At 62.2% G+C, this 115,343-nt stretch carries 92 protein-coding genes and 3 pseudogenes (1 of these 95 running past the window's edge); 40 read left to right on the forward strand and 55 right to left on the reverse strand.

What is annotated here, in order from left to right; genetic code table 11:
• On the forward strand, positions 1-299 hold a 299-nt coding region (locus BM321_RS14590; RefSeq protein ID WP_139197133.1), incomplete at its 5' end, for a transposase.
• A gap of 58 nt (positions 300-357) precedes the next feature.
• Here the strand turns inward: BM321_RS14590 and BM321_RS14595 are convergent.
• The 3 genes from BM321_RS14595 to BM321_RS14605 form a co-directional block, all read right to left on the reverse strand.
• Entirely contained in the window at positions 358-2,538 is a 2,181-nt protein-coding gene (locus tag BM321_RS14595) for an autotransporter outer membrane beta-barrel domain-containing protein (protein ID WP_371856626.1), read from the reverse strand.
• Positions 2,539-2,912: 374 nt separating this feature from the next.
• Complete coding sequence (locus BM321_RS14600; RefSeq protein WP_060739974.1) at positions 2,913-3,746, reverse strand: amino acid ABC transporter permease; 834 nt, start codon at positions 3,744-3,746, stop codon at positions 2,913-2,915.
• A complete protein-coding gene (locus BM321_RS14605) occupies positions 3,743-4,564 on the reverse strand; it encodes an ABC transporter substrate-binding protein (protein WP_092442958.1) in 822 nt (273 codons plus the stop codon). Before BM321_RS14605 ends, BM321_RS14600 begins: the two co-directional genes overlap by 4 nt.
• A gap of 112 nt (positions 4,565-4,676) precedes the next feature.
• Between BM321_RS14605 and BM321_RS14610 the strand changes: the two genes are divergently transcribed.
• Complete coding sequence (locus BM321_RS14610; protein WP_092442959.1) at positions 4,677-5,576, forward strand: homocysteine S-methyltransferase family protein; 900 nt, start codon at positions 4,677-4,679, stop codon at positions 5,574-5,576.
• Between the two features lie 176 nt (positions 5,577-5,752).
• The gene (locus tag BM321_RS30915; protein ID WP_256573523.1) at positions 5,753-10,702 is read left to right on the forward strand and encodes an OTU domain-containing protein; all 4,950 of its coding nucleotides are present in this window, start codon (positions 5,753-5,755) and stop codon (positions 10,700-10,702) included.
• Positions 10,703-10,756: 54 nt separating this feature from the next.
• Here the strand turns inward: BM321_RS30915 and BM321_RS14620 are convergent, their stop codons facing one another.
• The 3 genes from BM321_RS14620 to BM321_RS14630 are packed head-to-tail and all read right to left on the reverse strand — an operon-like array spanning position 10,757 to position 12,532.
• Complete coding sequence (locus BM321_RS14620) at positions 10,757-11,431, reverse strand: GNAT family N-acetyltransferase (RefSeq protein WP_092442960.1); 675 nt, start codon at positions 11,429-11,431, stop codon at positions 10,757-10,759.
• Positions 11,432-11,441: 10 nt separating this feature from the next.
• The gene (locus BM321_RS14625) at positions 11,442-11,888 is read right to left on the reverse strand and encodes a GNAT family N-acetyltransferase (protein WP_092330952.1); all 447 of its coding nucleotides are present in this window, start codon (positions 11,886-11,888) and stop codon (positions 11,442-11,444) included.
• Between the two features lie 2 nt (positions 11,889-11,890).
• Positions 11,891-12,532 carry an FMN-binding negative transcriptional regulator gene (locus BM321_RS14630; protein WP_092442961.1) on the reverse strand — a complete coding sequence of 214 codons (642 nt, stop codon included), beginning with the start codon at positions 12,530-12,532 and terminating at the stop codon, positions 11,891-11,893.
• Between the two features lie 100 nt (positions 12,533-12,632).
• Between BM321_RS14630 and BM321_RS14635 the strand changes: the two genes are divergently transcribed.
• Positions 12,633-14,180 carry a MocR-like pyridoxine biosynthesis transcription factor PdxR gene (locus BM321_RS14635; RefSeq protein ID WP_092442962.1) on the forward strand — a complete coding sequence of 516 codons (1,548 nt, stop codon included), beginning with the start codon at positions 12,633-12,635 and terminating at the stop codon, positions 14,178-14,180.
• Between the two features lie 35 nt (positions 14,181-14,215).
• On the opposite strand, the gene BM321_RS14640 is transcribed toward BM321_RS14635, so the two are convergent.
• The 5 genes from BM321_RS14640 to BM321_RS14660 form a co-directional block, all read right to left on the reverse strand.
• The gene (locus BM321_RS14640; protein WP_092442963.1) at positions 14,216-18,826 is read right to left on the reverse strand and encodes a dermonecrotic toxin domain-containing protein; all 4,611 of its coding nucleotides are present in this window, start codon (positions 18,824-18,826) and stop codon (positions 14,216-14,218) included.
• 243 nt (positions 18,827-19,069) lie between these two features.
• Positions 19,070-20,170, reverse strand: coding sequence for a polyamine ABC transporter substrate-binding protein (locus tag BM321_RS14645; RefSeq protein ID WP_092442964.1), 1,101 nt, complete (start codon positions 20,168-20,170; stop codon positions 19,070-19,072).
• Positions 20,171-20,181: 11 nt separating this feature from the next.
• Complete coding sequence (locus tag BM321_RS14650; RefSeq protein ID WP_092330968.1) at positions 20,182-21,213, reverse strand: histone deacetylase family protein; 1,032 nt, start codon at positions 21,211-21,213, stop codon at positions 20,182-20,184.
• A gap of 999 nt (positions 21,214-22,212) precedes the next feature.
• Positions 22,213-22,452 carry a hypothetical protein gene (locus BM321_RS14655; protein WP_092442965.1) on the reverse strand — a complete coding sequence of 80 codons (240 nt, stop codon included), beginning with the start codon at positions 22,450-22,452 and terminating at the stop codon, positions 22,213-22,215.
• Between the two features lie 147 nt (positions 22,453-22,599).
• On the reverse strand, positions 22,600-22,959 hold the full coding sequence (locus BM321_RS14660) for a DUF6124 family protein (protein ID WP_092442966.1): 360 nt from the start codon (positions 22,957-22,959) through the stop codon (positions 22,600-22,602).
• A 703-nt stretch (positions 22,960-23,662) separates the two neighbouring features.
• On the opposite strand from BM321_RS14660, the pseudogene BM321_RS14665 reads away from it, so the two are divergent.
• Positions 23,663-24,142, forward strand: a pseudogene (locus BM321_RS14665) (protein kinase); the annotation flags it as partial.
• A gap of 212 nt (positions 24,143-24,354) precedes the next feature.
• Here the strand turns inward: BM321_RS14665 and BM321_RS14670 are convergent.
• From BM321_RS14670 to tssI, 5 genes are all read right to left on the reverse strand, one after another.
• Positions 24,355-25,503 carry an ankyrin repeat domain-containing protein gene (locus BM321_RS14670; protein ID WP_092442967.1) on the reverse strand — a complete coding sequence of 383 codons (1,149 nt, stop codon included), beginning with the start codon at positions 25,501-25,503 and terminating at the stop codon, positions 24,355-24,357.
• Positions 25,504-29,868, reverse strand: a complete 4,365-nt coding sequence (locus BM321_RS14675) for an RHS repeat-associated core domain-containing protein (RefSeq protein ID WP_092442968.1) — start codon at positions 29,866-29,868, stop codon at positions 25,504-25,506.
• A complete protein-coding gene (locus tag BM321_RS30525; protein WP_175535000.1) occupies positions 29,861-30,037 on the reverse strand; it encodes a hypothetical protein in 177 nt (58 codons plus the stop codon). Before BM321_RS30525 ends, BM321_RS14675 begins: the two co-directional genes overlap by 8 nt.
• A gap of 244 nt (positions 30,038-30,281) precedes the next feature.
• Positions 30,282-30,716, reverse strand: a complete 435-nt coding sequence (locus BM321_RS14680) for a DcrB-related protein (RefSeq protein ID WP_092442969.1) — start codon at positions 30,714-30,716, stop codon at positions 30,282-30,284.
• An 18-nt stretch (positions 30,717-30,734) separates the two neighbouring features.
• Complete coding sequence (gene tssI / locus BM321_RS14685) at positions 30,735-32,666, reverse strand: type VI secretion system Vgr family protein (RefSeq protein WP_092442970.1); 1,932 nt, start codon at positions 32,664-32,666, stop codon at positions 30,735-30,737.
• Between the two features lie 248 nt (positions 32,667-32,914).
• Here tssI and BM321_RS14690 point away from each other — a divergent pair, with 248 nt between their 5' ends.
• From BM321_RS14690 to BM321_RS14700, 3 genes are read left to right on the forward strand one after another with little or no spacing between them, the layout of a single operon-like run.
• Positions 32,915-33,349 (forward strand): DcrB-related protein, encoded by a 435-nt coding sequence (locus BM321_RS14690; RefSeq protein WP_092334430.1) that lies wholly within the window; start codon positions 32,915-32,917, stop codon positions 33,347-33,349.
• Between the two features lie 35 nt (positions 33,350-33,384).
• Positions 33,385-34,650 (forward strand): PAAR domain-containing protein, encoded by a 1,266-nt coding sequence (locus tag BM321_RS14695; protein ID WP_092334428.1) that lies wholly within the window; start codon positions 33,385-33,387, stop codon positions 34,648-34,650.
• Positions 34,651-34,669: 19 nt separating this feature from the next.
• Entirely contained in the window at positions 34,670-34,933 is a 264-nt protein-coding gene (locus BM321_RS14700; RefSeq protein WP_092334426.1) for a hypothetical protein, read from the forward strand.
• Between the two features lie 30 nt (positions 34,934-34,963).
• Here BM321_RS14700 and BM321_RS14705 read toward each other — a convergent pair whose 3' ends face one another.
• The 11 genes from BM321_RS14705 to tssA all read right to left on the reverse strand — a co-directional run bounded on the left by BM321_RS14705 (position 34,964) and on the right by tssA (position 47,861).
• On the reverse strand, positions 34,964-36,904 hold the full coding sequence (locus BM321_RS14705) for a type VI secretion system Vgr family protein (protein ID WP_092442971.1): 1,941 nt from the start codon (positions 36,902-36,904) through the stop codon (positions 34,964-34,966).
• A gap of 158 nt (positions 36,905-37,062) precedes the next feature.
• Positions 37,063-39,753 (reverse strand): type VI secretion system ATPase TssH, encoded by a 2,691-nt coding sequence (tssH, locus tag BM321_RS14710; protein WP_092442972.1) that lies wholly within the window; start codon positions 39,751-39,753, stop codon positions 37,063-37,065.
• Entirely contained in the window at positions 39,746-40,795 is a 1,050-nt protein-coding gene (tssG, locus tag BM321_RS14715) for a type VI secretion system baseplate subunit TssG (RefSeq protein WP_092168362.1), read from the reverse strand. The genes tssH and tssG overlap by 8 nt, the downstream gene beginning before the upstream one ends.
• Positions 40,759-42,618, reverse strand: a complete 1,860-nt coding sequence (gene tssF / locus BM321_RS14720) for a type VI secretion system baseplate subunit TssF (RefSeq protein ID WP_092334093.1) — start codon at positions 42,616-42,618, stop codon at positions 40,759-40,761. Before tssF ends, tssG begins: the two co-directional genes overlap by 37 nt.
• Positions 42,615-43,127 (reverse strand): type VI secretion system baseplate subunit TssE, encoded by a 513-nt coding sequence (gene tssE, locus BM321_RS14725; RefSeq protein ID WP_058542707.1) that lies wholly within the window; start codon positions 43,125-43,127, stop codon positions 42,615-42,617. The genes tssF and tssE overlap by 4 nt, the downstream gene beginning before the upstream one ends.
• Positions 43,121-43,546 (reverse strand): hypothetical protein, encoded by a 426-nt coding sequence (locus tag BM321_RS14730; protein ID WP_092200506.1) that lies wholly within the window; start codon positions 43,544-43,546, stop codon positions 43,121-43,123. The genes tssE and BM321_RS14730 overlap by 7 nt, the downstream gene beginning before the upstream one ends.
• On the reverse strand, positions 43,546-44,001 hold the full coding sequence (locus BM321_RS14735) for a type VI secretion system amidase effector protein Tae4 (RefSeq protein ID WP_092200509.1): 456 nt from the start codon (positions 43,999-44,001) through the stop codon (positions 43,546-43,548). The genes BM321_RS14730 and BM321_RS14735 overlap by 1 nt, the downstream gene beginning before the upstream one ends.
• Positions 44,002-44,082: 81 nt before the next feature.
• On the reverse strand, positions 44,083-44,571 hold the full coding sequence (locus BM321_RS14740) for an Hcp family type VI secretion system effector (RefSeq protein ID WP_025216165.1): 489 nt from the start codon (positions 44,569-44,571) through the stop codon (positions 44,083-44,085).
• Between the two features lie 159 nt (positions 44,572-44,730).
• Positions 44,731-46,227, reverse strand: coding sequence for a type VI secretion system contractile sheath large subunit (gene tssC / locus BM321_RS14745; RefSeq protein WP_072407496.1), 1,497 nt, complete (start codon positions 46,225-46,227; stop codon positions 44,731-44,733).
• 2 nt (positions 46,228-46,229) lie between these two features.
• Positions 46,230-46,736 (reverse strand): type VI secretion system contractile sheath small subunit, encoded by a 507-nt coding sequence (gene tssB / locus BM321_RS14750; protein ID WP_003177230.1) that lies wholly within the window; start codon positions 46,734-46,736, stop codon positions 46,230-46,232.
• 81 nt (positions 46,737-46,817) lie between these two features.
• A complete protein-coding gene (gene tssA, locus BM321_RS14755; protein WP_092442973.1) occupies positions 46,818-47,861 on the reverse strand; it encodes a type VI secretion system protein TssA in 1,044 nt (347 codons plus the stop codon).
• A gap of 418 nt (positions 47,862-48,279) precedes the next feature.
• On the opposite strand from tssA, the gene tagH reads away from it, so the two are divergent.
• The 12 genes from tagH to tagQ all read left to right on the forward strand — a co-directional run bounded on the left by tagH (position 48,280) and on the right by tagQ (position 65,640).
• Positions 48,280-49,767 carry a type VI secretion system-associated FHA domain protein TagH gene (gene tagH / locus BM321_RS14760; RefSeq protein WP_092442974.1) on the forward strand — a complete coding sequence of 496 codons (1,488 nt, stop codon included), beginning with the start codon at positions 48,280-48,282 and terminating at the stop codon, positions 49,765-49,767.
• Between the two features lie 68 nt (positions 49,768-49,835).
• A complete protein-coding gene (gene tssJ / locus BM321_RS14765) occupies positions 49,836-50,342 on the forward strand; it encodes a type VI secretion system lipoprotein TssJ (RefSeq protein ID WP_092334085.1) in 507 nt (168 codons plus the stop codon).
• 15 nt (positions 50,343-50,357) lie between these two features.
• Positions 50,358-51,692 carry a type VI secretion system baseplate subunit TssK gene (gene tssK / locus BM321_RS14770; protein ID WP_092442975.1) on the forward strand — a complete coding sequence of 445 codons (1,335 nt, stop codon included), beginning with the start codon at positions 50,358-50,360 and terminating at the stop codon, positions 51,690-51,692.
• Positions 51,693-51,698: 6 nt separating this feature from the next.
• Entirely contained in the window at positions 51,699-53,012 is a 1,314-nt protein-coding gene (locus BM321_RS14775) for a DotU family type VI secretion system protein (protein ID WP_072407488.1), read from the forward strand.
• Positions 53,009-56,509, forward strand: coding sequence for a type VI secretion system membrane subunit TssM (gene tssM / locus BM321_RS14780; RefSeq protein ID WP_092442976.1), 3,501 nt, complete (start codon positions 53,009-53,011; stop codon positions 56,507-56,509). The genes BM321_RS14775 and tssM overlap by 4 nt, the downstream gene beginning before the upstream one ends.
• Positions 56,506-57,159: a type VI secretion system-associated protein TagF gene (gene tagF, locus BM321_RS14785; protein ID WP_092334081.1), complete on the forward strand. Its 654-nt coding sequence runs from the start codon at positions 56,506-56,508 to the stop codon at positions 57,157-57,159. The genes tssM and tagF overlap by 4 nt, the downstream gene beginning before the upstream one ends.
• Positions 57,160-57,891 carry a PP2C family protein-serine/threonine phosphatase gene (locus BM321_RS14790; protein WP_092334079.1) on the forward strand — a complete coding sequence of 244 codons (732 nt, stop codon included), beginning with the start codon at positions 57,160-57,162 and terminating at the stop codon, positions 57,889-57,891. It abuts the gene before it with no gap.
• Positions 57,888-60,986: a serine/threonine-protein kinase gene (locus tag BM321_RS14795; RefSeq protein WP_092442977.1), complete on the forward strand. Its 3,099-nt coding sequence runs from the start codon at positions 57,888-57,890 to the stop codon at positions 60,984-60,986. Before BM321_RS14790 ends, BM321_RS14795 begins: the two co-directional genes overlap by 4 nt.
• Positions 60,986-61,702 carry an ABC transporter ATP-binding protein gene (locus BM321_RS14800; protein WP_092442978.1) on the forward strand — a complete coding sequence of 239 codons (717 nt, stop codon included), beginning with the start codon at positions 60,986-60,988 and terminating at the stop codon, positions 61,700-61,702. The genes BM321_RS14795 and BM321_RS14800 overlap by 1 nt, the downstream gene beginning before the upstream one ends.
• Positions 61,702-62,898: an ABC transporter permease gene (locus BM321_RS14805; RefSeq protein WP_092442979.1), complete on the forward strand. Its 1,197-nt coding sequence runs from the start codon at positions 61,702-61,704 to the stop codon at positions 62,896-62,898. Before BM321_RS14800 ends, BM321_RS14805 begins: the two co-directional genes overlap by 1 nt.
• The gene (locus tag BM321_RS14810) at positions 62,891-64,618 is read left to right on the forward strand and encodes a formylglycine-generating enzyme family protein (RefSeq protein WP_092334071.1); all 1,728 of its coding nucleotides are present in this window, start codon (positions 62,891-62,893) and stop codon (positions 64,616-64,618) included. The genes BM321_RS14805 and BM321_RS14810 overlap by 8 nt, the downstream gene beginning before the upstream one ends.
• Before the next feature lie 86 nt (positions 64,619-64,704).
• On the forward strand, positions 64,705-65,640 hold the full coding sequence (gene tagQ / locus BM321_RS14815) for a type VI secretion system-associated lipoprotein TagQ (RefSeq protein ID WP_092442980.1): 936 nt from the start codon (positions 64,705-64,707) through the stop codon (positions 65,638-65,640).
• Between the two features lie 685 nt (positions 65,641-66,325).
• Here tagQ and BM321_RS14820 read toward each other — a convergent pair.
• Positions 66,326-66,709: a DUF6124 family protein gene (locus BM321_RS14820; protein WP_092442981.1), complete on the reverse strand. Its 384-nt coding sequence runs from the start codon at positions 66,707-66,709 to the stop codon at positions 66,326-66,328.
• A 530-nt stretch (positions 66,710-67,239) separates the two neighbouring features.
• Here BM321_RS14820 and BM321_RS14825 point away from each other — a divergent pair.
• The gene (locus BM321_RS14825; protein WP_092442982.1) at positions 67,240-67,620 is read left to right on the forward strand and encodes a helicase; all 381 of its coding nucleotides are present in this window, start codon (positions 67,240-67,242) and stop codon (positions 67,618-67,620) included.
• A gap of 247 nt (positions 67,621-67,867) precedes the next feature.
• On the opposite strand, the pseudogene BM321_RS14830 reads toward BM321_RS14825, so the two are convergent.
• From BM321_RS14830 to exbB, 6 genes and pseudogenes are all read right to left on the reverse strand, one after another.
• Positions 67,868-69,269 (reverse strand): annotated as a pseudogene (locus tag BM321_RS14830) (HDOD domain-containing protein).
• A 79-nt stretch (positions 69,270-69,348) separates the two neighbouring features.
• Entirely contained in the window at positions 69,349-71,424 is a 2,076-nt protein-coding gene (gene recG / locus BM321_RS14835; protein WP_092204777.1) for an ATP-dependent DNA helicase RecG, read from the reverse strand.
• A gap of 9 nt (positions 71,425-71,433) precedes the next feature.
• Entirely contained in the window at positions 71,434-72,354 is a 921-nt protein-coding gene (locus BM321_RS14840) for a hydrogen peroxide-inducible genes activator (protein ID WP_053126577.1), read from the reverse strand.
• 306 nt (positions 72,355-72,660) lie between these two features.
• Positions 72,661-73,419 (reverse strand): energy transducer TonB, encoded by a 759-nt coding sequence (locus BM321_RS14845; RefSeq protein ID WP_092332868.1) that lies wholly within the window; start codon positions 73,417-73,419, stop codon positions 72,661-72,663.
• Complete coding sequence (gene exbD, locus BM321_RS14850) at positions 73,416-73,844, reverse strand: TonB system transport protein ExbD (protein WP_092442983.1); 429 nt, start codon at positions 73,842-73,844, stop codon at positions 73,416-73,418. Before exbD ends, BM321_RS14845 begins: the two co-directional genes overlap by 4 nt.
• A gap of 6 nt (positions 73,845-73,850) precedes the next feature.
• Positions 73,851-74,822 (reverse strand): tonB-system energizer ExbB, encoded by a 972-nt coding sequence (exbB, locus tag BM321_RS14855; RefSeq protein ID WP_092443029.1) that lies wholly within the window; start codon positions 74,820-74,822, stop codon positions 73,851-73,853.
• Positions 74,823-75,009: 187 nt separating this feature from the next.
• On the opposite strand from exbB, the gene BM321_RS14860 reads away from it, so the two are divergent.
• Positions 75,010-75,867 carry an SDR family oxidoreductase gene (locus tag BM321_RS14860; RefSeq protein WP_092442984.1) on the forward strand — a complete coding sequence of 286 codons (858 nt, stop codon included), beginning with the start codon at positions 75,010-75,012 and terminating at the stop codon, positions 75,865-75,867.
• A gap of 122 nt (positions 75,868-75,989) precedes the next feature.
• Here BM321_RS14860 and BM321_RS14865 read toward each other — a convergent pair whose 3' ends face one another.
• The 6 genes from BM321_RS14865 to BM321_RS14890 all read right to left on the reverse strand — a co-directional run bounded on the left by BM321_RS14865 (position 75,990) and on the right by BM321_RS14890 (position 81,283).
• A complete protein-coding gene (locus BM321_RS14865; protein WP_092442985.1) occupies positions 75,990-76,730 on the reverse strand; it encodes a hypothetical protein in 741 nt (246 codons plus the stop codon).
• Positions 76,731-76,785: 55 nt separating this feature from the next.
• Entirely contained in the window at positions 76,786-77,166 is a 381-nt protein-coding gene (locus BM321_RS14870) for a RidA family protein (RefSeq protein WP_014340863.1), read from the reverse strand.
• A 23-nt stretch (positions 77,167-77,189) separates the two neighbouring features.
• Entirely contained in the window at positions 77,190-79,295 is a 2,106-nt protein-coding gene (gene spoT, locus BM321_RS14875) for a bifunctional GTP diphosphokinase/guanosine-3',5'-bis pyrophosphate 3'-pyrophosphohydrolase (protein WP_053126562.1), read from the reverse strand.
• A gap of 60 nt (positions 79,296-79,355) precedes the next feature.
• Positions 79,356-79,619 carry a DNA-directed RNA polymerase subunit omega gene (gene rpoZ, locus BM321_RS14880; RefSeq protein WP_003177259.1) on the reverse strand — a complete coding sequence of 88 codons (264 nt, stop codon included), beginning with the start codon at positions 79,617-79,619 and terminating at the stop codon, positions 79,356-79,358.
• A gap of 167 nt (positions 79,620-79,786) precedes the next feature.
• Complete coding sequence (gene gmk / locus BM321_RS14885; protein WP_092442986.1) at positions 79,787-80,407, reverse strand: guanylate kinase; 621 nt, start codon at positions 80,405-80,407, stop codon at positions 79,787-79,789.
• Between the two features lie 12 nt (positions 80,408-80,419).
• Entirely contained in the window at positions 80,420-81,283 is an 864-nt protein-coding gene (locus BM321_RS14890) for a YicC/YloC family endoribonuclease (protein ID WP_092332856.1), read from the reverse strand.
• A 273-nt stretch (positions 81,284-81,556) separates the two neighbouring features.
• Between BM321_RS14890 and rph the strand changes: the two genes are divergently transcribed.
• The 3 genes from rph to gltS all read left to right on the forward strand — a co-directional run bounded on the left by rph (position 81,557) and on the right by gltS (position 84,255).
• Complete coding sequence (gene rph / locus BM321_RS14895; RefSeq protein ID WP_060740056.1) at positions 81,557-82,279, forward strand: ribonuclease PH; 723 nt, start codon at positions 81,557-81,559, stop codon at positions 82,277-82,279.
• 34 nt (positions 82,280-82,313) lie between these two features.
• A complete protein-coding gene (locus tag BM321_RS14900; RefSeq protein WP_092332852.1) occupies positions 82,314-82,682 on the forward strand; it encodes a DUF4870 domain-containing protein in 369 nt (122 codons plus the stop codon).
• Between the two features lie 364 nt (positions 82,683-83,046).
• The gene (gene gltS, locus BM321_RS14905) at positions 83,047-84,255 is read left to right on the forward strand and encodes a sodium/glutamate symporter (RefSeq protein ID WP_092442987.1); all 1,209 of its coding nucleotides are present in this window, start codon (positions 83,047-83,049) and stop codon (positions 84,253-84,255) included.
• Positions 84,256-84,351: 96 nt separating this feature from the next.
• On the opposite strand, the gene BM321_RS14910 is transcribed toward gltS, so the two are convergent.
• The gene (locus BM321_RS14910; RefSeq protein WP_013694557.1) at positions 84,352-85,131 is read right to left on the reverse strand and encodes an exodeoxyribonuclease III; all 780 of its coding nucleotides are present in this window, start codon (positions 85,129-85,131) and stop codon (positions 84,352-84,354) included.
• Positions 85,132-85,213: 82 nt separating this feature from the next.
• On the opposite strand from BM321_RS14910, the gene pyrE reads away from it, so the two are divergent.
• On the forward strand, positions 85,214-85,858 hold the full coding sequence (pyrE, locus tag BM321_RS14915) for an orotate phosphoribosyltransferase (protein WP_060740059.1): 645 nt from the start codon (positions 85,214-85,216) through the stop codon (positions 85,856-85,858).
• Between the two features lie 171 nt (positions 85,859-86,029).
• Here pyrE and argB read toward each other — a convergent pair whose 3' ends face one another.
• The 4 genes and pseudogenes from argB to coaBC all read right to left on the reverse strand — a co-directional run bounded on the left by argB (position 86,030) and on the right by coaBC (position 90,286).
• Positions 86,030-86,935 (reverse strand): acetylglutamate kinase, encoded by a 906-nt coding sequence (argB, locus tag BM321_RS14920; RefSeq protein ID WP_025216133.1) that lies wholly within the window; start codon positions 86,933-86,935, stop codon positions 86,030-86,032.
• 27 nt (positions 86,936-86,962) lie between these two features.
• A pseudogene (locus BM321_RS14925) lies at positions 86,963-88,366 on the reverse strand (phosphomannomutase/phosphoglucomutase); the annotation flags it as partial.
• A gap of 251 nt (positions 88,367-88,617) precedes the next feature.
• Entirely contained in the window at positions 88,618-89,073 is a 456-nt protein-coding gene (gene dut / locus BM321_RS14930) for a dUTP diphosphatase (protein ID WP_092442989.1), read from the reverse strand.
• A 4-nt stretch (positions 89,074-89,077) separates the two neighbouring features.
• Positions 89,078-90,286 (reverse strand): bifunctional phosphopantothenoylcysteine decarboxylase/phosphopantothenate--cysteine ligase CoaBC, encoded by a 1,209-nt coding sequence (coaBC, locus tag BM321_RS14935; protein ID WP_092442990.1) that lies wholly within the window; start codon positions 90,284-90,286, stop codon positions 89,078-89,080.
• A gap of 144 nt (positions 90,287-90,430) precedes the next feature.
• Here coaBC and radC point away from each other — a divergent pair, with 144 nt between their 5' ends.
• The gene (gene radC / locus BM321_RS14940; RefSeq protein ID WP_092442991.1) at positions 90,431-91,105 is read left to right on the forward strand and encodes a RadC family protein; all 675 of its coding nucleotides are present in this window, start codon (positions 90,431-90,433) and stop codon (positions 91,103-91,105) included.
• Between the two features lie 136 nt (positions 91,106-91,241).
• On the opposite strand, the gene BM321_RS14945 is transcribed toward radC, so the two are convergent.
• Positions 91,242-92,828, reverse strand: a complete 1,587-nt coding sequence (locus tag BM321_RS14945; RefSeq protein WP_092442992.1) for an ABC transporter substrate-binding protein — start codon at positions 92,826-92,828, stop codon at positions 91,242-91,244.
• A 437-nt stretch (positions 92,829-93,265) separates the two neighbouring features.
• On the opposite strand from BM321_RS14945, the gene rpmB reads away from it, so the two are divergent.
• Entirely contained in the window at positions 93,266-93,499 is a 234-nt protein-coding gene (rpmB, locus tag BM321_RS14950) for a 50S ribosomal protein L28 (protein ID WP_003177273.1), read from the forward strand.
• An 11-nt stretch (positions 93,500-93,510) separates the two neighbouring features.
• On the forward strand, positions 93,511-93,666 hold the full coding sequence (rpmG, locus tag BM321_RS14955; protein ID WP_003177274.1) for a 50S ribosomal protein L33: 156 nt from the start codon (positions 93,511-93,513) through the stop codon (positions 93,664-93,666).
• A 75-nt stretch (positions 93,667-93,741) separates the two neighbouring features.
• On the opposite strand, the gene BM321_RS14960 is transcribed toward rpmG, so the two are convergent.
• Both BM321_RS14960 and BM321_RS14965 read right to left on the reverse strand, forming a co-directional pair.
• Entirely contained in the window at positions 93,742-93,987 is a 246-nt protein-coding gene (locus BM321_RS14960) for an I78 family peptidase inhibitor (RefSeq protein ID WP_256573471.1), read from the reverse strand.
• 156 nt (positions 93,988-94,143) lie between these two features.
• The gene (locus tag BM321_RS14965) at positions 94,144-94,515 is read right to left on the reverse strand and encodes a cupin domain-containing protein (RefSeq protein ID WP_092442993.1); all 372 of its coding nucleotides are present in this window, start codon (positions 94,513-94,515) and stop codon (positions 94,144-94,146) included.
• A gap of 234 nt (positions 94,516-94,749) precedes the next feature.
• On the opposite strand from BM321_RS14965, the gene BM321_RS14970 reads away from it, so the two are divergent.
• Together BM321_RS14970 and BM321_RS14975 are read left to right on the forward strand one after the other, a co-directional pair.
• Positions 94,750-96,243 (forward strand): aldehyde dehydrogenase, encoded by a 1,494-nt coding sequence (locus BM321_RS14970; protein WP_072406074.1) that lies wholly within the window; start codon positions 94,750-94,752, stop codon positions 96,241-96,243.
• A gap of 322 nt (positions 96,244-96,565) precedes the next feature.
• The gene (locus tag BM321_RS14975) at positions 96,566-97,708 is read left to right on the forward strand and encodes an MFS transporter (protein WP_092442994.1); all 1,143 of its coding nucleotides are present in this window, start codon (positions 96,566-96,568) and stop codon (positions 97,706-97,708) included.
• Positions 97,709-97,765: 57 nt separating this feature from the next.
• Here BM321_RS14975 and BM321_RS14980 read toward each other — a convergent pair whose 3' ends face one another.
• Both BM321_RS14980 and BM321_RS14985 read right to left on the reverse strand, forming a co-directional pair.
• Entirely contained in the window at positions 97,766-99,331 is a 1,566-nt protein-coding gene (locus BM321_RS14980) for a phospholipase D family protein (protein ID WP_092442995.1), read from the reverse strand.
• A gap of 61 nt (positions 99,332-99,392) precedes the next feature.
• Positions 99,393-100,826, reverse strand: a complete 1,434-nt coding sequence (locus BM321_RS14985) for an aminotransferase-like domain-containing protein (RefSeq protein ID WP_072406068.1) — start codon at positions 100,824-100,826, stop codon at positions 99,393-99,395.
• A gap of 179 nt (positions 100,827-101,005) precedes the next feature.
• Between BM321_RS14985 and BM321_RS14990 the strand changes: the two genes are divergently transcribed.
• Positions 101,006-101,251, forward strand: coding sequence for a DUF1127 domain-containing protein (locus BM321_RS14990; RefSeq protein WP_053126531.1), 246 nt, complete (start codon positions 101,006-101,008; stop codon positions 101,249-101,251).
• A 116-nt stretch (positions 101,252-101,367) separates the two neighbouring features.
• Here the strand turns inward: BM321_RS14990 and BM321_RS14995 are convergent, their stop codons facing one another.
• Positions 101,368-102,681, reverse strand: coding sequence for an NAD(P)/FAD-dependent oxidoreductase (locus BM321_RS14995; protein WP_092442996.1), 1,314 nt, complete (start codon positions 102,679-102,681; stop codon positions 101,368-101,370).
• A gap of 145 nt (positions 102,682-102,826) precedes the next feature.
• Here BM321_RS14995 and BM321_RS15000 point away from each other — a divergent pair, with 145 nt between their 5' ends.
• Complete coding sequence (locus tag BM321_RS15000) at positions 102,827-103,180, forward strand: YkgJ family cysteine cluster protein (protein ID WP_092442997.1); 354 nt, start codon at positions 102,827-102,829, stop codon at positions 103,178-103,180.
• A 135-nt stretch (positions 103,181-103,315) separates the two neighbouring features.
• Here BM321_RS15000 and BM321_RS15005 read toward each other — a convergent pair whose 3' ends face one another.
• Positions 103,316-103,804 carry an Lrp/AsnC ligand binding domain-containing protein gene (locus tag BM321_RS15005; RefSeq protein WP_003206849.1) on the reverse strand — a complete coding sequence of 163 codons (489 nt, stop codon included), beginning with the start codon at positions 103,802-103,804 and terminating at the stop codon, positions 103,316-103,318.
• Positions 103,805-103,960: 156 nt separating this feature from the next.
• On the opposite strand from BM321_RS15005, the gene dadA reads away from it, so the two are divergent.
• The 6 genes from dadA (at position 103,961) to BM321_RS15035 (ending at position 110,101) form a co-directional block, all read left to right on the forward strand.
• The gene (gene dadA / locus BM321_RS15010; protein ID WP_092443032.1) at positions 103,961-105,265 is read left to right on the forward strand and encodes a D-amino acid dehydrogenase; all 1,305 of its coding nucleotides are present in this window, start codon (positions 103,961-103,963) and stop codon (positions 105,263-105,265) included.
• Positions 105,237-105,590: a RidA family protein gene (locus BM321_RS15015; RefSeq protein WP_092174459.1), complete on the forward strand. Its 354-nt coding sequence runs from the start codon at positions 105,237-105,239 to the stop codon at positions 105,588-105,590. The genes dadA and BM321_RS15015 overlap by 29 nt, the downstream gene beginning before the upstream one ends.
• A 96-nt stretch (positions 105,591-105,686) precedes the next feature.
• On the forward strand, positions 105,687-106,760 hold the full coding sequence (gene alr, locus BM321_RS15020) for an alanine racemase (protein ID WP_092442998.1): 1,074 nt from the start codon (positions 105,687-105,689) through the stop codon (positions 106,758-106,760).
• 128 nt (positions 106,761-106,888) lie between these two features.
• Positions 106,889-107,437, forward strand: coding sequence for a cupin domain-containing protein (locus tag BM321_RS15025; protein ID WP_017135864.1), 549 nt, complete (start codon positions 106,889-106,891; stop codon positions 107,435-107,437).
• Between the two features lie 183 nt (positions 107,438-107,620).
• Entirely contained in the window at positions 107,621-108,031 is a 411-nt protein-coding gene (locus BM321_RS15030) for a c-type cytochrome (protein ID WP_092443035.1), read from the forward strand.
• A gap of 135 nt (positions 108,032-108,166) precedes the next feature.
• A complete protein-coding gene (locus BM321_RS15035) occupies positions 108,167-110,101 on the forward strand; it encodes an acetyl-CoA hydrolase/transferase C-terminal domain-containing protein (protein WP_092442999.1) in 1,935 nt (644 codons plus the stop codon).
• Positions 110,102-110,207: 106 nt separating this feature from the next.
• Here BM321_RS15035 and BM321_RS15040 read toward each other — a convergent pair whose 3' ends face one another.
• A complete protein-coding gene (locus BM321_RS15040) occupies positions 110,208-110,780 on the reverse strand; it encodes a xanthine phosphoribosyltransferase (RefSeq protein WP_003206836.1) in 573 nt (190 codons plus the stop codon).
• A 57-nt stretch (positions 110,781-110,837) separates the two neighbouring features.
• Entirely contained in the window at positions 110,838-112,847 is a 2,010-nt protein-coding gene (rep, locus tag BM321_RS15045) for a DNA helicase Rep (RefSeq protein WP_025216114.1), read from the reverse strand.
• 272 nt (positions 112,848-113,119) lie between these two features.
• Between rep and BM321_RS15050 the strand changes: the two genes are divergently transcribed.
• Entirely contained in the window at positions 113,120-114,793 is a 1,674-nt protein-coding gene (locus tag BM321_RS15050; RefSeq protein ID WP_092443000.1) for a putative bifunctional diguanylate cyclase/phosphodiesterase, read from the forward strand.
• A 111-nt stretch (positions 114,794-114,904) separates the two neighbouring features.
• Here BM321_RS15050 and BM321_RS15055 read toward each other — a convergent pair whose 3' ends face one another.
• Positions 114,905-115,343, reverse strand: partial view of a NorM family multidrug efflux MATE transporter gene (locus BM321_RS15055; protein WP_092443037.1) — the 3' end only. The gene runs 956 nt beyond the window's last position; 439 of the gene's 1,395 nt are visible here — the last part of the coding sequence; the start codon falls outside the window, past its right edge; it ends in the stop codon at positions 114,905-114,907.

Raw genomic sequence — 115,343 nt, forward strand, 5'->3', positions numbered from 1 at the left:
ATTTCAGAAATGCCGATGCCTTCATCGCTTTTCTGGGCCTAGACCTGCGTATATCGGACTCAGGGAAAAAGAAGGGACGCCGCTGCCTGTCTAAGCGAGGTGACCCAGAGGCCCGTCGATTGATGCATAACGCCGCGATGTCGGCGAGGCGCACAGCGGCATGGAAGGGTTTTTATGAGGCACTAAGGGCCCGGGGACTCAGCACAACCGAAGCATTAGTAGCACTGGCCCGCAAGCTTGCCCGAGTGGTATTCGCCCTGCTGAAGAATCAGAGCGAATACTTACCGAAAGGCATTTAGGGGGTAGCCCTGCACCATAGAATCTCCCACAGAAATGGCGGCGCTATCACCCGGATAGTCAGAACATCATCCGCCACTGCCCCATCAGCGTGCCGTTGCGATTGTCCTGGCCAGTTTCACCCTTGTAGCTCACCCCCAATGTGTGTCGTGGCGAAACGGCCAGGTCCAGTCCGGCTTCCAGGAGCCAGCTGTCCCGGTCCAGCTCGATGCCCTCGACGGTATAGGTCTTGCCGCCGCCGACCAGACGTTGCCGAGAACTGCCTCGGACGTCGCCATAGAGGTGTTTCCAGCCGACATTCAGGCGCGGCGTCAACCGTGCTCCCTGATCGAGAACGAAGGGGCGGGCGAGGTGCAGGCCCAGCTCGCTGGTGGAGTGGTCTTGGGTCTGGCTCTCGAACCGCAGCGCCGCGTCGCCACCTTTCTCCGTGAAGCGATCGCGTTGGTAGCGCTGGTAGCCCAGTTGGACATAGGGCTCGATATCGAAATGCCCGACGTCCAGGTTGTAGCCGACTTGCCCGAAGACTTGCTGCGTGTTGGCGTCGTAACGACCTTTGATCCGATCGCTGAAACCGTTGAAAGCCACGTGGCGCTTGGTGCTGCCGTCGTGATCGCCATACACCGCGCCCAGGCGTAGCGCCAGCGGGCCATCCTGACGCAAGGCATAGGCGCCGATATGCCAACTGTCGAGCCGACCCTCGAATCGATGACCGTCCAGCCGCGTCTCGCTCTTGGCGCCGATGACCCCCAGGCGCCAAGTCGGGTTGATCGCCCAGTCGGTTCCCAGCAGCAAACCTGTTGTCGAATGCTTTAGCGCGTAGTCGTCCAGATGCTTACCGATGCGGCCACTGTTGCCGATGGCCTGGACCCAGACCTGTCCATTGCCATGGGGGCCCTGCGAAGTGTCCTGGCCAATGGCCGCGAGCACCCCGCTGCTGATGGGGATGATGCTGCTCAAAGTGGCATTGCCCAGGTCGGCCACATCGTAGCCAGTGAGCTGGTCGATGGCGTCGGCGGCGGTCACCAAGTTGGTTCCGAGCAGGGCGTTGATGGCGGTGTTGGGTTCTGGTTGGGGCTCGATGGTTTGAGCCTGGACGGTGGGGGAATGGATAGTGCTGATGGGCTTGGATGATTCGACGGGTGGATTTGCGAGGGCCTCTACATCCGGCTGGCCACCAACTGCCTCGGCAACGTTGGGCGCTTCGATAGGCTCAGGTGCGTTCGGTTTGACCTGTTGCACGTCTTCAATCGCCTTCACAAACGATTGCGCGTTATCGGTATTCGCTGCCTGCGTTATCGGCACCCTGTTGCGGGCATAGGTCAGGCTGACTTGGGTTTCTGTGTAGTCCGGTTTCACTTCCAAAAAAGCCGGGTCACTGTCGATCTTTCCAAACTTACCCACGACCTCCTTCGCTTCGAGCACGATGTGGTTGCTGCTGCCGACATATTCGCCTGGCACGGCGACAACTTTCAGGGTCGCATCGCCCAGTGTCGCGGTACCACCGACCTTGATCGTGGCGCTGCCTTTCTCTGTGCCGATGCCGTAGACCATCGTCGCGTTCTTGGAAAATTTAAGGTCGTTGGCAATTGAAGGGGCGCCGATTACAGGGCCGACTTCCATCGTCCCCGCCACATCCAATGCGTCGACCGTCCCGTTGCCGCTGAACTTGGCCTTTTTCCCCACGAAGACAGGCCCGGTCACTGTGCCCTGGTTGGCGAACTCACCAAGAACGTGTACCGCCCCACCTATACGGCCGATGTTAATCAGTTTGGCACCCGAATCGATCAAGGTTTGGCTGTCGAAAGCCTTGCTGTTCGACCATTCGCCTCGCTTCAAATACAGATCCTGGAAATGGTCTATTTCACCCAGTTCGCCTCCCTTGGCGATCTCCAGTTGCAAGACATTGGCACCGCCGCCACCGTCGGTGAGCCCGACGAGTTCGCCTTGCCTGCTGACAATCACCAGATCGTCACCGTTGTCCTGCGACAGCGGCATTTCCTGGGCGTTGGTGACCCGCTTGATATTGATGCCTGGCGTAGCTGCGAACGCCTTGAGGCGAGCCTGCATTTCGGCGGTTGTTTCGAATGGACGGGATGGCCCGTCAACGGACTGCGCCATCGAAACCTCGACACAACCAAGTGCCAAGGCAATTGCCAGCGCGAGATGCTGGGGCAGAAACAGGTGTTGGGTAGGCATCGAATGGGACCTCTGATGGAAGAGGTCGCACTTTAAAAATTTCACCCTGGGCGGCGATGCCAGCCATTTTCTCGCCGCGGGCAAGATTCAGCGGATGAAATCTGTAGGCTGCTCGTGCTGCGATTAGCGTGGCGGTTCGTTGGCTTTCATGGTTCGAAGCTTTGCCTTACAGCCCGAACGGACCTTTCTATTTGACCGGCGTTTGACGGAGCAATACCCCACCACTCGGCACCTCGCCTAGGCTCGGTGCATGGTTAGGAATGAACGCGTTTCTCCTGTGGGAGCGAGCTTGCTCGCGATAGCGGTGAGGCAGTTTGCGGTGATGTTGGCTGTGCCGACGTCATCGCGAGCAAGCTCGCTCCCACAGGTTTTTGTACCGGGCCATGCGGGTGAGTCATACCGGCAATTCTGGCAACGGCTCAGCGGTTATTCAGATACGCCTTCCCATAATGCCGCTCCATCCGCGCCTGGATCAGCTCCAGCGCAATGGACATCAACCAGTAAATGATCGCCGCGGTGGTGAGCATTTCGATGTAGCGATAGCTGGAACGACCATAGGACTGCGCCAGGAACATCACTTCCCAAACCCCCATCACCGAGATCAGCGAAGAATCCTTGAGCATGGAGATGAATTGGTTGGTGGTCGGCGGGATGATGGTGCGCATGGCCTGGGGCAGGGTGACGCGCCAGAAGATCACGGTTTCGCTCAGGCCCAGGGCGAGGGAGGCTTCGCGTTGGCCGTTGGGGACGCCGAGGATGCCGGCGCGGAAGATTTCGCTCAGGTAGGCGCCGTAGTTCAGCGACAGGGCGATGATCCCGGCGGCGATGGCGCCTGGGACCACGCCCAGTTGGGGCAGGCCCAGGTAGATCAGCAGGATCTGGATCAGCAGGGGCGTGCCGCGAAAGAACGACGCGTAGAAACTGGCGATGCCGAACGCCACGGCGCTGCTGGACAGGCGCGCCAGGGCAGTGATGAAGCCCAGCAATGACGAGGCGACGATCGAGCACAGGCACAGGAACAACGTCAGCACCGCACCCTGCAAGAAGCCATTGGGCGCCAGGTGCACACCCAGCAGGTTCGGCAGTTTGTCGAGGATGATGGAGAACTTCAGATCGAAGCTCAGGAAGAAACTCGCGAACAGCACCAGCATGGCTGCCCAGGTCAGATACAGCCGGGTGCGAAAACCGAAGATTTTCTGCAGGCGTGACTCAGCCACCGATGGCGGTGGCTGAGGGGGTGGAAAAGAAGTCATTGGGTGATGTCGGCGCCGATCCATTTTTGCGAGAGTTTGCTCAAGGTGCCGTCCTGTTTCAACTGGGCGAAGACTTCACGCACCTTGCTGTCCCACTGGGCGTCGCCTTTTTCGATGGCCACCGAGTTCGGTTCGGAATAAAGCGGCTCGCCGGCCAGCTTGAAGCGCTTGTCTTCGGTCAGGCGCGGTTGCGCCGTCACCAGGTTGGTCAGCACCGCGTCCAAGCGCACCCCGGCGCCCAGGCCCAGGTCCTGGAACGCCACGTTGTCGGTGTCGTACGGGGCGACCTGCACGTCCTCGAACGGATAGCTCCGTTGGGTATCCTCGGCGCCTTCGATCACCAGGTTCTTGTTCAGGTAGCTTTCGTAGCTGGAGGCGCTGGTCAGGCCGACTTTCTTGCCGCTCAAGTCCTTGGCACCGTGGATACGGTCGTCCTTGGCGTTGACCACGATCACCGCGGGCGAAGCGTAGTACTGCACCGGAAAGTCGAACACTTCGGCGCGGGCCTTGCTCGGCGTCATGGAGCAAATGCAGATGTCATAGCGCCCGCTCCAGTGACCGGCCGCGATCACGTCCCAGGACGGCGTCTCCAGGCGCAGTTTCACCCCCAGCTTCTGCGCCACGGCCTTGGCCACGTCGACGTCGAAACCGTCGAGCTGGTTCTGCTCGTTGAGGAACGAGAAGGGCGGATAGCTTTCCATCAACACGCCGACCAGTTCTTTTTTCTGTTCGATGCGATCCAGCGTGGCACCGGCAAACGCTTGCGAAGAGGCGGCCAGCAGCGTCAGACCCAGGGCCAGCAATGGTTGTCGTTTCATGTGAGGGCCTGTTAGAAAAATAAGTTGTAGTTAACCGAATGGTGCGTATTAAATAGTTATAAGAACAACACCGGTAGTGAGTATTTTTCATAAGCTTATGAGTGAATCGCATATGGGCGTAGCAACGACAGTCATTCTTGATGGCGGCATGGGCCGCGAACTGCAACGCCGGGGCGCGCCGTTCCGCCAGCCCGAATGGTCGGCCCTGGCCTTGAGCGAAGCGCCCCAGGCGGTAGAAGCCGTGCACGCGGCCTACATTGCCAGCGGCGCCAACGTGATCACCAGCAACAGCTATGCGGTGGTGCCGTTCCATATTGGCGAAGCGCGTTTTGCCGCCGAAGGCCAGGCCCTGGCCGCGCTGGCTGGCGAGTTGGCGCAACGGGCGGTGCAGGCCTCAGGCAAAACGGTGCGCGTGGCCGGGTCGCTGCCGCCGCTGTTTGGTTCCTATCGGCCGGACCTGTTCGACGCTTCCCGCGCGAGTGAACTGTTGGCGCCCCTGGTAAACGGCTTGGCCCCCCATATCGATTTGTGGTTGGCCGAGACCCAAAGCTCCACGGTCGAAGCGCGGGCGATTCACGCCGGTTTGCCGAAGGACGGCAAGCCGTTCTGGCTGTCGTTCACCCTGAAAGACGAAGACACCGATGAAGTGCCGCGCCTGCGCTCCGGCGAACCGGTGGCGGAGGCCGCGGCGGTGGCGGCCGAACTGGGCGTTGAGGTGCTGCTGTTCAACTGCAGCCAGCCGGAAGTGATCGGCGCGGCGATTGACGCTGCCCGCGATACCTTCGAGCGCCTGGGCGTGACGATCCACATCGGGGCCTACGCCAACGCCTTTCCGCCGCAACCCAAAGAAGCGACCGCCAACGACGGCTTGGACCCGTTGCGCGAAGATCTCGATCCACCGGGTTACCTGCAATGGGCGGCTGACTGGCGCAAGCGCGGGGCCAGCCACTTGGGTGGCTGCTGCGGGATCGGACCGGAGCATATTGCGGTGTTGGCGCAGCAACTGGGCTGAGCCGTCTGGCGGGTGACTGCCCTCACGCCAGGCCGGCCCCACGGCCATCGATAGAGGGCGACACGTTGGATTACGTTTTTCTCCAGGCTGCCTAGCCACGCTATAAATATGTATGCCGTTTGGGCGGCGACGGCGCGATAGGGTCCGGATTCTTCAATCAGAACCGGACCATTCAGATGGCTACTTTCTCCAAAGGCGATCCGGCCAACGCCGTCGTCCCCCAGGGCGAACCGCTCAGCGCCCAGGCAAGGGTGCAACTCAGGCAACTGGAGTTGCTGGACAACAACCAGACTCAACTCACCCGGTTGTTTGCAGGCCTTCCCACGTTCGACGGGGTGCTTGGGAATCTGCTGGTCAGCCTGCTCAAGGCGAAGATTCCCGCCGACAGATTCCGCCCATCGCTGCTTGCGGATATCGATCCGGATAACTGCTACGTGAACCGCTTTACCACGGACCAGGCCGGTGGCCGCGCCCTGACGTCCTCGGAGCGTTTCACCGATGTCCTGCGCAACGGTTTGCTCAGCGACACGGCGCCTGACTTCACGAACGGTGGCGTCGGCTTTTTCACCCGTCCGGACTCGCTGGAGGAGGCCGACAGCGTATTTGCCCGGCAACCGGACGCGCAGACGCTACGGGCCTTGGCGTCGGTGTTCCATATTTCCCGGCCCACGGCAAACGAACGGCTGAAACGTCAGTTCCGTGACGAACTGGCGCGCTTTCGCCTTGGCAAGAACCGGGGCGACGCCAGCGAGGCGACCGCACCGTCCACGGCTGAAGCGGTCCTCGCCCAATTGCTTTCCCAACGATTCCTGCACCTGTTCAACTTGTATAAAGCGGATCGGGATCCTGCCGCTCCACTCACCCAAGCCGCGCGAATCCTGCAGGCCGATGACGATCGCCTGCTGGACCTCATCACCACCCATCCTTCCCAGGCTGACAGGAACCGGCTGCTACGGGCGCCCATTCCCCACGCCTATGCCGTCCTGCTCGACCAGGGCACGGCCTCGCCTCGGAAGTGGCCCGCGGCGATGGTGATCAAGTTCACGGATCGGCCCTCGTTGTTCCTGTATTCCCTGGAACGCGGGCTGCAGCGATTTCACTCTTTCCAGGACCTGGTCGACAACGTCCGTCCGCTCCACGAGGGGCAGGAACGCTCAATCCGGGATATGTCCTCTGAACTGGCCGGGCATGTGTTCGAGGTGGCGGCAGCGGACTTGCTGCAGATGCAAAGTGCCGCCCTGGAGGCGGTGTTGACTGCGCCGGACAACGCAACGGTGCCGGTGGATGTCTTTGCCCAGCGAACGGAAGCTGCCCTTGGCCTGCCCATGTTGTCACTGACCGGGCCACTGGCGGCCCGCCAGGAAACCTTGGTGGACAATCGTCGCCCGGGTTTCTACAAAGCCGCGACGCGGGCCGAACAGGCCCGCTATCGCCAGCTCGAAGACCGGGTATTCCAGGCCGTCTACGCGTTGGGCAGCGGTGTCCCGACGCTGGTGCAGTTCACTCGCCAGAAGATCCGGCAATACCTTCAGCAAAGCATCCACCCGCGCATAGAGCCGGATCCGGACCGGACCATGGTCAGGCTGTTCTTCGGCGATCGGGCCAACCCGAGGCAGTGCCGGACCAGCAGCCTGACGCAGTTGATGCTCGATAATCTGCGTGCGCCGCAGTACCCGAACGCGATGAGAGAAGTGCTGGCCGTTGATTTGGTCGACCGGCATGGCCAACGTGTCCGGCACCCGACAAGCGGTTTCCTGATCACGGTGACCGGGAGCGAACTGGCCCGGATGGCGTCGAGCATCGATGCCGGTGGCCGCTATGAAATCCTGCTTCGCGAACAAATGAATACGCCGCACTACAAGGCGGCCTGGCAGACGGCGTACCTGGCCAACCTGGCGTTCAAAGGTTACGCGGCCGGGCTCCGGGGCGACGATGTGTTCAAGGCGACTGTGATCAATCCCGACGCCAGCCCACCGAAGGCGCAGAAGCGGGTCGCGGCCTGGCTGGAGGCGCTGCTGCAATCGCCCACCGCTGCCAAGCGCCCATCGGTCGACGGGCGCAGCGTGCGCGTCTACGGACTGCTCTTGGGCGGCACCGTCGGTTTGCAGCATGGCACGACGGGCAATGCGATCAGCATCGATGGCGTGCTGGTCCTTTCAGACCAGCCGGGGCCGCTGATCGAGGGAACCGTAGGCGTCTATTTCCCGGACAGCCCTCATGGCGATGACTTCCATGAGTTTTCGGACCTGAGCGACGGCGTCACAGGGTTGCTGCAACAAGAAGAATGGCGCACGTATTTCCGTTCGCGCATGTCCACCCTCGACCCGGAGGAGATCAAGCGTGCGCTGGGGCAATATCGCGGTCGTCCCCTGGTTCGAGGGTTCCTGATCAGTGGCAACTTCCTCGAGGACTTTCACCGGGCCCACGTCAACTTCCACAGCGCCCATGCCGATCACCGCTCCAACAGCAACCGGGATATCAGTCACCAAACCGCCTTGAGGCTGGCGATGATGGTGGTGGAGCTGGTCATGGACCTGGCAGGCCTGCTGCTTATCCCCGGTTTCCAGATGCTGACGCGTGCGGTCAAAACGGGTTTGCTGGTGCTCAAGACCGGTGCCGTGCCCACGCACCTGGACACGCTGATGTTCGTGCACACGGTGGCGAACACCCGACGGTCGCCAGGCCTCGGCGGCGTGCCATTCAAGGTGCGAGGCCAGGGGACTTTCCTGCCGGCAGCGTCTCGGCAGAACTCGACTGAAGCGCTGCTCGGATTGCCCCTGGAGGACGCGCTGTACTGCCGTTATGCCGTGACGGATACCGCGTTGCTCCGTGGGCTGTCAGCGGATACCCGGGGCTTCTATCGCCCCACTATCACCGATGGCGCCACGGGCCGCGTCACACGCCAGGTGTATGTACGGCAACCCGATGGGACGGTGTTCCGGGTGCACGACCATACGCCGCTCAACGCCACCGAAGCCACCATCGTCAACCCGGCCACAGGGTTGAGCATCCGCTCCAGCGGGGTGATGAGGAGCACCGTGGCGCGTGGGCCCGATGGCGAGTGGCGCGCCGTAGGGTATGGCCTGGGCGGAGGAGGCAAGCGCCCGTCGCAAGGCTCTCCCCAGCCGGGCCCTTCAGATCCCAAGCGATCGGCACCCTCGCTTCGCGCCGTTTCCGACCTGATCCGTACACCAGGGGTATGGGACGTCCAGATCATGGAACTGGTGCCTTCCTTCATCACCCGCATTCCAAGTTGGCCGCGAAATCGCAGCTTGCTGATCATCGACCGACGCCATGGGCACCGGGATTGGACCGTGCGTTTCACCCCAGGGCAGTACGAAAGCAGCTACCCATCGGGCGCGCATCCGCTCAGGTCAAGCACGGACGTGGTGCTGATACGCACGGGGGAAAACCACTACACATTGAGGCTGGCTGACAATACGGACGTCACGTTCGCGGCCGACGGCGATTGCTTCTTCAACGCCGTCGCGCGGGGATTGAACGAGGGGCAGGCGCAGCCGACGGTTTCGATGCAGGGACTGCGTAATGAAGCGGCCGCCTACATCGATCAGCACCCGGAGCTCAACAATTACCTGGTGACGCAGCCCACCGGCCTGCAGCAAGCGCTCGCCGATAATGCCCGTCCCCTGGAGAACCTGTTGGGCGAGGGGGCGGTATTCGACCTGAGTCAGATTGTCTACGGGGCGCGCAACCCACATAACCTGTTTCAACCGCTGCTGAGGCTCTTGCACCTGCATGCAGACGACATGGCGCGCCGGGTATTGAACCAGGCATCGGACGCCGCCTTGCCGCCGGAAATACTGCGCTACATCGGCAGCTTCGTGTCTCCACGGGCTCCGGGGCGACCGGTGCTGAGCAGCATTCCCTACTACACCCAGAACGATCAATCCCTGCGGAGCTTTTTCGAGGACACGCTGCTGGCGCCTGTCGAGCCTACGGAAGTGGGCGAACTGCTCAACAATGAATTCCTCATGTTCTCCCAGGACGTGCTCCATATCATGCTCGAGTACGGGGTCAAGGCCCGGGACCTGACCGATCACCACCCCAAGAACAGCATGGCGTACGTCCGCTACGATCAGGCCGTGCATGGTCATCTTACTGAAGACCAACTCGAAAACACGCTCAACGGTGCCTTTTTGGTGGACAGTGAGGACTTGAAGAAAGTCGGAACAAGGTTCAAGGAGGAAACCGGCCGCAGCATGTTCGACGATGAAGATCTGTTGGCGCAATTCATCCAATACGACCGGGCCGAGGATCTGGTCGACCTGCTCACCGTCGCCCTCCAACGATTCCCTATCTTGTCGAGGCGGGCGAACATCCTGCTCAAGTCTCCGTTGATCGCTTCCAACCTGGGCGGGTTGTTTCCCTTGAATCTGCTTTCGCAATGGATACGCACCCCTGGCTTATCCGATGCGCGGCTTGACCTCATTGCCCAATATCTCACGAGCCGTTATGACGAATTGGAGCTGTACGGCAGCATCGATATCCGTTGGATGCAGCCGTTCGATGATTGGAATCTGCAAAACCTGTTCACGCATCGGCAGGCCTTGCTGGAGTTCTCCGGCTTTATCCTGGAGGCCCGATACGTCAGGGACAGCGACTTGTCTGCTGTCGCCAGATTGTTCAGTGCGCCGGGACAGCCGTTTTCCAATAGCCGGATCGCTGTCCTGTTCAACAGGCCGGACCTATGGTCGTCCATTCTCGCCATGCGCGGGATCACGCGCGCAAGCGCCCGGAGCATTTGGCTGGATCTGATGGGACCGCACTTCAGCAACGACAACATCCGGTTCGTGCTGGGCCGACCCGGTTCGCTCGACAGCGAGTTAACGTTCGCGAGCGCCTTGATCGACAGCCTGACCCAGGACGAGGCCCGGGCGCATCGGCTGATTTTGGATGCCTACAGCATGAGCGACAGGCAAGCCCAGTACTTCCTCTACAACTTCGATTTTTCGGGGGGGCTTGCGGGGCACAGCCGGTTGGATTTCGCCAGTTATGTGAACGCCCATGGGGCCATACCGCAATGGGCCTGGCCGTTTGCCCGAAGAGGGGTGACGCCCGAGGTGCTCAAGCCATTCCTGGCCACGAGGAAACCGCCTGAGTCCTGATAGGCCGTCTTGAATGATCGCCACCGCGAACGGATGCGCGGTGGCGATCATTCTTCAGGCTGAGCGACACTCTGCCAGGCTACGTACCTGGCCGCCCTCGCTTTGGTTCTCCTCGCTCAACCAGCGCTCGAACCCGGCGCCGATAGCGGGCCATTCCGAATCCAGCATCGAATACCACGCGGTGTCACGGTTCTGGCCCTTGACCACCATGTGCTGGCGGAACACGCCTTCGAACGTGAACCCCAGCCGTTCGGCGGCGTATTTGGAGCGAGCGTTGCCGTTGTTGCACTTCCATTCCAGCCGGCGGTAACCCAGGGCGAAAGACTCCTTGGCCAACAGGTAGACCGCCTCGGTGCTTTTCGGCGAGCGCTGCATCGGTGCGCCGAAGGTCACGTGGCCGATCTCGATGCGGCCCTGGGCCGGGACGATGGACATGAGGCTGAGAATGCCCTGCACCTCGCCGCTGGCGCGGTCGATCACGCTGAATAAATACGGGTCGGTGTTGGCGGCGTGGTTGTTCAGCCAGGCATCGAACGCGTCGCGCTCCTTGAACGGGCCATAGGGCAAGTAATCCCAGAGTTTCGGGTCGGCCCCGGGGCCTTCGAGGGCTTGCCACAGGCCGTCGGCGTGCCGCGCCGGATCGAGTTTTTCCAGGCGGATGAAACGCCCTTCGAGCAATTGCGCGGAGGGCGCCGGGACACCTTTCCAATCAGCGAGTGAAGACGACATGGGGCGCTCCTTAAAGGGCTTTGCGAAATTGAATGAAGCCTGGGCGCTCGGCGATGCGCTCATACAGCTGGATCGCCGTGGCGTTGGTTTCGTGGGTCAACCAGTGCACCTTGCAGCAGCCATCGGCCTTGGCGGTGGCGTAGACGAACTCGATGAGCTGGCGACCCACACCGGTGCCACGGCTCTGTTCTGTCACCAGCAAATCTTGCAGGTAGCAGGAGTTCTCGATGCTCCAGTTCGAACGGTGATAGATAAAGTGCACCAGGCCCACCGCCGTGTCGCCCTTCCAAGCCAGGGCAGCATGGGTCGGTTCACGCTCATCGAGCAAGCGCTGCCAGGTGCTTTGGCTGACCGCCTCCGGCAGTTCGGTGTTGTAGAAGCGCAGGTAGGCTTGCCACAACGGCAGCCAGGCGGCGTGATCGTCAGCGCTGACGCGGCGGATGTCGAGTTGGCTCATGTTCACTCCTTGGACGATGGTTCAGGCATCAGGTGGGCGAGGGCTCGGTCCAGCGGGTCGGGGCTGGCGGCGAGGCCGCTGCGTACCCCGGCGGCATCCGCGGGGCTGCGGTTCTGGCTGAGCTTGCGCTTGCCTTCCAGGCGCTGGATGGGCAGGGCGAAGCCGACGATGGCCTTGAGCATGCTGTCGATGTACTCCGGCGGTGCATCGTCGATTTTCCAGGGCTGGGCGCGAGTGGTTTCGTGGCGGTCGGTGAGGGCGCCGACCAGGTTGCGCAGGCGCTGCGCGTCGCTGAACACCTCAGCGTTGCCGTAGGCGTGGACGGCCACATAGTTCCAGGTTGGCACGACTTTGCCGTGTTCGGCCTTGCTCGGGTAGAAACCCGGGCTGACGTAGGCCTCGGCACCGGCGAATATCACCAGGGCCTCGGCGCCGGCTTGCAAGTCGCGCCATTGTGGATTGGCCCGGGCCATGTGCCCATAAAGGGTGCCGTTCGGCCCCTGCTGCGTGTCCAGCAGCAGCGGCAGATGGCTGGCTTGCACACCGTGTTCACCGTGGGTAACCAGCACGGCCAAGCGGCAATCGCCCATCATCTGGTGCAACTGGGGCAGGTCTTCGACGGCAAAGGCTTTGGGGTTGTACATGATGATTTTCCTTGGCGAATGCGAGCATCCTAGGCAGGCTATTGGTCTGTTGTAAGAGCCACTTCCGGCCAATTCGATAGGTCCATTCGCGAGGGCTTTCATGCACAACGTCGTGCCGCCACTGTCGTTCAACCCTGCTGGCATCGAGTTGGACCGCCGCCAGGGGCTCAGCCGTCAGCTTTACCAGGCGTTGCGGGCCCGGGTGCTGGACGGACGCCTGGCCAGCGGCACGCGCCTGCCGGCCAGTCGTGACCTGGCGGCGGCCTTGTCGATTTCCCGCAATAGCGTGGTGCGGGCCTATGACCAGCTCTACGCTGAGGGCTTCATCGAAGGGCGTGTTGGGGATGGCACTTATGTGGCGAAACTGTCCTCGACGACCCTGCCGCTGAAAAACATATCCACAAAAGTATCCACAGGGTTTTCAACAGGCTTACCCACAGTCTTATCCACAGATTGGCTCGATTTGCCTGTGATTCCATCCAGTAAAGTTATCCACAGCGATGCGCTGAATCGGGTCGAAAACCACCATTTACCCCAGCCGCCCAGTGGCCCGCCGCGAGCATTTAGGGTCGGTGTGCCGGCTTTCGATCTGTTCCCTTTCGACGTCTGGGCCAAGCTGAACGCGGCTTTCTGGCGCAAGCCGGATCTGCAACAGTTGTGTTATGGCGACCCCCAAGGAGATGCGCGCTTGCGCGGGCTGATCGCCGCTTACTTGCGCAGTTCCCGGGGGTTGCACTGCACGGCTGAACAAATTGTGATCACCAGTGGTGCACAACAGGGCATCAGCCTTTGTGCACAGCTGCTGGTGGACCCGGGCGACGTCGTGGCGGTGGAAAATCCCGGGTATCGCGCGGCCGGGCATGCGTTCGCCGTCGCCGGTGCCGACGTCAAGGGCGTGCCGGTCGATGATGAGGGCCTGGATTGCACCGCGCTCGATGGGTTGAGCCACTGCCGGCTGGCCTACGTCACCCCGTCCCATCAATACCCGACCGGGGTGGTCATGAGCCTGCCACGGCGCCTGGAACTGCTGGCCTGGGCCGAACGCAACAACGGCTGGATCGTCGAGGACGACTACGATGGCGAGTACCGTTACAGCGGCGCGCCCCTGGCGCCCTTGGCGGCATTGGATCGCCAGGGGAGGGTGCTCTACGTCGGTACGTTCGGCAAAGTGGCGTTCCCGGCCTTGCGCCTGGGCTACCTGGTGCTGCCGCCGGGCCTGGTCAACGCTTTCGCCCGGCGTCGTGCCGTGGACGTGCGCCATTCCGAAGTCAGCACCCAGGCGGTGATGGCCGAGTTCATGGCCGCCGGGCATTTTCAACGGCACATCCGGCGCATGCGGCGGGCCGCGCTGGTCCGACGAGACGCGTTGCTGGCGGGTTGGCCCAAAGACATTCCAGGGGTTGGCACCTTGCCGACCGTCGTGGCCGGGCTGCATGTCACGGTGCCGGTGGACAGCGTTGAACGTGAGCGCGAACTGATTGCCCAGGCGACGGCGGCGGGGGTCGAAATCAATGGCTTGAGCAGTTATTGGTTGCCGACCACGGCCTCGACACAGGTGCGGGCCGGGCTGGTGCTGGGCTTCGCGGCCGTGCCGCCCGCGGCGATCGCTGCCGCACTGGCGAGCCTGGAGAAAACCTGGGCGCTTTGAGGGGCCGGAGCATCGGCAGATGCCCCGGCCTTGGTTCATGAGCGGGCTTTATGAAAGAACACTTCCTTGGCCTGGTCCACGGCAATTTCGCTGCGGTAATGGTCGACCAGTTCACGCTGGGTGAGAGGCTGGATGTCGTCGACATCGACGGCTTCCTGGCTGGCTTGCTCGATGGTTTTCAAGCGTGCAGAAAGAAATGCGTAGGCGGGAACCCAGCTTTTCGAGTAACGAAAATCCGCGAACCAGAGGGTTTTATTGGTCTTCACGTCCTTGATCTCGTACCGGTCGAGATAGCCGTGGGGCGGGGTCTTGATGCGTTGACGGCTCTTTTGTTTGGTGATGGAAATCTGGTTGCGGCTTTTGAGCCACAGGATGCTGCTCATGGTTGGCGGGCGTTGCTTGATGAGATTCAAGACCGTGTCGAAGCCCAGGATGTAAAGGGCGCTCGACTCCCTTTCGAGTTGCCCGCGCAAGGTTTCCGCCGCGCGCCGCTGTTCTTCCGGCAGTTCGAACGTTTCGTTGGAGGCCACGCCTTGCGCCTGGTCGAGCGCTTTTTTGATTGCCGCGCTGATCTTCTCCATCCTGCCGGCGTGGGCGTTGAGGATCATCCCGAGGCCGGTGGGCGTTTGGGTGGGGGTCTTTGCGCTTTCTGCGATCTGCGCTTTGAACGCCGCCAGGCCGTTGATCAGGTCATTGCCCTTGGCGACGCTGATGTTCAACGCCGGGACAGCGGCCGGTGCAGCATCGGGCTTCAGGTGAGGAATCCATTCGCCGGTTTCCTTGCGGTGGAACGTGACGATGATCTCCCCCGAGAAGGGTTTTTTCACATCGACCCAGTCCGTTTCCTCCATGAGCTTGGACAAGCGCGGCTCGCCACTGACCAGGCCCCAAAAGCGCGCCCGGATGAATTTTTTCCGAGGCCTGGGCCGTTGTTCGTAAGGCGCCCCCGAGCTTCGCTGATTCTTTCTTTCCTCCAAGGCGGCCCCCAGGTGATGCAACGTCCATTGCTCCAGCGTGGCGATCCCTGAGCGCAGTCGCGCCAGTTGTAACGGCAGCACGCTGCCCTTGTATTCGTTACCCAAGTATTGGAGATGTTCACCGATGGCCACGAACTGTTCGGCCAGGCTGCCGAATGCATCGATTCGCTCGTCCAGCCGGATCACGCTTCGCTCATCGATCGCGTCACGCAGGCTCTGGAACGCCACCGTGGCGTTATCGACGACCTGGTTGAGCGCCTCCCAGCCTTCGGGCATCGACTCGACGCTTTCCAGCGACAGGCAGAGATGGCGATACATATCCAGCTTGATCATACGAAGGTCGGCGGCCGTATAGAGCGGCATCTTCTTGCGGTGCCGATGGACAAATTCGAAGCCTTCGTAGCCCACAGTCTTCAGCTCGGTGAAGCGCGTTTCCATATAGTCCAGGCGTTCGATCATATCGTCGCCGACGCTGATCATGCTCTCGGCCGCGTCGATGTGCTGTTGCTCCAGCACCTCGACCCCGGAGGTGATCATGCCCTTGGCCTTGTTCAAGGCCGGGATGAATCGTTCCTGGAGCGCCTCCATTTCGGCGAAGGTGAAATCGATCTGCGCGTTCAGGTAGCCGAGCCGGGTGCGAGCGTAGTCGGGTCTTGACTGGAAGAGCGGCCATTCCATCAATGTTCGCAACGCCTTCTCGTAGTTTTCCCGCTGTGTTTTCAGCAGCTCCACATATTCGTCGCGCTTTATTTCCTTGGCCGGCCCCGCAGCCTCGTTCATTTCCTTGGCTTGCATGGTCAGCAATTTCTGGTTCTGTGGCTTTTTTTCTTCGAACCGATTGAGTGAGGCAAGCAGCTCGGTGCGGCGCCCTTGCGCGTCGGCGATGACTTTTTGCCGGATGCCTTTGGAGCCGATGCCACGCAATCGCAGGCGCGTATCGATATGCCATGTGCCGTGGGTATCATTGATCAAGGGCGGCCCCTCGCGGGTGGGGTCTTTCCCGTCGATGATAGAGACCGATTCGCCTTCGACTTTCACTTTGAACCAGCTCCCCGCCATTTTTGCGTACCAGTTCCCGCTTCGTTCGTAGAGCCCTTTCAGTGCGCCTTCGGCCTGGAGCTGCCCGGGCTCCGTGGGCTCGTCGATGCTCAAGGCGTCCAGGAGCCGGGTGCTTTCCCTCGAGCGTCCCATCAAGGCGCCACTGGAGCGGATGGTCTCGTAGTGTTCGGCCGGCAGCGCCGAGCTCGACAACGGTTCGAGCTGTTCTATCACCAGTTGATGTTCGGGTTTTGGCAGGCTCTCCAGTTCGCGCACCTCCTTGGATACCTGTGCCCGATTCGGACTCCTGGCGGCCCTGGCGCGGTCGATGGCATGGGTAATGATCGCCAATGCGAGGTTCAGCAACAGGTCGGTGAACGCTTCCCACTTGGCCGGGCGATTGGCTTCGTCGTTGCGCTGCGTCAGCTTGTCGATGTCGTCCATGATCTGCCAGAGCCAGGCCGCGGTGCCGACGGTGGTCCCGAGGTAAGGCAAGGCCAAATTGAAAATCAGCCAGCCTGTCCGCTTGAAGGTCTGCCAGCGATTTTCACGGTTGGACACCGCTTGCCGATCGGCCAGCTCCACCAGGGCATCGGCGTTGGCCTTGAACAACAGCGGTAGAAAATCCGCCCCGAGGGTCTTGTCGGTCAACCTGACGGGGCCGCTATTGGCCAATGAAGTCAACGGGGCGACCACGAACGCCACGATGCTCCAAGGGGAGGGCAGCAAGTCGGGAAAGACGAACCGGCCGTAATCGTCGCGCACCCCATCGGGCAACCACGCCAGCACCGATTGACGCAAAGAAGGGGTTTGCTTGATGGCGTACAACAGGTTGCTGAACGACGGGTACTGGCTCAACTGCGGCTGCATCATGGGGCGGTATAGCAAGCAGGGCCCGGCGCTTGAGTCCTCTGGGCCGATGATGAACATATTGGTCACGACATCCTCCGCGTCGCCCAGTTGCAGCTCGGGCACGAAGGCCAGCCTGCGCAGGACGATGGTTTTTCCGTCCACCTTGCGATTGGCTTCTTCGGGCTGCATCAGTGCGGCGACGTAGCGGTAGCCCCGATCGTCCAGGTGACCCAGGCCACGGATCTTGCATTCCAACGCGAGCATCGGGAGCTGGATGCGTAATTGGGAGGTGTAGAGCTTTTCGCGGCGCCTCGACTCTGCCGGATCGTCGAGCAGCTTTTGCTTGATCAGTTCGGGGTAGACACGGCCGATGTCGACCTGGGTGATGAGGCTCTCGACGTACTCGACGGTCATCCAACCGGGCAACTCGGTGTCGTCCACGAACTTGACGATTTTGTCGCCAAGGGGGAGTGCGATGAGGTTTTGCAAGGCAAGTTCGACGAGTCTGAACCGGGTGGTCTCGATCTTGCCGGGCACCACGAAGGTGCCCCAGACCACGGGGCTGCGTACCTCGATCTCGATTGCCTCCAGGTCGAGCTTCGAGGCGTCGGCATGCTTCGAGACCATCCGCTTCCTCAGCAGGCCGAGCGCATATTCCTTGAGGGGAGGAATCCCATCCAGGTAGGTTTTGCCGGCATGGGCCTGGTTCAATATCGACAGGCTCTTCATGTGCTGGGCGAACAGGATCTGGTCGGTCGGCGAGGCCCCCAGCAACCAATCGGGCATTTGTTTCTGGAACAAAGCCACGAGCGCATCGTCGTCCGTTTCTTCGTTGGCCGGGGGCGATGTGTTTTCGTAGATCGCCCATGTTTGCGGAAAAGTCCCGAGGATCGTGACTTGCTCGGCGATGATGCCGCAGGCCTTGTGATCGAAAATGTTGCCGTCGGGCTCGTACAGCTGCCATTGGAGATTCCGGTAGCTGCCCGGAATGAAGTGGGACGGCAAGGACTCCCCAAAGGCCTTCCGTGAATCGAACTTCTCATAGCCGTTGTTGAGCGAGTAGGTCAGGATGACTTCCTTTCTATCGACCGTACCGATCAGCACCACGAGCGAGGTGTCACCCAGGCGTCTGACCTCTGGGCCATCGACGTTATTGATGTCGATCAGGTACGCGTGGGTGTCATAAGGGTCGTTGTCCTTACGGTCCTTGCGGTCGGGGTAATGGAACAATTGCCGGGCCATGGCGCATTCAGTGGCCGTCCAGCCCTCGATGCGCGTGACATCCCAGGCCTTGCGCAGGGTATTGGAGAGTTCATGCCAGAGTGGGCCGGACTCGCCCTGCGGCGCATTCCAATACGCCAGTTGCTGTTCCTGACAGGCCGTCAGCATGGCCGGTACCAGTTCGTTGAGCAGGCGCCCGATCTGGTCGATGCGCACCGGCAAATGCACTTCGGGCTCGGTGAGCGGCAACTGGGTCAGGAAGTGCAAGCCTTCGATCAACAGCATCGGGTCGCTTTTTTCGTTCACCAGCCCGGCCAGCATCTCGCTGAGGGTTTCGTAGCGGGTCGGGCGCCGCACGATTTCGTCATCGACAATGTCCCAGGACGGCTCGCCGACCAAGGTATTGTGCGGATCGAGGTTGAGCGTGGGGTAGAGCTTCTTGAGGCCATCGCTCAGGAGCACGGCCGCGACCTCTGGATAGGTGGGCCCTGCGAGCAACTGGTTGTATACCGCTTCCTTGGGGTCGGCTTTGGGCCTGGTGTTAGACGTAGATGTCATCTGAGTCTCCCTGTCTTGTGATCCATGGCGTTCCCGGAGCGAAACGCTCGGGGTTTTCCATGCTAGGGCGGCTCAAAACGGGGAAGGTGGTAACTATGTATGGGGCGTGGGAGGGAACGGGGAGAGCGCCTGTGGGAGCGAGCTTGCTCGCGAAAGCGGTGTATCAGGGCCGGTGATGTTGAATGTACCGGCGTCTTCGCGAGCAAGCTCGCTCCCACAGGTTTTCTGCTTAGCTTGACGATCTCATTGACCGGACTTGATCCGCGTCCAGGCCCGCGTCCGCGCCCTTTCGGCATCCCGTGGCAACGGTTGCAAGGTGTAGAGCGTGGTCATGGCCGCTTCGGTCGGGTACAGGTTGGGGTTGTTGCGGATCGCCGGGTCGACCATGTCCGTGGCGTCCTTGTTCGGGTTCGGATAGCCGACAAAATCACTGACCGGCGCGATCACCTGCGGTTGCAGCAAATAGTTGATGAAGGCGTAGGCATCGCCTGGGTTGGCGGCGCCTTTGGGAATGGCGAGCATGTCGAACCAGATCGGCGCGCCTTCCTTGGGCAGGCGCATGTCCACCGTCACGCCGTTCTTGGCCTCCTTGGCGCGGTTGGCCGCCTGGGAAAAGCTGCCGGAGTAACCCACCGCCACGCAAATGTCGCCGTTGGCAATGTCGGCCATGTACTTGGACGAGTGGAAATAGGTGATGTGCGGGCGAATCTTCATCATCAGCGCTTCGGCCTTGGCGTAGTCCGCCGGCTTCTTGCTGTTGGGGTCCAGGCCCAGGTGCTGCAAGGCCAGGGGCAGGATCTCCGACGGCGAATCCAGCAGCGCCACGCCGCACTGCTTGAGCTTGCTGATGTTCTCTTCCTTGAAGATCAGGTCCCAACTGTCCACCGGCGCGCTGTCGCCCAGGGCGGCCTTGACCTTGTCCGGGTTGAAGCCGATCAGGATGGTGCCGTACATGTAGGGCACGGCGAACTTGTTGCCCGGGTCGTTGGCTTCGATCAGCTTCATCAGCTTGGGATCGAGGTGGTTCCAGTTCGGCAGCTTGCTGCGGTCCAGGGGCTGGAACACCCCGGCCTCGATCTGCTTGGCCAGGAACACGTTGGACGGCACCACCACGTCGTAGCCGGAATTACCCGTCAGCAGCTTGGCCTCCAGGGCCTCGTTGGTGTCGAAGATGTCGTAGACCAGCTTGACCTGGCTGTTCTGCGCCTTGAAATCCTCCAGGGCCTTGGGCGTGATGTAGTCGAACCAGTTGTAGACGCGCAAGGTGCGCTCCTCGGCCTGGGCAGCGCCGCAAAGCAGCGCGGCGCACACGGCCGGGGCCATAAAACGCTTGAGTCTGTTCATGCTGTGATTCCTCATGGGGCGCTTTGGAAACCTTCAAGAACGTTCACGGCATTGATGCCGATTTCTGCCACCGCGTAGCCGCCTTCCATCACGAACAGCGTCGGCTTGCCGAGCGCCGCGATGCGCTTGCCCATCGCCAGGTAATCCGGGCTGTCGAGCTTGAATTGCGAGATGGGGTCGTCCTTGAACGTGTCGACACCCAGGGACACGACGATGACATCGGCGTCGTAACCCCGGATTTGCCCGCAGGCCTGCTCCAGCGCCGCGCTCCAGGTGTCCCAGCCCGAGCCGGCCGGCAATGGGTAGTTGAAATTGAAGCCCTCGCCGTCGCCCTCGCCCTGCTCGTCGGCATACCCCAGGAAGAACGGAAACTCCGCCTCGGGGTGACCGTGGATCGAGGCGAACAACACGTCGCTGCGCTCATAGAAAATCGATTGGGTGCCGTTGCCGTGGTGGTAATCCACGTCCAGGATCGCCACCTTCTGATGGCCCTGGTCGAGAAAGGCCTGGGCGGCGATGGCGGCGTTGTTGAGGTAGCAATAACCGCCCATCAAATCGCCCGCGGCGTGGTGCCCCGGTGGGCGGCACAACGCAAAGGCACTGCGCGCCCCGCGCTGGATGTCCGCCTGAGCGGTGAGGGCCACCTGCGCGGCGCTGTAGGCCGCCTGCCAAGTGCCGGCGGTAATCGGCGCACCGCCGTCGAAACTGTAATAACCCAACTGGCCGTGCAGGCTCGTGGGGATGACCGAGCGCAGCGTTCGCGCCGGCCAGGTGAAGGGCAACAAATCACCGTCGCGGTTGTACTTGGCCCAGCGGTCCCAGGCGCCTTTGAAAAATTCCAGGTACGCCGCACTGTGGATGCGCTGGATCGGCCCCAGGCCAAAATCCTGCGGCGCCTCCACCGGCCCCAGCCCCCGTGCCTTGACCCGCTCCAACACATGATCGGCCCGGGACGGCATCTCGAAGCAAGGCATCAATTGCCCATCCATCAACTCGCAGCGCCCGTGGTGCAGGTGGTGATCGTCTGAGTAGATCGTCAGCATTTTTTTGTTCTCCGCAAGGCTGGTCGGTTTGAACACAGTCTTGCGGCGCGCGGCGTTTCAGAGAACGGCAGGAGAGGCCAAAAGGGGATCGAAATGGCCAAAAGGTTTGACCGTAAATCGCCCCTTGTTGGCGCGTGGGTACGCGGGGTTGGGGTATGGGGCAGCTTCGATGGCGACGGCGTGATTTTGTGGGGAGGGAGATCCCGCAGCCTGCGATGAGGCTGCGCTGTCGCGCAGAGAACATGCCGATAAATCGGCAAATAATTTATCTTTAAAATCAATTAGATAAATTTTGTTCTATAAGAGCTTGCTGCTGGGGGAAGAGGGCGTCTGGCTGGATCGATAGTGAAGAGCAGGTTAGCGAAAAATAGCATCTGGCCATAAATGGCCTCATGGGTAAGTTCAGCCTGAGTTATAGGGTACGCATCCGGAATATAGTGAAGCCGGGCAATGCTTCGATGGATGTATATGTTTATAAAAGGCTGAATCGATCTGGGCATTAAAAACGAATCATAAAAAACCCGCGCTATGCACGGGTTTTTATTTATTAACTTGAGAATGACAGCAGTGTCTCTCGAGTACTCGGCTTTCTGTCAAGCTGACGGATCATCAAATCGTATTGGCTGGCGTCCTTTGCCTGACGAGCTGGTTGAATCTGCTGGTTCTCAAAACGCAGCGCATTTTTGGCTACAGCCGATGCGCTTGGTTCCGCTGGACAGGAGGCTGAGAAGCTCATATCTGACTCCATCATCTGCTCGTTTGAAAAATCTGGGATTAAGTTCAGGTTTGAAGTAGTGTTTTCTATAGATCCATACGAATCCATCATGTTTGCTAATGACGGCTACGTCGATAGGCCCAGAAACTGACTCGCTAGGGCGTGTCACACGTTCCTTTAGTGACTCTAGCTCAATCAGGCTCCTTGCCAAGCCTGCCATGTCTGGAAGCGGAAGGGAATTTATAATATTTGAGAGCGGAAAGACATGCTGGTTTCGTATCTGTTCAGTACCACTGGTCGGCATGAAAATTTCTAGTTTCCTCCATGATCTCCGCTAGCCGCTGTTGGGACACTGGGTTTTGCGCACCACATTCAGCCATGACGCGTGACCCCATCTCACTAAGAGCTTTTCTTGTAGAGTCGTAAACCGCGTCGAACACGTCCGGAGAAACCCCCATGCGGAAGGTGTCGATCATGTGAGTGGTCGCGAAAGGTTGAATGACCGCAGGCTTAGTAGCGTCCATGGTCTTTGAGTCGTTCTCATTTTTCTTGATGATGAGGCGGTCGCCTAAGAATCCATAGCAGTCGCGGGTTAGATGCCTGCTTTTGAGGTGTAGACAATCCGTGGCGAGGGAACAAGCTCCCTCACCACGGGATTGATGCTGTAGCGGCTAGCGTGGGTCGACGTTATCTAGCACTCGGTTTGCCAGCAATGAACTCAGTTCAATCAGCTGCTGGATGCCGAGGGCGATGTGGCGGCGGGGGCCTTCCAGGTCGAAGGCCAGGTTGCTGATCATCGCGTCGGCGGATGCCAGGTTTTCGCTGAGGTTGGCGAGCAGGCATTCGTTGTCGGTGTTTTTTGCCACGGTGAACAGCTGGCCCGGTTTGGATGCATCTTCGGATTTTTCCGGCTTCGGTAGCAGGTAGTAATCCAAAGCGCGCTTTTCTGCTTCGTCTTGTTTCTTCGTTTTGGATTTGGTGGACGCAGAGCTGCGATCTGCTTCGGGGGGATTCGGTGTTGGCTTGAACATGTGCTGATACTCCATGGTTAAGCCGCAACCTCTTCCCTACTAAAAGAAGGGTGGCGGCTGTACGCAGGTTAGTAGACCGGGGAGATCAGCATTGCCGGCGCGCCGAAGCGCCCTGCGCACAGCCACCATCAAGGACAGGTAGAAACCTGTTTGGATGGAGAGCTCGTGCATCTTACTGACACTACCTCGGGCTACTAAACCCGACCACTGATGGGCAGTGGCAGGGAAACGATAGAACCCATGGGCAAGGCGCACAAGCGGGCGGATTCTGGCGTAGTTGTAGGCAATGGCGCAAGGATTCGTAGCTTGGTGGAGGCGTTGCGGAGGGAGAATAAACAAGCCTTTGTAGTGCCCAGGATTCGGGGCGAGGGAGCTTGCTCTCGTTTGGTGGAGCAGTGTTTTTTCTGTAGGAATGAGCCGACTATTTTGGGGCAGTTTTGTCGTCCAGCGGGATTGTGGTGCTGCGGCGAGAGGAAGGCGACATAACCCGGCATCCGGCTCGTCAGCAATGAATGAGTTTGAGCCGTCGTTGGATGTCGGGTAAGGAACCGTACGGTGAATTCCTTGATGTTCTACAAGCTCATCCTAACTGGTGCCAGAGTCTTGATAGATCAAAAAATGATCGATTATTAGCTGGTTTGGCATGTTTAGCTGTCCAGCTAAACATGCCAATAGAGCTAAGGTTATGCACGTACAGGAAGTTTTGCTGCTGCTCGATGCCTTGGCGTATACCCACGGCCGGGGCGTGCGGCATGGCGACATGAAGCCGAGCAACGTCATGTTGAGCGAGGAGGGCCTGCGTCTGTTCGATTTTGGCTTGGGCCTGGCCGAGGGAGGGCCCTCGCAGCACCTGCCGAACCTGAACCGTGAGCGCCTCAACGCCTGGACGCCAGGTTACGCGGCGCCTGAACTGCTTGAAGGTGCGCCCCTGTCGGCGGGTGCCGATGTTTATGGTGTGGCTTGCGTGCTGTACGAACTGGCGAGCGGCAAGCACCCGTTCCGACGGTTACCCGCCACCGAGGCTCGCGATGCCCGGTTGGAGCGCGGGCTCAAGGCACCGCGCAACCTGCCCAGGCGTTGCTGGCCGGCGCTGCGAATGGCGTTGGCGCTTGATCCGGGGCAGCGGCGTATTGGTGCGGCTCAGTTGCGTGATGCATTGGGTGATGTTTCGTCTTGGTGGTGACATTCCCCTGTGGGAGCGAGCTGTTCGCAATAGCGGTCTTGTCTGACCCGGTGATGTTGAAGGTGCCGCCGTCATCGCGAGCAAGCTCGCTCCCACAGTTTTTCCGGGTTGTTCATAGACATTGCGTTCACGCAAATCCCCTGTGTGCGAGCTTGCTCGCGAAGGCGGCTGCACGTTACATCTCCGATCACTCCAGATTTGTCCTCTACGCGTTAATTTTGTAGCGGTGAAGTCAACGCGATACTTTTCCAGCTCGCCTTTCGTTTTTTCTCCAAGAGCGAGGCTAAAGCGTCACCCTCAGGCAGCCCTTTCTTCGGCAGCTTGAGGGGAACCAGAACGTAGAGTTTTACCGAGTCTTCATGGTGTTCATCCACCGGTTCTTCAGTGGTGTTCCAAATTTTGTCCACGACCAACAGCGCGTCGGTATCGCTAGGCCAGCTGAGCTGAGCGAAGTCTTTATCTGTTTTTGAGATGATCTGGCCTTCCGACAACGGGCCGTTATCGAACGTGTGGCGAGCGAGCAGGGACAGCAACTCAACCGGAAAAACCCAAGGACTGTGGGGAGGGAAACCTTGCGGCGTGAGAGGCCAGTCGCCGGGCAAGCATACGAATAATTCGGTATGAGGGCTTTTGGCAAAAAGTCCGATGGTGAAGAGTAACTTGAACGTGTTCTTACCCTCGATGCAGCTGATACGCAGCTCCAGCCCCGCTTCATTGCTTAAGGGACTCAGTTGCGCGGGTAAAACCCAACCTGCGGTGTTGTGCACGAAAGTGACTATGGGGCCGCCGAATTCTTCGGCCGGGTTCTCAATAACGTCCATGATACTGACCGCCCCGGATTTTCTTAAGACGGATGCAATTTCTGTAAAACCCCACGTATTGGCAATGTCCAATGGCGCGGTATTCAGCCGGGTATGCAGTCGATTGATGTCGGCATGGTGTTCTATCAGCAGATTGACGACGTGCTGGTGTCCAGAGGTAATCGCGTCAATCAGCGGGGTGGTTATGCTGTCAGGCCAACCGTCCACCAAGGCACCTGCCTCAAGAAACCATTGGCATGTTTGTAGGTGCCCGTTGCCGGCGGCTGCGGCAAGGGGGGTGCTGTTGCCGGAACTCGCGGCAGGCTGGTCCAGTGCAATACCTAACGCCACCAATAAGCGACAAACTTCGGTTTGACCCTGTTCGGCAGCCATGTGCAGCAACGTCTCCTGCCCTTCAAGGCCATACAGGGGCAGGTGCAATAGAGCGGGATTTTCCTCTAGGTGCTTTTTTAGCGAGGCTTCATTTCCCGAGGCGATGTCGGCATGAATGGCGGATAAAGTCTTGATGTTCTTTTCATACAATTCTTCTGGGTTGGTCATTTAAAAAATTCCCTTTGCCATTTGATCACCCATTTTTTTCAATGCGTTTTCGACACTGGCCGTCCCACCGAGGTCCGCTTTCTGAAGTATTTCATAAACTTTTTTCGCGCTGGCTACCGAGTGATTTCCCCCACCATTTTGGGCCCAGGTGAAGTTGCGCGGATCGTCGTTCAGGCCGATTTTGTGTTTGGCCAGAATTTTTTGCGAGTCGGTAATGTATTTTCGATTTTGCGCTTTCCAACTTTTCGGCGCTTTTTCGCGAACGATATGATGGTAATGCGGCTTCACCATACCCTTGGGCGCAGGCCCCATCGCTCTCTTCTGTGAGGCGCTGAGTCGACAAACTTCCCAACCCCACGGATCCACCCAGCCCATCGGATTCGGTGCGTATTGATAGAGGTTGAATCCACCTGCCAACCCAATCGGATCCGGCGTAATAAACCGCCCCACATCTGGATCATAAAACCTGAACGTATTGAAATGCAGCCCGGTTTCCCGGTCCAGGTACTGCCCCTGGAACCGCAAATTCTGCTCTTCGATGTAATACGGCTCGCGCACTTCCTCCAGCGTATTGCCCCACACCCGATACGTGGCCTGCCACACGTTGTGTCCGTCGGCCTCGGTGAGTTGTTCCGGCAGGCCGTTGAGGTCGTTGTGGTAGTAGCGGATCTTTTGCAGCGGGCCGCTTCCATCGACGCGGGCCAGGGGTTCGTAGCCGTCGTCTTCGTAGAGGTAGAGGCTGGTTTGCTGGTGGCGGTGTTCCTGCAACAGGCGCAGACCGTCCCAGGTGAAACGGGTTTCGCCCAGCGGGTAACCATTGCTGTCGTGTTCGGTTTTTTCGATGCGCCGGCCCAGTGGGTCGTAGGCCATGTTGACCACGCTGCCGTCGTCGTTGCGCACCTCGATCAAGCGGCTTTCGGCGTCGTAGGCGAAGTGTTGCACGCCGCGTTTGGCGCTGCGTTTTTCGATCATCCGGCCGAAGGCGTCGTAGCGGTAGCGCTTGTCCTGGTAGGTCAGCAGTTTGTTGTGCACCACCAGCCCGGCGCCGGGGGGCGGGCCGTCCAGCAGGTTGGCGGCGGCGTCGTAGGTGAAGGTCTCGCGTTGGCCGTGCAGGCTGTCCTGGCTGGCGATGATGCGGCCGGTGGCGTCGTAGTGCAGCAGCTGGCGCTGTTGTGCGGCGGGTTGCTGGTCGAGTTTGCCGATGAGGTTGTTGGCGGGGTCGTACTCGAAGTGTTGTTGCACCGCCGCTGGCAGCAGCGAGGGTTGGCCGCTGTGGCGGCGTTGTCGCGCGCGCAGGCGGCCGCTGCGGTCGTATTCGCTGCGGGTGCTGATCTGCCCTTGGGTGCGCAGCACTTCGCGATGCAGGCGGTCGCGTTCGAAGTCGCTGATGACCTGGCCGTCGAGGTTGATCTGGTGCAGGTGGCCGCTGCCGTAGTACAGGCGGTTGACCCAGCGGCCATCGGGCAGTTGGCTCTGGATCCGGTTGCCGAGTTCGTCGTAGCGGTGTTGCAGGCTGCCGGCGGTGCTGTTTTCGGCGAGCAACTGGCCGAGGGCGTCGTAGGCGAAGCTCAGGGTCTGGGCGTTGCCTTGCAGGTCGGTGAAAGTGACGGCGGTGAGTTGGTCCAGTGGGTCGTAGCTGTATTCAGTGCGGCCATCGTCGGTGACTTTGGCGATCAGCCGGCCGACGGCGTCGCGTTCCAGGCGATGGACGATGGGCGCCGGCGGTGTTTCGGGAATGAGCGCCAGGCCTGTGCCGTAGGGCGCGGGCATCGCCGTCACTGCCGCGACGTTGTCGAGGCGGTCGTAGTCGTAGCGCTTGGCGCTGCCGTCCAGGTCCCGTTGTTCGGTCAACCGATCCCCGATATCCCAGGCAAACTGGTAGCTTTCACCATTCTCGTTGGTCAGCGCTTGCAGCCGGCCGAAGCTGTCGTAGGCAAACTGCACCTGCCGGCCCTGGGCGTCGGTGCGTTGGCGGACCTGGCCGCGGCGGTTGTGTTGGTAGAGCGTGGTGTGCCCGGCCGGGTCGGTGTAGCCGGTGAGTAAGCCTGCGGTGTCGCGCTGGTAGTGCTCGGTGCGGCCGTCCGGCAACTGGCTGCCGAGCAAACGCCCTTGGGGGTCGTAGCTGAATTGGGTGCGTTCGCCGAGGGCGTCGGTGATGGTGTGCAGGTAACCGCGGGCGTCGTAGCTGAAACGCGTCGGGTAACCCGAGCAATCGACGTGTTCCACCAATTGGCCAAACGGGTTCCAGCGCAGTTTCTTGCTTTTGCCGGTGGCGTCGATGATTTCCACGACCTGGCCGTGGGCGTCGTAGCGGTAGCGGGTGACGTGGCCCAGCGGGTCGGTTTCTGCCGTGCAGTTGCCGCGTTGATCGTAACGGTATTTCCAGCTGTGGCCGGCGGCGTTGGTGTCCACCAGCGGCAGGGCCCAGTGTTCGAGCCAGAGGGTGGATTCGCTGCGGCCCAACGGGTCGGTTTCGCTGATCAGGTTACCAGCGTCGTCATAGCTGAACTGATACTGGCCGCCCTGTGGATCGGTGGCGCTGAGCATCTGGCGCTCATCGTTCCATTCGAACAGCCAGGTCTGGCCGAGGTTGTCGGTGTATTGGGTGATCTGGTGCTGGCTGTTCCACTGCCGGGTGCTGACGCGCTGCAAACTGTCGCTGATGCGGGTGATGCCGGCCTTGAGATCATAGTCGAACTGGTAGGCGTCGCCTTCGTCGGTCCAGTGGCGGACCACGCGCCATTCCTGGTCGTCGATCAGGGCCCATTCATAGAAGCAGTGCAGGCCGGTGGGCAGCTGGTGCTCGACCATCCGTTGTCCGGCGTCGTAGCGGAAGCGCCGTTGCACCTGGCCGGTGGCGTCGCGCACTTCGGCGAGGGTGTTCGCCGCGTCGTAGGCGTAGCTGACCAGCACCTCCCGCGTTTGGTCGGGGTAGAGACGTTCGATGTGGGTGACGCGTTCGCCTGCGCGGATCAGCTCGACTTGCACCAGGTCGAAGGTGTCGCGCAGCCGCACCAGGCGTCCGGCGTCGTCGTAGTCGAGGTGGATGCGGTTGTCGTTGCGGTCGCCCAGTTGGCTCAGGCGCAGGTGTGAGGGGTTGACTGGCGAAGGTTCGAACAAACGGTACAGGCCGTTTTCGCTTTCGATCAGCAATTGCCCATTCACATGGCGGCGCACGGCCAGGCCTTCGCCGGCGCTGAACACCGCGCCGCCCAACGGGATGGAGCCCATGTCGATGGGCCGGCCCTGTTCGTCGGTGTAGACCAGGGTTTCGCCGCCCTCGGGGTGGGGCTGGATTTCCACCTGCACTTCGTAGGCGACGCTCCAGCCGGCGCCGAACAAACTGTCGCGGCGTTCGTCGCGGCTGTTGTAGACGCGCTGCCAGTCAATCGGCAGGATGCCGGGCAAGACGAAATCCAGGTCCTCGTCAGCGCCCAGCACTTTGGCTCCGGTGGCGGCATGCACCGGGTTCGACGAACCCATGGCGGCGTTGGCGGCCGCGTTCGCCGCGCTGCTGGCGGCCATGGACACCGCGCCGCCCACCAGCATGCACGGCAGTTTGCTGAAGAACTTGCCCTTGCCACCCTTGAGCATCAGCAGTGCGGTGACCGCCAGGCCTACGCCCGGGGTCTTGCCGCTGCGAATTTCGCGCACCACTACCGAGGCGCCGCCAATGGTTACGTTGGGCGAGATCAATCCGGCCGACACCACCGTCGCATCGCAGGTGCTGCGGTCGCCGCTGCGCACGGCGGGCTGGCCGTTGATGGTGACCTTCTCCGAACCTTCGGCCATGAACTGCGGAGGCATGGGCGGGTGCTTGGTGCAGATCACCAGGTCTTCCGGGCGGGTCTCCGTACCGGGGGCGGGTGAGGCGACAGTGGGGCGCCACATCTGCGAGAAGAAATCGCCGGCCATGTCCAGGTAGCTGGTTTCGGCTTCTTCTTCCGGCTCGGGCATTTCCAGTTCGGTGCCGGCCGGCGCGACATGGGAAACCACAATGCCGGCGGCGCGGGCCGAGGGGATGTTGTTGGTGAAGGTGTCCTTGGAGCCGGTGAGGATGTTGGCCTGCACCGTGGGCGGAAAGAAGGCGTTGCCGATGCCCTCGCATAAATCGCTCAGGCCTTTGTCGGCCCCGGTCTTGCTCATGGCCAGGCCGACGATGGTGCCCACCACCAGGCCCAGGACGAAGCAACCCAGGCCGCCAGTGACCACGGTGATGCCCGTGGCCGCGACCACGGCGGCAGTCGCCAGGGCAGTGATCGCAATGTTGGCGGCCACCTCCAATACGCCGCCCAGGATGTCGGCCATCATCGAGGTGTGATTGAGTGCATCGCCCAGGCGGGCGGCCCAGAGCGCGTCAGACATGCAGGTTGCTCAGACGGGTAGGGTGGTTGGAGAACGTGGATTCAAGCAATTTGTGGCCTTCCATTGCGCCAATGTCCTTGTGGGTTGCGGCATGCTCAAATGCCATTTCTGGCGCTTGATCCGCTTCTGTTTCTTCAAGCGATTTCAGAGCGGGTACTTTTTGTTCCATCCACCACCGTCCTTCTGTGGGAGCGAGCTTGCTCGCGATGAGCCCCTTTCAGTCAACATCACCAGCGTCTGACCCACCGCCATCGCGAGCAAGCTCGCTCCCACACTGTGTTCGGCGATGCCTTCAACATCCCGGCTACCGCCATCCCCCTGTGGGAGCGAGCTTGCCCGCGATGAGGCCCTTTCAGTCAACCTCATCAGTGACTGGTCCACCGCCATCGCGAGCAAGCTCGCTCCCGCAAGGGTCAGGGTTGGGTGTCGAACACCAGCGAACCCTTGATCGTCGCCCAATGCGCCGCTTCGGCATCGCCGAGCTTTTCCGCTTTCACGTAGCTCAAGGCAAGCATCTTGCGGGTGCCGGGCAGTACCAGTGCGAGTTGATACTGGAAAACCTTTTCGTTGCCCTTGTTGAACTGGCTGCGCAACTCGATGGCTTCGACTTCCTGGTTGGCGCCCACGCGTACGGTGGCGCCCGGTTGGCAGCGCAGTTGCTGGACTTGTTTTTCCAGGCGCTTGAGCTGGTCGTCGAGGTTGCTTTGCAGGGTTTCGCCCTCGGCCAGCAGGCTGCGGCTGACGATCAAGGAGGTGCCCAGTTCGGGGAACTTGAGGATGTTGATCGTCGCGTCCAGCAACTCGCCGGGCGGTAGCTGGAGCTGGAATTCATTGAGGCGGTAAGTCATGGCCCATAGATCTCGAAGTTAGCCCTTGGGGAACGCGGCGCTGATGTTGGCGTCGATCTTGCCCTTGACGCCCTGGCCGTCCGGCGTGGCACCCGGGCCGCCGCCGTTGTTCAGGTGCAGCACGCCGCCGGTGTTGAATTCGGCATCGCCGCTGGCGTAGAAGCTGATCTGCACGCCGGTCAGGTTGATCTGGCCGCTGGCGTTGAGCTCCAGGATGCTTTGGCCGCACACCAGGCGCAGGTTCTCGCCCACTTGGATGACGTAGCTCTGGCTGATGCTGTCGGTCTTGCGCTGGCCCACCGAGAGGATGTCCTCCTGCTTGACGATGCGCAGGCGGTTGTTGCCGATGGTCACCGTTTCGTTGTGGCCGATGTTTTTGTTGCGGTCGTGGCCCACCGAATGGCTCTCGTCCACCTCGACCACGATGTCCTGGTTGCGCTCGGCATGGATGTACAACTGCTCGGCGCCTTTCTTGTCTTCCATGCGGATTTCGTTGAAGTTCGCCGGCGTGCCACCCTTGCTCGAACGGCTTTTCATGCCGCTCTGGGTCGCGTTCGCAGGCAGGTCATAGGGCACGGTCTGTTCGGCGTTGTAGACACGGCCAGTGATGATCGGCCGGTCCGGGTCACCCTCGAGGAAACTCACGATCACTTCCTGGCCGATGCGCGGGATCTGCATCGAACCCCAGTTTTTCCCGGCCCAGGATTGCGACACGCGGATCCAGCACGAGCTGTTCTCGTTGGATTGGTCGTGACGGTCCCAGTAGAAATGCACCTTCACCCGGCCATACTGATCGGTCCAGATTTCCTCGCCCTTGGGGCCCACCACCAAGGCGGTCTGCGGGCCTTTGACGATAGGGCGGTGAGTAATCGCCAGCGGACGATAACTTTGCTGGGCGTCGATGCAGGTCAGGCTGCTTTCGAATTGCACGGTCGGCGCACCGCCACCGGTTTCGCCACTTTCCTGGGAAATGTAATAGCGAGCACCGACGATCAGGTATTCACGGTTCTGGTCCTGGCGGCTGAAGCCGGTCAGGCTGAACAGATGCCCCGAGCCCAGCCCCCGAGCGTTACCCGATAACTCGACCTGTTCGTGCAGGGTCTGCAAGGCTTCGATGCGGGTGCGGGCGTAGTGCTCGCCGTCGGCGCTTTGCACGTAGGTGCCGGGGTAGTCGTACAGCGGATAGTCACCCGCGGTATGCGGGCGGGGCATGGCCGAGCGCACGTCGATGCGCGCACTCGGGCGCTGGAAATCATAGTCGTTGAGTTCCAGCGAACCCGGCTGGACTTCCTGGGCCAGGTGCCAGTCGTGGATGTGGTCACGCTCGCGCTGCTGCTCGTTCTTCGGGTAGTAGGGCACCGAACCGTAGCCGGGTGCCGTCGTGTGGGCGCCATAGGCATCGGCCAGCACCAGCACATGGCGGCCCTGTTCATGGCGGAAGAAGTAGTAGATGCCTTCCTGTTCCATCAGCCGGCTGACGAAATCGAAACTGGTCTCGCGATACTGCACGCAGTATTCCCACTCGCGATAGGTTTGGCTCAAGGCGTCTTCGAAATCGGAAAAGCCCAGGTCACGGAACACCTGCTTGATGATCTGCGGGATGGTCAGGTTCTGGAAAATCCGGCAATCGGAGGTGCGGGTCAGCAGCCACAGCCATGGGCGCAGGGTGGCGTGGTAGCTGGCGAACTGGCCCTGGTCGACGTTCTGGCTGCACCGGGCGACGATGCCGTGGAAGTAGCGCTCGCCACCGCCATCGAGCTGCAGGCTCACGCACATGGGCTTGCCGAGCAGTTGATTCAAATCGATGGCGTTGTCCAGCGAATGCAGCTGCAACTCGTAGTTGAACAGCCGGCCCAATTCTTCACCGCCGCTCATGTCCTTGAGCAACAACACCTCGGGTCCCAGGGGGCTGGTGATTTTGGCCAGGCGTGAGGCTTGGTTGAATAGCATCGGTTGTCCTTATCGCGGCCGCAGTCCATTTGACGCTGCGCAAGATTGCCGGCTTTTGACGTTCAAGATCAAGAGATCGCGCCCTTCGACAGCGCGTGCACAGGCATGTAAACGCCAGAGTAGTGACGCTGATCGCATAATGTAGTGCCTTACGTGAGGCAGAGGAACCCGGTTCTTGATTGTTCCCAGGCATTACTTGAATATCTGCTCCTTCGCGCGTCACCTCACGTCCATGGAAAGCGATTACTGTGACCTCTTACCGCATTCAAGAAGCCGATCTCGAAATCCCCGATGCCTGGCAGGACCAGAGCATCAATATTTTCAAGCTGCCGGCCGTCGGTCCCGCTAAAGAAGCCAGTTTTGTGATCAGCCGCGACGCCACCCAGGGCGACGCGCCCTTTGCCGAATACGTGGACCGCCAACTCAAAAGCGCGGAGCAGCAACTGCCGGGCTTCAAGCTGGTTCAGCGCTGGGACACGGTGCTGCAAGGACACACCACCACGTTGCTGGATTACACCTGGCAACGCGAGGGGCGTGAACTGATGCTGCGCCAGGTGTTCATCGAGCGTAAGCCGTCGGTGCTGATCACCACCTTGACCACCACACCGAGCGACTTCGCCTATCACGAGCCGGCCTGGAAGCTGGCGATGCATTCGTTCAAGCCACAGCCTCCGATCGTCTGAGCATCGATACGTCCCACTGAGTACTCACACACATCATGGATGCACAGGCTGCAGCACGTCTGGGTGACGAAATAGCCCACGGGTTCGGGTTGGCCGCGATGGTCGCCGGAGCCGTGGCGGGCGCCTTGATCGGCGCTGCGGTGGTTGCCGCGACGGTTGCCACGGGCGGTGTGGCGCTGGCGATCATGGCCGGCTCGATTGCCGCCGGCGGCTTGTCGATGTTCCAGATCGTCAAAGGCCTGTCCACCATCTTCAACCTGCCCGAACCCACCACGGGGGCGTTGATAGTGGGCAGCTTCAACGTCTACATCAACGACCGCAATGCCATGAGGGCGGGTGAAGACGTATCGTCTTCCTGCACCGGGCTGCCGATGAACCATCCGATCTGGCCCTTTCCGGTGCTGATCGCCGAAGGCAGCGCCACGGTGTTCATCAACGGCAAACCGGCGGCGCGCTTGCACAGCAAAATGGTGTGTGGCGCGCATATCAAGACCGGCAGCCCCAATACGTTTATTGGTGGGCCGACGGTGTCGGTGGCGTTTGTCCTGGACCTCGAAGGCTGGATGCACACCGGGCTGGAAGTGTTGGGGTTGTTGGCGGCAGGTGCTGCGTTGGTCATGGCCGCCATGGCGGGTATCGCCGTGCTCGTCGAGTTCGTGGTGGTGGGCGGGCTGATCCTGGGGGGCATGGAGCTTCTCGGCGATTTGGGTGATCGCCTGGGGCCTGGTTATCGGGACCTGCTGCAAGGTGTCGCCGGCATGGCCATGCTGGGGCTGAGCCCGAAAATGGCGAAGGCGGCCAAGCCTGCCGAACTGCCGCCGCCCAAGTACAAGCCTGGCGTGACCGAGGCCGATATCCTGGCCATGCCGAAAGGGTCGCGGCCCGACGCCGACACCTATTTGTCACCCCAGTATGTGAAGGAGCACTTGGCCCAGTTCGAGAACGGTGCCTCGCGCTTCACCACCAAGGCCAACCTGGACAAGTACGGCATCGCCCAGCGCGACGGCACGACGTTCCTCATGCCCAAGGCTGAAGCCGATCAATTGGTGGCCAATGCCAAGGGTGACAAGCGCGCATTGGAGAAGGCCCTTGGGTTGCCAGAAAATACCCTGGAAAGTAGTACCCTGGTGCGGGTCGATATTCCCGCGCCTAAAGACATGAACCTGCGGATTCCTTCAGGTAACGAGGCCGGCGCCAACGAATTCTGGATTCCTGGCGGCAAGCTGCCCACCGGCGCCAGCGAGGCGGTCATCGACGCCGGGGGCATTTTGCCCAAAGATTTCAGTTGGACGCCATTGTGACGGTAGAGGTAGGCAAGTCATGAAGTTTCAAGATGTTCTGGTCAGTCGCGAGCACATGTTTTCCGTGGGCATCGAACAAGATTCGGGTCGGTTCTACGTCTCCATACCGGTCAGCAATGGCATGGCCGACTACGAGGAATACTACGAAATCAATCAGGCGACCTTCGAGCTGTTCAGGCGTGACCCGGATGCTGCGCTGCCGTTTGTGGCCCGTTGCAAAAAGCGCGAGCTGGACCAGCTGTTGATCGTCCAGCCCGGAACGAACCGCGGCACCGCCATTTGATGCTGGCCACGGTTGTTCCGGCCATGAACCTCAGGGTCGGGCCTTTGCCGGGAACAACGCTTTTACCGCCGCGTCGATCACACCCTTGAGGCCTTTACCTTTAGGGTCCACGGCGCTGGCGCCTCCGGAGTTGAGGTCCAGACGGCCGCCGGTGTCGATGTTGCCATTTTCGCTGGCGTAGATATTGAACGCTGTGCCCGAGATATTGATCTCGCCACTGGCATTGAACTCCAGCACGCTTTTGCCGCACACCAATCGAATCTGCGAACCCGCCTCCACTAGGTATTGGGTGCTGATGCTGTCGCTCTTGGCTCCGCCGACGAGCAGGGCATCGTTGCGCTGCACGGCCCGCAGGCGGTCTTCGCCGATCAGGACCGTCTCGTTGTGGCCGATGCTCTTGTTGCGGTCATGCCCCACCGAATGGCTCTCGTCCACCTCGACCACGATGTCCTGGTTGCGCTCGGCATGGATGTACAGCTGCTCGGCGCCTTTCTTGTCTTCCATGCGGATTTCGTTGAAATTCGCCGGCGTGCCGCCTTTGCTCGAACGGCTTTTGGTGCCGCTCTGAGTGGCATTGGCAGGCAACGCATAGGGCACGGTCTGCTCGGCGTTGTAGACGCGACCGGTGATGATCGGTCGGTCCGGATCACCCTCGAGGAAGCCCACGATCACTTCCTGCCCGATGCGCGGGATCTGCACCGAGCCCCAATTCTTGCCGGCCCACGCCTGCGACACGCGAATCCAGCACGAGCTGTTTTCGTTGGATTGGTCGTGACGGTCCCAGTAGAAATGCACCTTCACCCGGCCATACTGGTCGGTCCAGATTTCCTCGCCTTTGGGGCCCACCACCAATGCGGTCTGCGGGCCTTTGACGATGGGCCGGTGAGTAATCGCCAGCGGACGATAACTTTGCTGGGCGTCGATGCAGGTCAGGCTGCTTTCGAATTGCGCGGTCGGCGCGCCGCCACCGGTTTCGCCACTTTCCTGGGAAATGTAATAGCGGGCGCCGACGATCAGGTATTCACGGTTCTGGTCCTGACGGCTGAAACCCGTGAGGCTGAACAGATGCCCCGAGCCCAGCCCCCGAGCGTTACCGGCCAGCTCGACCTGTTCGTGCTGGGTCTGCAAGGCTTCGATGCGGGTGCGGGCGTAGTGTTCGCCGTCCTGGCTCTGCACGTAGGTGCCAGGGTAGTCGTAGAGGGGATAGTCGCCGGCAGTGTGCGGGCGGGGCATGGCCGAGCGTACGTCGATGCGTGCGCTGGGGCGTTGAAAATCGTAGTCGTTGAGCTCCAGCGAGCCGGGCTGGACTTCCTGGGCCAGGTGCCAGTCGTGGATATGGTCGCGCTCGCGCTGTTGCTCATTCTTCGGGTAGTAAGGCACCGTTGCGTAGCCCGGCGCACGGGTGTGGGCGCCATAGGCGTCAGCCAGCACCAGCACATGACGACCCTGCTCATGGCGGAAGAAGTAGTAGATGCCTTCCTGTTCCATCAGCCGGCTGACGAAATCGAAACTGGTCTCGCGATACTGCACGCAGTATTCCCACTCGCGATAGGTTTGGCTCAAGGCGTCTTCGAAATCGGAAAAGCCCAGGTCGCGGAACACCTGCTTGATGATCTGCGGGATGGTCAGGTTCTGGAAAATCCGGCAATCGGAGGTACGGGTCAGCAGCCACAGCCATGGGCGCAGGGTGGCGTGGTAGCTGGCGAACTGGCCCTGGTCGACGTTCTGGCTGCACCGGGCGACGATGCCGTGGAAGTAGCGTTCGCCACCGCCATCGAGCTGCAGGCTCACGCACATGGGCTTGCCGAGCAGTTGATTCAAATCGATGGCGTTGTCCAGCGAATGCAGCTGCAACTCGTAGTTGAACAGCCGGCCCAATTCTTCACCGCCGCTCATGTCCTTGAGCAACAACACCTCGGGTCCCAGGGGGCTGGTGATCTTGGCCAGGCGTGAGGCTTGGTTGAATAACATCGGTCATCTCATCGTTGTAATGGCTGCGCCGCTGATTGGAACAACTGTGGGAGCGAGCTTGCTCGCGATGGCGGTATGTCAGTCAACACGGATGTTGAATGTGACTGCGCTATCGCGAGCAAGCTCGCTCCCACAGGGTTTTGCAGTGTTCCTTACCGTCAGGCCGCGTCGCTGAAATCGTACTGCAGTTCGTTGTCCACGGCGCTGATCCTCACGCCGGCCAGGGCCTTGCCTTCGAGCATGCGGGTCAGGAACTCGCGGCTCATGTCCGGCAGCAGGCTGTTGGTCAGGATGGTGTCGATCATACGTCCACCGCTTTCGGTTTCGGTGCAACGCGAGACGATCAAATCGATCACCGCGTCGTCGTAGTCGAAGGCCACTTTGTGGGTGCTCTCCACGCGCTTCTTGATGCGGTTGAGCTGCAGGCGAGTGATGGCCTTGAGCATCTCGTCGCTGAGCGGGTAGTACGGGATCGTCACCAGGCGGCCGAGCAAGGCCGGCGGGAAAATCTCCAGCAGCGGCTGGCGCAGGGCCTTGGCGATTTCTTCCGGCTCGGGCACGTTTTGCGGGTCTTTGCAGACGTCGGCGATCAGCTCGGTGCCGGCGTTGGTGGTCAGCAGGATCAAGGTGTTCTTGAAGTCGATCACCCGGCCTTCGCCGTCCTCCATCACGCCTTTGTCGAACACCTGGAAGAAGATTTCATGCACGTCCGGGTGGGCTTTTTCCACCTCGTCCAGCAGCACCACGCTGTACGGTTTGCGCCGCACGGCTTCGGTCAGCACGCCGCCTTCGCCGTAGCCGATGTAGCCCGGTGGCGCGCCCTTGAGGGTGGACACGGTGTGGGCTTCCTGGAACTCGCTCATGTTGATGGTGATGACGTTCTGCTCGCCGCCGTACATGGCTTCGGCCAGGGCCAGGGCGGTTTCGGTCTTGCCCACGCCGGAGGTGCCGGCGAGCATGAACACGCCAATCGGCTTGCTCGGGTTGTCGAGGCCGGCGCGGGAGGTCTGGATGCGCTTGGCGATCATCTGCAAGGCATGGTCCTGGCCGATGATGCGTTTTTTCAGGTGCTGGTCGAGGTTGAGCACGGTTTCCAGTTCGTTGCGGGCCATGCGGCCCACCGGGATACCGGTCCAGTCGGCGACCACCGAGGCCACGGCCTGGTAATCCACGGTGGGCAGAATCAGCGGGGTTTCGCCTTGCAGGGCGGTCAGGCGCTGTTGCAGGTCCACCAGTTTCTCGCGCAGGGCGTGGCTTTCATTGTCGGCAGCTTCGCTGGCGTCTTCGCTGTCCACCACGCCGACGCGTTCGCGCAAGGTGGCGCGGGTGGCGAGCAGCTCGTCCACCAGGGTTTTCTCTTCGGCCCAGCGGCTTTCCAGCTCGGCCAGGCGCTCGCGTTCGGCGCTCAACAGGCTTTCGCTGTGGCTCTGGCGAGTGCCGATGACCACGCCAATCGCGTGCTCACGGGCGATGATTTGCAGCTCGGTTTCCAGCGCTTCGATGCGCCGACGGCTGTCGTCCACTTCGGCGGGCACGGCGTGCAGGCTGATGGCGACGCGGGCGCAGGCGGTGTCCAGCAGGCTCACGGATTTGTCCGGCAGCTGGCGCGCGGGAATGTAGCGGTGGGACAGCTTGACCGAGGCTTCCAGGGCTTCGTCGAGGATCTGCACCTGGTGGTGCTGTTCCATGGTCGAGGCCACGCCGCGCATCATCAGCAGGGCTTTGTCTTCCGACGGCTCGGCCACTTGCACCACTTGGAAACGGCGGGTCAGGGCCGGGTCTTTTTCGATGTGTTTCTTGTACTCGGCCCAGGTCGTGGCCGCCACGGTGCGCAAGGTGCCGCGGGCCAGGGCCGGCTTGAGCAGGTTGGCCGCGTCGCCCGTGCCGGCGGCGCCACCGGCACCCACCAGGGTGTGGGCTTCGTCGATGAACAGGATGATCGGCTTGGGCGAGGCCTGGACGTCTTCGATGACCTGACGCAGGCGCTGTTCGAATTCGCCTTTCATGCTCGCGCCGGCCTGCAACAGGCCCACGTCGAGGCTGCGCAGTTCCACGTCCTTGAGGGCCGGCGGCACGTCGCCGGCGACGATGCGCAGGGCAAAGCCTTCGACCACGGCGGTCTTGCCCACGCCGGCTTCACCGGTGAGGATCGGGTTGTTCTGCCGGCGGCGCATGAGGATGTCCACCAATTGGCGGATCTCTTCGTCACGGCCGACGATGGGGTCGAGCTTGCCGCTGCGGGCCTGCTCGGTGAGGTCGACGGTAAAGCGCTTGAGGGCTTCCTGCTTGCCCATGGCGCTGGGGGCCATGGCGCCGCTGGCTTCGCCCGGCACGGCGCCGGCATTGAAGCCGTCGCTGGCGGTCAGGGCGTTTTCCGGCGAGTCGCCGACGTATTCGTCAAAGCGCTCGCTCAGGGCTTCGACCTTGACCTTGTCGAACTCCGACGACAGCCCCAGCAGGGCGTGGCGCAGGCTCGGCGTCTTGAGGATGCCCAGCACCAGGTAACCGGTGCGCACCTGGCTTTCGCCGAACATCAGGCTGCCGTAGACCCAGCCGCGTTCCACGGCTTCTTCGACGTGGGAGGACAGGTCGGTGATCGACGTCGACCCCCGTGGCAGACGGTCGAGGGCTTCGGTGAGGTCACGGGCCAGGCGCGCCGGCTCGATGTTGAACTGGCGGATGATGCGATGCAGGTCCGAGTCCTGCAGTTGCAGCAACTGGTGAAACCAGTGGGCCAGTTCCACATAAGGGTTACCGCGCAACTTGCAGAACACGGTGGCGGCTTCGATGGCTTTGTAGGCCACGCTGTTGAGTTTGCCGAACAACGCGGCGCGACTGATTTCACCCATGCTCATGGCTCCTTGAGGTCTGTGAGGTGTTGGCCTGTTCGGCGTAATGCCGGGCCAGTATTAGATCGTTGGCATCGGTTTCGGGGCGACCCAGCCAGGTATTGAACCCCAGGCGGAAGCGACCGTTGAGTTGCAGCGCCGGGACTTCGGGCTGTTCCAGGACCAGGTTCAGGTCCCAGTCCAACTCATGGCCCAGGTATTCGGCGACCCAGGCCACCAGCTCGTTGAACGGTTGGCTGCCCGGCAGCATGCCCATGTAGTCGACGAGCTTGAGTGGCCCCAGGCGAATGCGGAATTTGTGCTGGCGATCCCACACGAAGCGGCCCAGGCAGAAGTCCACGCCCAGTCGGGCGTTGACACCGACGCGGCTGCGTTCGGGCAGCTCCAGCCATTGGCCGACGTATTCTTCGATCTCCACCGGCAGGCCGAAGTACTCGCTGAGAATCGCCTTCAAGCCGTCCGGGTAACGGGTTTGCGCCGACAGGTGGCCGCTGTAGTGCAGCTTCGCCGTGTCGGGGATCAGCCCCTGGTTGAGCAGGCTTGGCATGCCCCGGCCGCTGAGCGCCGCCAGGCGTGCCGACCAATAGTCATCGTCCGGGCGGTCATGGCTGACGGTCGGCCGCGCTTCGGCCCAGGCCCGGTAGAACAGGCTGAGCAGGCGATGGTGAAACACATCGAGGAAGCGCTTGCTGGTGCTGTCGGCGTTGTTGCGCTGGCGTTCGCGCACGTATTCGGTGATGTGCAGCGGCATCGGGCCGTTGGGGCCGCCGAGGCCGAAGAAGAATTGCTCCAGGCGCGCCGGCGTACCGTCGCCGCCCGGTTGCACCGAGGCGAGGGTGGCCGGGGCGAAGGTGCAGTCGGCCTGTTGCCCGAGGCGCAACGGGTCATCGGCCAGGCGCAGGGAATGGCCCAGGCGCGGCAGCTCCGGGGATTCGCACTCGATGCGCCGCAACGCCTGGAAGAAGTCGTATTCCCAGGGTTCCTGGTGCATCGCCTCCAGGGTACTCACAGGGTCGGACGACGTCCGGGCTTGGCTTTCCATCGCATGATCTCGCCGCGTTCGGTGGTACGGATCACCGTCTCGGTAAAACTGTTGATCGACACGTAGCGTGCCAGGAAGCGCTCGAACACCGCACCGAGTAGGAACACCCCGGTGCCGCGAAACGCGTTTTCATCGAATTCCAGGGTGATCTCCAGGCCCCGACCGAACACGATCGGGCCGGGCATCGGCAAGCGCCGGGTGCAAGCCTTGCTGCTGACTTCCCGCAGGCCTTCGATCTGCAATTGCAGCGCCGCGTCGTTGCTGTCGCCGTACAGGCGCAGCAGTTCCCGCAGGGCGGCGGCGCCTTGGCCTTGTTCGCTCAACGACAAGTAGTTCAGCGACAATTGGCTGATCAGCCGCCAGGCCTTGGCATCGTGGGCATGGCTGGCCCGTGGCCGACTCGGCCCGGCCACGCAGCGCACCGCGCCCACCGGCGCACTATCGGCCAGGGTGAAGTCGGTCTTGCCGTTGCCCACGCTCATGAACAGCGGCAGGTCGCGGTTGGTGCACAACGCCGTCACGCCCAGTTGGCGCAGGTCGTGGCGGTAGGGCGCTTGCTGGCTGTCCACCAGGCTGACGAAGGTTTCGCTGCCGATGTAGGTCGAGCGCGGGCCGTTGCGTCGCTGGTCGCTGGACAGCACGCGCGGTTCGCGGCGCACGGTGTAGTAGGCCAGGTCGCGGCCATAGCGGGACGGGTCGCGCACGGCGTAGAACGGCAAGAACGGTTGCTCCGGCCCGGTGCCGTGGCCGGTGAGGCCGCTGAGCGAATGCACTTCGAAATCCATCGGCCGGGTGCGGTCGGCGATCACGTGGTGTTCGTTGACCCGCTCCGACAAATGAATGCGGTCCAGGCGCTTGGGGAACAGGTTGATGGCCGGGGTGCAGAACGGCAGGAATTGCGAAGCGCCGACGCTGCCTTCCAGGCTTGGATCGTGACGGTCGAACAGCACGATCAACTCCAGTTCCTGGCCGTCGCAGCGTTTGACCGCGCGGCTCAACTGGGTGAAGTCGACGAACAGGAAGCGGTGGGGCAGGGCGAAGTATTCCTGCAACAGGCGATAGCCCTGGAAGGCCCGGGACACCACCGGCAGCGCGGCGTCGGCGTCGTCGAAGCCGCGTGAGCGCAACGCATCCTGGGGCAGGCGCTCCACCCAGTCGCCGCCGGGCTTGCGGGCGAACACCGCGCAGGCATTGCCCAGCAGTTGTTCGTAGAGGCGGAAGGGCTGCTCGTCGGCGCCGCTCAAATACAGCGGCAGGTTGTCCAGGGCCAGGCTGTTGAACGGCAGTTCGGCGCCGGTGCGCAGGGTGATGCGCAGCCCGGCCTTGGCCTTGGGCTCGCTGGCGGCCAGGCGCCCGAGCACCACGGATGGGTTGCCGAAGTATTCAGCCTGGCTGACCTGCAACGGCCACAACGTCACCGCGTGGGCGGTGCGGTACTCGCAGCAGGTCTGGGTTTCGCGACCCAGGGCGGCGCGCAGGACGGTATCGCGGGGCAGCGGGAAACCACTGCTCAGCGAGCCTTCGTCCGGGTCGGCCTGCATCTGCACCACGGTCATCGACGGTGTCGGCGCCAGGTAATGGGGGTAGGCGATTTCCAGCAGGTTGTGGGTGAAGGTCGGGTACTCGGCGTCGAGCTTGAGCTGCACCCGTGCCGTCAGGTAGGCGAAGCCTTCCAGCAGGCGCTCGACATATGGGTCGGCGCAGTCCATGCCGGACAACGTCAGCCGACTGGCGATCTTCGGGTATTCCTTGGCGAACTCCGCCGCGCTTTCGCGCACGTGGTGCAGTTCCTGGTTGTACAGCTCCAGCAGGCGCGGGTTCATGAGCGTCTCCGCTGGTCGGCGTTGACCACGCGCACATGGCCGGTTTCCAGGTCCAGGTCGGTCTGCAGCATCAGGCGCAGGGGCACCGGCTGGGCCCAGAGGTCGCCCTCGATTTCGAAACTCAAGGCGTTGTGGTTCATCTCGGCCGTCGCCCGGGCCCGCACCCGCAGGGTGTGGCGCAGGATGCGCGGTTCGAAGGTGGCAATGGCCTGGTGGATCAAGGTTTCCAGGGCCGAGACATCGACGTTCGACGCGCTGTTGCCGGCCAGCGCCGGCAGGCCGAAATTCACCACCGAGGTGCCCGCCGGGGTGTGCAGCGTGGCATCGGCGTCGAGCAATGACGTGGTGTTGAGCAGCCACGCCAGGTCACGCAGCACCGAGGCTTTCAATTGGGTCAGGGACAGCACGCGTTTGTCGGCGCTTTCCTTGGGGTTGGTCGGATCGTCGTCGGTCAACCGGTCCAGTAGGGAGGGTTGGAGGCGATCGCGGGTGGCGATTTCGGTTACCACGTAAAGGGTGCCACGTACATTTTCTGGTCTCCGCCGGCGCCGCAAGCTGCATACAGGCTGACCGTCCCCGCCTCGAAACCTTCTGGCATCTGACGGATAGCCTGCATTTTGCTCAGACAATCGCGGCTGGGGGCGGGCATGTGTTCGCTGCGCCAGACCGCAAAAATCGGGATGTTGTTGAACATTTCCACGCGCAGTTTCTGCTGTTTGTCCAGGCTGAAGCCGCACGGCCATTCCATGTCCAGCTTCATGCGACTCTGGTCGGGTCTGACCAGCGTGCATTGGCCCTGATCGTCAACCAGGCTGAGTGGCTGGCCCACGAAAACCGCCTGGGTCGTCGGCGTCCCCGCATGCTCGGCGCATGCACTCAGGCTGACCAGGCTCGTCGTCAGGCATAGGGCGAACAAGGCCTTGTTCATTAAGTGAGCTCCCAGAACCAGATCTCCTTGGATCGATAGAAAAGGTCGCTGGTTTGGGTCAGGCCACGGTTCCACAGATCGATATGGTCGCCGCTACGACCTTCGGCAGTCTCGCCTGATTGCTGGAAGCAGTCCTTGAAGAAAATCAGGCCGGTCTTGCCCATCAACGTGCGTCGGTTTTCGGTGCTGTTACTGAGTCTGGTTGGAGCGCCCAGGTGGTGCTTCCACAACCAGTTCGCCAATGATTCGGCGCCCCTGGCGTGTTCATGCTTGCACAAGGGATCTTTGGTGTAGGTGGATTTGTTGACCTTGATGGTTTTCTCCGCATTGAGCGTCAGGCTCATGCGTATGGCGCATTGGTTTGCCCAGGGACCGTCACAGGGTTTTGCGTCAGGATGGGCAACCAGCAGGTCGGAATAGGCTTTCCACAAATTGATAAACGAAGGCTTGGCCATGACTCAGACACCGAAAGGGAACAGATTGGATTCGAGCAAGCACCAAACACCCCCGGCGCGTGGCACCGGGGGTATTTTCGATTACACCTTGACGTTCTGACGGATGTTCCAGCCGAACTTGACCGGACCGCCTTCCTTGGTGCCGTCGGCTTTCTGTGGCTGGTAGTCCACCAGCACCTTGGCGAAGTTCAGGGTGACGTTTTCAGTCAGGCGATCATCGCCACCCGAGCCGCCGGTGCTCAGGGAAGTGACCAGCACTTCTTCCAGGTTGATGATCATGTACTCGACCTGGCTTTCACCGCCGGCCTTGCGCACGGTCAGCTTGACCTTGTCGATGTGCTTGCCGCTGGCGCAGTGCATCATCAGGTTTGGCGAAGCCTTGTCGACGAACTTGGTCAGCGACAGGTCCTGGACGTTGACCTTGCCTGCACCACCGCCACTGCCCACGTGCATGTTGCCGGACTGGGACATGCCCCAGCTCCAGTTCAGGACGTCGATCTCGTCCTTGTGGGCCTTGTCCATGGACTCGCCCTTGATGTCGCCGATCTTGATGAAAATATCAACAGCCATGTTTTCTCCCTGTGTGGTTTCTAACCACATTGTGTTTTGTTGATCGTTCCCACGCTCTGCGTGGTAACGTATCGGGTGACGCTCCGCGTCACGGGGACGCAGAGCGTCCCGGGCGGCATTCCCACGCAGAGCGTGGGAACGATCACATCAAGGTCGGTGTTATGCGCCCTTGGCCGACGGCAGTTTCGATACCAGGCGCAGCGACACGGTCAGCCCTTCGAGCTGGTAGTGCGGGCGCAGGTAGAACTTGGAGTTGTAGTACCCCGGGTTGCCTTCGACTTCTTCGACGATCACTTCGGCCGCTGCCAGTGGGTGCTGGGCCTTGGTGGTCTCGGTGGAGTGCGCCGGGTCACCGTCGACGTAGTTGAGGATCCAGTCCTGCAACCAGCGCTGCATCTCGTCCTTCTCTTTGAAGGAGCCGATCTTGTCGCGCACGATGCACTTCAGGTAATGGGCGAACCGGCAGGTGGCGAACAGGTACGGCAGGCGCGCGGCCAGGTTGGCGTTGGCGGTGGCGTCCGGGTCGTCGTATTCGGCCGGTTTCTGCAACGACTGGGCGCCGATGAACGCGGCGAAGTCGGTGTTTTTCTTGTGCAGCAGTGGCATGAAACCGTTCTTCGCCAGTTCCGCTTCACGGCGGTCCGAGATGGCGATTTCGGTCGGGCACTTCATGTCCACGCCACCGTCGTCGGTCGGGAACGTGTGGGCTGGCAGGTTTTCCACTTCGCCGCCCGATTCAACGCCACGGATGCGCGAGCACCAGCCGAAGTGTTTGAACGAACGGTTGATGTTCACCGCCATCGCGTAGGCGGCGTTGGCCCAGGTGTACTTGGAGCTGTCGGCGCCGTCGGTGTTTTCTTCGAAGGCGAAGGCTTCCACCGGGTCGGTCTTGGCGCCGTAAGGCAGGCGCGCCAGGAAACGCGGCATGGTCAGGCCGATGTAGCGCGAGTCTTCCGATTCACGCAGCGAGCGCCAGCCGGCGTATTCCGGGGTGGTGAAGATCTTGGTCAGGTCGCGCGGGTTCGACAGTTCCTGCCACGAGCCCATGCCCATCACGGTCGGCGATGCCGCTGCGATGAACGGGGAGTGCATGGCCGCGCAGACTTTCGACAGCTCGCCCAGCAGTTCGACATCCGGTGGCGACTGGTCGAAGTAGTAGTCGCCCACCAGGCAGCCGTAAGGCTCGCCGCCGAACTGGCCGTATTCTTCTTCGTACATCTTCTTGAAGATCGGGCTCTGGTCCCACGCGGTGCCCTTGAATTTCTTCAGGGTCTTGTGCAGGTCGGTCTTGGAGATGTTGAGCACGCGGATCTTGAGCTGCTCATCGGTCTCGGTGTTGTTGACCAGGTAGTGCAGGCCACGCCAGGCGCTTTCCAGTTGCTGGAAGTCGGGGTGGTGGATGACCTGGTTGACCTGGGCGGTGAGCTTGGCGTCGATGGCGGCGATGATCGATTCGATCGACTTGATGGCGTCGTTGGACACCAGGTCGGTCTGCGCCAGGGCCTGCTCGGCCAGGGTGCGCACGGCCGTTTCAACGGCTTCGCGGGCACGCTCGGTCTTGGGTTTGAATTCTTGCAGCAGCAGGGACGCGAACTCGCTGGTTTCTTGGGTTGCGCCCAGGTTCTGTGCGCCTTCGCGGGCTGTATTGTCAGTCATGATCATTGGTCCTGTGCTGGCTTCGGCGCGCTCGCCAGGGCCTGCAACAGCGCTGGGTCCTTGATCGCCTTCATGATGATTTCTTCGGCGCCGGTCTTGCCGTCCATGTAGGTCAGCAGGTTGGCCAACTGGGTGCGCGCTTCGAGCAGCTTGTTCAGCGAGTCGACCTTGCGGGCAACGGCCGCCGGGCTGAAGTCGTCCATGCTTTCGAACGTCAGGTCCAGGCTCAGGTTGCCTTCGCCGGTCAGTTCGTTAGGCACATGGAACGCCACGCGCGGCTGCATGGCCTTGAGGCGCGAGTCGAAGTTGTCGACGTCGATCTCGAGGAACTTGCGGTCGGCCACTGGGGCCAGAGGCTCGGCGGGCTTGCCGGCGAGGTCGGCCATTACCCCCATGACGAAGGGCAACTGGACCTTTTTCTCGGCGCCGTAGAGCTCGACGTCGTACTCGATCTGCACTCGAGGCGCGCGGTTGCGCGCGATGAATTTCTGAGAACTTTGCTTCGCCACGTTGCTGCTCCTGGTCGCTTGAGCGACGGTGTTGGCGTCATCGGGGGTACCGGTGACGTGACTGCGTGATCCGCTCGCTTTTTATTCGCTGTCTGGGCCGCGCAGGTTTTCAAATTGACTCATGCCGTCGGGAATCAGGTTGCGCACAATGGCCGCGAAATCGGCGTGCACCAGATGCTTGGCCCGGTTCAACAGCACCGGCAACGGGCTGGAGGGCTCATGACGGGTGTAGTAAGCGAGAATCCGGTCCAGGCTGCGCAGCACGTCGTCGCGGTTGTTGATGTCGCCGCTGACGGTGCTGGTGCTGTTATTGGTGTTGCGCGGTGAGCTTGTGACATTTGCATGCTCACTGGGCGCTGCGCTGTTATCGCTGACGGCATCGGCCTGGGCGCTGTCGCCACTCTGCGGGGCGAACTGGCCGAGAATCTGCAGGGCCATCTTCAAAGGTTGCTTCAACGGGCCGAGGTCCACGCCTTGGGCGGAACCGACCTGGTCGCTGACCTGCTGTTCGATGGCTTCGGCGGCGCTACGGGCTTCGAGCAGGGCGGCGCGGGTGATTTCCAGTTGTTCGGGGTCGCTGTCGAGCAGGGCTCCGGCGAGCTGTTCGGCCCCGAGGTTTTCATCCGGGAAACTTTGCAGGCCACTGGCGTTGGCGGCGGCGCGCAGGCTGACGGCACCGAAGGTCCGCGAACGGGTCAGGATGCTTTCACGCAGCAGGCGGATGGTGAGATCGGAGGTGAGACCGGCGAGGGCATTGATGCGCACAGTGGGGTCGTTGTCGTCATCGGCGTCCAGGCGCGGATGCAGTTCGGCCCAGTATTGCTTGAGCAGTTCGCTGATCAGCGTCAGCACACGGGCCATGCCCGGCAGGCCTTCGAGGGCCAGGGAGCTTTGCATCAGGAAATGGGTGATGCGCAGGTCTTTGCTGCGCTGCAGCAAGTCCAGGCTTTGCTGCTGGATGCTGCGCCACTCAGGAGGTTCGGCAGGCAGGATCGAATCGCCCATGCTGCGCTCGGGCTGGCCCCGGGAGTCGCGTTCCAGGCGCAGGAAATCCGCATCATATTCCAGATCTTCACCACACGGCGAAGTCGCGGAAACGGCGGCGAGCAGCAAAGGCACATCCACTTGGATCGATCTCCCTATCACCCGCTTGATAGAAGTCGGGCAGTTCACACGCAAGTTTCGGATGAAACTTCACATGTTCCTTGACGGTAATGGCCCTTTAGACTCGTGATGATCTTAAAGTGCCATCATGTATATTCAAGAAGTTGTGCATTTTTGGTGTAGTACTTATCGCTTGTCAAGGTAAGCTATTTCGCCTGTGTATGCCCTATGTAACAGTTGTGATGCGCTTAACAGCCTGCCCGACCTGCCGGTCGAAGTGGCAACTGACGTGGGGTTTTTGTCACGCAAGGCGGTTATGATCAGCAATCATGCTGGCAAAAAGCCGTTGTTACGGTTGCTGGCAGGTTGCCGGCGGGTCGTCAGGGCCTGAACCCTCTCACCCCCCCGCCGCGCGCGAAGTATTCAGCAAGGAGGCAAGATGCCGCTGTGTTTGACTATCACTAGTTATCACAAAATTACCCCAGGCCAGTGTTCCGAAAAGTCCATGAACCAGGGGGTGATGGCAATTGGCCGTAATTCCGATAATGACTGGGTATTACCGGACCCCGAGCGCCTGGTTTCCGGTAAACATTGCGTTATCCAATACAAAGACGGGCGTTATTATTTGACCGATCACAGCACCAATGGTGTGGAATTGGTCAAGGCCGGCGTTCGCTTGCGCAAGGGCAACAGCGAGCCCCTGCAAGACGGCGAAGTGATCCGCATTGGTGATTATGAAATCCAGGCCCGCGTCGATTTCAACCTGCCGGTCACCGACAGCAATCCGTTCGCCGAATCGCCCAGCAGCTTCGAGGCCTTGATGGGGCAGCAGAGCGCCGCCGCGCGTACGCCGTCGCCGATCCAGGTGGCCTCGCCTGCGCATTTCCAGGGCGTGTCGGCCATGGACACCCTGCCGGACCTGTTCGACTTCTTGACCCCGAGCAGTGTCCCGCCGGCCACCCAGCCTGACCATGTCCCGGCCGAGCAACACAACTTCCGCCCGCCGACGCCAATTGCCCGGCCGAACCCGCCACCGGTGGTCGAGCCGGTTGTACCGCCGTCTGTCTCGGTGATTCCGGATGACTGGGACCCGTTCAGCGACAAGCCTGCACCGATGGCGGTTGCCCCGCTGCCCGTGACCCCGCCGCCGGTGCCGCTACCGCCGGTGGTTGAGCCGGTCGCGCCCCCTGTTCCGCAGCCTCCGCTCGTCGACATTTTTGCTGGAATCAGTGCACCGCCGCCGGCGCCCGTGCATGAAGCGCCGGTGACCCGCGTCGAGGCCCCGGTCGCACCTCCAGTTGCTCCAGTTGCTCCAGTTGCCCCGGCCGAGGCCGCCCAACCCGACTTGCTGCAAGCCTTCCTGCGCGGTGCCGGGCTGGACCAGTTGCGCCTGGACAAGGCCAATGCCGAAGCACAGATGGAAAACATCGGGCGCAGTTATCGCTTGATGGTCGAAGGCCTGATCGATGTCTTGCGCGCCCGCAGCAGCCTCAAGGGTGAGTTCCGCATCCAGCAGACGATGATCCAGCCGGTGGAAAACAACCCGCTGAAGTTCGCCCCCAATGTCGATGAAGCCTTGCTGTTGCTGTTGCGCCACGGCAACCAGGCGTTCATGGCCCCGGACGCGGCGGTGCGTGACAGTTTCGACGATTTGCGCGCCCACCAACTGGCGGTAATGGCCGGTGTGGAAGCGGCCATCAAGCATTTGCTGGGGCGCTTCGAGCCGGCGCAACTGGAAGAACGCATGGCCAAGCCCGGTGGGCTTTCGGGTATTTTCAGCGGTTCGCGGCAGGCCCAGTACTGGCAGCAGTTCACCGAGCTCTACAGCAACATTTCCCAGGAAGCCCAGGAGGATTTCCAGGACCTGTTCGGTCGCGAGTTCAGTCGCGCCTACGAAGAACACAGCACACGACAGCGACGCCGTTGAGCGGCGCCGTCCCATAACAATATTGATCAGCCAACAACGGATAGCTCAAACGTCATTGAGGACGCAGGATGATTCCCAGGTTTTTACTCGCAGTCGCCACCGCGCTTCTGCTGACGGCGTGCGCCAAGGATGCGGCCAACCCCCAGCCCGAAGAAGCTGAGGCCGACACCGCCGCCGTCGAGTTGCACTTTCATGCCATCTCCGGGCTCAACCCCGGTGCCACTGGCCAGCCAGCCCCGGTCCGGGTGCGCATTTTCGAACTGAAAAATGCCGCGACCTTTGGCCGTTCCGATTATTTCGCCCTGGCCGAGCGGGCCCAGGCCACGCTGGGCGCCGACCTGATCGACCAGGACGAGGTGCTGATCCAGCCCGGCCAGCAACTGAGCCTGCAGCGCGACCTCGACCCGGCCACGCGGCACATCGGAATACTGGTGGGCTATCGCGAGCTGGACCAGTCGTTGTGGCGCACGGTGATGAATGTCCCGGCGCGCGAATACACCGAATACCAGATCAGCCTCGATGTGCGCGCCGTGCGCAGCGCCGTCGTCGTTCCCCCATCCAGCCCTGCCCAATAAGCAATCGGAGCCCCCATGTCCTGGAACAATCGCGTGGTCTGGTCGGAAGGCATGTTCATTGGAACGCAGCACTTCCAACAGCATGACCGTTACCTGGAAAACCTCATCGACGCACGCAGCCGCCCATTGTCGGCCGGCGCCTGGGGTTTTTCCGAATTGCTGATCGACCAGGGCCTGCTGGCCCAGGGCAAGCTGGCGATCATCTCGGCGCGGGGCCTGTTGCCGGACGGTACGCCCTTCAACATTCCCCAGGATGACCTGGCGCCCACCCCGCTGAACGTCGATGACAACCTGCGCGATGGCCTGGTGTACCTGGCCTTGCCGCTCAAGCGCGCCGGCGCCCGTGACACCGTGGACGAAGGCGAAGACCTCGGCGCCGCGCGTTATGTGAGCCAGGTGTGCGAAGTGCGCGACGACAACGCGCCGTTCGAAAACCGCGCGCCGGTGGCCCTTGGCTCCCGGGCCCTGCGGTTGTTGACCGAACAGGATGGCATCGGCGACTACGCCGCCATCGGTGTGGTACGCATCAAGGAAAAACGTGCCGACCGTGCCTTGGTACTCGACGACACCTACATCCCGCCACTGCTGGATGTCATCGCCTCCAAACCGCTGGCGGCGTTTCGCAGCGAACTGCTGGGCCTGCTGCATCAACGCGGCGAAGCCTTGGCCGGGCGGGTGGTGGCGTCCGGTGCCGGTGGCGCCTCGGAGATTGCCGACTTCATGCTGCTGCAACTGGTCAACCGCGCCCAACCGCTGATCCAGCACCTGAGCCAGTTGAGCCCGCTGCACCCCGAGCGCTTCTACAGCGAACTGGTGAGCCTGGCCGGGGAGTTCTCCACGTTCACCGCGTCCGGACGACGACCGCAGCAATACCCGCCGTACCAGCACGATGACCTGGCCCTCAGCTACGCGCCGGTGATGCAGGCCCTGCGCGAAGCCTTGTCGATGCTGATCGACAGCAAGGCGACGCCGATCCCGATTGTCGAGAAAGCCTACGGCATCCACGTGGCGATGCTGGCCGACAAGACCTTGCTCGACAGCGCCAGCTTCATCCTGGTGGTGCGCGCCGATGTGCCGGCCGAAACCCTGCGCAGCCGCTTCGGCCAGCAGAGCAAGGTCGGCTCGGTGGAGCACATCCGCGACCTGGTCAACCTGCAATTGCCGGGCATCGGCCTGCTGCCGTTGCCGGTGGCGCCACGGCAACTGCCGTACCACGCCGGCTCCACCTACTACGAACTCGACCGGGGCGGCGACCACTGGCAGCAGTTGAGCAACTCCGGCGGCTTTGCGTTCCACATCGCCGGCCAGTTCCCGGGGCTGAATCTGGCTTTCTGGGCGATCCGAGGATAAACCGCGATGAGCAACGACGATCGTACCCAATTCATGCCGACGCCCGGTGGCCGTGGCGCCGATCCATTCCGCCCGGACCCTGGCCGTCCGGACCCGGGGCGTCCACAGCCTGCGCCGCTGTCGATGCCGGCCGCGCCGGTCCTGACCGGCAAGGCCGAGGGCCTCAACCCGTTGGAAAGCGCCGCCGGCCCGCTGTTGGCCCTGCTGACGCGCCTGCGCAACACCATCGCCCACCCGGCGCCGGCCAGTTTGCGCGCGCAACTGCTGGCCTACCTGCGCCAGTTCGAAGAGCGCGCCGAGGCCGCCGGTGTGGTGCGCAACGATGTGTTGCTGGCCCGCTACGCCTTGTGCACCGCGCTGGACGAGGCGGTGTTGAGCACGCCGTGGGGCGGCACCAGCGACTGGGGCAAGCAAAGCCTGTTGATCACCGTGCACAACGAAGCCTGGGGCGGCGAGAAGGTGTTCCAGCTGCTGGAGCATTGCCTGCAAAGTCCCCGCGAGCGCCTGTACCTGCTGGAGCTGTTGTACCTGTGCATGTGCCTGGGTTTCGAGGGGCGCTACCGGGTGATGAACGACGGTCGCAGCCAACTGGAAGCGTTGCGTGAGCGCACCAGTGCGGTGATCCGCAGCGCCCGGGGCGACTACGAGCGCGAGCTGTCGCCGCACTGGCGCGGTGTCACCGTGGCCCGTGACCGACTGGCGCAATTCATGCCGCCGTGGATCGCCGTGGCCATCGGCGCGGCCTTGCTGCTGGCGCTGCTGTTCGGCCTGCGCATGAAACTGGCCTCCGATGCCGAGCCGGTGTTCAAGAACATTCACTTCCTGGGCGAAATCCCGGTGCAGACCATCGACCGCCCCGTGGTGCAGCCGAAAGTGGTCGAGCGCCCACGCCTGGCAGGTTTTTTGGCCGATGAAATCCGCGCCAACCGGATTGCCGTGGAAGACGCCGTCGACCGTTCGGTGGTGACCATCCGCGGCGACGAATTGTTCGCCTCGGGCAGCGCCAGCATCAAGGACGATTTCCAGCCGCTGATGCTGCGCATCGCCGATGCGGTGCGCAAGGTCAAGGGCCAGGTCCTGGTCACCGGCCACAGCGACAATCGGCCGATCGCCACCCTCCGGTTCCCGTCCAACTGGGCGTTGTCCGAAGCGCGGGCCCAATCGGTGCTGCAAATCCTTTCGGCCAAGACCGGCCAGCCCGAGCGCTTCAGCGCCGAAGGCCGCAGCGACACCGAGCCGTTGGCGTCCAACGCCACCCCAGAGGGGCGTGCGCGCAATCGTCGGGTTGAAATCACAGTATTGGCGGAGGGGGTCGAGTGAAGGCGTTTTTCAGTTTTATGACCCGCTGGGTCATCCCGTTGCTGGGGCTGATTGCCCTGAGCCTGATCATCTGGTTCGTCGGCCCGCTGCTGGAGTGGCTGGTGCCCGAAGGCCGCCGCTGGGCCTTGATCATCCTGGTGTTCGCGGTGTGGATCGCCTACCGGGTATTTCGCATCATCCAGGCGCGCCGTCAGGCCGCCGAAGTGATGCGCAGCCTGGCCGCGCAAACCCCGCCCGACCCCACCAGCATCGCCACCTTTGAGGAGCTCGAAACCCTGCGCCAGCGGATGGACGAAGCCTTGGCCCTGCTCAAGAAAGCCAAGCTGGGCGGTGATGAGCGCCGCAACCTCTACGAGCTGCCGTGGTACGTGATCATCGGCCCGCCGGGTTCGGGCAAGACCACCGCGCTGGTCAACTCCGGGCTGCATTTCCCCCTGGCCGCGCAACTGGGCGCCGGTGCCGTGCGCGGTGTCGGCGGCACGCGCAATTGCGATTGGTGGTTCACCGACCAGGCGGTCCTGCTCGACACCGCCGGGCGCTACACCACCCAGGACAGCGACGCGACCATCGACAAGGCTGCCTGGCTGGGTTTCCTGGGGCTGTTGAAAAAGCAACGGGCCCGACGCCCGATTGACGGTGCGTTCATCGCCATCAGCCTGTCCGACCTGCTGCTGGGCAGCGACGCCGAGCGCGCCGCCCATGCCGCGGCGATTCGCTTGCGGATCCAGGAGCTGTACACCCAGCTGGGCGTGCGCTTCCCGATCTACCTGATGCTGACCAAGCTCGATCTGGTGCCCGGGTTCATGGAGTATTTCGATACCCTGAGCAAGGAAGAGCGCGCCCAGGTCTGGGGCATGACCTTCGCCCTGGACGATGGCAAGAGCAACGACAGCCCGCTGGCGCACCTGCAAAGCGAATTCACCGGCCTTGAGCAGCGCCTCAACGACCGTCTGGTGGAGCGCCTGCAACAAGAGCGCGACCCGGCGCGGCGCGACCTGATCTATGGCTTCCCGCAGCAGTTCGGCGCCCTGAAGGATTGCCTGCAAAGCTTCCTCGAAGGCGTGTTCAAACCCAACGCCTTCGAAGAGCGCGTGTTGCTGCGCGGTGTGTATTTCACCAGCGGCACCCAGGAAGGCAGCCCGATCGACCGCCTGATCGGCTCCATGGCCCAGAGCATGAACCTGGACCGTCAGCACCTGGCGCGCCAGACCGGCACCGGGCGCAGCTACTTCATCGAAAAACTTTTCACCGCCGTGGCCTTCGCCGAGCGCGGGCTGGTGGGCGTCGACCCGAAAGTCGAGCGTCGGCGCAAGTGGATCGCCCGCGGCGTATTGGCTTCCACCGTGGTGCTGGTGCTGATGGTCAGCACGTTGTGGTGGGTCAGCTACCGTGCCAACCAGGCCTACATCGCCCAGGTCGATCAGAAGGTCGCGCCATTGGGCCAGACCGTGCAGAACCTCAGCCCGGCGCAACGGGATGTGCTCGCGGTGTTGCCCTTGCTCAACGCCGTGAAACACCTGGCCGACGACGCCCCGAGCTGGGCCGAAGGCCTGGGCCTGTACCAGGGCGACATGCTCGAAGCCGAGTCCGGCAGCGTCTACCGCAAGTTGCTGATCGCGGTGTTCGCGCCACGCCTGCTGACGCGCATCGAAGAACAACTGCACAGCGGCGGCAATTCGGATTTCCTCTACGAAGGCTTGAAGGCCTACCTGATGCTCGCCGACACCGAGCATTACGACGCCGACTTCATCAAGGCCTGGATCGCCCTGGATTGGGACCGCAGCCTGCCGCGGGACTTGCCGGCCGAGCAGCGCCAGGCCCTGACCGCGCATTTGCAGGCGTTGTTCGAGCGGCGTCCGCCCCTCGCGCGCCTGGACCTGCGCCTGGTCGAAGACCTGCGCCGCCAGTTGCAGCAATTGCCGGTGGCCCAGCGGGTCTATGACCGGATCAAGCGCCAGAAACTGCCTGAAGGCATCCCGGACTTCCGCATCAACGAAGCCGCCGGGCGTGACGCGGCGCTGGTGTTCAGCCGCAAGAGCGGCAAGCCGCTGGGCGAACCGCTGAGCGGGTTCTTCACCGTCAAGGGCTACCGCCAGGGCTTCTTGCTCACCAGCCTGAGCCAGACCGGCACCCTGGCCGAAGAGCAGTGGGTGCTGGGCTTTGAGCAAGCCGATCAGCAGAACGTCGCCAGCTTGGCCGCCGATGTGCGTCGCTTGTACTTCCAGGACTACCTGCGCCAATGGGACGCCTTGCTCGCCGACATCGACTTCGTGCCGATCACCAGCGTGGCCCAGGCCGCCGATGTGCTGCGGGTGATTTCCGGTCCGACCTCGCCGCTGAAAAAACTGCTGGTGGCGGTGGCGAAGGAAACCGACCTGCAACAGGATGAGCGCCTGCTGGCCGCCCAAGGTGCGTCGGTGGAAGGCAGCGTGGACAGGCTCAAGGAACACCTGGGCAGCTTGCTCGGCCAGGAGCAGGCGACGCCAAACGCGCCAGCGGCGAGCGATGACCCGATCACCGCGCACTTCGCCGAGCTCAACAGCATCGTCAGCAAAAGCGAAGGCGAGCCGGCGGCCATCGACGGTCTGTTGGCCGACATGAACGCTCTGTACGTACAGGTCAGCGCCATGGTCGGGGCCAGCGGCGACGCCTTGCTCGGCGAAGCCAAGAACCAGGCCACGGCCGCCGCCACGCGGGTCAGCCTCAATGCCGAACGCCAGCCACCGCTGGTGCAGGGCCTGGTCAAGTCGGTGGTCAACTCCACCACCAACAGCATGATGGGCGGGGTGCGCAACCAACTGAACGCCGCCTGGACCAGCGAAGTGGTGAACATCTATCGCCAGTCCCTGGCCGGGCGCTATCCGATGTCGCCGGGCAGTGCGCGGGACGCGACCCTGGACGATTTCGGCCAGTTCTTCGGCGTCGGCGGGGTGATGGACAACTACTTCCGCAAGTACCTGCAACCCTACGTCGACACCTCGACGCCGACCTGGCGCTGGCAGCCGGGCGCGGCGCAGAAGCTCGGCATCTCCCCCGGCGCGCTGCAGACCTTCCAGCGTGCGGCGACCATCCGCGATGCGTTCTTCCGTTCCGGCGGCACCCAGCCGATGGTGCGCTTCGAACTCAAGCCGGTGGCGATGGACTCCACCATCACCCAATTCCTGCTCGACCTCGACGGCCAGCAGTTGAGCTACGACCACGGCCCGAGCCGTCCGACCGCCATGCAGTGGCCGAACCCGGGCAGCATCGGCGTGGTGCGGATCTCCATCATGCCGCCGTCGTCCAGCGGGCGTTCCGGCATCACCCTGGACGGGCCGTGGGCCTGGTTCCGCTTGCTGGAGCAATCGGACCTGACCGCCGGCAACTCGCCGGATCGCTTCAACCTGCGGCTGCGGGTCGATGGTGCCAGCGCCTCTTACGAGCTGCGGGCCAACAGCGCCTTCAACCCGTTCAAGAGCCGGGTGCTCAGCGGCTTCAGCCTGCCGGAGCGGCTATGAGTACGCCGGGCTTCTACGGAAAGTTGGCCAGCCGCGGCGACTTCGTCAGCCGTGGCTTGCCCCAGGGGTTTATCGGCCCGTGGGATTCGTGGTTGGCGGCGGGTTTGCTCGCCAGCCAGAGCAGCCTCGGCGAGCGCTGGCTGGATGCTTATCTGGTCAGCCCGTTGTGGCGCTTCATGGTCGCGCCGGGGGTGTGTGGCCCGGACGCCGCCTGTGGGGTGGTGATGCCGAGCATCGACCGGGTCGGCCGTTATTTCCCGCTGACCGTCGCGGTGCTGCTGGAGCCCGACGCGGACCCGGCGTCCGTGGTGGGCGGTGCGGACGAGTGGTTCGAGCGGGTCGAGAACCTGTTGCTGAGCACGTTGAGTGTGGAGGCCAGTTTCGAGGCGTTCAACGAACAGCTGGAAACCCTCGGTAGCCCGATGTACCTGCCACGCACGTCGAGCAGCCGTTTCGCCAGCCTGCATCGCTTCGATGCCACCGACCCGCAGCGGCGCATGAGCGCCCTGGCCGAGGCGGCCTGCGAAGGCGCGAGCCTGTGGTGGGGCCAGGGATCGGAGCGCATTGCCCCGGGTTTGATGCGCTGCCAGGGATTGCCGGCAGCCGCTGATTTTGCGCAATTTTTGCTCGGCCAAGAAGGTGTTGTGTAGATGCGTCCAAGTGCCGGAAAAGCAATCAAGTCTGCAAGCAAGAGCCATGTCGGGATGGTTCGCCAGGTCAACGAAGACGCCTGCCTGGACCTGCCGGAAAACGGCCTCTGGGTGGTGGCCGACGGCATGGGCGGGCACGCGGCGGGCGATTACGTCAGCAGCCTGATCGTCGACAGCCTGCGCGGCATCGCCGTGGGGCGTTCGCTGGACGAATACGTCGCGGCGCTGCAGAGCGACCTGCTACGGGTCAACGCCGCCGTGCGGGAAGAAACCGCCAACCGTGGCGTGACCATGATGGGCAGCACTGTGGTGGTCCTGGCCGCCCGCGACCTGCGGGGCATGTGCCTGTGGGCTGGTGACAGCCGCCTGTATCGCCTGCGCGACGGCGTGCTCGAAGGCATCTCCCGGGACCACAGCTACGTCCAGGATCTGCAGGACAGCGGCCTGCTCAGCGAAGCCGAGGCGCGGGTGCACCCGCGGGCCAACATTGTCACCCGGGCCATTGGCGTCGAGGCGCAACTGAACCTGGCGCTGACCGAACTGCTGCTGGTGCCTGGCGACAGCTACCTGTTGTGCAGCGACGGGCTGACCAAGACCGTCGAGGACGAGGAGATCCGCGAGGTACTGAGCCACGACGAGCCCGGCGAAATCGCCAGCAGCCTGGTGTCCCTGGGCCTGATGCGCGGCGCGCCGGACAACATCACCGTGGTGGTCGTGAAGGTGCCGTCATGAGCTTGACCCTGAACATTGTCATCCCCGGTTACGACATCGAAGGGCCGATCGGCGAAGGCGCGATGGCCAGCGTGTACCTGGCGACCCAGCGTTCGCTGGAACGCAAGGTAGCGTTGAAAGTGATGGCGGCCGCCCTGGCCGCCGACCCGACGTTCTGCGAGCGTTTTTTGCGCGAAGGCAAGACCCTGGCGCGCTTGTCGCACCCGCATACCGTCACCATCCATGACATCGGCAACATCGGTGAGCTGTATTACATGGCGATGGAGTACCTGCCCAACGGCACGCTCAAGGAGCGCATCGCCGCGGGCCTGACGCCGGAGCAGGGCCTGACCTACATCCGCCAGATCGCCTCGGCCCTGGGGTATGCCCACGGTTTGGGCCTGGTACACCGCGACGTCAAGCCGGCCAACATCCTGTTCCGCGCCGATGGCACGGCGGTGCTCTCGGACTTCGGTATCGCCAAGTCCCTGGACGACCGCACCCAGTTCACCCAGGCCGGCTTTGCCGTCGGTACGCCCAGCTACATGAGCCCGGAACAGGCCCGTGGGCAAGACATCGACGGTCGCGCCGACCTGTACGCCCTGGGCGTGGTGCTCTACGAAATCCTCGTCGGCAAACTGCCGTATATCGGCAACGACGCACTGTCCACGGCCCTGGCGCACCTGACCGAACCGTTGCCGGAGTTGCCGGTGCACCACGGCCGTTACCAGGACGTGTTGCGCAAGCTGTTGGCGAAGGACCCGGCGGAGCGTTTCCCGGACGCGGCGGCGTTGCTGCGGGCGCTGGATAACCTGCCTGAGGAGTCGTCGGAAGCGACGTTGATCCGGCCGTTGTCGTTGCAACTGCCGACCACCCCGCCTGCGGTGGATGACTTGGCGGGCTTGACGCCCATGTCCATCGACATTCCCAGCGGCCCGGCTTATTCACCACCGCAGCCACAGTCGCAGTCCAAGCCCGTTCCGCCGCCGATAAAACCGACGGCTCAATCCTCGGTGTCGGAGCAACGCAAGGGCCCGGTGTTCGCCCTGGCCGCCGTCGCGGTCGCCGTGGCGCTGGCGTTGGGTGGCGCCGGTTATTGGTGGTTGGCCGGTGACGATGGCAAAGAAGTGAAGACGCCGGTGGCCACGACCACCTCGGTCAAGCCACCGGAAGTGACGCCGCCGAAGGCGCCGGAAGTGCCAGCGGTCAAACCGCCTGTTGTCCCTGCGGCCCAACCGCCCATGGCGACCGAGGCTGACGGCGGCCAGCGTCCGCTGTTGATGGCCGGCAAGAAAACCCTGTTCCAGCGCGTGCTCAGCAAGCCGGGGGCGAAGCTCGCCGAGGCGCCGGGTGCCGCGCCGGGCAAGGCACTGCCGGCGTTTTCGGTGTTGTACGTGTATCAGCGCAAAGACGTCGATGGCAGCGCCTGGGTGCGGGTCGGCGCGGCCACCGACGGGCGCAGCGACGGCTGGTTGCCCGCCGCCCAGGTCAGCGACTGGAAGCAAAGCCTGGTGCTCAAATTCACCGAACGTTCCGGCCGTGCGCCCGTGATGTTCCTGCGTCAGCCTGGCGAAGTGGAAAAGCTCCTGGCTAACCCATCGGCCGCCAAGAACGTATTGCTCAAGGCCCAGCAGAACCCGCAGGACGACCAGCAAGTGCTGGCCCTTGAGCCGGCCGCCAGCGCGGTGCCGCAGAGCCAGTTCTATCTGTTGCCGATCTTCGATTCCCGCGAAAGCCTCGATGAAAACGGCCAGCCGGTGCAGTTGCTGAACGTGGCGTCCATCGACCCGGGCAACACCCCCAAGGCGGCGGACAACACGCCAATCACCACCGCCAACGCCGACGCGTTCCGCACCGCCGTGGTGCTGGTGGTGGACACCACCGTGTCGATGCAGCCCTACATCGACCAGGTGCGCGACGTGGTCCACGAACTGCAAACCCGCATCGCCGAGCGCGGCGAGTTGGACAGCGTCAGCTTCGGCATGGTGGGTTTCCGCAGCAGCATCAAGAAAACCCCGGGCCTGGAATACGTCGCCAAGACCTTGATCACCCTCGAACAGGGCCGCGACCCGCAGCGCTTCATGGCGCTGGCGCGGCAGGTCAAGGCATCGACGGTGTCGAGCCATTCGTTCAACGAAGACGCGTTCGCCGGGGTCATGGAAGCCGTCGAAGGCATGGACTGGTCCGGTTACGGTGGGCGCTTGATCCTGTTGGTCACCGACGCCGGTGCCCTGCGCAAGAACGACCCATTTGCCGCCACGCAAATGAACGAGGCCGAAGTGCGCCAGGCGGCGCTGGGCAAGCAGATCAAGATCTACGCCTTGCACCTGCTCAGCGACGCGGGCAAGAAAACCCATGCCGGCGCCCAGAGCCAGTACCGCACCCTGACCGCCGACGCCAACCCGCAGATCGGCGACCTGTACATTCCGGTGCCGGGCGCCGACGTGCGCAAGTTCGGCGAGCGGGTCGACGAGATCGGTTCGGTGTTCGCCGACCTGGTGCACCAGGTACGCAGTAACAAACCGCAAGCCGTGCCGCTGTTGAGCGCCGCGCCGAGCCTGGCCGACAAGTCGGCCGCGGTCGGCTACGCGATGCACATGGATTTCCTGGGGCGCAAATCCGCCAGCCAGGCACCGCAACTGGTCAGCGCCTGGACCGCCGACCGCGACCTGACCAACCCGGCGCTGCCGGCGTTCCAGGTCTGCGTGATGCTGACCAAGCTGCAACTCAACGACCTGCAGCAGTCGCTGAAGCTGATCGTCGACGCGGCTCGCAAGACCCAGAGCTCACCCAAGGATTTCTTCCAGGAAATCGCCAGCGCCAGTGCCTACATGAGCCGCGACCCGTCGGCCCTGCGCAAGGGCGGCAACCTGGCCGACGGCGGGATTCTGGGCGAGTACCTGGAAGGGCTGCCGTACCGCAGCAAGTCGCTGAACATGACCCAGGATTTGTGGCTGTCCTTGAGTGTGGCCGAGCAGGAAGATTTCATCGACGAGCTGGATTCGAAAATCCGCCTCTACGAAACCTTCCACAACGACCTCGCCAACTGGGTGCGCTTCGGCGACGCCGAGCCGGGTGATGCCTTGTACCGCGTTCCGTTGTCGACGCTGCCGTGATGCTGACCCTGAACGCCGTGCACAAAAGCCGGGGCGCCGGCAGCCAGCGCTACAGCCTGGTGATTCCACGGCTGCAATTGCGCGGCGGTGAACAACTGGCGGTGGTCGGCCCCAGCGGTTGTGGCAAGAGTACGTTGCTGGATCTGCTGGCGCTGGTGTCGGCGCCGGATCAGGCCGGGCAGTTCGACTTCACGCCCGCCGACACGCCGCTGGACATCGCCAAATTGTGGCGTGCGTCGCAACAGGGCACCTTGGCCGAGCTGCGCAGCCGTTACCTGGGTTATGTTCTGCAAACCGGCGGCCTGTTGGGCTTCCTGGATGTGCGCGGCAACATCGCGTTGTCGCGCAAATTGCTGGGCTTGAAGGATGACGCAAGCGTGACGCGCCTGGCTGGGCAGTTGGACATCGCCGATCAACTGGACAAGAAACCGGCGGACTTATCCGTCGGCCAGCGCCAGCGGGTCAGCTGTGCCCGGGCGTTGGCCCATGGGCCGCGCCTGCTGCTGGCCGATGAGCCGACCGCCGCCCTCGACCCGCTGAACGCCGAGCGCGTCATGCAGTTGCTGGTGGCCCAGGCTCGCGAACACGGCGTGTGCTGTGTGGTCGCCACCCACGACGAGGCGCTGGCCCGCGCCAGCGGTTTGCAGGTGCGCCGCATCAGTTGCCGTCGCGATGCCGACGGCGGTGTCACCGCCACCCTCGGGGAGGCTTGCTGATGCGCGGCGCTCTGGTGGCTTCCCTGGCCTGGCAGGATTACCGCAACGATGCCTGGCTGTCGGCCTGCTCGGTGCTCGCGCTGGTGGCCGTTGTCGCGCCGCTGCTGGTGTTGTTCGGCCTGAAGTTCGGCCTGGTCAGCAGCCTGACCGAGCGCTTGCAGAACGACCCGGCCACTCGGGAAATCATCCCCTTGGGCGGCGGTCGCTTCAGTGCCGAATTCATCGAACAGTTGAGCCAGCGCGGCGACGTGGCCTTTGCCTTGCCGCGCACCCGCCAGATCGCCGCCACGGCGGAGCTGAGCAGCGAGGCCTCGGCCGTTACGGTGGAGATGATTCCCACCGCGGCCCACGATCCCTTGTTCGAGCATTTGCCGGTGCCTCAAGGCCTGGATCAAGTGGTGCTCAGCCAGACCGCCGCTGAAAAGCTCGGCGCCAAGGCCGGCGATTGGGTGCAGGCCAGTTTCGGCCGGCAGGTGGCCGGTCGCAGCGAGGCGCAGCGCACCCGCGTTCAGGTCTTGCACGTGCTGCCCTTGGAAGCCTTCGCCCGGGACGGCCTGTTTGCACCGCTGGCCTTGCTGGAGGCCGCCGAGGATTACCGCGATGGCCGCGCCGTGCCCGCGTTCGGCTGGCCGGGCGATGCGGTGAGTGTGGCCGGGCAACGGGTCTACCCGGCGTTTCGTTTGTATGCCCGCAGCCTCGGCGACGTCGAGCCGCTGCGTCAGTATTTCGCCGGGCAGAACCTGCTGGTTTCGACCCAGGCCCAGACCATCGCACAAGTGCAATCGCTGAGCCGCAATCTGTCGATCGTGTTCTGGATCATCGCCGGGCTGGCCTTGGCCGGCGCGTTCGCGGCGATCTTTGCCGGCGCCCTGGCGGCGGTCGAGCGTAAGCGTCGGGAGCTGTCGGTGTTGCGCCTGCTGGGGGTTTCCACGGCGGCGCTGTTGCTGTTCGTGGTGTTGCAGGCGCTCTACAGCGCCACGTTTGCCGCCTTGCTGAGTGCCGGCCTGTATGGCCTGGCGCAGTCGGGCCTCAATTATTTATTTGCGCAGATGCCGGGTGAGTACGCCAGTCATCTGCTGGTGCGTCATTACACCTTGGCCCTGCTGGCCGTGCTCGGCGTCAGCGCCGTCGCGGCGGCTTGCGGTGGCTGGCGGGTGGCGCGCATCCAGGCGTGTGAAGGAATTCGCGATGTATAAGTTATTGGGCGCCGCCGTGGCGCTGAGCCTGGCCAGCATGGTCTGGGCAGATGAAGGCACAGACAAGCTGGACAACCCCAAGCCGTTGCCCGACGACGTCAGCCTGCCGCTGCCGTGCGAAGGCCAGATGGTGTTTCGCTATGTCTACATCCTCGCCCAGGGCACCCTGGATGACCGCGAGATCAGCCTCGGTTACCCGTTCAGCGAAGGCGAGGCGGGTTATCAACAGTCGTTCATTTCCGGCTACCGGCGCGACTTCATCAACGGCCAGTTCACCCTCAAGGACCTGCCCACGGACTGGAACAAGACCATCACGCCGTTGATGCCCAAGACCGACGCCAAGACGCCGCTCAAGCCGATGCTGTACTTCATCGGCAAGTACGAGGTCACGGCCCGCCAATACGCCCAGGTCATGGCCCAGGCGCAATCGCTGGCCAGCGGCGAAGCGGCGCCGGCCTGCGAAACCCTGCAAGCCGATTTGCCCCAAGGCGTGGCGGGGCGTTTGCCCAAGGTGAAACTGTCGAAGTTCGAGGCCGAGCGCTTCTCGGCGGTGTACAGCGCCTGGTTGATGAAATACCACAAGGACCTGCTGCCGGTGAGCGGTCGCGGCACCTCTGCCGAAGACGGCGGGTTGGGTTTCGTGCGCTTGCCGACGGAAGTCGAATGGGAATTCGCCGCCCGCGGCGGGCAAGCCGTCAGCCGCCAGGACCTGGAAGGGCGCCTGTTTCCCCGGCGCCTGGAAGGCAGTGAGAGCGACGGGCCGCTGGCCGATTGGGCGGTGTTCAACCAGGTCGCCGGTGGCACCGGCCAGGCAGCGCGGCTGATGCCCATCGGCACCAAGCTGCCGAACCCCATCGGTCTGTTCGACGTGGTGGGCAACGCGGCCGAGATGGTCCAGGAATCCTTCCAGTTGGTGCACGCCGGTCGCCGCCAGGGCGCCTATGGCGGCTTCGTGGTCAAGGGCGGCAACTACCTGGAAGGCGAGGGCACGTTGTTCACCGGGATGCGTCGCGAGTACCCGCTGTTCGCCGCCGACGGTACCGAGCAGAGCAACGAAACCACCGGCTTCCGCGTGGCCGTTGGGGCGTTGTCGGCGCCGCGTTCACGCTACAAGGAGTTGTTCGCCCAATGGCAGAAAGAAGGCCGCCTCGCGTCCCTGACCGACGCCATCGATGACGCCGACGACCCGACCAAACGCCTGGACAGCATCATCGCCGCCAGCGCCGACCCGCGCCTGCAAGCCGAACTGGGCCTGGTCAACGAAGAGCTCAAGCGCAACGTCTCACTCATCGCCCAGCAACGCGAAGAAGCGGCGGGCAACCTGATCCAGTCGTCAGCCCTGGTGGCCGAGACCGTCAACAACTACAACATCCGCCTGACCAATCTGCAGAACAGCCGGCAGGCCGCGCTGGATGCCAAGGATGAGGCCAGCGCGCAACTGTTCGCCACGGCCATCGACAACGGCCGCAGCGCGCTGGATGGCGCGGTGGCGATCTACATCGACAACCTGGCCACCGGCACCCGCTACACCGATGCCGTGATCCAGGCGCAGTTCCAGCGCATCAAGGAAGAGTTGGAACGCAAGCCGGTACTGGGCAAGAGCCTGGTGGCGCGCGCAACGTTATTCGTTCGTCATGTCGGGGATTATCGTCAGCAAAAACGAGCCGACCCGGCGGCGATATTGAAGGAATTGCTCGCATCGAGCGCTCAGCGGTCTTGAGCGTTCGTTGTCAGCGAGCTTGGAAGGGACTCAGGCGGCGATAGCGCCGCGCTGAGCTTGGTCAACACTTAAACGAGAACACAACTATGCTTTTCTCCCGTAAACCATTTGCTTCGGTTTCCAAGCGTCACTTGCTGATGGTCGCTGTCGGCTTCAGCACCGTACTGACCGGCTGCGCCACGTCGCCGACCTCCAAGGTCGCGTCGAGCACCAAGGTCGAGTACTACCCTAACTGCTACGAGCCGGTGCAGCACCTGCGCTCCACCGAAGGCAACATGACCAAGTCGGTCGTCACCGGTGCCGCTGTCGGCGCCGTCGGTGGTGCGCTGCTGGGCGCCCTGACCGCCGACAAGGAAGACCGTGGCCGCAACGCCGCCATCGGTGCCGCGGGCGGTGCATTGGCCGGTGGTGCCGCCGGTTACTACACCGAGCGCCAGAAGCAGATCGCCGACGACAACCAGCGCATCGCCTCCTACGCTGCCGACGTCAACAAAAGCGTCTCTGACATCGACCGCAGCACCGCCTATGCCAAGACCTCGCAGCAGTGCTACCAGAACGCGTTCAGCAAACTGGTTGCCGACCGCAAGGCCAAGACCGTCAACGACACCGAAGGCCGCAAGCGCCTGGCGGAAATCGTCGCCGGCCTGAAAGAGTCGAACGACTTGATCGTCGCGGTCAATGGCAAAGCCTCCGAAGACCTGAACAACTACACCCAGGCCTACGAGAAAGACCTGCAGCAAGTGGGTGTGCAGCGTACTGACGTGGTGACTGTGGCCACTGCTGATACCACGCCGGTCGTGGCGCCGACGACCAAAACCAAAAAAGCCGTGAAACCGGCGAAAAAACCTGTGCTGCCAACCGTGCCGAAAGAAGCGGTCACCACCGAGAAAACCCTGCAGGCCGCCAAGGTCAAGCAGGATGAAAGCAAGCAGGTTGCCAGCGCCGGTACCACCCAGGTCAACAGCATGTGCAAGAACCCGGACTTGGGCGATTGGGCACCGGTTCCTTGCCCGAATGTTTGATTGAGTGAGGGCTGCTGATCGTTGGTCAGCAGCCAAAACCTGTGGGAGCGGGCTTGCTCCCACAGTTGTTTTGTGTTGCCGGTGATATCTGCGACACCTCCAATCCCCTGTGGGAGCGAGCCTGCTCGCGATGCGGTCTGATTGAGTACATATCCATTTCTGCGGTAACGGCTACTGGCGGTTCCGCTCTTACAGCGGGTCACTTTTGGCAAACGCCCGGAATGCCGGCCCAGCCAAAAGTAACCAAAAGGTCTTTGCCCCACCACTCGGCACCTCGCCTAGGCTCGGTGTGCCCTCACTCCGGCATTGCTCCGTGGGCCGCCGCGAAGGGCCATCCATGGCCCAGCGCGGCTACCTCGGCATCCATGCCGAGGTGCCCACTGCGCAATACCTGCGTTCGGCCAGCGTGGTCAACGGGGCCCCAGATCAAAAGCCCGCCGAGGCGGCCTTATAGCCGACCTGGCTCTTTGGCCGTCCCCGATCCAATTGTGGGAGCGGGCTTGCCCGCGAAGGCGGCCTAATAGCCGACCTGGCTCTTTGGCCGTTCCCCCGATCCAATTGTGGGAGCGGGCTTGCCCGCGAAGGCGGCCTTGTAGCCGGCCTATCTCTTGCGGTTGTACCTGATCCAATTGTGGGAGCGAGCTTACTCGCGATGGCGTCGGCTCAGCTTGCATCATTGCACGCGCTACCCCTTGGCATCAGGCGCCGCTATCTCCTTGGCTTCCAGATGATCCAACGCCCGCTCGACCAACAACTGCACCCCATCGGCCATGCGGCTGATTGCCAGGGCGATGCAGCGGCGTGAGTCATCCACATCGTCAGCCAGATCGGCAGCGATGGTGCTGATGGACAGCAGGTCTTCGGAGGCGTTGGCGAGCAGGGTTTCGGTGTCGATGTGGGGAGCGACGATGAAGAGCTGGCTTTTGTCGGTTTCGGGTGGGTCAGAGGGTTTGGGGTTGAGGTAGTAATCGAGGGCGCGGGTGGCGGCGTCTTCAAGCTTTTTTTCTTCTTGCGCTTCGACGCGGGATCTGTGGCCGTTTTGCGGAGGATTTGGTGTTGCTTTGAACATGATGAAACTTCCTGGAAGTGGAGCCGGCACCCTCCGATTGCACGTCGGAAAATGGGTGGCAGCTGTACGTAGGTGTGCAAGACCGGTCCAGGAACCCGGCAGACCCGAAGGTCTCCCACGCGCAGCCGCCATAACAGTCGGCGAGCATAGAAAAATGCTCGGCGAATAGCCATAACGAATGCGTTCCTAGTTCGGACTTGCACGTCCGTATCACCGTTTTCTGCGATGACGAACAAAGGTTAGCGGTGCCCTAGAACCCTGCCTAGTTCACGAACAGCCCGGCGTGTTGAAGGAAATGTCCGAGGGTTGGGCAGGGGAAAGGGATCAAAAGATCGCAGCCTTCGGCAACTCCTACAGAAACCGATGTAGGAGCTGCCGAAGGCTGCGATCTTTTGATTTTGAGTTTTGTGACTTGGCAGTCATCTTTCGCGAAAACCAGCTTATCTTCCGACAAAGCGATCCGATGATGGCGTTGCGCCGAAGAATCGCTAAACTGCCAGCCATTCATCTTTCTTCACGAGGCTGTGCCCATGAAATTTCGTTTTCTGCTGTGGATGCTGGGGTTGTTGATGGGCAAGGCCAGCCGGACCAATCCGGCGTTCCAGCAGCAGTTGGGCGACAAGGAGCTGGTGTTCCAGCTGCAAACCCTGGACGGCAAGGTCGCCCGGCATTTCACCGTGAAGAACCAGCGCATCACCAGCCAGTCCGGCACTTACCCGACGCCGGCGTTCGCCATCGCCTTCAAGGACGCCGCCTATGGCTTCGCCACGATGCAGGCCAGGAACAAGCAGTTGGCGTTCATGACGGGGATTCAGGACAAGTCGATCCAGATCAAGGGCAACCCGGCGCTGGTGATCTGGTTCCAGGGGCTGACCAAGTACTTGAAGCCGAAGAAGGCCAAGAAAACCTAGCCGAGAACTCGTGGCGAGGGAGCTTGCTCCGCTGGGCCGCAATCCTCCAGGCGGATTGCTTGCTCCCACGCTCCGCGTGGGAATGCCGCCAGGGACGCTCCGCGTTCCGCTTCTGGAGGTGACGCAGAGCGTCACGGGATGCATTCCCACGCGGAGCGTGGGAACGATCAACGCGATCCGCCTGGAAATTGTGTTGGCCAATTTGGGGCTGCTGCGCAGCCTAGCGGAAGCAAGCTCCCTCGAGGGTTTAACCGTGGCTGAACTGCGAAGCCAGTTCGCGCAGTAGCGCTTCGGCTTCAAGCACTTTACTGACCACGTCATTGACCTTGTCCCGAGACAGCCCTATGCGCTCGAGCAGAGCATCGGGAATCTCCTCGTCCGGACCAGAGCCGATCCCTCGCGAGCGCAGCAGGCGTACGGCCAGGCACACCAGGTTCGGGTAGGCGGCGTATTCGCCGTCGTAGTGCGGGTCGTGCTGGAAACGCAGGGCGGTGGCCAGTTCGTCGGGCATGTCCCAGTAGCGCATCAGCCATGAGCCGATCTGTTCGCGACTGATGCCCAGCAGGTGCTGTTCCACGTAGCTGTGGCACAGGTGCGGGTTGACCTCCAGGTGTCGGCAGATCAGCGAGAAGTGCGGCGGGAACACGTGGGCCAGCAGCAGGTAGCCGAAGTTGTGCAGCAGGCCGGACAGGTAGGTCAGGCCACCCTCGGGCCGCTGGGCGCGCGGCATGGCGCGAGTCAGGCCTTCGATGACGGCGGCGGTGTAGATCGACTGGTGCCAGTATGGCGTGGTGTGTTGCGGGTGGTCCTTGGGCAGGCTCAGGGTCTTGCCCAGGGCCAGGCCCAGTGCCAGGTTGATCACCAGGTCGAAGCCCAGTACCCGGACGATGGCGTCTTCCACCGAACGAATCTTGCCCGGCGACGCGTAGTAGGGCGAGGCGGCCCAGCTCACCACTTGCGCGGCCAGGGCCGGGTCGGTTTCCACCACGCCGGTGATGTCGTCGATGGTGGCGTCGGGGTCGACCCGCAGCTTGATGATTTTTTGCGCGGTTTCAGCCAGCGGCGGAATCTCGATGGTTTCTTCCAGCCGTTGCTGGATACGCCGGGCGGTGAACGCCTGCACAGCCTGGGTGATTTCCGCGCGGTCGTCGTGGGGGCGGTCCAGGTTGGGGGTGATGTTGCTCACGGCTTCGCCGAACGTCGCGGCGCTGGCCTTGGTGAGCATGGTCTTGAAGGCTTCGCTGGTCACTTCCAGCAGCAGCCCCGGCTCGCCGGAGTTGATCAGCAGCTTCGGTTCGCGCAGCAGGCTTTCTTCGTACAGGCACGGTGAGCTGGTCAGTGCCGGCAGCCCGGGCAGCAGGCTCAGGCTGTGTTTGCCGAGCATGCGCTCCAGGCGCTCGGTCGGCACCGCCGTAAGCTTGCGGCCGGTGAGTTCGGCCAGGCGGTTGAGGTCCAGCAGCTGGCTTTGCGGAAACAGCACCATGAGCGCGCCCACGGCATCGGTGCAGCAACACCGCCTGCACTTTGCGGGCGGGGTTCAGGCCGGGTCGTTCGAGTACTTCGTCATAGCCGATGCCCAATTTCTCGAGCAACAGCCGAATAACAGACGGAGCGTGCGGGGCTTCGGGGACGAGGGCAGCTTCTGTCATGGTCTGTATCCGTTTTCCTACAAGTTGGTCAGTATAACCAGCTTGTCCTGCACGCGGGTCTGGAAAACTGAGCGCGTGCTCACACTTGGCCGTATTGCTGCCCATGACGCAGCCAGCGATCCAGCAGCGGGCTGACGTGGTCGGGCCAGCGTTCCAGCAGGGCCTGGGCGGCGTCGCGTACGGCGGGGAGCAGATCGGCGTCGCGCATCAGGTCGGCTACCTTGAATTGAAGCAGACCTGTCTGGCGTGTGCCGAGCATTTCACCGGGGCCGCGCAATTCAAGGTCTTTTTCGGCGATGACGAAACCGTCGTTGGTTTCGCGCATGATCCCCAGCCGCTGGCGGCCGATCTGCGACAGCGGCGGGTGATAGAGCAAGACGCAATGGCTGGCGGCGCTGCCCCGGCCCACCCGGCCGCGCAGCTGGTGCAACTGCGCCAGGCCCAGGCGCTCGGGGTTTTCGATGATCATCAGGCTGGCATTGGGCACGTCGACGCCCACCTCGATCACGGTGGTGGCGACCAGCAATTGCAGGGCGCCGGCCTTGAATTCAGCCATCACCGCGGCTTTCTCGGCGGGCTTCATGCGGCCGTGGATCAACCCGACCTTCAACTCGCCGAGGGCGGCGGTGAGGTCCTCGAAGGTGGTTTCGGCCGCCTGGCAGGTCAGTTCTTCCGACTCTTCGATCAACGTGCACACCCAATAGGCCTGCCGCCCCTCGGCACAGGCGCTGCGCACGCGTTCGATCACTTCCACCCGTCGGGTATCGGTGACCAACACGGTATTGACCGGCGTGCGGCCGGGAGGCAGTTCGTCGAGGATCGAGGTGTCGAGGTCGGCGTAGGCGCTCATCGCCAGGGTCCGCGGGATCGGCGTGGCGGTCATGATCAATTGATGAGGGCACATCCGCCCACCGACGCCTTTCTGCCGCAGGGCCAGGCGCTGTTGCACGCCGAAGCGGTGCTGTTCGTCGATGATCACCAGGGCCAGGTTTTTGAACTGCACTTCGTCCTGGAACAGCGCATGGGTGCCGACCACCATCGGTGCGCCCTCGGCGATCTGCGCCAGGGCGGCGGCGCGGTTCTTGCCCTTGAGCTTGCCGGCCAGCCAGGCGACTTCGATGCCCAGCGGTTCGAGCCAGCGCTGGAAGGTGATGAAGTGTTGTTCGGCGAGGATCTCGGTGGGCGCCATCAGCGCCACCTGATAACCCGCCTCCAAGGCCTGCAGCGCGGCGAGGGCGGCGACCACGGTCTTGCCGGCGCCGACGTCGCCCTGGATCAGCCGCAGCATTGGCTCGGGCTGGCTCAGGTCGTAGGCGATTTCGTTGCCGACTCGTTGCTGGGCGCCTGTGGGGGTGAAGCCAAGGTTGGCCAGGTAACGGGCCGGCAGGTCCCTGGCCTTGGGCATGGCCGGGGCACGCAGGGAGCGCAGGCTCTCGCGCAGGCGTTGCTGGGACAGTTGATGGGTCAGCAGCTCTTCGAACGCCAGGCGATGCTGGGCCCAGTGATGGCCGAGGGCGAGTTCGTCCACGTCGGCGTCGGCGGGTGGATGATGCAGGTAGCGGATCGCGTCGGCCAGCGGCGCCAAGTGGTAATCCCGGGCCAGTTCCGTGGGCAGCCAGTCGGGCAGGCTGCTGGGGCCGAGCAAGGTCAGGGTTTGCTGGCAGAGTTGGCGCAGGCGTTGCTGGGTCAGGCCTTCGGTGAGCGGATAGACCGGTGTCAGGGTTTCATCGACGGGCGGCGGTTCGTCGCCGGTAATGCTGCGGTATTCCGGGTGGTAAATTTCCAGCCCCGACGCGCCGGGCCGCGCCTCACCGTAACAGCGCACCCGGGTGCCACGCTTGAGGCCTTCCTTTTGCGCATTGCTGAAGTGATAGAAGCGCAGGCTGAGCCCGCCGGTGCCGTCCTGCAGGCGCACCACCAGGCTGCGGCGGCGGCCCATGACCACGTCGGCGCCGCTGACGGTGCCTTCGATCACCGCGTCCTGGCCGGGCCGCAGATGGCCGATCGGTACGACGCGGGTGCGGTCCTGGTAGCGCAACGGCAGGTGGAACAGCAGGTCCTGGAGGGTTTCCAGGCCGACCTTGGCCAATTTCTCGGCCATGGCTTCACCGACACCCTTGAGTGTCGTGACCGGCACCTTCGACAGCTCAGTCATGACAGCGGCTTACTTGCCAGCGGGCGGCTTGGCCACGGAGCACAGGCGGATCGAGTCGGCGAGGATTTCGATGGCCTTGGGCCGCGGGAAACTGGCGCGCCAGGCGATGGCGACGGTGCGGAACGGCACGGGCGGCGTCAGCGGGCGGACTTCGATCACGCCGGGGGAGTAATGGTGGCTGTCCACCGCCGACAGCGGCAGGATCGAGATGCCCAGGCCGGATGCGACCATGTGGCGAATGGTTTCCAGGGAACTGGATTCCACCGTGGTGTGCTTGGCCCCTTCGCTGCCCTTGGTCAGGGTCGGGCAGGCTTCGAGCACCTGGTCGCGGAAGCAATGGCCTTCGCCGAGCAGCAGCAGGCTCTTGTCGTTGAGCAGGGCCGCGTCGATGGTTTTTTTCTGGGTCCAGGGGTGCTCTGCCGGCATCAGGACGTAGAAGGGCTCGTCGTAGAGCGGCAGGGTCAGGACATCGGCTTCGTTGAACGGCAGGGCGATGATGATCGCGTCCAGCTCGCCGTTGCGCAGCTTGTCGCGCAGCACGTGGGTGAAGTTTTCTTCGATGTACAACGGCATCTGCGGGGCGACCCGGTGCAGTTGTGGAATCAGGTGCGGGAACAGGTATGGACCGACGGTGTAGATCGCGCCGACTTTCAGCGGGGCGGTCAGTTGGTTCTTGCCGGCCTGGGCCAATTCGCGAATGCCTTGGGCCTGCTCCAGGACTTTTTGTGCCTGGGCGACGATGCCTTCACCCACCGGGGTCAGGCGCACGGCGCTTTTGCTGCGCTCGAAAATCAGCACACCGAGTTCGTCTTCAAGTTTTTTCACGCCCACCGACAGCGTCGGCTGGCTGACGTGACAGCGCTCGGCCGCATGGCCGAAATGCTGCTCTTGGGCGAGGGTCACGATGTAGCGTAATTCTGTGAGGGTCATGGCGAGCGTCCGTGAAGTTGCGAGCCAAGCATACCGGCTGCAATCGATAGACGCACGTTATCAGACTGGGGGCGCGGTGTGACACTGTCGAATGTCTGTGTGGCGAGGGGATTTATCCCCGTTGGGCTGCGCAGCAGCCCCAAAAACACGACTGTCGTCGGGAAGTCAGGAAGATGAGGTCATCTATTTTTAGGGGCGCTGCGCGCCCCAGCGGGGATAAATCCCCTCGCCACAGATAAAGCCCCCACCCGGATAAACCCCCACAAAAATAAAAAGCCCCTGTTACAGGGGCTTGCACATTTGCGATCAGCGTCGGCGCTTGTCGATGGAGTACACAAACGGTGCCGTCAGTTCGATGGTGCCGTTGGTCAGCAACTCCGCCGGTGGCTTGGGCAACGGTTGGGCGCGGCGGATCATTTCCAGGGTGGCCCGGTCCAGCAATTCGGTGCCGGAACTGCCCACCAACTCGAATGACAACACGTTGCCGTCGGCATCCACCACGAAACGCAAGCGGTTGGTGCCTTCCTTGTTCATTTGCTGGGCCCTGGGCGGGTACTTCTTGTACTTGCCCAAGTGCGCCAGCAATGTGCCCTGCCAATTGGCCTTGGCGGCCATTTGCGCCGGTGACGGGCCGGGCGCCGGTTGCGCGGACTTCTCGGTCGGTGCCTGGGTCGGCTGAGTGTCGCTCGGTTTCGGCTCCGACGGCTGTTCCTTCGGTGGCTCCGGCTTTTTCTCGACCACGGGCTTGGGTTTGGGCGGTTGAGGCTTGGGCTTGGGCTTGACCGGCTTGGGCACGGCGATTTCCGGCTTCGGCGCTTCGGCAAGCTTGGGCAGCGGCAGCTCTTCGACCGGCTCGGGCGGTTGCGGCGGTGTGACGACTTTTGGCGGTGCCGGCGGTGGCGGGGCTGGCACTGGCGCCAGTTCGACCATCATCGCCTGGGGAGGCAATTCGATGGGCGCGCGCGAGGTCCAGTTCAGCGCCAGGGCGATGGCGAGCGCATGCACGCCCAATACCACCACCAGGCTACCGCTGTAACGCGTCAGCTTTTGGCGCGTCGTGATCATTTCTTGGGCGCCGTCTCGAGTCCGACCAGGCCGACCTTCAGGTAGCCGGCGCTTCGCAGGGTGTCCATCACGCTCATCAGGTCGCCGTAGTCCACGCCTTTGTCGGCCTGGAAAAAGATCGTCGTGTCTTTCTTGCCCTGGGTCTTGGCGTCGAGGGTCGCGCCGAGGGTGTCGGCCTTGACCTCGTCTTCACCCAGGAACAGGCGCTGGTCGGCCTTGACGCTGAGGAATACCGGTTTTTCCGGCCGCGGCGAAGGCTTGGCCGTCGACGCCGGCAGGTCGACCTTGATGTCCACGGTGGCCAGCGGGGCGGCCACCATGAAGATGATCAACAGCACCAGCATCACGTCGATGAACGGCGTGACGTTGATTTCGTGGTTCTCGGCCAGATCGTCGTCTGCGCCTTCTTTCAAATGCAGGCCCATGGCCGATTACCCCACTTTCACCATGTGCGGTTGCGAGTTGCGCTCGGACGGCAGGTGGTCGAGGTCACGGCTGACCAGCAGCAGGACTTGCGCCGAAGCGTCGGAGACCTGGGCCTTGTAGCCGGCAATGGAGCGGGCGAAGACGTTGTAGATCACCACGGCTGGAATGGCCGCGACCAGGCCCAGTGCCGTTGCCAGCAGGGCTTCGGCGATGCCCGGAGCGACGACGGCGAGGTTGGTGGTCTGGGTCTTGGCGATGCCGATGAAGCTGTTCATGATGCCCCACACGGTGCCGAACAGGCCGACGAAGGGGGCGGTGGAACCGATGGTGGCGAGCACGCCGGTGCCGCTGCTCATGTTGCGACCGCAGGCGGCGACCAGACGCTCCAGGCGGAAACTCACGCGCTCCTTGATGCCTTCTTTCTCGCGGCTGTTGGCCGACAGGCGCATCTCTTCGAGCGCGTCATGCACCAGCAGGTTGGCGAGGGTGCCTTCCTTCGCGGCGGTGGCGCTGGCTTCCTTGAGGGTGGCGGCTTTTTTCAGGGCGGCGATTTCACCGCGCAAGCGACGCTTGGCACCCAATAGCTCGAAGCCTTTGGCAATCCAGATGGTCCAGGTGATGATCGAGGCGATGGCCAGGCCGATCATCACGATTTTCACGATGATGTCGGCGTTCTTGTACATGCCCCAAGGCGACAGGTCGTGGGCCATGCCCAGGGTATTGTCGGCTTCGAGCATTTCAGGTGCCTGGGCCTCGACGGCTTGGGCCGGATCGGTGGCGACCGGCGTCGCAGCGGGAGCGGCCGGGTCTGCCGGTGCCTGGACGGCGGCCGGGGTGGTGGCTGGGGACGTGGCGGGCGTCTGCGCATCAGCGAGCGCGGCGACAGGTGCCAGCAGCAGGCTGAACAGCAGGGCGGCTACCGTGCTCCAGGCACGAGGTCGGTTGGTTGGCGAAGCGAGGGATAGAGAGCGTTTCATGCTGGCCGGACCTGAGAAAAAAAGAAGGTTGATGTTCTTCCAGGCCTCGTGGGCCGAGAACAAAACTGGCAGGCATTATTGCAAGTAATTCTTGTTAACAAAAGTAATACAGTTACTTTTTTTGTCCGATGGCTAGCCGCTCGTCCATCTCGGAGGCTAGTCTGCGGCTTTGCCAGAGGAGTTCTTGATGTCCGCGCCTTCTGTTTTGATCGCCGGCTGCGGTGATATCGGCGGCCGCCTGGCCCGCCAGTTATTGGCCGCACAGTGGCAGGTCCATGGCTTGCGGCGTACGGTTTCGAGCCTGCCGGCCGGCGTCATAGGGGTGGCGGGGGATTTGTTCAGCGAGCAATGTCCTGCCGATTGGCCCACCGGGTCGCTGGATTACCTGGTGTACAGCGCTGCGGCCACCGACCATGACGAAGCGGGCTATCGAACGGCTTATGTCGAAGGGTTGCAGCATGTGTTGGGCTGGTTGCAGCAGCACGGGCAACGGCCCAAGCGCCTGCTGTTTGTGTCCAGCAGCAGTGTGTATGGGCAGCAAGCAGGGGAATGGGTCGATGAAACCTCGCCCACCGTGGCCGGTGGCTATTCCGGCCGGCTGATGCTCGAAGCCGAACAAGTGGCCCTGGACAGTGGCATCCCCGCCAGCCGCGTGCGCCTGACCGGCATCTACGGCCCGGGTCGCGAATGGCTGCTGAGCCAGGTGCGCCAGGGCTACAGCGTGGTGGAGAATCCGCCCCTGTATGCCAACCGCATTCACGCCGATGACGCGGCTGGCTTGCTGGCGTTTCTGTTGGAAGCCGATCGCCAGGGCAAGGCGCTGGAAGACTGCTACATCGGTGTCGACGACACTCCCGCCGCGCTGGCCGACGTGGTGGGCTGGCTGCGCGACTACCTGGGTGTCACCCAATGGGCCGAAAACGCCAGCGTCCGCCGCGCCGGTAGCAAACGCTGCAGCAACGCCCGGGCCAAGGCCCTGGGCTGGTCGCCGCGTTATCCGAGTTTTCGCGAGGGGTATGCGGCGATTCTGGAAGGGCGCTGCTGACTTCCAATCGCCTCAAAACACCTGTGGGAGCGAGCTTGCTCGCGATGAGGCCCTAACAGTCAACATCAAGGTTGGCTGTTACACCGCTATCGCGAGCAAGCTCGCTCCCACAGGGTGTTGTGCTATTGCTTTTCCAGCAGCCACTGCCGAGCACCCGGCGTGAACGATGGCATTTCATCGGCCAGCGCCGCATTCACGGTCTGGAAAATTTCCAGCGTCTTGCCATTGCGGGCAAAGATCCAGGTGTTGCCCTGGCCGTTCTGTTGCAGCCAGATATTGTCGTTGCCGCCGCTCATGGAGGCGCAATCGCCGGCCAGGCACAGGGCGTAACGGTCGGCGCCCGGCAGACCGCTGACCTGGCCGTCGGGCTGGAATTGCACAGTGTTGCCCTGGCCGGGGCCGCTGGCGATGTTCCAGGTGCCGCCCAGGTAGGCGGCATACAGCGCGCGTTCGAAACTGGCGCCGATGGGGGCGCCTTCCGGTACCTGGACTTGCGCGCGGTCGAACACCTGCTGCGGCTCGTTCTCGGTGGCGGCCTGGCTCAATTGTTTGCCGTCGCGCTTGAGTTCGCTGGCGGAGCTGCCGTAGAAATCGACTTTCCACGTGCCGTCTTCTTCGCCCAGCAGCTTGCCTTCGACGTTTTCAAAACCATTGGTGTAGCGCGCCTGGCCGGCCCGGGTATTGATGTCCCATTCCAGGTTCGGGCCATAGCCTTGCAGCGCTTCGCGCAGCGGGCCGCCCTTGGCGGCAGCGTCGATGGCCGCCTGGTTGATCCAGGTGCCGCTGATGTCACGGTCGGCAGGGTTGCTGGCGCAACCGCCTAGAAAAAGGGCGAACAGCGAGAAAGCAAGCGCTTTGCGCATGGTGGAATCCTTTCAAGACGAAAACGGCGCAGCGGGGGAGGCTGCGCCGACCTTATTACTCGATGACCAGGATGGCATCCATCTCAACCTGCGCGCCCTTTGGCAGGGCCGCCACGCCAATGGCGGCGCGGGCAGGGTAAGGCTGGTCGAAGTACTTGCCCATGATCTCGTTGACCTTGGCGAAGTGGCTCAGGTCGGTGAGGAAGATGTTCAGCTTGACGATGTCCTTGAAGGAACCACCGGCGGCCTCGGCCACGGCCTTGAGGTTTTCGAACACCTGCACGGTCTGGGCTTCGAAGCCCTCCACCAGCTCCATGGTCTTCGGGTCCAGCGGGATCTGGCCCGACATGTACACGGTGTTACCGGCCTTGATCGCCTGGGAATAGGTGCCGATGGCGGCTGGGGCCTTGTCGCTGGTGATAACGGTCTTGGTCATGAGGACTCCTTGTTATGGGTGGGCTACGCGCGCATCCGGGTGATGCGGATGACGCCGGTCAGGGCACGCAGTTTCTTGATCACGCGGGCCAGGTGCACACGGTCGTGCACGCTGACCACCAATTGGACGACGCTGATGCGGCCATCGCGCTCGTCCATGCTGATTTTTTCGATATTGCCGTCGGCGGCGTTGACGCTGCTGGCCAGCAGCGCGATCAGGCCGCGCTGGTGCTCCAGCTCGACCCGCAGCTCGACGTTGAATTCGCCGGTGACATCCTTGGCCCAGGAGAGCTGGATGCATTTTTCCGGGTTGTGGCGGATTTCGCTGATGTTGCGGCAGTTGTCCAGGTGCACCACCATCCCCTTGCCGGCGGACAGGTGGCCGACAATCGGGTCGCCCGGGATCGGCGTGCAGCACTTGGCATAGCTGAGCACCAGGCCTTCGGTGCCGCGAATCGCCAGCGGACCTTCGGGGCTTGGCAGTTGTTCGCCTTCGCCGAGCAGGCGGCGGGCGACGACATAGGCCATGCGATTGCCCAGGCCAATGTCTTCGAGCAGGTCTTCGATCAATTCGAGGCGGTATTCGTGGAGCATCACCTGCACACGCTCGCCCGGGATCTTGTCCAGGGAGCTGTCGAAACCGTTCAGGACCTTATTCAGCAGGCGTTCGCCGAGGCTGATGGATTCGGAGCGGCGTTGCAGTTTCAGTGCATGCCGGATGTGCGTACGGGCCTTGCCAGTGACCACGAAATTGAGCCATGCCGGGTTGGGCCGTGCGCCGGGGGCACTGACGATTTCCACCGTGGAGCCGCTTTGCAGCGGCTCGGACAGCGGTGCCAGGCGCCGGTTGATGCGACAAGCGATGCAACTGTTGCCGACGTCGGTGTGCACCGCATAGGCAAAGTCCACGGCCGTGGAGCCTTTGGGCAGCTCCATGATCCGGCCTTTGGGGGTGAAGACATAGACCTCGTCCGGGAACAGGTCGATCTTCACGCTCTCGATGAATTCCAGGGAATTGCCAGCGCGCTGCTGCATTTCCAGCACACCCTTGACCCACTGCCGGGCGCGGGCGTGGGTGCTCTTGGGTTGTTCGTCACCGCTGGATTTGTAGAGCCAGTGGGCGGCGATGCCGTTGTTGGCCATCTCTTCCATTTCGCGGGTGCGGATCTGGATTTCGATCGGGACGCCGTGCATGCCGAACAACGTGGTGTGCAGCGACTGGTAGCCGTTGGCCTTGGGGATCGCAATGTAATCCTTGAAGCGCCCCGGCAACGGTTTGTACAAATTATGTACAGCGCCCAGCACGCGATAGCAGGTGTCGACCTTGTCGACGATGATCCGGAACGCGTAGACGTCCATGATCTCGTTGAAGGCCCGCCGCTTGCCGCGCATTTTCTTGTAGATGCCGTAGAGGTGTTTCTGACGCCCGCTGACTTCGCCTTCGATGCCGTCGATGGCCAGGCAGTGGCTCAGGGACTCTTCGATCTTGTTGACGATTTCCTTGCGGTTGCCCCGGGCGCGCTTGACGGCCTGGTTGATCCGCGCCGAACGCATCGGGTGCATGGCCTTGAAGCCGAGGTCTTCGAACTCGATGCGGATCGCGTGCATGCCCAGGCGATTGGCGATGGGGGCGTAGATTTCCAGGGTTTCCTTGGCGATGCGCCGGCGTTTTTCGCCGGACAGCACTTCCAGGGTGCGCATGTTGTGCAGGCGGTCGGCGAGCTTGACCAGGATCACGCGAATGTCGCGGGCCATGGCCATGGCCATTTTCTGGAAGTTCTCGGCCTGGGCCTCGGCCTTGGTCTCGAAGTTCATCTGGGTCAGCTTGCTGACCCCGTCGACCAGTTCGGCCACGGTTTCGCCGAACTGCGCTTGCAGCGCTTCCTTGGCAATGCCGGTGTCTTCGATCACGTCATGCAGCATCGCCGCCATCAGGCTCTGATGGTCCATGTGCATGTCGGCAAGAATGTTCGCCACGGCAAGCGGGTGCGTGACGTACGCCTCGCCGCTGCGGCGGCGTTGGCCGTCGTGGGCTTGTTCGGCGTAGAAATAGGCTCGGCGGACCAGGTTGACCTGGTCCGTGCCGAGGTAGGCCGATAAGCGATCGGCGAGGGCGTCTATGCTCGGCATGATGATGACTCCTGCCGTTCGCTGTGACCCCGCGCCGTGCTACGTCGACCAGGCATAGGCTTAGACCGCCTCGTTGGACTCGTCCTCGAACGCTGCGAACAGCGGTTCGTCTTCGACGATTTCAGCGTTGGCGATGAACTCGTAGCTCATCAGGCCCTCGGCGATTTCACGCAGCGCTACCACGGTAGGCTTGTCGTTTTCCCACTGGACCAATGGCTCTTTGCCGCCGGTGGCCAGTTGACGGGCACGCTTGGTAGAGAGCATGACCAGCTCAAAGCGGTTTTCCACGTGTTCTAGGCAGTCTTCAACGGTTACGCGGGCCATGGTATTCCTCGGAGCGAATGCAATATGCGCGCTGCCCGGTTGGGCGAGCGGACTCGACAGTTTAAAAAAACACCAGCGTTTAGGGAAGCGCTGATTTTTTAACCAAACCCCTTGGCGCGCTGCGAGTACCAATGTAAAGCCGTCGCAGCGGTTTTGGGAAGGGCGGTTCAGCCCAGCAGTTCGGCCAATAATTTACCGAAACGTTGCTGCTGGCGTTTCTGCTGCAGCTGGCTGGCGCGGAAAATTGCCTTGAGATCGTCCAGCGCGTGGGCGAAATCGTCGTTGATGATCAGGTAATCGTAGTCGACGTAGTGGCTCATTTCGCTGACCGCTTCACGCATCCGGCCTTCGATGATTTCGTCGCTGTCCTGGCCGCGGTTGGTCAGGCGCTGGCGCAACGCCTGCTGGCTCGGCGGCAGGATGAAGATCGAACGGGCCTGGGGCATCAGCTTGCGTACCTGCTCGGCGCCTTGCCAGTCGATTTCCAGGATCAGGTCATGGCCTTCGTCGAGGGTCTGCTGCAAATAGCTTTGCGAGGTGCCGTAGAGGTTGCCGAAGACTTCGGCGCGCTCCAGGAAGTCGCCGTGTTCGGCCATCTTCACGAATTCTTCGCGGTCGACGAAGTGATAGTTCACGCCGTTCACTTCGCCCGGGCGCATGGCACGGGTGGTGTGCGAGACCGAGACGCGGATCTGCGGCTGGGCGTCGATCAAGGCCTTGACCAGGCTGGTCTTGCCGGCGCCCGAGGGCGCGGAAATGATGTAGAGAGTGCCGGTGCTGTGGGTCATGTCGGGTTAGCCTTACTCAATGTTCTGCACTTGTTCGCGCATTTGTTCGATCAACACCTTGAGGTTGACCGCCGCCTGGGTGCTGCGCGGGTCGAAGGCTTTGGAGCCCAGTGTATTGGCTTCGCGGTTGAGCTCCTGCATCAGGAAGTCCAGGCGGCGACCGGCCGCACCGCCGGACTTGAGTACCCGGCGAACTTCGATGATGTGGGTGCTCAGGCGATCCAGTTCTTCGGCCACGTCGCTCTTTTGCGCGAGCATGACCATTTCCTGTTCCAGTCGTTGCGGGTCCAGCTCGGCCTTCATGTCGGCGAAGCGGTCGAGGACTTTCTGGCGCTGGGTGGCGAGCATCTGCGGGACCAGCTCGCGCAGGGTGCCGACGTCTTCTTCAATGGAGGCCAGGCGCTCGTTGATCAGCCGGGCCAGCTCCGCGCCTTCACGCTCGCGACCAGCCTTGAGTTCTTGCAAGCCTTGGTTGAACAGCGCCAGCGCCTCGGCGTTCAGCGCTTGCGGGTCGCTCGCGTCACCCACCAGCACGCCGGGCCAGGCCAGGACTTCCAGCGGGTTCAGGGCGGCGGGGTTCTTGATCAGGCTGGCGACGGTTTCGGCGGCGGCGACCAATTGCGCGGCGCGCTCGCGGTCCACTTGCAGGGTCTTGCCGGTGTTTTCTTCGGTGAAACGCAGGGTGCATTCCAGCTTGCCCCGGGACAGGCCCTGGCGCAGCGCTTCGCGCACACCGCCTTCCAGGTCGCGGAAGGATTCGGGCAAGCGCAGGTGCGGCTCCAGGTAACGGCTGTTGACCGAGCGCAGTTCCCAGCTCAGCGTGCCTTGGGCCCCGGCTTTTTCGACGCGGGCGAAGGCGGTCATGCTGTGCACCATGGGGGTTCCTCGCAATGCAGGCCGCCCGACGGTGGTCGTGGGCCTGGGATCTGTAGATAAAAGCCCGAGGGCAGCAAAGGCGCAGGATTGTAGCGCAGTGGGGCGCAAGCGCCCAAACAGCTCCGGTAACAAAGCGCCGCAGCCCGTCGGCCGGGGCTTCGAGGGCGCTCACCCGCGCCGGCTTTTAGCGCTGTGCGACGTTTTAACTGCCCTCTGACGGTTCACGGCTCTATAATGCCAGGCAGTTTTCCGTCCTCTGTACAGGTGTTCCCTATGAAACGTCCAAGTGGTCGCGCTGCCGATCAGCTTCGCTCGATCCGCATTACCCGCAACTACACCAAACACGCCGAGGGATCTGTACTGGTCGAGTTCGGTGATACCAAGGTCATCTGCACCGTCAGCGTCGAAAACGGTGTGCCACGGTTCCTCAAGGGCCAGGGCCAGGGCTGGCTGACCGCCGAATACGGCATGCTGCCGCGCGCCACCGGTGAGCGGAACCAGCGTGAGGCCAGCCGTGGCAAGCAGGGCGGTCGTACCCTGGAAATCCAACGGCTGATTGGCCGTTCGCTGCGCGCTGCGCTGGACATGTCCAAGCTGGGCGACGTGACGCTGTATGTCGATTGCGACGTGATCCAGGCCGATGGCGGCACCCGTACGGCCTCCATCACCGGGGCCATGGTTGCGCTGGTCGATGCCTTGAAAGTGATCAAGAAGCGCGGCGGTCTCAAGGGCGGCGACCCGCTCAAGCAAATGATCGCCGCTGTGTCCGTGGGCATGTACCAAGGCGAGCCGGTGCTGGACCTGGATTACCTCGAAGACTCCGCCGCCGAGACCGACCTGAACGTGGTCATGACCAGCGCCGGCGGTTTCATCGAAGTCCAGGGTACCGCCGAAGGTGCGCCGTTCCAGCCGGAAGACTTGAACGCTATGCTGGAGTTGGCGAAGAAAGGCATGAACGAGATCTTCGAATTGCAAAAGGCCGCGTTGGCCGACTGATCGATTCCCGCTTCAAGACAACAAGGAGAGCGTCATGAGTGATGAGCAAATCCTGCTGCCCCAGCCGAGCAAAGAGGCGCGTCAATGGGCAATGTTTTGTCACCTGTCCGCCTTGCTGGGGATCTGGATTCCGTTTGGCACGCTGATCGGGCCGTTGGTACTGTGGCAGCTCAAGCGTGAATCCGACCCGTTCATCGATGCCCAGGGCAAGGAAGCGTTGAATTTCCAGATCACCGTGGCGATTGCTTCGGCCATCTGTCTGCTGCTGATGATCGTGGTGATTGGCTTCTTCCTGTTCGGCCTGGTGGCCATCGGTGCGCTGGTGCTGACCATCATTGCTGGCGTGAAGGCCAATGAAGGGCAGCCGTATCGGTATCCGTTCACCTGGCGGTTGGTCAAATAACGATCAATGCTGTGATTCAAAAAGAATGCCCCGATCTATCGGGGCATTCTTTTTTAAATAAAGATGTTTCTCTCCCTGTAGGGCATCCAATTGCCTGGCGCGTTATCGTGCGCATACATGTACCGCTCTTAAATTTTTAGTCACAACTCATGACGTTTCAAGGTGGTCTATGTCCTTGGCAATAACACGCGTCGATTGATAGAGTTGCCCCAAGTTATATTCCTTTAGAAATATTTCGATATATTCAGACCATTGAAGGTCCTTGAATTCAAAGCCAATCAGTGTTGAGGCAATCAACCTGTTCAAGCGGCGTGCCCAGGTAAAAAGTTCGCCCTGAATAGATATATTCAAAGAATAAACACTTATGTTTCAGCTCGATTTCTACGGAACCCTTGTCGCCGCCTCTTTAGTGCTTTTGCTGGGGCGCGGTCTTGTTACACGTGTCGGTTTTCTACGCGCCTACAATATTCCCGAACCCGTGGCGGGAGGGTTGGTAGTTGCCCTGATTCTCCTGGCCCTACGGGGGCTTGAAGTTGAAGTCCGTTTCGATACTTCATTGCAAACACCCTTGATGCTGGCGTTTTTTGCCACGATTGGCCTGAGTGCGGATTTCGCCAGCCTGAAGAAAGGCGGGCGCGTGGTGGGGATTTTCCTGTTGGCGGTCACCGGTCTGCTGGTGGTCCAGAATGCCATGGGCATCGGACTCGCAAGGGCACTGGGGCTCGATCCGTTGATGGGATTGCTGACCGGTTCGATCACCTTGGCAGGCGGTCATGGCACCGGCGCGGCGTGGGGAACGGTGTTCAGCGAGAAGTTCGGTCTGGCTTCCGCCTCCGAGCTTGCGATGGCTTCTGCGACGTTTGGCTTGGTGTTGGGTGGCTTGATCGGTGGGCCGGTTGCGCGCCTGCTTATCAAACGTGTGCAATCGCCCGGCAGCCTCGAGCCAGAAAAGCCCCGCGTGCCCAAGGGCTTCGAACAGCCAAACAAGGAGCGCTCGATTACGCCATTTTCGTTTATCGAGACGCTCGCCCTGATCGCGGTCAGCCTGTTGGCCGGCACGCTCCTGAATGGACAGCTCCACGACACCGCATTCGAGTTGCCGACGTTCGTTTGTGTCCTTTTTGTGGGCGTGATCCTGCGCAACGGGCTTTCGGCACTTGGCCTGTATCAAGTATTCGAGCGAGAAGTGTCCGTGCTCGGCAATGTCAGCTTGTCACTGTTCCTGGCGATCGCCTTGATGTCACTCAAGTTGTGGGACCTGGCGTCATTGGCCTTGCCGATCTTCATCATTCTGGCGGCCCAGACATTGGTCATGGCCCTGTTTGCGATTTTCGTGACGTTCAGGCTCATGGGCAGTCACTACGATGCCGCGGTATTGGCGGCGGGGCATTGCGGTTTTGGACTGGGCGCCACGCCAACGGCCATCGCCAACATGCAAGCCGTGACGCAGCGCTACGGACCTTCGCAGATAGCGTTTCTGGTGGTGCCAATGGTGGGTGCGTTCTTCATCGACATCATTAACGTCATCGTCATCAAGCTGTACCTGGCCCTGCCGTTTTTTGCCGCGGCTTGACGATCGAGGCGCTAGCGCGCCCCATGAAAAATGCCCGTATCTTGCGATACGGGCATTTTTTTGGGTCGGTCGGCCTGAAGGCTGTCGCCGATACGCTTAGATGGTCAGCGTCCAGTCGTAATCCACGATCAGCGGCGCATGCTGCGAGAACCGTGGCTGGCGCGGCAGGCGGGCGCTGCGTACGAAGCGGCGCAGCCCGGGCGTCAGCAACTGGTAGTCGAAACGCCAACCGAGGTTGAGCATTTCGGCCTGCTCGTTGTCCGGCCACCAGCTGTACTGGTCGCCTTCGCGGCTGACTTCGCGCAGGGCATCGACATAGCCCATGTTGCCAATGATCTCGTCCATCCAGGCCCGTTCCGGCGCCAGGAAACCAGGAGATTGTTGGCTGTCGCGCCAGTTCTTGATATCCAGCTTCTGTTGCGCCACGTACAGCGAGCCACAATAGATGTACTCGCGACGTTTGCGCCGCTGTTTATCCAGGTAACGGGCGAAGTCGTCCATCAACTTGAATTTCTGATTCAAATCTTCATCGCCGTTCTGCCCCGAAGGGAGCAGTAAGGTCGCGATGCTGACCTTGTCGAAATCGGCTTGCAGGTAGCGCCCGTAGCGGTCCGCCGTCTCGAAACCGAGACCGTTGATGACAGCCTTCGGTTGCAGCCGCGAGTACAAAGCCACGCCACCCTGGGCGGGGACTTCGGCATCGCAGGCATAAAGGAAGTAACCATCCAGTTGGAAGGCTGCATCGTCCAGTTCAAAGGCGGAGGCGCGGGTGTCCTGCAGGCAGATGACGTCGGCATTCTGTGCTTGCAGCCAACTGAGCAAACCACGCTCCACTGCAGCCTGAATACCATTGACGTTCACACTGATGATCCGCATAAATGGCCCCAAAAATCACGTGCGTGTATGATACACGCCGTGTACCTATTTAGCTAAATCCGCGGTATTTGAGGCTTTTTTCATGCAGGCGTATCAGCGCGATTTCATTCGCTTTGCCATCGATCGCGGGGTTTTGCGCTTCGGTGAATTCACCCTCAAGTCCGGGCGCACCAGCCCGTACTTCTTCAATGCGGGCCTGTTCAACAGCGGAACCGCCCTGGCGCAGTTGGGCCGTTTCTATGCGGCGGCCATCGTCGAGAGCGGCATCCCGTTCGATGTATTGTTCGGCCCGGCCTACAAAGGCATCCCGCTGGCCGCCACCACCGCCGTCGCCCTGGCCGAACACCACGGCCGCGACCTGCCCTGGTGTTTCAACCGCAAGGAAGCCAAGGCCCACGGCGAAGGCGGCAGCCTGGTCGGCGCGCCGCTGACCGGCGATGTGTTGATTATCGACGACGTGATCACCGCCGGCACCGCCATTCGCGAAGTGATGCAGATCATCGCTTCCCAGGAAGGCGCCAAGGCGGCCGGTGTACTGATCGCCCTGAACCGTCAGGAGCGTGGCAACGGTGAGTTGTCGGCGATCCAGGAAGTGGAGCGCGATTTTGGCATTCCGGTGATCAGCATCGTGTCGCTGAACCAGGTGCTGGAGTTTTTGGCCGACGACCCGCAGCTCAAGCAGCATTTGCCAGCGGTTGAGGCTTATCGGGCGCAGTTTGGTGTCTAAAAGGCTTGCGCCAAGCCTTGTGGGAGCGAGCTTGCTCGCGATAGCGGCTTATCATTCAGCATTTTATTGACTGACCCACCGCTATCGCGAGCAAGCTCGCTCCCACAGTAGTCAGACAAAAAAGGACCCCGCTCAACCAGGTTGAGCGGGGTCTTTTTTTACCGGTATCGCTTAAGGACGCTTGCGATTGCTGATCAACGTACCCACACCCGTATCGGTGAAGATCTCCAGCAGAATCGCATTTGGCACCCGGCCGTCGATGATCAGCGAGCTGCCGACGCCGCCCTGCACCGCTTCCAGCGCGCAACGAATCTTCGGCAGCATGCCGCCGTAGATGGTGCCATCGGCGATCAGGTCATCGACCTGCTGGGTCGACAACCCGGTCAGGACCTTGCCGGTCTTGTCCATCAGGCCGGCGATGTTGGTCAGCAGCATCAGCTTTTCAGCTTTCAGTGCCTCGGCAACCTTGCCCGCCACCAGGTCGGCGTTGATGTTGTACGACTCGCCGTTGGCGCCCACGCCGATGGGCGCGATCACCGGGATGAAGTCGCCCTTGACCAGCAGGTTCAGCAGGTCGGTGTTGATGCCGACCACTTCGCCCACATGACCGATGTCGATGATTTCCGGCTGGGTCATCTCCGGCGTCTGGCGGGTGACGGTGAGTTTCTTCGCCCGGATCAGCTCGGCGTCCTTGCCTGTCAGGCCAATGGCGCTGCCGCCATGGCGGTTGATCAGGTTGACGATGTCCTTGTTGACCTGGCCGCCGAGGACCATTTCCACCACATCCATGGTCTGTGCATCTGTCACGCGCATGCCGTCGATGAAGTGGCTCTCGATCGACAGGCGCTTGAGCAGGTCGCCGATTTGCGGGCCGCCGCCGTGGACCACCACCGGGTTGATGCCCACGGCCTTCATCAGCACGATGTCGCGGGCGAAGCCGGTTTTCAGCTCCTCGCTTTCCATCGCGTTGCCGCCGTATTTGATCACCAGGGTCTTGCCGACGTAGCGTCGGATATAAGGCAACGCTTCGGACAGGACCTTGGCGGTGTTGGCGGCGGCTTCGCGTTCGAGGGTCATTCAGGGCTCCGGTAGTGCTTCAAAAAATCAAAACGGTAGTTGGAGATCAGGTGCAACACGTTTGAGTTGGGTGTGGAACACGTCCTTGATGCGCTGCAGTTCGGCCTCGTTGTCGGCCTCGAAACGCAGCACCAGCACCGGTGTGGTGTTGGACGCGCGAACCAGGCCCCAGCCTTGTGGGTAGTCGACCCGTACACCGTCGATGGTGGTCAGTTCGGCGCCTTCGCCCCACTGGGCGTCGTGCAGTGCATCAATGATGCTGAATTTGCTCTCTTCGGTCACATGGATATTGATTTCCGGCGTAGAAATATCGTTCGGGAAGGTCGCGAACAGTGCTTCGGCCGTGGATTTTTCCTTGCTGAGGATCTCCAGCAGGCGCGCGGCGCTGTAGATACCGTCATCGAAGCCGAACCAGCGCTCCTTGAAGAAGATGTGGCCGCTCATTTCACCGGCCAGCAGGGCGCCGCTCTGTTTCATTTTCTTCTTGATCAACGAATGACCGGTTTTCCACATCAGCGGGCGACCGCCATATTCCTTGATCAGCGGGACCAGGCGACGGGTGCATTTAACGTCGAAGATGATTTCGGCGTTCGGATTGCGCGCCACCACGTCGCGAGCGAACAGCATCAGCAGGCGGTCGGGGAACACCACGCTGCCGGTATTGGTCACCACGCCGACGCGGTCGCCGTCGCCGTCGAAGGCCAGGCCCAGGTCGGCGTTGGTTTCCTTGACCTTGGCGATCAGGTCTTGCAGGTTTTCCAGTTTGCCCGGGTCCGGGTGGTGGTTAGGGAAGTTGCCGTCCACGTCGCAGAACAGCGGGATGACTTCGCAGTTCAGGGCTTCGATCAGTTGCGGAGCGATCACGCCGGCCGCACCGTTGCCGCAGTCGACCACCACTTTCAGGCGTCGGGCGAGCTTCACGTCCTTGACGATCTCGTCGTTGTAGCGCTCGAGGATGTTGACCTTGGTCACGCTGCCCTGGCCGCTGCTCAGGTCGTTGGTCTTGAGGCGGGTGTGCAGGGCCTGGATCTGCTCGTTGGCGAGGGTGTCGCCGGCGATGACGATCTTGAAGCCGTTGTAGTTCGATGGGTTGTGGCTGCCGGTGAGCATGACCCCGGACTTGCCGGCCAGCACGTTGGCGGCGTAGTACAGCGCTGGCGTCGGCACCAGGCCCACGTCACTGACGTGGCAGCCGCTGTCGGCAACGCCCTTGATCAATTGTTCGACCAGCTCGGGGCCCGACAAGCGGCCGTCGCGGCCGACGCACACGTTCGGTTCACCCTGGGCCAGGCTCTGGGAGCCAATGGCGCGACCGATCCAGTAGGCGGTTTCGGCGGTGAGGGTTTCCGGTACCACACCACGGATGTCGTAGGCGCGGAAGATGCTATCAGGGAAGATCGGGGCGATTGCGGCTGGGGTGTTCATGGGCGGGGCGCTCTATCAGGAAAGTGACTGGACAGGCCGACACTGGGCGTCGGCAGGCTCAAGCTGAAGGGTATGACGGCGTTTTTGACAGAGAGTTCGTGGTGGGAAATTGCCATGAGACAGCGTTACCCCGGTCTTCCTCGCCTAATACATTGATTCCGGATGGGAAACCTAGCAGAAAGCCATCGCGCATTTTTTGTTCTGAAACAGAAGCTTCACAAACGGGCCGGGCAGGACGCCCAGCCCGGCCCGCGCGGTCAATGGCTGCCGGAATGCCCGAAACCACCGGCGCCGCGCTGGCTCTCGTCGAATTCCTCGACCAGTTTGAAGTGGGCCTGGACCACCGGCACCAGCACCAACTGCGCGATGCGCTCGCCCACGGCGATGTTGAAGGCCGTTTGGCCGCGATTCCAGCACGAGACCATCAATTCGCCCTGGTAGTCGGAATCGATCAGGCCCACCAGGTTGCCCAGCACGATGCCGTGCTTATGGCCCAGGCCCGAGCGCGGCAGGATCAGCGCGGCCAGGCCCGGGTCGCCGATGTACACCGACAGGCCGGTAGGAATCAGCAGGGTCTGGCCTGGTTCCAGGATCGTGTCCTGCTTGAGCATCGCCCGCAGGTCGAGGCCAGCGGAGCCCGGTGTGGCGTATTGCGGCAGCGGGAATTCGCTACCGATGCGTGGGTCGAGGATCTTGGCTTGTAAGGCGTGCATGACATTAAACCTGGTTCAGACGTTCGGCGATAAAAGTGATCAGCTGGCGGGCAATCTTGCTCTTGCTGGTCTGGGCGAAAAGGGTGGGGTGCAACTGGCGGTCGATCACGCTGCAGGCGTTTTCTTCGCTGTTGAAGCCGATGCTCGGATTGGCGACGTCGTTGGCGACGATCAAGTCGAGGTTCTTGTCCTTGAGCTTGCGGGCGGCGTAATCGAGCAGGTGTTCGGTCTCGGCGGCGAAACCGACACTGAACGGACGGTCGGGGCGGGTGGCGATGCTGGCCAGGATGTCCGGGTTGCGCACCATTTGCAGTAGCAGGCCGTCGCCGCTTGTAGGGTCTTTCTTCAATTTTTGCGGGGCAACGACTTCGGGGCGGTAGTCCGCTACCGCAGCCGAGGCGATGAACAGGTCGCAGGGGATGGCCGCTTCACAGGCCGCGAGCATGTCCCGGGCACTGACCACGTCGATGCGCGTGACCCGGTCCGGGGTTGGCAAGTGCACGGGACCGGTGATCAGCGTGACCCGGGCGCCGGCTTCCACGGCGGCTTCGGCCAGGGCGAAGCCCATTTTCCCGGAGCTGTGGTTGGTGATGTAGCGCACCGGGTCGATGTTTTCCTGGGTCGGCCCGGCGGTGATCAGCACGTGCTTGCCGGTCAGGGCCTGGCGCTGGAAGCAGTCGGCGGCGCACTGGGCCAGGTCCGTGGCTTCGAGCATGCGCCCCATGCCGACATCGCCGCAGGCCTGGCTGCCGGAGGCCGGGCCAAAGACTTTCAGGGCGCGGCTTTCCAGCAATTGCAGGTTGGCCTGGGTGGCCGGGTCGCGCCACATGGCCTGGTTCATGGCGGGTGCGACGGCGACCACGGCGTCGGTGGCGAGCACCAGGGTGGTCAACAGGTCGTCGGCAATGCCTTGGGCCAGGCGGGCGATCAGGTCAGCCGTGGCCGGGGCGATCAGCACCAGGTCGGCCCACTTGGCCAGTTCGATATGGCCCATGGCGGCTTCGGCCGCCGGGTCGAGCAAGTCCAGGTGGACCGGGTGTCCGGACAGGGCTTGCATGGTCAGCGGGGTAATGAACTCGCTGCCGCCACGGGTCATGACGACCCGTACTTCCGCGCCCTGGTCGATGAGTCGGCGAACCAGCTCGGCGCTCTTGTAGGCGGCAATGCCGCCGCCGACGCCCAGAACGATGCGTTTCCGATACAGCCGCTGCATAGGCCTGCCTTTCGATTTCAGTGGTCAGTGCAAGGCGAACCCCTTGGCAGCAGCTGCCAGGGTGCAAATCGCCTGCAAAAAAGATGGGCTACGATATCACAGCGACCGCTACGGAACAGCGGCGCCCACAATCAGGGAGATGCCATGAGTATTCGCGATTGGCCTGCGGCCGAGCGGCCGCGGGAGAGGTTATTGGCGCTGGGGGCGGGGAGTCTTTCGGACGCCGAGCTGCTGGCGATTTTTTTACGAACCGGCGTGTCCGGCAAAAGCGCGGTGGATCTGGCGCGACAACTGTTGATTCAATTTGGCAGCCTGCGCGCGCTGCTTGAAGCGGATCAGATCACATTCAGTAATCACATGGGGCTCGGGCCGGCGAAGTTTGCCCAACTGCAGGCGGCTCAGGAAATGAGTCGGCGGCATTTGGCTGAACGGGCGCGGGAAAAGCCCATGCTGGAAAGCCCGTTCGCGGTTCGTGAATACCTCAAGTCCATGCTGCGTCACGAACCCCACGAGGTGTTCGGTTGCCTGTTTCTCAACGCCAAGCACCAGGTGCTGACCTTCGAGGCGCTGTTCCGCGGTTCTATCGATAGCGCCAGTGTCCATCCCCGGCAGGTGGTCAAGCGGGCACTGGCCCACAACGCCGCTGCGTTGATCCTGTGCCACAACCACCCCTCCGGCAACACCGAGCCCAGCCAGGCCGACCGGGTGCTTACCGAGCGGCTCCAGGAGGCCCTGGAGCTGATCGACGTGCGGGTGCTCGATCACTTCATTGTTGGCGACGGGGAGCCGCTGTCGATGGCGGAGTATGGGTGGATGTAGGCACGGTCTGACGATACGGGGCCCTTTGTGGGGGGCGAGCTTGCTCGCGATAGCGGTCGGTCAGTCGACATCGATGCTATCTGACGCGCCGCAATCGCGAGCAAGCTCGCTCCCACAGGGTTTGCTGTGGGCCGGGTTACTTGAGGCTGACCTTGGAGTAGTCCTGCCGCCCAAACGGGCTCACCGCATAACCCTGCACATCCTTGCGGGTCAGCGCGAAGGCGGTGGGGTGCGCCAGGGGCAGCCACAGGGCCTGCTGCTGGATCTGGGCCTGGGCCTGCTCGTAGAGCTTGGCGCGCACACCTTGTTCGCCGGTGGTCTTGCCGGCGCTGATCAGTTTGTCCAGGTCCGGGTTGCAGTAGCGGGCGAAGTTGGTGCCGGACTTGAGCGCCGCGCAGGAAAACTGCGGTGTGAGGAAGTTGTCCGGGTCGCCGTTGTCGCCGGCCCAGCCCATGAACAGCAGGTCATGTTCGCCGGCCTTGGCGCGGCGGATCAGTTCGCCCCATTCGATCACGCGGATTTCCGCCTGGATGCCGATCTGCGCCAGGTCGGATTGCAGCAGTTGTGCGCCAACGCTGGGATTGGGGTTGAGCAGGCTGCCGGAAGGGCGGGTCCAGATGGTGGTCTGGAAGCCTTCCTTCAAGCCGGCCTTGGCCAGCAGGTCACGGGCCTTCGCCGGGTCATGGGCGTAGCCGGGCAGGTTTTTGGCGTAGCTCCAGGTGTTGGGCGGGTAGGGGCCGTTGGCGGCTTCGGCGGTGCCTTCGAAGACGGTCTTGAGGTAGCTGGCCTTGTCGAAGGCCAGGTTGATGGCTTGTCGCACCTCAGGCTTGTCCAGTGGCGGATGCTGGCTGTTGATCGCCACGAACGCGGTCATGAAGGCGTCGGTCTGGGCCACGCTCAGGGTCGGTTCCTGCCGGGCGGCCTGCACGTCCAGCGGCTTGGGCGACAAGGCGATCTGGCATTCGTTGCGGCGCAGTTTCTGCAGGCGCACATTGGCATCCGGCGTGATGGCGAAGACCAGCGGGTCCACTTTGGGCTTGCCGCCGAAATAGGCGTCATTGGCCTTGTAGCGGATCGAGGCGTCCTTCTGGAACCGGCTGAAGATGAACGGGCCGGTGCCGATCGGCTGGTTGTTGAGTTTTTCCGGCGTGCCGGCCTGCATCAGTTGATCGGCGTATTCGGCCGAATAGATGGAGGCAAAGCCCATGCTCAACGTTGCCAGGAAGGTCGAATCGGCGTGATCGAGGGTGAAACGCACGGTCAGCGGGTCCAGGGCGTCGATTTTCTTGATCAGCGCCGGCAATTGCATGGACTGGGCGTGGGGGAAACCGCTTTGCGCAACCTTGTGCCACGGGTTCGCCGGATCGAGCATGCGCTCGAAGCTGAACTTCACGTCCTCGGCGGTCAGGTCGCGGCGCGGCGTGAAGTACTCGGTGTGATGGAACTTGACCTGTGGCCGCAGCTTGAACACGTAGGTCAGGCCATCGGTAGAGACTTCCCAGCGCTCGGCCAGGCTGGGGACCACTTTGCCGCTGGCGGTATCGAAATCCACCAGGCGGTTCATCAGCACGTCGGCGGAGGCGTTGGTGGTGGTCAGGGAGTTGTACTGGACGACATCGAACCCTTCCGGGCTGGCTTCGGTGCAGACGCTCAGGGCGGCGGCCCAGGCCTGCGGGGTGATCAGCAGAGGGGCGAGCAACAACGGTAGGGCAGCGAGGCGCATGGTCGGTTTCCTGTGCAAGTCGAAGGCCCATCTGCGAGTGCAGTCTGGAAAAGGCCTACCCTAGTGGGCTCGCTGCCAAATGACTATCCCCTTTTTGCATTTTCCGGCACGCTGCGGCGACGGTATGGGTGGCCGGAACCTGGCGCACGTGAAAAAAACCTGCGTGCAGCGACGAGCGGTCAGGGGCCGTGCCAGCCTCTGCCCCAGCCGTCCGGGGCGGTGAGCCGATGTTTCTCCAGGAAGACAAATCACATCGACTGTTGTTGCGCTGTGGTCTTTCTGGTATAAAGCAGCGCTCTTTTCTAGGGGCCCGGTTCCTTCACTGTAGGTGTAGCCGGTAAGACCCTTAAAGAAACGCGGCGCCTGGCGCCAAATGACTGAGAGATTAAGCGGCCAACCCATGCCGGGTTGGGCATGTGGTTTTAGAGGGCTGAGGCATGTCGAGAGTCTGTCAAGTTACCGGTAAGGGTCCGGTGACTGGGAATAACATTTCCCACGCAAACAACAAAACCCGTCGTCGTTTCCTGCCGAACCTGCAGCATCACCGCTTCTGGGTTGAAGAAGAGAAACGTTTTGTGCGTCTGCGCGTATCTGCCAAGGGCATGCGCATCATCGACAAGCGTGGCATCAGTGTCGTGCTGGCCGAACTTCGTCGCGATGGCAAGGTTTAAGGGAGCTAATCATGCGTGAATTGATTCGTTTGATCTCGAGCGCCGGTACTGGTCACTTCTACACTACCGACAAGAACAAGCGTACTACCCCGGACAAAATCGAGATCAAGAAATATGATCCGGTTGTTCGCAAGCACGTGATCTACAAGGAAGGCAAAATCAAGTAATTGATTTTTCCCTCTTACGAAAAAGGCCCGTATCGCGAGATACGGGCCTTTTTTGTTGCGTTTGGGGCTTGTGGATCAACCGCATTTAATGCCGACGATAATCCCGTCGGCATCAGTTACAAGATTGATGCGTCGTGGGCTCAGATCGTAGGTTATAGGGTGCTTTGGGCCTGCGGGGCGAACCTGGGCCCCGTTAGCCAGGGCGCGAACCTCTTCACGCAGCTCAGGGGTATATTTTTGGCCAATGGTGTACTGGGCGATAGCGATATCGCACTGATCTTGGGGCATCGGCACGATAACGGTGTCGTTTTGACTAGGCATTTTTAGCTTCCTTGCTGAGATTTAAAAAGTTAAGGCACTCACCGGTCGGGTTGGTCGTGCATCCTGCGCGTCCCCCGCGACGATAATTTGTGCGTGCCTGCGACAGGTTTTAATCGTCACCGCGGCCATTGGCCAATGATTAAGTGTCACTGTCTTTTACGGTTTGGCTGTGGCCTCCTCAAACACCACGTAGATCTTGCGGCACGGCTCCAGCACTTCCCAGGTGCCCTTGAACCCGGCCGGGATCACGAAGCGGTCGCCGGCCCGCAGGGTCTTGGCGTTGCCATCGTTGTCCCGCAGCACGGAAACGCCCTGGACGATCTCGCAGTATTCATGTTCGGTGTAATTGACCGTCCATTGACCGACGGCGCCTTCCCATACGCCAGCGTTCATTTGTCCACAGGGGCTGCTGTAGTGGTTGAACACGGTTTGCTCGGGATCGCCCTTGAACACCTTGGCCGGGTCCGGGCGATAACGTTCGGCGGTGGTATTGGCCTGACTGAAGTCGACGATGTCCTGAATGCTCATGCGGTTGATCCCCGGTGATCGCTTGGAAGGCTTCGAGTCTATGTTTATTAAAACGAACATCGCAAGGTCGTTTGCCGCCGTTGTGTCAAATATATTGAAACATGACCAGCCGCTGGTTTAGGGTGGCGGGTGCCCTATGCCGAAAACAGCGCCGAAAACAGGCTGGCCGGGCAGAATTCTTTTGAGCGCTGCGCATTGCGCGGCGTTCGTACTCAATAAGAGGAGGACACACGCATGACCACCCTGACTCGTACCGATTGGGAACAACGCGCCCGGGACCTGAAGATCGAAGGCCGTGCCTTCATCAACGGTGAGTACACCGATGCGGTGTCCGGCGAAACGTTCGAATGCCTCAGCCCTGTCGATGGCCGCCTGCTGGGCAAGATCGCCAGCTGCGACGTGGCCGACGCCCAGCGTGCCGTCGAAAATGCCCGCGCCACCTTCAACTCCGGCGTCTGGTCGCGCCTGGCGCCAAGCAAACGCAAAACCACCATGATCCGTTTCGCCGGCTTGCTCAAGCAGCATGCCGAGGAGCTGGCGCTGCTGGAAACCCTGGACATGGGCAAGCCGATCAGCGATTCGCTGAACATCGACGTGCCTGGCGCGGCCCAGGCCTTGAGCTGGAGCGGTGAAGCCATCGACAAGCTCTACGACGAAGTGGCGGCCACCCCGCACGATCAACTGGGCCTGGTGACCCGTGAGCCGGTGGGTGTCGTGGGGGCTATCGTGCCCTGGAACTTCCCGTTGATGATGGCCTGCTGGAAGCTCGGCCCTGCGCTGTCCACCGGTAACTCGGTGGTGCTCAAGCCGTCGGAAAAATCCCCGCTGACCGCCATCCGTATCGCGGCGCTGGCGATCGAGGCCGGCATTCCGAAAGGCGTGCTGAACGTGTTGCCAGGCTACGGCCACACCGTCGGCAAGGCCCTGGCCCTGCATATGGATGTCGATACGCTGGTGTTCACCGGCTCCACCAAGATCGCCAAGCAACTGATGATCTATTCCGGCGAATCCAACATGAAGCGCATCTGGCTGGAAGCCGGCGGCAAGAGCCCGAATATCGTGTTCGCCGATGCCCCGGACCTGCAAGCCGCCGCCGAATCCGCTGCCAGCGCCATCGCCTTCAACCAGGGCGAAGTCTGCACCGCCGGCTCGCGGCTGTTGGTGGAGCGCTCCATCAAGGACACCTTCCTGCCGCTGGTGATCGAAGCCCTCAAGGGCTGGAAGCCGGGCAACCCCCTGGACCCGGCCACCAATGTCGGCGCCCTGGTCGATACCCAGCAGATGAACACCGTGCTGTCCTACATCGAGGCTGGCCATAGCGATGGCGCCAAACTGGTGGCCGGTGGCAAGCGCATCCTTGAGGAAACCGGCGGCACGTACGTCGAGCCGACGATTTTCGATGGTGTGAGCAACGCCATGAAAATCGCCCAGGAAGAGATTTTCGGCCCGGTATTGTCGGTCATCGCCTTCGACACCGCCGAGCAGGCCATCGAGATCGCCAACGACACGCCGTATGGCCTGGCCGCAGCGGTATGGACCAAGGACATCTCCAAGGCTCACCTGACCGCCAAGGCCCTGCGTGCCGGCAGCGTATGGGTCAACCAGTACGATGGCGGCGACATGACCGCACCGTTCGGTGGCTTCAAGCAGTCGGGCAACGGTCGCGACAAGTCGCTGCATGCGTTCGACAAATACACCGAGCTGAAGTCGACCTGGATCAAGCTCTGACAGTGACGGCCCCGGACTCTGTCCAGGGCTTTCATACCACACAGGTCATTTGTGGGAGCGGGCTTGCTCGCGAAAGCGGAGTGTCAGTCAACTAGCTGTTGAGTGTGAAACCGCCTTCGCGAGCAAGCCCGCTCCCACATTGGTCGGGGATGGGCGCAAGATTGGCGGTCAACGCAAATCCCCTGTGGGAGCGAGCTTGCTCGCGATAGCGGTACGACAATCGACGACGTTGTTGAATGTTGCGCCGTCATCGCGAGCCAGCTCGCTCCCACAATGTTTTGGGTGATGGTTGGGATTGATAACTGTCCACAGGAGCGTGGAAATGCGTTGGGCAACCTATTTCGCCGTGCTGGCGTCTGTCCTGAGCGTCGGCCTGGCCCTGGGCGTGAGCATGCCGTTGGTGTCGCTGCGCCTGGAGGGCTGGGGTTATGGCTCGTTCGCTATTGGTGTGATGGCGGCCATGCCAGCCGTGGGGGTGTTGCTCGGGGCCAAGGTGTCGAGCCGGTTGGCGGCGCGGTTCGGCACGGCGGCGTTGATGCGCCTGTGCCTGTGGGGCGGTGCGGTGTCCATCGGGTTGCTGGCGCTGCTGCCCAGCTATCCGGTCTGGTTGCTGCTGCGCCTGATGATTGGCGTGGTCCTGACCTTGGTGTTCATTCTGGGTGAGAGCTGGATCAACCAACTGGTCATTGAACGATGGCGTGGGCGGTTGGTGGCGCTGTACGGCAGCAGCTACGCCCTGAGCCAGTTGTCCGGCCCGCTGCTGCTGGGCGCGCTGGGGACCGATCATGACTACGGTTTCTGGGTGGGCGTCGGTCTGCTGTTGGTCGCACCCTTGCTATTGCTGGGCCGTAGCGGTGCGCCGAGCAGCGAGGCCGGCAACGTCACGTTCGGCGATTTGTGGACGTTTTGCCGTGGCTTGCCGGCGATTGCCTGGGCGGTCTCGTTGTTCGCTGCGTTCGAGGCGATGATCCTCACGTTGTTGCCGGTGTATTGCCTGCGCCAGGGTTTCACGGCCGACATTGCGCTGGCGATGGTCAGCACCGTGGTGGTCGGTGATGCCTTGCTGCAATTGCCCATCGGCGCCCTGGCCGATCGCGTCTCTCGCCGGGCCCTGTTGACGGGGTGCGCGGTGGCGTTGATGTTATCGAGCCTGGCGGTTCCGCTGTTGATCGATACCCTGTTGATCTGGCCGCTGTGGGTACTGTTCGGTGCCAGCGCGGGCGGCTTGTTCACGCTGTCGCTGATCCTGATCGGCGAGCGTTACCGCGACGATGCGCTGGTGCGGGCCAATGCCCATGTCGCGCAGCTGTGGGGGCTCGGTTGCCTGATTGGCCCATTGGTGGCGGGGGCGGGCAGCCAATGGGTCAGCGGACATGCACTGCCTTTGTTCATGGCGGCCGGGGCGTTCGGGTTGGTGATCCTGCTGTTGCGCCAGGGGGCGTTCGGGGCAACCCAAACGGCCTGAGCCCCCTGTCTGTTTAACTGGGTACATAGATCCCCCTCACCATAGGTTTGTGCAGGCCTACAGCATCCGCTCCAATCCGACAGTCGTGGCGAACCAGGCATTGAACCGGCGCCACCAACTGCCCGGTTCGCGGTCCAGGTCGTGGATCTTGCCATTGTCTTCGGTGGTCCATACAAGCGTTCCATCTTCCAGCCTGGCCTGATAACTCAGGGCCGGCGCCATGCCTTGCAGGGCCAGCTCGCGCACTTGGCCGGCGAGTTGCGGGCTGTCCACCAGCACGCCGACTTCGGTGTTCCACAGCACGGAGCGCGGGTCGAAATTGAACGAACCGATGAAGGATTTCTGCTGGTCGAAGATGATCGCCTTGCTGTGCAGGCTGGAATCCGATTCGCCGTAGGATTTGCTGTAGAACAGATGCGGGCTGGCGCCGGTGTCGCCCGGTTGTCGTCGCAGTTCGAACAGGCGCACGCCATGTTGCAGCAGGGCCTTGCGGTACGGTGCGTAGCCGCCGTGCACGGCGGGCACGTCGGTGGCTTCCAGGGAGTTGGTCAGCAGGCTCACCGACACGCCGGCGTCGGCGCGACTGGTCAGGTACACCAAGCCTGGCTGGCCGGGGACGAAGTAGGCGGAAATCATGATCAGTTCTTTGCTGACGCCCGTCAGCTCGGGGGCCAGTTGGGTAGTCAGCAATAGCTGAGGGTCCGGTTCGTCCTTGGCCAGCACTTTACTGGGCGCGTCCCACAGCGCCTGGTTCCAGGCCCAGATCAACTGGTCTCGCCAGGTGTCCAGGCGCGGTTGGGTCTTGTAGGCGGTCAGCTGCTGGTAGAGCGCGTGGTTTTCCTTGTGGGTCTGCTCCAGGGACTCTTGCAGGCGCAGGCGGCTGTTGGCCAGGTCCTTGGGCGTGGGGCGATGGGACAGGAACTGTTCGATGGGTTTGCTCAGGGCGCTGTTCCAGTACTGGTCGAAGCTATGGCCCAATTGTTCGGCCACCGGACCGACACTGAGCAGGTCGATGTCGGTGAAGTTCAGGTTGGGTTCGGCGTCGAAGTACTCATCGCCCAGGTTGCGACCGCCGACGATGGCCATGCTGTTGTCCGCCAGCCACAGCTTGTTGTGCATCCGGCGGTGTTGCAACGACAGGTCGAACAGGCGCCCGAGGCTGCGAGTCACGCCGGTGGCGCGTCCCAGGTGCAGCGGATTGAACAGGCGAATCTGGATTTGCGGATGGGCGGCGAGGGTGGCGATGATCTGATCCTGGCCATCGCTGGTGGTGTCGTCCAGCAGGATCCGCACGCGCACACCCCGGTCGGCGGCCTTGAGCAGTTCATCCACCAGCATGCGTGTGCTGATGCCGTCATGGACGATGTAGTACTGCAAATCCAGGCTGCCTTGGGCATGGCGAATCAGCTCGGCCCGGGCGGTGAAGGCCTCGGTGCTGTCCGACAGCAGTCGAAAGCCCGAGCGCCCTTCATGGGCGGCGGCCTGGGCCTGGACCGAGCGGCCGAACGAGGATTCGGTGGCCGGCAGGGCCTGGGAGGGCTCGCGGGTGATATCAAGACCGGCGCAGCCGCTCAGCAGTGAGACGACTAACAGCAGCGCAGGCAGGATCGGTCTGGATCTCACGTAGGATCGTTCCGCTTGTTCACATTGATCGGCTGTTGGGTGCTGCTTCTCTGGGTAAAGTTCAGACGACGTCGCGCTGGGTTTCGTTCAACAGCGCGATAGCGGCGGCTCCGACCTTGCGCACGGCCTCTTCGATCTGGGCCGTGGGCTTGGCAGCGTAGTTCATCCGCAGGCAATTGCGGTACTTGCCCGAGGCCGAAAAAATACTGCCGACGGCGACCTGCACGCCTTGGTCCAGCAGCGCCCGATTGAGCTTCAGCGTGTCGAAGCCGTCGGGCAATTCGATCCACAGCATGAAACTGCCCCGTGGGCGACTGGCACGGGTGCCCGTAGGAAAATAGCGGCTGACCCAGTCGATCATTACGTCGCGATTGCGCTGGTATTGCGTACGCATCCGCCGCAAATGGGGTTCGAAATGCCCGCCCTTGAGAAATTCGGCAATGGCGATCTGCGGCTGTGGCGCGGTAGAGCCGGTGCTGATGTATTTCATGTGCAGCACCCGCTCCAGATACCGGCCTGGCGCGACCCAGCCAATGCGCAGGCCAGGCGCCAGGGTCTTGGAAAACGAACTGCAGAGCAGGACGCGACCGTCTTCATCGAAGGACTTGATGGTGCGTGGACGGGGGTATGTGTAGGCCAATTCCCCATACACATCATCTTCGATGATCGCCACATCGAAGCGCTGTGCCAGGTTCAGCAGCGCGCGTTTATTGGCGTCGGGCATGATGTAACCCAGCGGATTATTGCAGCTGGGGGTCAACTGTATGGCCTTGATGGGCCATTGCTCCAAGGCCAGCTCCAGTGCATCGAGGCTGATGCCGGTAAGCGGGTCGGTGGGGATTTCCAAGGCCTTCATGCCCAGGCCCTTGAGGGTCTGCATGGCCCCGTGAAAGCTGGGTGAGTCCACTGCGACGATATCGCCTTGTTCGCAGGTGGCGCGGATGCTGACCGACAGGGCTTCATGACAGCCGGTGGTGACGATCAGGTCGTTGGGGCCCAGTTGGCAGCCGGAGTCCAACGACAGTCGGGCGATCTGTTCACGCAACGCGAGGTTGCCGTAGATGTTGTCGTAATACAGGCCGGGCATGTCCTGCCGGCGGCTGATCTGCGCCAGGCTGCGCAGCAGCGGTTTCATGGTCGGCGAGTTGATGTCCGGCATGCCGCGTCCCAGTTGCACCACATCCGGGCGCGGTACGGCGCGTATCAGCTCCAGCACCTGGTCCCACTGGGAAATATCCACGGGGCGCTGGGCCGGACGGCCTACGACCGGCAGGTCCGGCAATTCGCGACCCACGGGTACGAAGTAACCGGACTTGGGTCTCGGCATCGCCAGCCCACTGTCCTCCAGCACGCGATAGGCCTGCTGCACCGTACTCAAGCTGACCCCGTGTTCCGTGCTCAATGCCCGCACAGACGGCAGCCGGTCGCCGGGGCGGTAGAAGCCCTGTTCGATACGGGTGCCAAGCAGTTCGGCGAGGTTCACGTAGAGGGTCATGGTGCACTCCCGATGAGATGGACAACTGCAACCGATACAGTTGGATTGGAAAATGACAATTCAGTGAGGAAAATACCGAATCTGTATGCTTATAAAAGAAATTGGTTGAATCTGTATTGCTTTTGGCCCTCCGCGCATCATGAAACCTCTGGCTACCCAAGTAAACAGGAGCGATCAAAATGAACGGCTTGAGCGATGTGCGGCTGACGTTACACAGTCAGGAACTGGCGGCAGGGCAGGAGAAGGGGCTGCGCAGCGCGACATTGCGCAATGCGCCGTCCGGCCTGAGCCGCTGGGCCCTGTTCTGGCATCGTCTGCATACACGCAAGGCCTTGTTGGAACTTACACCCGAACAGTTGCGTGACGTCGGGCTGAGTCGGGAGCAGGCGCGGGAGGAGGGGCTCAAACCGTTCTGGCGGCTTTGAAGCAATAGGAACCCGGTGGCGAGGGAGCTTGCTCCCGCTGGGCTGCGTAGCAGACCTTCTTTTTGCGGTTGCTGCGCAACCGAGCGGGAGCAAGCTCCCTCGCCACGGATCCAGAACTAAACCAACTCTTTCAACCGATGCCACAACATCCCCAACGCTAACAGCGGTGAGCGCAAATGCTTGCCCCCCGGGAAGGTCATGTGCGGGACCTGGGCGAACAGGTCAAAACCGCTGCTGTGCTGCCCGCTGATGGCTTCGGCCAACAGTTTGCCGGCCAGGTGCGTGGCATTCACCCCATGGCCGGAATAGGCCTGGGCGTAATACACATTGGGCTGGTCCTTGAGCCGGCCGATCTGCGGCAAACGGTTGGCACCAATGCCAATCATCCCGCCCCATTGATAATCGATTTTCACATCCGCCAATTGCGGGAACACCTTGAGCATTTTCGGACGCATGTAGGCGCCAATGTCCTGCGGGTCGCGGCCGGAATAGTGACAGGCCCCACCGAACAGCAAGCGGCGATCCGCCGAAAGCCGGTAGTAATCCAGTGCGACCCGTTGGTCGCAGACGGCCATGTTCTGCGGCAACAGCGCCTGTGCCTGGGCCTGGCTCAAGGGTTCGGTGGCGATGATGTAGCTGCCGGCCGGCAGGACCTTGCCGCCGAGTTGCGGATTGAGTCCATTGAGATAGGCATTGCAGCCCAGCACCAGCGTCTTGGCCCGGACTGAGCCGTGTTGGGTGTGCACGTTCACTTCAGGGCCGTAGTCGATGTGCGTGACCGCCGATTGTTCGAACAGCCGGACCCCCAATTGCTGCGCGGCGGCGGCTTCGCCCAGGGCCAGGTTCAACGGATGCAAATGGCCCGAGCCCATGTCGATCAATCCGCCGACGTAGCGATCCGAACCCACGACGCTGTGCATTTCGTCGGCTTGCAGCAGTCGGGTCGGGTGGCGATAACCCAGGCTGCGCAATTCTTCGGCGTCTTCGGCGAAGCCTTCCAGGTCGCTGGGTTTGTTGGCGAGGTCGCAGTAACCCCAGGTGAGGTCGCACGGGATTTGAAAACGCTCGACGCGCTGTCGAACGATTTCCACGGCCTCAAGCCCCATGAGTTTCATCTGGCGCACGCCGTCGGTGCCGATGATCGGCGCGAACTGGTCGAGGCCATGACCGACGCCACGGATCAATTGGCCGCCGTTGCGCCCGCTGGCCCCCCAGCCGATCCTGTGCGCTTCCAGCAGCACCACGCTCATGCCGCGTTCGGCCAGTTCGATCGCCGTGTTCAACCCGGAGAACCCGCCGCCGACGACGCAGACATCCGCCCGCAACTCACCCTGCAGCAGCGGATGGTCCGGTTGCGGCAGGCTGCTGGCGGCGTAGTAAGAGGCGGCGTGCGCGTGGTTCGGGACAGGTTGCTGAACACGGGCGTTCATGTGCGTAATCCTGATTGTTGTGTTTGAGAAATTTTACGGAGCATAAGCCGGGGATTCCTTCCTGGGCAACATCGGTCGGTTGGCGCTGTCTGGGAGGTGGCCTTTAAGGCAGAATCCCGGTTTGTCCCTCTCGGTAACCGCCTCGATGAGCTGCAACAGTCAAAAAATCCGCACGCTACGCCAGCAGATTCCCTCGTTCGAGTGCGTACCGGGCTGTCACGACTGCTGCGGTCCGGTCACCACCTCGCCCGAGGAAATGGCCCGCTTGCCGCGCAAGACCCGCGCCGAACAGGACGCGGCCATGGACGCCTTGGACTGCGTGCACCTGGGGCCCGACGGTTGCACCGTCTACGACGAGCGGCCGCTGATCTGCCGGCTGTTTGGCACCACGGCGACCTTGCCGTGTCCCAATGGCCGGCGGCCGGTGGAACTGATTCATCCGCGGGTCGAGAAACAGATTCATGAGTACATGGCCAGCACCCGGCAGGTGTTGGTCTAGCCGCCAGGGGGACCGAGTCGCGGCCTTCGCGAGCAAGCTCGCTCCCACAATGGATCTCGGTTCGTTCGCAAGAACGTGCTCATCCCTTAGCTGATTGGGAGCGAGCCTGCTCGCGAAAGCAGTCTGGAGCCAGGCTCAATCCGGAATCGGCAGGTTCAAGCTCTCCTTCACTTCTTCCATCACGATGTAGCTCTTGGATTCGCGCACGTGGGGCAGTTTGAGCAGGATGTCCCCCAGCAGTTTGCGGTACGACGCCATCTCGGAAATCCGTGCTTTCACCAGGTAGTCGAAATCCCCTGACACCAGATGACATTCCAGCACGTGAGGCAGTTTCAGCACGGCGCGTCGGAACTCTTCGAAGGTGTCGCCGGATTTGTAGTCGAGGCTGATCTCGACAAATACCAGCAGGCTGCCCTTCAAGTGCTGCGGATTGAGCCGGGCGTTGTAGCCCATGATGATGCCCTCGCGCTCCAGGCGCCGGACCCGTTCGGTACAGGGCGTGGTGGACAGGCCGACCTTTTCCCCCAGCTCGGTGAAGGAGATCCGCCCGTCCGCCTGGAGAATGCGCAGGATGTTGCGGTCGATCTTGTCCAGCTCGCGTTTGGTCTGGGTATTGGTACGCACAGGTGATGCGCCTCCATGAAAAGGGGTTTTGCCGAGAATTCTCGCCAAATATAGGTGTTTATATAGTGAAAAGCACTGGCTGATCTTTTTTACACTGCGCCCATCTAAGCTGTGTACAACAAACGTCAGCGGTTTATCCGCGATGAGGGCATCAACATGCGCGTTCTGGTCTTGGGTAGCGGCGTCATCGGTACCGTCAGTGCTTATTATCTGGCTCGTGCCGGGTTTGAAGTGGTGGTGGTCGATCGTCAGCCAGCACCTGCCATGGAAACCAGTTTCGCCAACGCCGGCCAAGTGTCGCCGGGTTATGCCTCGCCATGGGCCGCGCCGGGCGTGCCGCTCAAGGCTATCAAGTGGCTGCTGCAACGGCATGCGCCACTGGCGATCAAGGCCACTGCCGACATCGACCAATACCTGTGGATGGCGCAGATGCTGCGCAACTGCACCGCCAGCCGCTATGCGACCAACAAGGAACGCATGGTGCGCCTGTCCGAGTACAGCCGTGACTGCCTCGACGAGCTGCGCGCCGAAACCGGCATTGCCTACGAGGGCCGTAGCCTGGGGACTACACAGTTGTTCCGCACCCAGGCCCAGCTCGATGGCGCGGCAAAGGACATCGCCGTGCTGAAAGAGTCCGGCGTACCCTTCGAAGTGCTCGACCGCGAAGGCATCGCCCGGGTCGAACCGGCACTGGCCAATGTCACCGACATCCTGGCCGGTGCCTTGCGCCTGCCTAACGACCAGACCGGCGACTGTCAGATGTTTACCACGCGCCTGGCGGAAATGGCCGTGAAGCTAGGTGTGCAATTCCGCTTCGGCCAGGATATCCAGCGCCTGGACTTCGCTGGCGACCGCATCAACGGTGTCTGGATCGACGGCAAGCTGGAAACCGCCGACCGCTATGTGCTCGCCCTGGGCAGCTATTCGCCGCAATTGCTCAAGCCCCTCGGGATCCGTGCGCCGGTGTATCCGCTCAAGGGTTACTCCCTGACCGTGCCGATCACCAACCCGACGATGGCCCCGACCTCGACCATTCTCGACGAAACCTACAAGGTCGCGATCACCCGCTTCGACAATCGCATCCGGGTGGGCGGCATGGCGGAGATCGCCGGTTTTGACCTGTCCCTCAACCCGCGTCGGCGTGAAACCCTGGAGATGATCGTCAACGACCTTTATCCTCAGGGCGGCGATCTGGCCCAGGCCAGTTTCTGGACCGGCTTGCGTCCGACCACCCCGGACGGCACGCCCATCGTCGGTGCCACGCCCTTCAAGAATCTGTTCCTGAACACCGGCCACGGTACCCTCGGATGGACCATGGCCTGTGGTTCCGGTCGCCTGTTGGCCGACCTGATGGCGAAGAAAAAGCCGCAGATCAGCGCCGAAGGTCTCGATATTTCCCGTTATGGCAGCAAACCCCAGGAGTCTGCAAAACATGTCAATCCAGCGCCAGCTCACCAATGACCGCATGAGCCAAGTTGTCGTGCACAACGGCACCGTTTACCTGGCCGGGCAGGTCGGCGACGACATGAACGCCGGTATTGAACAGCAGACCCGCGAATGCCTGGCCAATATCGAGCGTTTGCTGGACTTGTCGGGGACCGACAAGACGCGGCTGCTATCGGTGACGATCTACCTGAAGGACATCGAGGCCCACTTCGCAGGCATGAATGCCGTCTGGGATAAGTGGTTGCCCAAAGGTGTCGCCCCGGCCCGGGCCACGGTGGAGGCCAAACTGTGTGAACCGCAGATCCTGGTGGAGCTGTCCGTCGTGGCTGCGCTGCCTTAATACCGGCCCAAACGATTCCTCTCCCGGCGCTGTGGGTGGTCCACCCTGCCAGCCCGCGCCGGTTTTTTCTTCATGACCGCCTAGAAGCCTGCCGCCATGCGTCCTGCCCGTGCCCTGATCGACCTCCAAGCCCTGCGTCACAACTACCAATTGGCCCGTGAGGTCACGGGGGCCAAGGCCCTTGCGGTGATCAAGGCCGACGCCTACGGGCACGGCGCGGTGCGGTGCGCCGAGGCGCTGCAGGCCACGGCGGACGGGTTCGCCGTGGCCTGCATCGAAGAAGCCCTGGAGCTGCGGGCCGGAGGGATCCGTGGGCCGATTCTGCTGCTGGAAGGTTTTTTCGAAGCCGATGAGTTGCCCTTGATCGTCGAGCACGACTTCTGGTGTGTGGTGCATTCGTTGTGGCAGCTCGAAGCGATTGAAAAAACCGCGCTGAGCCAGCCGATCACGGTCTGGCTCAAGCTCGATTCGGGGATGCACCGGGTCGGGTTGCACCCGGCGGATTACCAGGCGGCCTACCGTCGCCTGCTGGCCAGCGGCAAAGTGGCGAAGATTGTCCTGATGAGCCACTTCGCCCGCGCCGATGAACTGCACGATCCCAGCAGCACCGAGCAACTGGCCGTGTTCGAGGCGGCCCGTCAGGGGCTGGCGGCAGAGGTCAGCCTGCGCAACTCCCCTGCGGTGCTGGGCTGGCCGCAGATGCCGAGCGACTGGGTGCGGCCGGGCATCATGCTCTACGGCGCGACCCCCTTCGACGAACCCAACACGGTCGCCTCGCGCCTGCAACCGGTGATGACCCTGGAGTCGAAGATCATCTGTGTGCGTGAATTGCCCGCCGGTGAGCCGGTGGGCTACGGTGCTCGCTTCGTGACCACGCAACCGACCCGGGTCGGGGTGGTCGCCATGGGCTATGCCGACGGCTACCCGCGCCAGGCGCCTAACGGCACCCCGGTGCGGGTGGATGGGCAGCGCAGCCAGCTGGTCGGGCGGGTGTCGATGGACATGCTGTGTGTCGACTTGACCCATGTCCCCCAGGCCGGACTCGGCTCGACCGTGGAATTGTGGGGCAAGCACATCCTCGCCAGTGATGTCGCCAAGGCTGCAGACACGATTCCTTACCAGATTTTCTGCAACCTGCGGCGGGTGCCACGGCTCTATTCCGGGGGCTGAGACGAAGCGCCACCTACCGAAAGTCGCTTCACCGCACAGGATTCGGGTCAAAGTGTTGTAAATACTGAACGCTGTCGCCATGATAACGCTCACTTTCCTCACAACCTGATTCCCTGGAGGCTCCAGCATTGGACGTCGGTGAACGACTGCAATCCATTCGTAAACTCAAAGGCCTTTCCCAGCGTGAACTCGCCAAGCGCGCGGGCGTCACCAACAGCACTATTTCGATGATCGAGAAGAACAGCGTCAGCCCCTCGATCAGCTCGCTGCGCAAGGTCCTTGGCGGGATTCCCATGTCCATGGTCGAGTTTTTCTCCGAAGAGATCCTTCAGGAAAAACCGACCCAGATCGTCTACAAAGCCAACGAACTGATCGACATCTCCGATGGTGCCGTGACCATGAAGCTGGTGGGCCGGGCACACCCGAGCCGGGCGATTGCCTTCCTCAACGAGATCTATCCGCCGGGTGCCGATACCGGTGAAGAGATGCTCACCCATGAGGGCGAGGAGACCGGGATCCTGGTGGAAGGGCGGCTGGAACTGGTGGTTGGCCTCGAAACCTTCGTGCTCGAGGCGGGCGACAGCTACTATTTCGAAAGCACCAAGCCCCACCGTTTCCGCAATCCGTTCGACGTGCCGGCGCGACTGATCAGCGCAGCCACGCCGGCCAATTTCTAGACCGAGAGGCGCCAGGCCCGCGTGGCAAAGGCGCCCACCTGTTGGACTGTCAAGACAAACAAGACCCTTGCGACTTTGGGGTTGTTTCAGAGTGACAGGCTTACCGCTATACTTGCGCCCGCCTGCAAACCGTGGCCGCAGGCGTGACTAGCCACCATTGAGGGTGTACGCGTGAACCTAATTATGAAAATGCTGGCTGCACCAGCAACCGTATTGGCCCTATGGGCAGTCAGTGCCCAAGCGGCGACCAACGACGAAATTGCCAAGCGCCTTGAACCCGTCGGCCAGGTCTGCGTTCAGGGGCAGGAATGTAAAGGCATGGAAGTTGCCGTTGCTGCGGGCGGCGGCGGTAAGAAAACGCCCGATGAGGTTATTGCAAAACATTGTAACGCTTGCCATGGTTCCGGCCTGCTGGGCGCTCCAAAGATCGGTGACACAGCAGCCTGGAAAGAGCGCGCTGATCATCAAGGCGGTTTGGATGGCATCCTTGCGAAAGCCATTACCGGTATTAATGCCATGCCACCCAAAGGTACCTGCGCAGATTGCTCGGATGACGACCTCAAGGGCGCCATCAAGAAAATGTCCGGCTTGTAATTCGCCCGCATCTTCGCAAAAAAAGCCGCTTACGAGCGGCTTTTTTGCGTCGCGGATTTTTCGGGACTGTTCATCGCAACCAAGACCCGGCAAGCTCGGTCCAACCCACATTCATGGAATGTCCCGGAGGGTCCGATGGTGCAGTTGTGTTCAATCGAACAGGCGGTGGATGATGTGCTCGAGCGCCTGCCCGCGCATATTCACCTCGGCATGCCCCTGGGGCTGGGCAAGCCCAACCTGTTCGCCAACGCGTTGTACCGGCGCATCGCACAGCTGCCCGAGCGACAGCTGACGATCTACACCGCTCTGAGCCTGGGCCGGCCAAACCTGGGCGATGGTTTGCAGAAGCGCTTCCTCGAACCCTTTGTCGAACGGGTCTTCGGCGACTATCCCGAACTGGATTACCTGGTCGACCTGCACCAAGACAGTCTGCCGGCCAACATCCGCGTCCAGCAGTTCTTCATGCAGCCCGGCAGCCTGCTGCACAGTACATCGGCCCAGCAGAGCTACGTCAGCAGCAACTACAGCCACGCCGCCCGGGACATCAACGCCGCCGGCTTGAACCTGGTGGCGCAACTGGTGGCGAGCGCCCCGGAACACCCGGATCGCCTGAGCCTGAGCTGCAACCCGGACATCACCCTCGACCTGCTGCCGATGATCGCCAAGCGCCGGGCGGCCGGGGAAACCATTCTCCTGGTCGGCCAGGTGCACAACGATTTGCCCTACATGCCGGGCGACGCGGAAGTCGGCATCGACGCTTTCGACCTGTTGATCGACGAGAAGGACAGCCACACGCTGTTTTCCACGCCGAACATGCCGGTGGGTTTCCAGGATCATCTGATTGGTCTACATGCCAGTACCCTGGTGCGCGACGGCGGGACGTTGCAGATCGGCATCGGCGCCATGGGCGACGCGTTGACGGCGGCGCTGCTGGCGCGTCAGGCCGATAACGCCGGTTACCAGGCGTTGCTGGCGGACCTGAACCTTAGCCAGTGGGCGCAACTGATCGAGCGCGAGGGCGGGGTCGAGCCGTTTGCCAAAGGGCTGTACGGTTGCAGTGAAATGTTCGTCAACGGTTTGCTGGTGCTGGCCGAGGCCGGGATCATCCGGCGCAAGGTCTACCCCGACGAGCCGACCCAGGAACGGGCCAACGCCGGGACCCTCGACGAGGCGGCACAACCCGACGGCATCTGCATACACGGCGGCTTCTTCCTCGGCCCGCGCAGTTTTTACGAGCGCCTGCGTGAGTTGCCACAGAGCCGTCTTCTCGAATTCAACATGACGCGCATCAGTTACATCAACGAGCTGTACGGCCAGGAATCACTCAAGCGCCTGCAGCGCCTCGATGCCCGTTTCATCAATACCGTCTTCACCATGACCCTGATGGGGGCCGGGGTGGCCGATCAGTTGGAGGACGGGCGAGTGCTCAGCGGCGTGGGCGGGCAATACAACTTCGTTGCCCAGGGCCATGCGCTGGAGGGCGGACGCTCGATCCTGCTGCTGCGCAGTTGGCGCGAGGCCGGGGGCGAGATCAGCTCGAACATCGTCTGGGAGTACGGCCATTGCACGATCCCCCGGCACCTGCGCGACATCGTGGTGACCGAATACGGCATCGCCGACCTGCGCGGCAAGACCGACGCCGCGGTGATCGAGGCGTTGCTGAACATCAGCGACTCACGCTTCCAGCCCGGGCTGATCGAGCAGGCGCAAAAGGCCGGCAAGTTGCCGAAGGATTTCCGCCTCGATCCACGGTTCGCCGACAACACGTCGGAGCGGCTGCAGGCGATCCAGGCTCGGCATCCGAATCTGTTTCCCGAATACCCGCTGGGCTGTGATTTCGATGGGGTCGAGCGGGACCTGTTGCGGGCGCTGAATTGGCTTAAAAGCAAGTTCAAGCTCACCGAGATCCTGGAGTTGGGCAAAGCCGCGCTGGATGCGCCAGAGCCCTGGGAATTTGCCGGGCATCTGGAGCGGATGCAACTGACCAGTCCCGAAGGGCTGAGGGAGGAGCTGTTTCAGCGGCTCTTGCTTGCCGGCCTCAAGGCCACTGCGCCATCGCGAACAACCTGAACCCCTGTGGGAGCGAGCTTGCTCGCGATGGCGGTCTGTCAGATACCTTTTATGTAACAGATACACCGCTATCGCGAGCAAGCTCGCTCCCACTGGGGGCACTGGGTCAGTCGATGAAGGTCACGACCCCACCCGCCAACGACTTCACCCGTGCCAACGACTCGACGCGATAGCCCTGGGCGTCCAGTTCCGCGCGGCCGCCCTGGAACGACTTCTCGATCACGATCCCCAGCCCGGCGACAGTGGCGCCGGCTTGCTTGATGATGGAAATCAGCGCCTGGGAGGCTTTGCCGTTGGCCAGGAAGTCATCAATGATCAGCACCCGATCGCTGCTGGTCAGGTGACGCGGGCTGATGGCGACGGTGCTTTCGGTTTTCTTGGTAAACGAATACACGGTGGCCGACAGCAGGTTCTCCGTCAGGGTCAGGGATTGTTGCTTGCGGGCGAAGATCACCGGTACGCCAAGATTCAGCCCGGTCATGATCGCCGGGGCGATGCCCGAGGCTTCGATGGTGACGATCTTGGTGATGCCCGAATCCTTGAACAGCGCGGCGAATTCGTCGCCGATCAGCTTCATCAATTGCGGGTCGATCTGGTGGTTCAGGAAAGCGTCGACTTTCAGGACCTGATCGGAAAGCACGATGCCTTGTTCACGAATTTTCTGGTGCAGGGCTTCCATGAAGCCTCCTCTGATGACGCCTTCAGCGCCTGAAGTCGTTGAAAAAAGTAGTCGATTCTAGCGCTTTAGCATCGCGCGTATATCCGCCAGGGCACTGTTGCCGCGAACGACTTTGACTTCCGTCGGCGTGTCGTCGTTGCCTTCCCAGGCCAGGTCGTCCGGTGGCAGTTCATCGAGAAAGCGGCTGGGGGCGCAGTCGATCACTTCGCCGTACTGCTTGCGCTTGGCGGCGAAGGTGAAGGCCAGCGTCTGGCGTGCCCGGGTAATGCCGACATAGGCCAGGCGCCGTTCTTCCTCGATGGTGTCGGCCTCGATGCTGGAGCGGTGCGGCAGGATTTCTTCTTCCATGCCCATGATGAACACGTAGGGAAACTCCAAGCCCTTGGAAGCGTGCAGCGTCATCATCTGCACGCCTTCTGCGCCGTCTTCCTCTTCCTGCTGGCGCTCGAGCATGTCCCGCAGCACGAGTTTGCCGATGGCGTCCTCGACCGTCATGTCCCCGTCTTCGTCCTTTTCCAGGGTGTTCTTCAACGCCTCGATCAGGAACCAGACGTTGCCCATGCGGTAATCGGCGGCCTTGTCGCTGGAGCTGTTGGTGCGCAGCCAGTTCTCGTAATCGATGTCCATGACCATGCTGCGCAGCGCCGAGATCGGATCTTCCCCGGCGCACTGTTCGCGGACCTTGTCCATGAAGCGCTTGAAGCGCGCCAGGCGATCGGTGAAGCGGCTGTCCAGATGTTCGCCCAGGCCGATTTCATCGGTGGCGGCGTACATCGAGATCTTGCGCTCGGTGGCGTAGTTGCCGAGTTTTTCCAGGGTGGTCGAGCCGATTTCCCGGCGCGGCACGTTGATCACCCGCAGGAAGGCGTTGTCGTCGTCCGGGTTCACGATCAGGCGGAAGTAGGCCATCAGATCCTTCACTTCCTGGCGCCCGAAGAAGCTGTTGCCCCCCGACAGGCGATAGGGGATCTGGTGATGCTGCAATTTCAGCTCGATCAGCTTGGCCTGGTAGTTGCCGCGGTACAGGATCGCAAAGTCGCTGTACGGGCGGTCGGTGCGCAGGTGCAGGCTGAGGATTTCCATGGCCACGCGCTCGGCTTCGGCGTCTTCGTTGCGGCAACGGATCACGCGGATCTCGTCGCCGTGGCCCATCTCGCTCCACAGTTGTTTTTCGAACTCGTGGGGGTTGTTGGAAATCAGCACGTTGGCGCAGCGCAGGATGCGGCTGGTGGAGCGGTAGTTCTGCTCCAGCATCACCACTTTGAGCGACGGATAGTCGTCCTTGAGCAGCATCAGGTTTTCCGGCCGCGCGCCGCGCCAGGCATAGATCGACTGGTCATCGTCGCCCACCACGGTGAACTGGTTGCGTTTGCCAATCAGCAGCTTCACCAGCAAATACTGGCTGGCGTTGGTGTCCTGGTATTCGTCCACCAGCAGGTAGCGGACCTTGTTCTGCCATTTTTCGAGAATGTCGGCGTGGTCCTGGAACAGCTTGACCGGCAGCAGGATCAGGTCGTCGAAGTCCACCGCATTGAACGCCTTGAGGGTGCGCTGGTAGTGGGTGTAGACGATGGCGGCAGTCTGTTCCTTGGGGTTGCGGGCGTTCTCCAGGGCTTCGGCGGGCAGGATCAGGTCGTTTTTCCAGGAACCGATCATGTTCTTGATCTCGTCCACGCCGTCGTCGCCCGAGTATTCCTTTTGCATGATGTCGGTCATCAGGGCCTTGACGTCGGTCTCGTCGAAAATCGAGAAGCCCGGTTTGTAGCCCAGCCGCGCGTGCTCCTTGCGGATGATGTTCAGGCCCAGGTTGTGAAAGGTACAGACCGTCAGGCCGCGGCCTTCGCCGGCGCGCAACAGGCCGCCGACCCGCTCTTTCATTTCTCGGGCGGCCTTGTTGGTGAACGTCATGGCGACGATGTATTGGGCACGGATGCCGCAGTTCTGGATCAGGTGCGCGATCTTGCGGGTGATTACGCTGGTCTTGCCGGAGCCTGCACCGGCGAGCACCAAAAGAGGGCCGCCGACATAGTTCACGGCTTCTTGCTGCCGGGGATTGAGTCGGGACATGACAGAGTCAGGGAGTCGTTTGCGAAATGGGCCGGCATTTTAACAGGCTCTGAGAATTGTGCTGCTCTGTCCGACTTGTGACGCACGCAGGATTGTCATTTGCCGCTTCTGCCACTTTCACGCAGGATGGGGACCCAATTGGGTCCCGCGCAGCATTTCGAGCGGGAAAAACCGCCGAAAGCGCGTGTTTGAGAACCGTTGGCATTGGTCATTGCCCATCGGCAGGTCATAATGCCCGGCGCCTACCACCTTGCAGAGTCTAGGGAGTCAGCTTGTCAACGCCTGTCGAACCCTTGCGTTTGCTGTTATTGGCCCAAGAGCCAGAGTGGTCAGCGATACTGCGCGAGTGCCTGGTGCCCTTGGGGTCCTCGGTCGTGTTGATCAGCACCCCGAGCTGGGAGTCCGTCAGCAGCCTGTTCGAAGACAATCGCAACGCGGTATTGCTGACCGTTGCGGCGTTGCAACCGGCGCCGGGCCGTTGCAGCCTGCCGACCATCCTGCTGCTCGAGCACGAGCCGGCGGTTGCCCCCGACGGCGCCAGCGACTGGTTGGTGCGTGACGTTCTCGACAGCGCGACCCTGCGTCGTTGCCTGCGCCATGTGCGCGAGCGCGGCGTGCTGGAAAACACCCTGCAGCGCCTCGCCGAGCAGGATCCATTGACAGGCATCGCCAACCGCCAGGGTTTCCAGACATTGCTGGCGGCGCGCCTGGCGGAAAACGACGGCCGAGGCTTGGCCCTCGGTCACCTGGACCTGGACAACTTTCGCCACGCCAACGACGCCCTCGGTCACCAGGCCGGCGACCGCTTGATCCTGCAAGTGGTGGCGCGGCTCAAGGGGTCGCTCGAAGCCGGCGATCAGTTGGCGCGGCTGGGCAGTGATGAATTTGCCTTGCTGATCGACACCCGCCGCGCCCCGCAGCGGGCCGAGTGGATGGCCGAGCGTATTACCGAAGCCTTGGCCGAACCCTATTGGGTGGACGGCGAAAGCCTGCTGATCGGTTGCAGCCTGGGCGTCGCCCATGCTCGCGCCCAGGCCGGTGCCGATCCGCTGATGTGGCATGCCCACATCGCCATGCAGCAGGCCAAGGGCACCCAGGGCTGCACCTTTCATATCTTCAACGAACGCATCAATCGCAATGCCCGCAGCCTTGCCGACCTGGAAAGCGAACTGCGCCGGGCCCTGCGCCGCGACGAGCTGGAATTGCATTACCAGCCGCGACTGGACCTCGATGGCGGCCACATCGTCGGCCTCGAAGCCCTGGTGCGTTGGCGCCATGGCGAACGCGGCTTGCTGCCACCCAGTGAGTTCGTGCCGCTGGCCGAACAGAGCGGCCTGATCGTGCCGTTGGGCTACTGGGTGATTTCCCGGGCGTTGCGGGACATGCAGGCCCTGCGCGAACGAGGGCTGGCGCCGTTGCACATGGCGGTCAACCTGTCGTTCCGGCAGTTCCAGGACAGCCAGTTGCTGCCGACCTTGAGCCGGCTGATTGCCGAGCGGGGTGTCGAGGCGCAATGGCTGGAGTTCGAACTCACCGAAACCGCCGTCATGCGCCGCAGCGAACTGGTCAAGCAGACCATGGATGCCCTGGGCCGCCTGGGGGTACGCTTCTCCCTGGACGACTTCGGCACCGGGTTCTCCTCATTCGTGCACCTCAACAGCCTGCCGATCGCCTTGCTCAAGATCGACAAGAGCTTCGTCGGCGGCATGGAGCAGCGCGAAGAGAACCGCAAACTGGTGCACGCCATGATCAACCTGGCCCATAACCTCAACCTGGAGGTGGTAGCCGAAGGTGTGGAAACCCAGGAACAACTGGACCTGCTACGTGGTTTCGGTTGCGACCAGGTGCAGGGCTTCCTGATCAGCAAGCCGTTGCCGTTGCCGGAACTGGTTGAGTACTTGATGTTCGAGGGTGATCAGCAGTCCACACACGACGTCGTGATCTGACACAAAACCTTGTGGGAGCGAGCTTGCTCGCGATAGCGGTATGTCAGTCAAAATCGATGTGACAGACCTATCGCCATCGCGAGCAAGCTCGCTCCCACAAAGGGATGGATTTCACTTGGCCTGAATGGCTTCGAAACCGGGCTGCCCAGCCTCACTGCGAATCATCCGTTTCATCTTCCATTCAAACGCTGCCGTCAGGCTCACCGCCGCGCAGGCCAGCCCCAGGGCCAGGCCCCACCAGACACCGGTCGGTCCCCAGTTCAGGTGGAACGCCATCCACCACGCCGACGGTGCGCCGATCAGCCAATAGCAACCCAGGCCCACCAAGAAGGTGGTCTTGGCGTCCTTGAGCCCGCGAATGCAGCCCATGGCGATGGTTTGCGTGCCGTCGAACAGCTCGAACCACGCCGCCACCGCCAACAGGCTCACGGCCAGGTTGATCACGTCGCGGAACGCCGGGTCATCGTGGTCCAGGAACAAGCCGATCAATTGATGGGGCAACAACCAGAACACCATGGCGAATGCCAGCATCGCGGCCGCGCCAAAACCA

Source organism: Pseudomonas sp. NFIX10 (assembly GCF_900111955.1).
Taxonomy (GTDB): Bacteria; Pseudomonadota; Gammaproteobacteria; order Pseudomonadales; family Pseudomonadaceae; genus Aquipseudomonas; species Aquipseudomonas fluorescens_AA.

What these genes read in the sequence shown, in the direction of transcription:
- BM321_RS14600 (WP_060739974.1), bottom strand. Translation starts at nt 3,746, where the DNA reads ATGACTTCTTTTCCACCCCCTCAGCCACCGCCATCGGTGGCTGAGTCA.
- BM321_RS14810 (WP_092334071.1), top strand. Translation starts at nt 62,891, where the DNA reads ATGTATAAGTTATTGGGCGCCGCCGTGGCGCTGAGCCTGGCCAGCATG.
- BM321_RS14670 (WP_092442967.1), bottom strand. Translation starts at nt 25,503, where the DNA reads ATGACCAACCCAGAAGAATTGTATGAAAAGAACATCAAGACTTTATCC.
- dut (WP_092442989.1), bottom strand. Translation starts at nt 89,073, where the DNA reads ATGCACGCCTTACAAGCCAAGATCCTCGACCCACGCATCGGTAGCGAA.
- BM321_RS14700 (WP_092334426.1), top strand. Translation starts at nt 34,670, where the DNA reads ATGAAGTTTCAAGATGTTCTGGTCAGTCGCGAGCACATGTTTTCCGTG.
- exbD (WP_092442983.1), bottom strand. Translation starts at nt 73,844, where the DNA reads ATGGGCCTGCATTTGAAAGAAGGCGCAGACGACGATCTGGCCGAGAAC.
- BM321_RS14960 (WP_256573471.1), bottom strand. Translation starts at nt 93,987, where the DNA reads ATGCCTAGTCAAAACGACACCGTTATCGTGCCGATGCCCCAAGATCAG.
- rpmG (WP_003177274.1), top strand. Translation starts at nt 93,511, where the DNA reads ATGCGTGAATTGATTCGTTTGATCTCGAGCGCCGGTACTGGTCACTTC.
- tssC (WP_072407496.1), bottom strand. Translation starts at nt 46,227, where the DNA reads ATGACTGACAATACAGCCCGCGAAGGCGCACAGAACCTGGGCGCAACC.
- tssG (WP_092168362.1), bottom strand. Translation starts at nt 40,795, where the DNA reads ATGGAAAGCCAAGCCCGGACGTCGTCCGACCCTGTGAGTACCCTGGAG.
- recG (WP_092204777.1), bottom strand. Translation starts at nt 71,424, where the DNA reads ATGACTGAGCTGTCGAAGGTGCCGGTCACGACACTCAAGGGTGTCGGT.
- BM321_RS14645 (WP_092442964.1), bottom strand. Translation starts at nt 20,170, where the DNA reads ATGAACAGACTCAAGCGTTTTATGGCCCCGGCCGTGTGCGCCGCGCTG.
- BM321_RS14660 (WP_092442966.1), bottom strand. Translation starts at nt 22,959, where the DNA reads ATGTTCAAGCCAACACCGAATCCCCCCGAAGCAGATCGCAGCTCTGCG.
- BM321_RS14655 (WP_092442965.1), bottom strand. Translation starts at nt 22,452, where the DNA reads ATGGACGCTACTAAGCCTGCGGTCATTCAACCTTTCGCGACCACTCAC.
- argB (WP_025216133.1), bottom strand. Translation starts at nt 86,935, where the DNA reads ATGACCCTCGAACGCGAAGCCGCCGCCAACACCGCCAAGGTCCTGTCC.
- BM321_RS14795 (WP_092442977.1), top strand. Translation starts at nt 57,888, where the DNA reads ATGAGCTTGACCCTGAACATTGTCATCCCCGGTTACGACATCGAAGGG.
- gmk (WP_092442986.1), bottom strand. Translation starts at nt 80,407, where the DNA reads ATGACCCACAGCACCGGCACTCTCTACATCATTTCCGCGCCCTCGGGC.
- BM321_RS14865 (WP_092442985.1), bottom strand. Translation starts at nt 76,730, where the DNA reads ATGCGCAAAGCGCTTGCTTTCTCGCTGTTCGCCCTTTTTCTAGGCGGT.
- BM321_RS14965 (WP_092442993.1), bottom strand. Translation starts at nt 94,515, where the DNA reads ATGAGCATTCAGGACATCGTCGACTTCAGTCAGGCCAATACCACCGCC.
- BM321_RS14845 (WP_092332868.1), bottom strand. Translation starts at nt 73,419, where the DNA reads ATGATCACGACGCGCCAAAAGCTGACGCGTTACAGCGGTAGCCTGGTG.
- BM321_RS14800 (WP_092442978.1), top strand. Translation starts at nt 60,986, where the DNA reads ATGCTGACCCTGAACGCCGTGCACAAAAGCCGGGGCGCCGGCAGCCAG.
- BM321_RS14640 (WP_092442963.1), bottom strand. Translation starts at nt 18,826, where the DNA reads ATGACATCTACGTCTAACACCAGGCCCAAAGCCGACCCCAAGGAAGCG.
- BM321_RS14705 (WP_092442971.1), bottom strand. Translation starts at nt 36,904, where the DNA reads ATGTTATTCAACCAAGCCTCACGCCTGGCCAAGATCACCAGCCCCCTG.
- BM321_RS14985 (WP_072406068.1), bottom strand. Translation starts at nt 100,826, where the DNA reads ATGACCCTCTACGTGAACCTCGCCGAACTGCTTGGCACCCGTATCGAA.
- tssH (WP_092442972.1), bottom strand. Translation starts at nt 39,753, where the DNA reads ATGGGTGAAATCAGTCGCGCCGCGTTGTTCGGCAAACTCAACAGCGTG.
- BM321_RS14790 (WP_092334079.1), top strand. Translation starts at nt 57,160, where the DNA reads ATGCGTCCAAGTGCCGGAAAAGCAATCAAGTCTGCAAGCAAGAGCCAT.
- BM321_RS14650 (WP_092330968.1), bottom strand. Translation starts at nt 21,213, where the DNA reads ATGCTGACGATCTACTCAGACGATCACCACCTGCACCACGGGCGCTGC.
- tagH (WP_092442974.1), top strand. Translation starts at nt 48,280, where the DNA reads ATGCCGCTGTGTTTGACTATCACTAGTTATCACAAAATTACCCCAGGC.
- BM321_RS14975 (WP_092442994.1), top strand. Translation starts at nt 96,566, where the DNA reads ATGCGTTGGGCAACCTATTTCGCCGTGCTGGCGTCTGTCCTGAGCGTC.
- BM321_RS14730 (WP_092200506.1), bottom strand. Translation starts at nt 43,546, where the DNA reads ATGAACAAGGCCTTGTTCGCCCTATGCCTGACGACGAGCCTGGTCAGC.
- BM321_RS14735 (WP_092200509.1), bottom strand. Translation starts at nt 44,001, where the DNA reads ATGGCCAAGCCTTCGTTTATCAATTTGTGGAAAGCCTATTCCGACCTG.
- BM321_RS30525 (WP_175535000.1), bottom strand. Translation starts at nt 30,037, where the DNA reads ATGGAACAAAAAGTACCCGCTCTGAAATCGCTTGAAGAAACAGAAGCG.
- tssK (WP_092442975.1), top strand. Translation starts at nt 50,358, where the DNA reads ATGTCCTGGAACAATCGCGTGGTCTGGTCGGAAGGCATGTTCATTGGA.
- BM321_RS14820 (WP_092442981.1), bottom strand. Translation starts at nt 66,709, where the DNA reads ATGTTCAAAGCAACACCAAATCCTCCGCAAAACGGCCACAGATCCCGC.
- pyrE (WP_060740059.1), top strand. Translation starts at nt 85,214, where the DNA reads ATGCAGGCGTATCAGCGCGATTTCATTCGCTTTGCCATCGATCGCGGG.
- BM321_RS15030 (WP_092443035.1), top strand. Translation starts at nt 107,621, where the DNA reads ATGAAAATGCTGGCTGCACCAGCAACCGTATTGGCCCTATGGGCAGTC.
- tagF (WP_092334081.1), top strand. Translation starts at nt 56,506, where the DNA reads ATGAGTACGCCGGGCTTCTACGGAAAGTTGGCCAGCCGCGGCGACTTC.
- BM321_RS14945 (WP_092442992.1), bottom strand. Translation starts at nt 92,828, where the DNA reads ATGCGCCTCGCTGCCCTACCGTTGTTGCTCGCCCCTCTGCTGATCACC.
- tssI (WP_092442970.1), bottom strand. Translation starts at nt 32,666, where the DNA reads ATGCTATTCAACCAAGCCTCACGCCTGGCCAAAATCACCAGCCCCCTG.
- dadA (WP_092443032.1), top strand. Translation starts at nt 103,961, where the DNA reads ATGCGCGTTCTGGTCTTGGGTAGCGGCGTCATCGGTACCGTCAGTGCT.
- spoT (WP_053126562.1), bottom strand. Translation starts at nt 79,295, where the DNA reads ATGCCGAGCATAGACGCCCTCGCCGATCGCTTATCGGCCTACCTCGGC.
- BM321_RS14635 (WP_092442962.1), top strand. Translation starts at nt 12,633, where the DNA reads ATGCACAACGTCGTGCCGCCACTGTCGTTCAACCCTGCTGGCATCGAG.
- BM321_RS14610 (WP_092442959.1), top strand. Translation starts at nt 4,677, where the DNA reads ATGGGCGTAGCAACGACAGTCATTCTTGATGGCGGCATGGGCCGCGAA.
- BM321_RS14625 (WP_092330952.1), bottom strand. Translation starts at nt 11,888, where the DNA reads ATGAGCCAACTCGACATCCGCCGCGTCAGCGCTGACGATCACGCCGCC.
- BM321_RS14840 (WP_053126577.1), bottom strand. Translation starts at nt 72,354, where the DNA reads ATGACCCTCACAGAATTACGCTACATCGTGACCCTCGCCCAAGAGCAG.
- BM321_RS14620 (WP_092442960.1), bottom strand. Translation starts at nt 11,431, where the DNA reads ATGTCGTCTTCACTCGCTGATTGGAAAGGTGTCCCGGCGCCCTCCGCG.
- gltS (WP_092442987.1), top strand. Translation starts at nt 83,047, where the DNA reads ATGTTTCAGCTCGATTTCTACGGAACCCTTGTCGCCGCCTCTTTAGTG.
- BM321_RS15015 (WP_092174459.1), top strand. Translation starts at nt 105,237, where the DNA reads ATGTCAATCCAGCGCCAGCTCACCAATGACCGCATGAGCCAAGTTGTC.
- exbB (WP_092443029.1), bottom strand. Translation starts at nt 74,822, where the DNA reads ATGAAACGCTCTCTATCCCTCGCTTCGCCAACCAACCGACCTCGTGCC.
- BM321_RS14890 (WP_092332856.1), bottom strand. Translation starts at nt 81,283, where the DNA reads ATGGTGCACAGCATGACCGCCTTCGCCCGCGTCGAAAAAGCCGGGGCC.
- coaBC (WP_092442990.1), bottom strand. Translation starts at nt 90,286, where the DNA reads ATGCAGCGGCTGTATCGGAAACGCATCGTTCTGGGCGTCGGCGGCGGC.
- BM321_RS14675 (WP_092442968.1), bottom strand. Translation starts at nt 29,868, where the DNA reads ATGTCTGACGCGCTCTGGGCCGCCCGCCTGGGCGATGCACTCAATCAC.
- tssF (WP_092334093.1), bottom strand. Translation starts at nt 42,618, where the DNA reads ATGAACCCGCGCCTGCTGGAGCTGTACAACCAGGAACTGCACCACGTG.
- BM321_RS14605 (WP_092442958.1), bottom strand. Translation starts at nt 4,564, where the DNA reads ATGAAACGACAACCATTGCTGGCCCTGGGTCTGACGCTGCTGGCCGCC.
- BM321_RS14805 (WP_092442979.1), top strand. Translation starts at nt 61,702, where the DNA reads ATGCGCGGCGCTCTGGTGGCTTCCCTGGCCTGGCAGGATTACCGCAAC.
- BM321_RS14680 (WP_092442969.1), bottom strand. Translation starts at nt 30,716, where the DNA reads ATGACTTACCGCCTCAATGAATTCCAGCTCCAGCTACCGCCCGGCGAG.
- BM321_RS14870 (WP_014340863.1), bottom strand. Translation starts at nt 77,166, where the DNA reads ATGACCAAGACCGTTATCACCAGCGACAAGGCCCCAGCCGCCATCGGC.
- radC (WP_092442991.1), top strand. Translation starts at nt 90,431, where the DNA reads ATGAGTATTCGCGATTGGCCTGCGGCCGAGCGGCCGCGGGAGAGGTTA.
- rpmB (WP_003177273.1), top strand. Translation starts at nt 93,266, where the DNA reads ATGTCGAGAGTCTGTCAAGTTACCGGTAAGGGTCCGGTGACTGGGAAT.
- BM321_RS14695 (WP_092334428.1), top strand. Translation starts at nt 33,385, where the DNA reads ATGGATGCACAGGCTGCAGCACGTCTGGGTGACGAAATAGCCCACGGG.
- BM321_RS14900 (WP_092332852.1), top strand. Translation starts at nt 82,314, where the DNA reads ATGAGTGATGAGCAAATCCTGCTGCCCCAGCCGAGCAAAGAGGCGCGT.
- tagQ (WP_092442980.1), top strand. Translation starts at nt 64,705, where the DNA reads ATGCTTTTCTCCCGTAAACCATTTGCTTCGGTTTCCAAGCGTCACTTG.
- rep (WP_025216114.1), bottom strand. Translation starts at nt 112,847, where the DNA reads ATGTCCCGACTCAATCCCCGGCAGCAAGAAGCCGTGAACTATGTCGGC.
- BM321_RS14630 (WP_092442961.1), bottom strand. Translation starts at nt 12,532, where the DNA reads ATGTACAACCCCAAAGCCTTTGCCGTCGAAGACCTGCCCCAGTTGCAC.
- rph (WP_060740056.1), top strand. Translation starts at nt 81,557, where the DNA reads ATGAAACGTCCAAGTGGTCGCGCTGCCGATCAGCTTCGCTCGATCCGC.
- tssJ (WP_092334085.1), top strand. Translation starts at nt 49,836, where the DNA reads ATGATTCCCAGGTTTTTACTCGCAGTCGCCACCGCGCTTCTGCTGACG.
- BM321_RS14825 (WP_092442982.1), top strand. Translation starts at nt 67,240, where the DNA reads ATGAAATTTCGTTTTCTGCTGTGGATGCTGGGGTTGTTGATGGGCAAG.
- BM321_RS15035 (WP_092442999.1), top strand. Translation starts at nt 108,167, where the DNA reads ATGGTGCAGTTGTGTTCAATCGAACAGGCGGTGGATGATGTGCTCGAG.
- rpoZ (WP_003177259.1), bottom strand. Translation starts at nt 79,619, where the DNA reads ATGGCCCGCGTAACCGTTGAAGACTGCCTAGAACACGTGGAAAACCGC.
- BM321_RS14970 (WP_072406074.1), top strand. Translation starts at nt 94,750, where the DNA reads ATGACCACCCTGACTCGTACCGATTGGGAACAACGCGCCCGGGACCTG.
- BM321_RS14775 (WP_072407488.1), top strand. Translation starts at nt 51,699, where the DNA reads ATGAGCAACGACGATCGTACCCAATTCATGCCGACGCCCGGTGGCCGT.
- BM321_RS14995 (WP_092442996.1), bottom strand. Translation starts at nt 102,681, where the DNA reads ATGAACGCCCGTGTTCAGCAACCTGTCCCGAACCACGCGCACGCCGCC.
- alr (WP_092442998.1), top strand. Translation starts at nt 105,687, where the DNA reads ATGCGTCCTGCCCGTGCCCTGATCGACCTCCAAGCCCTGCGTCACAAC.
- BM321_RS14740 (WP_025216165.1), bottom strand. Translation starts at nt 44,571, where the DNA reads ATGGCTGTTGATATTTTCATCAAGATCGGCGACATCAAGGGCGAGTCC.
- BM321_RS15000 (WP_092442997.1), top strand. Translation starts at nt 102,827, where the DNA reads ATGAGCTGCAACAGTCAAAAAATCCGCACGCTACGCCAGCAGATTCCC.
- BM321_RS30915 (WP_256573523.1), top strand. Translation starts at nt 5,753, where the DNA reads ATGGCTACTTTCTCCAAAGGCGATCCGGCCAACGCCGTCGTCCCCCAG.
- BM321_RS14860 (WP_092442984.1), top strand. Translation starts at nt 75,010, where the DNA reads ATGTCCGCGCCTTCTGTTTTGATCGCCGGCTGCGGTGATATCGGCGGC.
- BM321_RS15040 (WP_003206836.1), bottom strand. Translation starts at nt 110,780, where the DNA reads ATGGAAGCCCTGCACCAGAAAATTCGTGAACAAGGCATCGTGCTTTCC.
- BM321_RS14990 (WP_053126531.1), top strand. Translation starts at nt 101,006, where the DNA reads ATGAACGGCTTGAGCGATGTGCGGCTGACGTTACACAGTCAGGAACTG.
- BM321_RS14910 (WP_013694557.1), bottom strand. Translation starts at nt 85,131, where the DNA reads ATGCGGATCATCAGTGTGAACGTCAATGGTATTCAGGCTGCAGTGGAG.